At 69.1% G+C, this 111,384-nt stretch carries 110 protein-coding genes, 1 tRNA gene and 2 rRNA genes (2 of these 113 cut by a window edge); 54 read left to right on the top strand and 59 right to left on the bottom strand.

From position 1 onward, the window contains the following. Positions 1-434, top strand: partial view of a TerD family protein gene (locus OOK40_RS15750; RefSeq protein ID WP_215094963.1) — the 3' portion only. It extends 142 nt beyond the left edge of the window; only the last 434 of its 576 coding nucleotides appear in the window; its start codon lies beyond the left edge, outside the window; it ends in the stop codon at positions 432-434. A gap of 543 nt (positions 435-977) precedes the next feature. Continuing rightward, positions 978-3,299, top strand: coding sequence for a LuxR C-terminal-related transcriptional regulator (locus tag OOK40_RS15745; protein ID WP_266481184.1), 2,322 nt, complete (start codon positions 978-980; stop codon positions 3,297-3,299). A gap of 280 nt (positions 3,300-3,579) precedes the next feature. On the opposite strand, the gene OOK40_RS15740 is transcribed toward OOK40_RS15745, so the two are convergent. Beyond that, entirely contained in the window at positions 3,580-4,824 is a 1,245-nt protein-coding gene (locus OOK40_RS15740) for an RICIN domain-containing protein (RefSeq protein ID WP_266481182.1), read from the bottom strand. 515 nt (positions 4,825-5,339) lie between these two features. Here OOK40_RS15740 and OOK40_RS15735 point away from each other — a divergent pair. Next, positions 5,340-6,650, top strand: coding sequence for an RICIN domain-containing protein (locus OOK40_RS15735; protein ID WP_266481180.1), 1,311 nt, complete (start codon positions 5,340-5,342; stop codon positions 6,648-6,650). Between the two features lie 54 nt (positions 6,651-6,704). Here OOK40_RS15735 and OOK40_RS15730 read toward each other — a convergent pair whose 3' ends face one another. Both OOK40_RS15730 and OOK40_RS15725 read right to left on the bottom strand, forming a co-directional pair. Then, a complete protein-coding gene (locus OOK40_RS15730) occupies positions 6,705-8,090 on the bottom strand; it encodes a M1 family metallopeptidase (RefSeq protein ID WP_266481767.1) in 1,386 nt (461 codons plus the stop codon). Between the two features lie 59 nt (positions 8,091-8,149). Then, positions 8,150-8,707, bottom strand: a complete 558-nt coding sequence (locus tag OOK40_RS15725; RefSeq protein WP_266481177.1) for a heme-binding protein — start codon at positions 8,705-8,707, stop codon at positions 8,150-8,152. Between the two features lie 265 nt (positions 8,708-8,972). Here OOK40_RS15725 and OOK40_RS15720 point away from each other — a divergent pair, with 265 nt between their 5' ends. From OOK40_RS15720 to OOK40_RS15705, 4 genes are all read left to right on the top strand, one after another. Beyond that, positions 8,973-10,187: a sensor histidine kinase gene (locus OOK40_RS15720; protein WP_266481175.1), complete on the top strand. Its 1,215-nt coding sequence runs from the start codon at positions 8,973-8,975 to the stop codon at positions 10,185-10,187. After that, positions 10,184-10,807: a response regulator transcription factor gene (locus OOK40_RS15715; protein ID WP_266481173.1), complete on the top strand. Its 624-nt coding sequence runs from the start codon at positions 10,184-10,186 to the stop codon at positions 10,805-10,807. Before OOK40_RS15720 ends, OOK40_RS15715 begins: the two co-directional genes overlap by 4 nt. Before the next feature lie 355 nt (positions 10,808-11,162). After that, positions 11,163-12,704 carry a M4 family metallopeptidase gene (locus OOK40_RS15710; RefSeq protein WP_266481764.1) on the top strand — a complete coding sequence of 514 codons (1,542 nt, stop codon included), beginning with the start codon at positions 11,163-11,165 and terminating at the stop codon, positions 12,702-12,704. A 57-nt stretch (positions 12,705-12,761) separates the two neighbouring features. Next, on the top strand, positions 12,762-13,259 hold the full coding sequence (locus OOK40_RS15705) for a hypothetical protein (protein WP_266481171.1): 498 nt from the start codon (positions 12,762-12,764) through the stop codon (positions 13,257-13,259). Between the two features lie 44 nt (positions 13,260-13,303). Here the strand turns inward: OOK40_RS15705 and OOK40_RS15700 are convergent, their stop codons facing one another. Then, positions 13,304-13,774: a GNAT family N-acetyltransferase gene (locus OOK40_RS15700; RefSeq protein ID WP_266481169.1), complete on the bottom strand. Its 471-nt coding sequence runs from the start codon at positions 13,772-13,774 to the stop codon at positions 13,304-13,306. 154 nt (positions 13,775-13,928) lie between these two features. Here OOK40_RS15700 and OOK40_RS15695 point away from each other — a divergent pair, with 154 nt between their 5' ends. Further along, the gene (locus OOK40_RS15695; RefSeq protein ID WP_266481167.1) at positions 13,929-15,335 is read left to right on the top strand and encodes an FAD-binding oxidoreductase; all 1,407 of its coding nucleotides are present in this window, start codon (positions 13,929-13,931) and stop codon (positions 15,333-15,335) included. Here the strand turns inward: OOK40_RS15695 and OOK40_RS15690 are convergent. After that, positions 15,332-15,658, bottom strand: coding sequence for a hypothetical protein (locus OOK40_RS15690; protein WP_266481165.1), 327 nt, complete (start codon positions 15,656-15,658; stop codon positions 15,332-15,334). The two genes, OOK40_RS15695 and OOK40_RS15690, sit on opposite strands and share 4 nt — an antisense overlap. A 263-nt stretch (positions 15,659-15,921) precedes the next feature. After that, positions 15,922-15,995, bottom strand: a tRNA-Thr gene (locus OOK40_RS15685). A 179-nt stretch (positions 15,996-16,174) separates the two neighbouring features. On the opposite strand from OOK40_RS15685, the gene OOK40_RS15680 reads away from it, so the two are divergent. The 3 genes from OOK40_RS15680 to OOK40_RS15670 all read left to right on the top strand — a co-directional run bounded on the left by OOK40_RS15680 (position 16,175) and on the right by OOK40_RS15670 (position 18,756). Continuing rightward, positions 16,175-17,311: an ABC transporter ATP-binding protein gene (locus OOK40_RS15680; protein WP_266481761.1), complete on the top strand. Its 1,137-nt coding sequence runs from the start codon at positions 16,175-16,177 to the stop codon at positions 17,309-17,311. A 245-nt stretch (positions 17,312-17,556) separates the two neighbouring features. Then, positions 17,557-17,979, top strand: coding sequence for a hypothetical protein (locus OOK40_RS15675; RefSeq protein ID WP_266481162.1), 423 nt, complete (start codon positions 17,557-17,559; stop codon positions 17,977-17,979). Between the two features lie 54 nt (positions 17,980-18,033). After that, complete coding sequence (locus tag OOK40_RS15670) at positions 18,034-18,756, top strand: nucleotidyltransferase family protein (RefSeq protein ID WP_266481160.1); 723 nt, start codon at positions 18,034-18,036, stop codon at positions 18,754-18,756. 105 nt (positions 18,757-18,861) lie between these two features. On the opposite strand, the gene OOK40_RS15665 is transcribed toward OOK40_RS15670, so the two are convergent. Continuing rightward, positions 18,862-20,487 carry a DoxX family membrane protein gene (locus tag OOK40_RS15665; protein WP_266481158.1) on the bottom strand — a complete coding sequence of 542 codons (1,626 nt, stop codon included), beginning with the start codon at positions 20,485-20,487 and terminating at the stop codon, positions 18,862-18,864. 244 nt (positions 20,488-20,731) lie between these two features. Here OOK40_RS15665 and OOK40_RS15660 point away from each other — a divergent pair, with 244 nt between their 5' ends. Continuing rightward, positions 20,732-22,234, top strand: coding sequence for a hypothetical protein (locus OOK40_RS15660; RefSeq protein ID WP_266481155.1), 1,503 nt, complete (start codon positions 20,732-20,734; stop codon positions 22,232-22,234). A gap of 254 nt (positions 22,235-22,488) precedes the next feature. Beyond that, positions 22,489-23,106, top strand: coding sequence for an NUDIX hydrolase (locus tag OOK40_RS15655; protein ID WP_266481153.1), 618 nt, complete (start codon positions 22,489-22,491; stop codon positions 23,104-23,106). A gap of 43 nt (positions 23,107-23,149) precedes the next feature. On the opposite strand, the gene rlmB is transcribed toward OOK40_RS15655, so the two are convergent. From rlmB to OOK40_RS15630, 5 genes are all read right to left on the bottom strand, one after another. Continuing rightward, the gene (gene rlmB, locus OOK40_RS15650; RefSeq protein ID WP_266481151.1) at positions 23,150-24,103 is read right to left on the bottom strand and encodes a 23S rRNA (guanosine(2251)-2'-O)-methyltransferase RlmB; all 954 of its coding nucleotides are present in this window, start codon (positions 24,101-24,103) and stop codon (positions 23,150-23,152) included. Between the two features lie 85 nt (positions 24,104-24,188). Then, positions 24,189-25,589: a cysteine--tRNA ligase gene (gene cysS / locus OOK40_RS15645; protein ID WP_266481149.1), complete on the bottom strand. Its 1,401-nt coding sequence runs from the start codon at positions 25,587-25,589 to the stop codon at positions 24,189-24,191. A 148-nt stretch (positions 25,590-25,737) separates the two neighbouring features. Continuing rightward, the gene (ispF, locus tag OOK40_RS15640) at positions 25,738-26,226 is read right to left on the bottom strand and encodes a 2-C-methyl-D-erythritol 2,4-cyclodiphosphate synthase (protein ID WP_266481146.1); all 489 of its coding nucleotides are present in this window, start codon (positions 26,224-26,226) and stop codon (positions 25,738-25,740) included. Further along, positions 26,216-26,953, bottom strand: coding sequence for a 2-C-methyl-D-erythritol 4-phosphate cytidylyltransferase (ispD, locus tag OOK40_RS15635; protein ID WP_266481144.1), 738 nt, complete (start codon positions 26,951-26,953; stop codon positions 26,216-26,218). The genes ispF and ispD overlap by 11 nt, the downstream gene beginning before the upstream one ends. A gap of 318 nt (positions 26,954-27,271) precedes the next feature. Beyond that, complete coding sequence (locus tag OOK40_RS15630; RefSeq protein WP_003953493.1) at positions 27,272-27,754, bottom strand: CarD family transcriptional regulator; 483 nt, start codon at positions 27,752-27,754, stop codon at positions 27,272-27,274. A 613-nt stretch (positions 27,755-28,367) separates the two neighbouring features. On the opposite strand from OOK40_RS15630, the gene OOK40_RS15625 reads away from it, so the two are divergent. Then, positions 28,368-29,060: a DUF461 domain-containing protein gene (locus tag OOK40_RS15625; protein ID WP_266481142.1), complete on the top strand. Its 693-nt coding sequence runs from the start codon at positions 28,368-28,370 to the stop codon at positions 29,058-29,060. A gap of 124 nt (positions 29,061-29,184) precedes the next feature. Here the strand turns inward: OOK40_RS15625 and OOK40_RS15620 are convergent, their stop codons facing one another. Together OOK40_RS15620 and OOK40_RS15615 are read right to left on the bottom strand one after the other, a co-directional pair. Next, positions 29,185-29,865: a response regulator transcription factor gene (locus tag OOK40_RS15620; RefSeq protein ID WP_142217884.1), complete on the bottom strand. Its 681-nt coding sequence runs from the start codon at positions 29,863-29,865 to the stop codon at positions 29,185-29,187. Continuing rightward, the gene (locus OOK40_RS15615) at positions 29,862-31,148 is read right to left on the bottom strand and encodes a cell wall metabolism sensor histidine kinase WalK (protein WP_266481135.1); all 1,287 of its coding nucleotides are present in this window, start codon (positions 31,146-31,148) and stop codon (positions 29,862-29,864) included. The genes OOK40_RS15620 and OOK40_RS15615 overlap by 4 nt, the downstream gene beginning before the upstream one ends. A 211-nt stretch (positions 31,149-31,359) precedes the next feature. Between OOK40_RS15615 and phoU the strand changes: the two genes are divergently transcribed. After that, positions 31,360-32,037 (top strand): phosphate signaling complex protein PhoU, encoded by a 678-nt coding sequence (gene phoU, locus OOK40_RS15610; RefSeq protein WP_266481133.1) that lies wholly within the window; start codon positions 31,360-31,362, stop codon positions 32,035-32,037. An 881-nt stretch (positions 32,038-32,918) separates the two neighbouring features. Here the strand turns inward: phoU and OOK40_RS15605 are convergent. Next, a complete protein-coding gene (locus tag OOK40_RS15605) occupies positions 32,919-33,677 on the bottom strand; it encodes a phosphoglyceromutase (RefSeq protein WP_266481131.1) in 759 nt (252 codons plus the stop codon). 140 nt (positions 33,678-33,817) lie between these two features. Between OOK40_RS15605 and OOK40_RS15600 the strand changes: the two genes are divergently transcribed. Then, entirely contained in the window at positions 33,818-35,077 is a 1,260-nt protein-coding gene (locus OOK40_RS15600; RefSeq protein WP_266481129.1) for an MFS transporter, read from the top strand. A gap of 178 nt (positions 35,078-35,255) precedes the next feature. Further along, entirely contained in the window at positions 35,256-35,975 is a 720-nt protein-coding gene (locus OOK40_RS15595; RefSeq protein WP_266481127.1) for an aminoglycoside phosphotransferase, read from the top strand. 138 nt (positions 35,976-36,113) lie between these two features. Here the strand turns inward: OOK40_RS15595 and OOK40_RS15590 are convergent, their stop codons facing one another. After that, positions 36,114-36,539: a DUF2000 domain-containing protein gene (locus tag OOK40_RS15590; RefSeq protein WP_266481125.1), complete on the bottom strand. Its 426-nt coding sequence runs from the start codon at positions 36,537-36,539 to the stop codon at positions 36,114-36,116. A gap of 49 nt (positions 36,540-36,588) precedes the next feature. On the opposite strand from OOK40_RS15590, the gene OOK40_RS15585 reads away from it, so the two are divergent. Beyond that, the gene (locus OOK40_RS15585; protein ID WP_266481123.1) at positions 36,589-37,386 is read left to right on the top strand and encodes an AraC family transcriptional regulator; all 798 of its coding nucleotides are present in this window, start codon (positions 36,589-36,591) and stop codon (positions 37,384-37,386) included. Here the strand turns inward: OOK40_RS15585 and OOK40_RS15580 are convergent. The 3 genes from OOK40_RS15580 to mshA all read right to left on the bottom strand — a co-directional run bounded on the left by OOK40_RS15580 (position 37,365) and on the right by mshA (position 41,294). Next, positions 37,365-39,050 (bottom strand): glycosyl hydrolase family 28-related protein, encoded by a 1,686-nt coding sequence (locus tag OOK40_RS15580; RefSeq protein WP_266481120.1) that lies wholly within the window; start codon positions 39,048-39,050, stop codon positions 37,365-37,367. The genes OOK40_RS15585 and OOK40_RS15580 overlap by 22 nt on opposite strands. A gap of 419 nt (positions 39,051-39,469) precedes the next feature. Beyond that, positions 39,470-39,961 (bottom strand): YbjN domain-containing protein, encoded by a 492-nt coding sequence (locus OOK40_RS15575; RefSeq protein WP_266481118.1) that lies wholly within the window; start codon positions 39,959-39,961, stop codon positions 39,470-39,472. Next, the gene (mshA, locus tag OOK40_RS15570) at positions 39,954-41,294 is read right to left on the bottom strand and encodes a D-inositol-3-phosphate glycosyltransferase (protein ID WP_266481115.1); all 1,341 of its coding nucleotides are present in this window, start codon (positions 41,292-41,294) and stop codon (positions 39,954-39,956) included. The genes OOK40_RS15575 and mshA overlap by 8 nt, the downstream gene beginning before the upstream one ends. Before the next feature lie 161 nt (positions 41,295-41,455). Between mshA and OOK40_RS15565 the strand changes: the two genes are divergently transcribed. The 3 genes from OOK40_RS15565 to OOK40_RS15555 all read left to right on the top strand — a co-directional run bounded on the left by OOK40_RS15565 (position 41,456) and on the right by OOK40_RS15555 (position 45,000). After that, a complete protein-coding gene (locus OOK40_RS15565; RefSeq protein ID WP_266481112.1) occupies positions 41,456-42,238 on the top strand; it encodes a class I SAM-dependent methyltransferase in 783 nt (260 codons plus the stop codon). A 222-nt stretch (positions 42,239-42,460) separates the two neighbouring features. Continuing rightward, on the top strand, positions 42,461-43,522 hold the full coding sequence (locus OOK40_RS15560) for an NlpC/P60 family protein (RefSeq protein ID WP_266481110.1): 1,062 nt from the start codon (positions 42,461-42,463) through the stop codon (positions 43,520-43,522). A gap of 212 nt (positions 43,523-43,734) precedes the next feature. After that, the gene (locus OOK40_RS15555; protein ID WP_266481108.1) at positions 43,735-45,000 is read left to right on the top strand and encodes a PP2C family protein-serine/threonine phosphatase; all 1,266 of its coding nucleotides are present in this window, start codon (positions 43,735-43,737) and stop codon (positions 44,998-45,000) included. Positions 45,001-45,009: 9 nt separating this feature from the next. On the opposite strand, the gene OOK40_RS15550 is transcribed toward OOK40_RS15555, so the two are convergent. The 3 genes from OOK40_RS15550 to OOK40_RS15540 form a co-directional block, all read right to left on the bottom strand. Continuing rightward, a complete protein-coding gene (locus tag OOK40_RS15550; protein ID WP_266481106.1) occupies positions 45,010-45,351 on the bottom strand; it encodes a DUF2516 family protein in 342 nt (113 codons plus the stop codon). A 114-nt stretch (positions 45,352-45,465) separates the two neighbouring features. Continuing rightward, entirely contained in the window at positions 45,466-46,044 is a 579-nt protein-coding gene (locus OOK40_RS15545) for a hypothetical protein (RefSeq protein WP_266481104.1), read from the bottom strand. 32 nt (positions 46,045-46,076) lie between these two features. Further along, positions 46,077-46,484, bottom strand: coding sequence for a helix-turn-helix domain-containing protein (locus OOK40_RS15540; protein WP_266481102.1), 408 nt, complete (start codon positions 46,482-46,484; stop codon positions 46,077-46,079). 294 nt (positions 46,485-46,778) lie between these two features. Here OOK40_RS15540 and OOK40_RS15535 point away from each other — a divergent pair, with 294 nt between their 5' ends. Together OOK40_RS15535 and OOK40_RS15530 are read left to right on the top strand one after the other, a co-directional pair. Beyond that, the gene (locus OOK40_RS15535; protein WP_266481100.1) at positions 46,779-47,135 is read left to right on the top strand and encodes a VOC family protein; all 357 of its coding nucleotides are present in this window, start codon (positions 46,779-46,781) and stop codon (positions 47,133-47,135) included. A 149-nt stretch (positions 47,136-47,284) separates the two neighbouring features. Then, the gene (locus tag OOK40_RS15530) at positions 47,285-49,675 is read left to right on the top strand and encodes an excinuclease ABC subunit UvrA (RefSeq protein WP_266481098.1); all 2,391 of its coding nucleotides are present in this window, start codon (positions 47,285-47,287) and stop codon (positions 49,673-49,675) included. 41 nt (positions 49,676-49,716) lie between these two features. Here OOK40_RS15530 and OOK40_RS15525 read toward each other — a convergent pair whose 3' ends face one another. Continuing rightward, complete coding sequence (locus tag OOK40_RS15525) at positions 49,717-50,295, bottom strand: DinB family protein (RefSeq protein WP_266481757.1); 579 nt, start codon at positions 50,293-50,295, stop codon at positions 49,717-49,719. A 100-nt stretch (positions 50,296-50,395) separates the two neighbouring features. Here OOK40_RS15525 and OOK40_RS15520 point away from each other — a divergent pair, with 100 nt between their 5' ends. Further along, a complete protein-coding gene (locus OOK40_RS15520; protein ID WP_266481096.1) occupies positions 50,396-51,415 on the top strand; it encodes a YafY family protein in 1,020 nt (339 codons plus the stop codon). Between the two features lie 54 nt (positions 51,416-51,469). On the opposite strand, the gene OOK40_RS15515 is transcribed toward OOK40_RS15520, so the two are convergent. Then, on the bottom strand, positions 51,470-52,405 hold the full coding sequence (locus OOK40_RS15515) for an NAD(P)-dependent oxidoreductase (protein WP_266481093.1): 936 nt from the start codon (positions 52,403-52,405) through the stop codon (positions 51,470-51,472). 62 nt (positions 52,406-52,467) lie between these two features. On the opposite strand from OOK40_RS15515, the gene OOK40_RS15510 reads away from it, so the two are divergent. Both OOK40_RS15510 and OOK40_RS15505 read left to right on the top strand, forming a co-directional pair. Beyond that, entirely contained in the window at positions 52,468-53,019 is a 552-nt protein-coding gene (locus OOK40_RS15510; protein WP_266481091.1) for a DinB family protein, read from the top strand. Between the two features lie 158 nt (positions 53,020-53,177). Then, positions 53,178-54,149, top strand: coding sequence for a zinc-binding dehydrogenase (locus OOK40_RS15505; RefSeq protein WP_266481089.1), 972 nt, complete (start codon positions 53,178-53,180; stop codon positions 54,147-54,149). Positions 54,150-54,260: 111 nt separating this feature from the next. Here the strand turns inward: OOK40_RS15505 and OOK40_RS15500 are convergent, their stop codons facing one another. The 3 genes from OOK40_RS15500 to OOK40_RS15490 form a co-directional block, all read right to left on the bottom strand. Further along, entirely contained in the window at positions 54,261-55,379 is a 1,119-nt protein-coding gene (locus tag OOK40_RS15500) for a phosphotransferase (protein ID WP_266481086.1), read from the bottom strand. 268 nt (positions 55,380-55,647) lie between these two features. After that, entirely contained in the window at positions 55,648-56,409 is a 762-nt protein-coding gene (locus OOK40_RS15495; protein ID WP_266481083.1) for an HAD family hydrolase, read from the bottom strand. A gap of 126 nt (positions 56,410-56,535) precedes the next feature. After that, positions 56,536-57,426, bottom strand: coding sequence for a GntR family transcriptional regulator (locus OOK40_RS15490; protein ID WP_266481080.1), 891 nt, complete (start codon positions 57,424-57,426; stop codon positions 56,536-56,538). Positions 57,427-57,653: 227 nt separating this feature from the next. Here OOK40_RS15490 and OOK40_RS15485 point away from each other — a divergent pair, with 227 nt between their 5' ends. Then, positions 57,654-57,821: a hypothetical protein gene (locus OOK40_RS15485; protein ID WP_266481078.1), complete on the top strand. Its 168-nt coding sequence runs from the start codon at positions 57,654-57,656 to the stop codon at positions 57,819-57,821. A gap of 45 nt (positions 57,822-57,866) precedes the next feature. On the opposite strand, the gene OOK40_RS15480 is transcribed toward OOK40_RS15485, so the two are convergent. Continuing rightward, positions 57,867-59,111, bottom strand: a complete 1,245-nt coding sequence (locus tag OOK40_RS15480; RefSeq protein WP_266481076.1) for a GNAT family N-acetyltransferase — start codon at positions 59,109-59,111, stop codon at positions 57,867-57,869. A 171-nt stretch (positions 59,112-59,282) separates the two neighbouring features. Then, positions 59,283-59,903, bottom strand: coding sequence for an AmfC protein (locus OOK40_RS15475; protein WP_266481074.1), 621 nt, complete (start codon positions 59,901-59,903; stop codon positions 59,283-59,285). 148 nt (positions 59,904-60,051) lie between these two features. Between OOK40_RS15475 and dtd the strand changes: the two genes are divergently transcribed. After that, entirely contained in the window at positions 60,052-60,477 is a 426-nt protein-coding gene (gene dtd / locus OOK40_RS15470) for a D-aminoacyl-tRNA deacylase (protein ID WP_266481072.1), read from the top strand. Positions 60,478-60,531: 54 nt separating this feature from the next. Here dtd and OOK40_RS15465 read toward each other — a convergent pair whose 3' ends face one another. From OOK40_RS15465 to OOK40_RS15435, 7 genes are all read right to left on the bottom strand, one after another. Further along, on the bottom strand, positions 60,532-61,497 hold the full coding sequence (locus tag OOK40_RS15465) for a folate-binding protein YgfZ (protein ID WP_266481070.1): 966 nt from the start codon (positions 61,495-61,497) through the stop codon (positions 60,532-60,534). Between the two features lie 9 nt (positions 61,498-61,506). Further along, positions 61,507-61,944 (bottom strand): Fur family transcriptional regulator, encoded by a 438-nt coding sequence (locus OOK40_RS15460; RefSeq protein WP_266481069.1) that lies wholly within the window; start codon positions 61,942-61,944, stop codon positions 61,507-61,509. A 93-nt stretch (positions 61,945-62,037) separates the two neighbouring features. After that, a complete protein-coding gene (locus OOK40_RS15455; RefSeq protein ID WP_266481068.1) occupies positions 62,038-62,610 on the bottom strand; it encodes an FABP family protein in 573 nt (190 codons plus the stop codon). A 290-nt stretch (positions 62,611-62,900) separates the two neighbouring features. Beyond that, positions 62,901-63,827 carry a hypothetical protein gene (locus OOK40_RS15450; protein WP_266481066.1) on the bottom strand — a complete coding sequence of 309 codons (927 nt, stop codon included), beginning with the start codon at positions 63,825-63,827 and terminating at the stop codon, positions 62,901-62,903. Then, positions 63,824-64,627 carry a hypothetical protein gene (locus tag OOK40_RS15445; protein ID WP_266481064.1) on the bottom strand — a complete coding sequence of 268 codons (804 nt, stop codon included), beginning with the start codon at positions 64,625-64,627 and terminating at the stop codon, positions 63,824-63,826. Before OOK40_RS15445 ends, OOK40_RS15450 begins: the two co-directional genes overlap by 4 nt. Continuing rightward, a complete protein-coding gene (locus tag OOK40_RS15440) occupies positions 64,624-64,878 on the bottom strand; it encodes a hypothetical protein (RefSeq protein ID WP_266481062.1) in 255 nt (84 codons plus the stop codon). The genes OOK40_RS15445 and OOK40_RS15440 overlap by 4 nt, the downstream gene beginning before the upstream one ends. 28 nt (positions 64,879-64,906) lie before the next feature. Then, complete coding sequence (locus tag OOK40_RS15435) at positions 64,907-65,395, bottom strand: hypothetical protein (RefSeq protein WP_266481060.1); 489 nt, start codon at positions 65,393-65,395, stop codon at positions 64,907-64,909. A 103-nt stretch (positions 65,396-65,498) separates the two neighbouring features. On the opposite strand from OOK40_RS15435, the gene OOK40_RS15430 reads away from it, so the two are divergent. Next, positions 65,499-65,861 (top strand): DsrE family protein, encoded by a 363-nt coding sequence (locus OOK40_RS15430; protein WP_266481058.1) that lies wholly within the window; start codon positions 65,499-65,501, stop codon positions 65,859-65,861. Positions 65,862-65,899: 38 nt separating this feature from the next. Here the strand turns inward: OOK40_RS15430 and OOK40_RS15425 are convergent, their stop codons facing one another. The 8 genes from OOK40_RS15425 to OOK40_RS15395 all read right to left on the bottom strand — a co-directional run bounded on the left by OOK40_RS15425 (position 65,900) and on the right by OOK40_RS15395 (position 71,024). Beyond that, on the bottom strand, positions 65,900-66,157 hold the full coding sequence (locus tag OOK40_RS15425; RefSeq protein ID WP_266481055.1) for a DUF3099 domain-containing protein: 258 nt from the start codon (positions 66,155-66,157) through the stop codon (positions 65,900-65,902). Positions 66,158-66,261: 104 nt separating this feature from the next. Then, positions 66,262-66,549: a DUF1416 domain-containing protein gene (locus OOK40_RS15420; protein ID WP_142217934.1), complete on the bottom strand. Its 288-nt coding sequence runs from the start codon at positions 66,547-66,549 to the stop codon at positions 66,262-66,264. Positions 66,550-66,591: 42 nt separating this feature from the next. Continuing rightward, the gene (locus OOK40_RS15415; protein ID WP_266481050.1) at positions 66,592-67,437 is read right to left on the bottom strand and encodes a sulfurtransferase; all 846 of its coding nucleotides are present in this window, start codon (positions 67,435-67,437) and stop codon (positions 66,592-66,594) included. A gap of 141 nt (positions 67,438-67,578) precedes the next feature. Then, positions 67,579-67,659, bottom strand: a complete 81-nt coding sequence (locus tag OOK40_RS35440; protein WP_350310325.1) for a putative leader peptide — start codon at positions 67,657-67,659, stop codon at positions 67,579-67,581. Between the two features lie 243 nt (positions 67,660-67,902). Then, positions 67,903-68,652, bottom strand: a complete 750-nt coding sequence (locus OOK40_RS15410; protein ID WP_266481048.1) for a DUF2993 domain-containing protein — start codon at positions 68,650-68,652, stop codon at positions 67,903-67,905. A 151-nt stretch (positions 68,653-68,803) separates the two neighbouring features. Continuing rightward, positions 68,804-69,919 carry a hypothetical protein gene (locus OOK40_RS15405; protein ID WP_266481046.1) on the bottom strand — a complete coding sequence of 372 codons (1,116 nt, stop codon included), beginning with the start codon at positions 69,917-69,919 and terminating at the stop codon, positions 68,804-68,806. A gap of 10 nt (positions 69,920-69,929) precedes the next feature. Further along, positions 69,930-70,184 carry a MoaD/ThiS family protein gene (locus OOK40_RS15400; protein WP_266481044.1) on the bottom strand — a complete coding sequence of 85 codons (255 nt, stop codon included), beginning with the start codon at positions 70,182-70,184 and terminating at the stop codon, positions 69,930-69,932. 33 nt (positions 70,185-70,217) lie between these two features. Continuing rightward, positions 70,218-71,024: a S9 family peptidase gene (locus tag OOK40_RS15395; protein ID WP_266481042.1), complete on the bottom strand. Its 807-nt coding sequence runs from the start codon at positions 71,022-71,024 to the stop codon at positions 70,218-70,220. Between the two features lie 219 nt (positions 71,025-71,243). On the opposite strand from OOK40_RS15395, the gene OOK40_RS15390 reads away from it, so the two are divergent. The 5 genes from OOK40_RS15390 (at position 71,244) to OOK40_RS15370 (ending at position 76,443) form a co-directional block, all read left to right on the top strand. Continuing rightward, on the top strand, positions 71,244-72,047 hold the full coding sequence (locus OOK40_RS15390) for a response regulator transcription factor (RefSeq protein WP_266481039.1): 804 nt from the start codon (positions 71,244-71,246) through the stop codon (positions 72,045-72,047). Between the two features lie 24 nt (positions 72,048-72,071). After that, positions 72,072-73,094, top strand: coding sequence for a LacI family DNA-binding transcriptional regulator (locus OOK40_RS15385; RefSeq protein WP_266481037.1), 1,023 nt, complete (start codon positions 72,072-72,074; stop codon positions 73,092-73,094). A gap of 198 nt (positions 73,095-73,292) precedes the next feature. After that, positions 73,293-74,270, top strand: coding sequence for a S1C family serine protease (locus tag OOK40_RS15380; protein WP_266481035.1), 978 nt, complete (start codon positions 73,293-73,295; stop codon positions 74,268-74,270). A gap of 20 nt (positions 74,271-74,290) precedes the next feature. Continuing rightward, the gene (locus tag OOK40_RS15375; protein WP_266481033.1) at positions 74,291-75,013 is read left to right on the top strand and encodes a response regulator transcription factor; all 723 of its coding nucleotides are present in this window, start codon (positions 74,291-74,293) and stop codon (positions 75,011-75,013) included. Continuing rightward, positions 75,010-76,443, top strand: coding sequence for a cell wall metabolism sensor histidine kinase WalK (locus OOK40_RS15370; protein ID WP_266481030.1), 1,434 nt, complete (start codon positions 75,010-75,012; stop codon positions 76,441-76,443). Before OOK40_RS15375 ends, OOK40_RS15370 begins: the two co-directional genes overlap by 4 nt. A gap of 67 nt (positions 76,444-76,510) precedes the next feature. On the opposite strand, the gene OOK40_RS15365 is transcribed toward OOK40_RS15370, so the two are convergent. Beyond that, positions 76,511-77,380, bottom strand: a complete 870-nt coding sequence (locus OOK40_RS15365; RefSeq protein ID WP_266481028.1) for a phosphatidylinositol-specific phospholipase C — start codon at positions 77,378-77,380, stop codon at positions 76,511-76,513. A gap of 175 nt (positions 77,381-77,555) precedes the next feature. Then, entirely contained in the window at positions 77,556-79,361 is a 1,806-nt protein-coding gene (locus OOK40_RS15360; protein WP_266481027.1) for a bifunctional UDP-sugar hydrolase/5'-nucleotidase, read from the bottom strand. A 196-nt stretch (positions 79,362-79,557) separates the two neighbouring features. Between OOK40_RS15360 and mshD the strand changes: the two genes are divergently transcribed. The 8 genes from mshD (at position 79,558) to pstB (ending at position 89,211) form a co-directional block, all read left to right on the top strand. Beyond that, complete coding sequence (mshD, locus tag OOK40_RS15355) at positions 79,558-80,478, top strand: mycothiol synthase (protein WP_266481026.1); 921 nt, start codon at positions 79,558-79,560, stop codon at positions 80,476-80,478. A gap of 431 nt (positions 80,479-80,909) precedes the next feature. After that, a complete protein-coding gene (locus OOK40_RS15350; protein WP_323136064.1) occupies positions 80,910-83,138 on the top strand; it encodes an RNA degradosome polyphosphate kinase in 2,229 nt (742 codons plus the stop codon). Between the two features lie 16 nt (positions 83,139-83,154). Then, positions 83,155-84,222, top strand: coding sequence for a CHAD domain-containing protein (locus tag OOK40_RS15345; RefSeq protein ID WP_266481754.1), 1,068 nt, complete (start codon positions 83,155-83,157; stop codon positions 84,220-84,222). A gap of 64 nt (positions 84,223-84,286) precedes the next feature. Further along, on the top strand, positions 84,287-84,715 hold the full coding sequence (locus OOK40_RS15340; RefSeq protein ID WP_266481023.1) for an NUDIX hydrolase: 429 nt from the start codon (positions 84,287-84,289) through the stop codon (positions 84,713-84,715). Between the two features lie 388 nt (positions 84,716-85,103). Then, positions 85,104-86,237 carry a phosphate ABC transporter substrate-binding protein PstS gene (pstS, locus tag OOK40_RS15335; protein ID WP_266481022.1) on the top strand — a complete coding sequence of 378 codons (1,134 nt, stop codon included), beginning with the start codon at positions 85,104-85,106 and terminating at the stop codon, positions 86,235-86,237. Positions 86,238-86,338: 101 nt separating this feature from the next. Then, positions 86,339-87,331: a phosphate ABC transporter permease subunit PstC gene (gene pstC, locus OOK40_RS15330; protein ID WP_266481021.1), complete on the top strand. Its 993-nt coding sequence runs from the start codon at positions 86,339-86,341 to the stop codon at positions 87,329-87,331. Beyond that, positions 87,328-88,404 (top strand): phosphate ABC transporter permease PstA, encoded by a 1,077-nt coding sequence (pstA, locus tag OOK40_RS15325; RefSeq protein WP_266481020.1) that lies wholly within the window; start codon positions 87,328-87,330, stop codon positions 88,402-88,404. Before pstC ends, pstA begins: the two co-directional genes overlap by 4 nt. 30 nt (positions 88,405-88,434) lie before the next feature. After that, positions 88,435-89,211 (top strand): phosphate ABC transporter ATP-binding protein PstB, encoded by a 777-nt coding sequence (gene pstB, locus OOK40_RS15320; protein ID WP_266481019.1) that lies wholly within the window; start codon positions 88,435-88,437, stop codon positions 89,209-89,211. A gap of 280 nt (positions 89,212-89,491) precedes the next feature. Here pstB and OOK40_RS15315 read toward each other — a convergent pair whose 3' ends face one another. Together OOK40_RS15315 and OOK40_RS15310 are read right to left on the bottom strand one after the other, a co-directional pair. Further along, a complete protein-coding gene (locus OOK40_RS15315; RefSeq protein ID WP_266481018.1) occupies positions 89,492-90,490 on the bottom strand; it encodes an inorganic phosphate transporter in 999 nt (332 codons plus the stop codon). Positions 90,491-90,495: 5 nt separating this feature from the next. Then, the gene (locus OOK40_RS15310; RefSeq protein ID WP_266481017.1) at positions 90,496-91,116 is read right to left on the bottom strand and encodes a DUF47 domain-containing protein; all 621 of its coding nucleotides are present in this window, start codon (positions 91,114-91,116) and stop codon (positions 90,496-90,498) included. Between the two features lie 212 nt (positions 91,117-91,328). On the opposite strand from OOK40_RS15310, the gene OOK40_RS15305 reads away from it, so the two are divergent. Then, positions 91,329-91,661, top strand: coding sequence for a metal-sensitive transcriptional regulator (locus OOK40_RS15305; RefSeq protein WP_266481016.1), 333 nt, complete (start codon positions 91,329-91,331; stop codon positions 91,659-91,661). A 120-nt stretch (positions 91,662-91,781) separates the two neighbouring features. Here the strand turns inward: OOK40_RS15305 and OOK40_RS15300 are convergent, their stop codons facing one another. Beyond that, entirely contained in the window at positions 91,782-91,964 is a 183-nt protein-coding gene (locus OOK40_RS15300) for a hypothetical protein (RefSeq protein WP_266481015.1), read from the bottom strand. Positions 91,965-92,049: 85 nt separating this feature from the next. Beyond that, complete coding sequence (locus tag OOK40_RS15295; RefSeq protein WP_266481014.1) at positions 92,050-92,880, bottom strand: hypothetical protein; 831 nt, start codon at positions 92,878-92,880, stop codon at positions 92,050-92,052. A 121-nt stretch (positions 92,881-93,001) separates the two neighbouring features. Here OOK40_RS15295 and OOK40_RS15290 point away from each other — a divergent pair, with 121 nt between their 5' ends. Together OOK40_RS15290 and OOK40_RS15285 are read left to right on the top strand one after the other, a co-directional pair. After that, positions 93,002-93,193, top strand: coding sequence for a hypothetical protein (locus tag OOK40_RS15290; protein ID WP_266481013.1), 192 nt, complete (start codon positions 93,002-93,004; stop codon positions 93,191-93,193). 76 nt (positions 93,194-93,269) lie between these two features. Beyond that, a complete protein-coding gene (locus OOK40_RS15285; protein WP_266481012.1) occupies positions 93,270-94,847 on the top strand; it encodes an FAD-binding oxidoreductase in 1,578 nt (525 codons plus the stop codon). A gap of 53 nt (positions 94,848-94,900) precedes the next feature. Here OOK40_RS15285 and OOK40_RS15280 read toward each other — a convergent pair whose 3' ends face one another. The 6 genes from OOK40_RS15280 to OOK40_RS15255 all read right to left on the bottom strand — a co-directional run bounded on the left by OOK40_RS15280 (position 94,901) and on the right by OOK40_RS15255 (position 99,017). Beyond that, positions 94,901-95,647, bottom strand: a complete 747-nt coding sequence (locus OOK40_RS15280) for a phosphatase PAP2 family protein (protein WP_266481011.1) — start codon at positions 95,645-95,647, stop codon at positions 94,901-94,903. A 248-nt stretch (positions 95,648-95,895) separates the two neighbouring features. Beyond that, entirely contained in the window at positions 95,896-96,891 is a 996-nt protein-coding gene (locus OOK40_RS15275) for a bifunctional lytic transglycosylase/C40 family peptidase (protein ID WP_266481010.1), read from the bottom strand. Positions 96,892-96,960: 69 nt separating this feature from the next. Further along, positions 96,961-97,767 (bottom strand): SAM-dependent methyltransferase, encoded by an 807-nt coding sequence (locus OOK40_RS15270; RefSeq protein WP_266481009.1) that lies wholly within the window; start codon positions 97,765-97,767, stop codon positions 96,961-96,963. A 77-nt stretch (positions 97,768-97,844) separates the two neighbouring features. Then, entirely contained in the window at positions 97,845-98,294 is a 450-nt protein-coding gene (locus OOK40_RS15265) for a type II toxin-antitoxin system VapC family toxin (protein WP_266481008.1), read from the bottom strand. Next, positions 98,284-98,511, bottom strand: a complete 228-nt coding sequence (locus OOK40_RS15260) for an AbrB/MazE/SpoVT family DNA-binding domain-containing protein (RefSeq protein ID WP_266481007.1) — start codon at positions 98,509-98,511, stop codon at positions 98,284-98,286. Before OOK40_RS15260 ends, OOK40_RS15265 begins: the two co-directional genes overlap by 11 nt. Positions 98,512-98,588: 77 nt before the next feature. Further along, complete coding sequence (locus OOK40_RS15255) at positions 98,589-99,017, bottom strand: ATP-binding protein (protein WP_266481006.1); 429 nt, start codon at positions 99,015-99,017, stop codon at positions 98,589-98,591. Between the two features lie 201 nt (positions 99,018-99,218). On the opposite strand from OOK40_RS15255, the gene OOK40_RS15250 reads away from it, so the two are divergent. The 9 genes from OOK40_RS15250 to OOK40_RS15210 all read left to right on the top strand — a co-directional run bounded on the left by OOK40_RS15250 (position 99,219) and on the right by OOK40_RS15210 (position 108,241). Next, positions 99,219-100,070 (top strand): helix-turn-helix transcriptional regulator, encoded by an 852-nt coding sequence (locus OOK40_RS15250; RefSeq protein WP_266481005.1) that lies wholly within the window; start codon positions 99,219-99,221, stop codon positions 100,068-100,070. An 11-nt stretch (positions 100,071-100,081) separates the two neighbouring features. Further along, positions 100,082-100,267: a DUF397 domain-containing protein gene (locus OOK40_RS15245; RefSeq protein WP_266481004.1), complete on the top strand. Its 186-nt coding sequence runs from the start codon at positions 100,082-100,084 to the stop codon at positions 100,265-100,267. Further along, entirely contained in the window at positions 100,260-100,502 is a 243-nt protein-coding gene (locus OOK40_RS15240) for a DUF397 domain-containing protein (RefSeq protein ID WP_266481003.1), read from the top strand. Before OOK40_RS15245 ends, OOK40_RS15240 begins: the two co-directional genes overlap by 8 nt. 289 nt (positions 100,503-100,791) lie before the next feature. Then, the gene (locus tag OOK40_RS15235; protein ID WP_142217964.1) at positions 100,792-101,100 is read left to right on the top strand and encodes a hypothetical protein; all 309 of its coding nucleotides are present in this window, start codon (positions 100,792-100,794) and stop codon (positions 101,098-101,100) included. Between the two features lie 186 nt (positions 101,101-101,286). Next, positions 101,287-102,144 carry a hypothetical protein gene (locus OOK40_RS15230; RefSeq protein WP_266481002.1) on the top strand — a complete coding sequence of 286 codons (858 nt, stop codon included), beginning with the start codon at positions 101,287-101,289 and terminating at the stop codon, positions 102,142-102,144. A 31-nt stretch (positions 102,145-102,175) separates the two neighbouring features. Further along, positions 102,176-103,468: a hypothetical protein gene (locus OOK40_RS15225; RefSeq protein ID WP_266481001.1), complete on the top strand. Its 1,293-nt coding sequence runs from the start codon at positions 102,176-102,178 to the stop codon at positions 103,466-103,468. Continuing rightward, on the top strand, positions 103,465-105,024 hold the full coding sequence (locus tag OOK40_RS15220) for an SCO6880 family protein (protein WP_266481000.1): 1,560 nt from the start codon (positions 103,465-103,467) through the stop codon (positions 105,022-105,024). The genes OOK40_RS15225 and OOK40_RS15220 overlap by 4 nt, the downstream gene beginning before the upstream one ends. Positions 105,025-105,042: 18 nt before the next feature. Continuing rightward, positions 105,043-106,458, top strand: a complete 1,416-nt coding sequence (locus tag OOK40_RS15215) for an ATP-binding protein (protein ID WP_266480999.1) — start codon at positions 105,043-105,045, stop codon at positions 106,456-106,458. 1 nt (position 106,459) lies between these two features. Next, positions 106,460-108,241, top strand: a complete 1,782-nt coding sequence (locus OOK40_RS15210) for a type VI secretion protein (RefSeq protein WP_266480998.1) — start codon at positions 106,460-106,462, stop codon at positions 108,239-108,241. Positions 108,242-108,258: 17 nt separating this feature from the next. Here OOK40_RS15210 and OOK40_RS15205 read toward each other — a convergent pair whose 3' ends face one another. The 3 genes from OOK40_RS15205 to OOK40_RS15195 all read right to left on the bottom strand — a co-directional run. Beyond that, entirely contained in the window at positions 108,259-108,807 is a 549-nt protein-coding gene (locus OOK40_RS15205; protein ID WP_266480997.1) for a GNAT family N-acetyltransferase, read from the bottom strand. 129 nt (positions 108,808-108,936) lie between these two features. Then, positions 108,937-109,053 (bottom strand): 5S ribosomal RNA (gene rrf / locus OOK40_RS15200). A 92-nt stretch (positions 109,054-109,145) separates the two neighbouring features. After that, positions 109,146-111,384, bottom strand: a 23S ribosomal RNA gene (locus OOK40_RS15195) (it continues 885 nt past the right edge of the window).

Below are 111,384 nucleotides of genomic sequence, written 5' to 3'. Positions count from 1 at the left end.
TGAACCCCGGCGGCAAGGTCGCGTCCGACGCCCACTTCGTCTTCTTCAACAACAAGGCGACGCCCGACCAGACCATCGTCCACACCGGCGACAACCGCACCGGCGAGGGCGGCGGCGACGACGAGCAGATCAACGTCAACCTGGCGGGTCTGCCGGCCGACGTAGACAAGATCGTCTTCCCGGTCTCGATCTACGACGCAGTCAACCGCAGCCAGAACTTCGGCCAGGTGCGCAACGCCTACATCCGCATCGTCAACCAGGCCGGCGGCGCCGAGCTCGCGCGCTACGACCTGAGCGAGGACGCCGCCACCGAGACCGCGATGGTCTTCGGCGAGCTCTACCGCAATGGCGCGGAGTGGAAGTTCCGCGCCGTGGGCCAGGGGTACGCCTCGGGCCTGGAGGGCATCGCCCGCGACTTCGGCGTCAACCTCTGACGCAGGCACCGCGACGAAGGGCCCCGGCGCACAAGCCGGGGCCTTTCTGCTGGCCCCTCGTCCGCGCAGCCTTCGACCGCTGACGCCGGTCGGCGGCGCTGAGCATGCGCTCGCCGCCGACGTGAGAGGCCGGCTGCCTGACCGGACGAGAGGCGGCGGTCCATGGAACCAATGCCAACTCGCGATTACGGACTGGGAATCCGCCCTGGCAGATGGAGAACAAGCCGCGGAACGAAGGGAGTTCAGTGCTCTTGGGGTGCTAAAGGGTGGTTTACTGGCTTCGGTGATGCGGCGCGAGCCCGCCGTGCATCGCTCCGTTACCCCGGGGATGCTGAGGCTCTGAGCGTTGAGTGGCTGGGCCCACGAGGACCGCCGTTTGACTCGCGGCTGACACGAGACATCTGGATCTTCATCGGTCCGGCGGGCCGCATTCGGCCTGACCCCCTACGGCGACCGCCGGCCGGTCGCAACTCCAGCCTGGTCACCGTGACTGTCCAGCGGGTGACGGGTGCGCACGAGAGATGAGGCCCACGGGTGGCTGGGATGCGCAGAGAGTCCGGAAATCTCCCTGCGGACACGACGAGCTTCGTCGGTCGGCGCACCGAGATGTCGCGGGCGCGGCAACTGCTCGCGCGGACGAGGCTGTTGACTCTGACGGGTCCGGGCGGGATGGGCAAGAGCCGGCTCGCCCTGAGGCTGGCGGCGCAGGTGCGACGCTCCTTCCCCGACGGCGTCTGGCTTGCGGATCTTGCCGTGGTCGAGAAGGAAGAACTGATCGAGCATGCCGTGCTGGCGGCGTTCGAACCGAACCACGACATGGGTCGGCCGCCGATGGCCGCGCTGACAGATCACCTTCGTGACAAGCGGGTCCTGCTGGTGCTCGACAACTGCGAACACCTGCTGCACCCCTGTGCGGTCCTGGCCGACGCGCTGCTGGCAGCCGTCCCGGACCTGCATATCCTCGCCACCAGTCGGCAGGCCCTGGGCGTCACCGGAGAGTGCCTGCTGACGGTGCCCCCGCTGTCGGCGCCCGATCCGGACGATCCCGGGCCGGCGGGCCAGTCCGGGCAATCCGAGCGAGACAGGCAGGCCGGACGCAGCGATGCGCTGGACCTGTTCACCGACCGGGCGGCTGCCGCGCTGGGGGAGTGCGCACCCTCGCAGCACGGCAGGACGGCTGCCCTGATCTGCCGTCGCCTGGATGGCATTCCGTTGGCCATCGAACTGGCCGCGGCCCGGCTTCGGGTGCTGACCTGCGAGCAGATCCTGGAACGGCTGGGCGACCGGTTCGAGCTGCTGGCGGGGGGAAGCAGAGCCGCCCTGCCCCGCCAGCAGACTATGCGCGCAGCACTCGACTGGAGCTTCGATCTGTGCGCGCCCGGGGAGCAACTGCTCTGGGCCAGACTGTCCGTCTTCCCCGGCGCCTTCGACCTGGAGGCGATCGAGTCGGTCTGCACAGGTTCCGGCCTCACCGCCCAGGAGGTGTTCGGCGTCGTGGCGGGCCTGGTGGACAAGTCCGTGCTGGTCCGCGAGGAGCAGCACGCGCGATACCGCATGCTGGAAACCCTCCGCCAGTACGGCCACCTACGGCTGCGCGACGGGGAAGACCGGGCGCTGCGCCGCCGCCATCGCGACTACTACCGAGCGCTCGTACTGCATGCCGAGACCCAGTGGTTCACCGGCGAGCAGACGGCCTGGTTCGCCCGCCTGCACCAGGAACGACCCAATCTCCGCACCGCACTTGACTACTGCCTGACCGAACCGGGCGAGGCCCAAGTCGGTCTGGAGATAGCCGGATCTCTCTGGTGCCACCGTCTCGGCGCGGGCAGCCTGGAGGAAGAGCGCCACTGGCTGGGCAGGGCGCTGGCATCGGACGCCACGCCCAGCCCCGCAAGACTGAAGGCTCTGTGGGCCGACGGATGGCTGGCTCTCCTGCGCGGAGACACCCTCTCGGGACACGTCCGGATGGCGGACTGCCGCGCGTTGGCACAGTCTCTCGACGACCCGCTGGCACAGGCGTACGCCGAGCAGTTCGACGGGCTGACCGCCCTGTTCCAGGACGACTTCGCGCGCGCGATCCCTTTGTTCGACCGAGCTCTCGCCCTGTTCCGCACTCACGGAGAGATCGGCGACACATGGGCCACCCTCTACCTGCTCAGCTTGGCCTGCTGCCTTTCCGCCGACCCGCGCGCGGTCGCCCTCGGCAAGGAGTGCCTGGCACTGTGCGACGCCCACGGCGCTCAATGGTCCCGCTCGTTCACGCTGTGGCTTCTCGGGCTCCAGAACTGGCTGAATGGAGACATCCGGCAGACCGTCAGAATCCTCCAGGAGAGCCTGAGCACCGGTCGGCCCGCGCACAATGGGCTGGCCGTGGCCCAGTGCCTGGAAGTGCTGGCCTGGGCGCGAGCGAGCGACGGGGACGGCGCACAGGCTGCGGAACTCCTCGGCGCGGCACAGAGCGCCTGGGAGAAGGTCGGCACCATGCTGCCCGGTGTCGGGCGTCTGCTGCACCATCGCACCGAGTGCGAGGCCCTGCTCCGAGACGTCCTGAGCGAGGAGTGCTTCACTGCCCACATACAGTCGGGCGCCGCTTTGACCATGGAGCAGGCCATCGCCCGCGCACTGAACAAGCCCCCATCGCAACCCGGCCCACCGGAGCATGATCCAGTGACCATGCTCACTCCTCGGGAGCGTCAGGTCGCCCTCCTGGTGACTCAGGGACTGACCGACAGACAGATCGCAGCCCAGCTCGTCATCTCGCCGCGCACCGCGCAAGGGCACGTCCAGCGCATCCTCGCCAAGCTCGGGTTCACCACCCGCACCCAGATCGCCACCTGGGCGCAGGAGCGTACCCCTCGCCTCTGAGTTTCCGGAGGCACTCTGCTCTGTGGTCAGCGCAGTGGGGTGCCCCGGCCGGAGCCGCGGCACCCCCTGAGCGGTGTGTCGGGTGGACTGAACCCAGTGACCTCTAGGGCGTGTTTTAGAAGTCTCGCCTGCCCCGCGACGCCTGGCACGCGCACTCGCGGTGTTGTCGGAGTCGCCCAAGTACGTCCAGTACGAGGACGATCCTCCGCCTTGCGACTGCACGCACCAGACGCCGCGGGGCCCGCCCTGCGGGCGGACGGCACTACTTCCAAAACACGCCCTAGTTGATCATGGTCTCGGTCGGTCCGCCACTGACGCAGGCCGGCTGCCGCACCCATCGGCCATTGGCGTCGAGCTTGTCTTCAGCGACACCGGAGTCGTACATCATGGTGTTTCCCGACCCGGCGGGGTAGGTGACGGTGATCTTGGCTTCCGTGCTGTATGTCCACTCGTCCCAGCTGCCCTTGGCGAAGACGAACTTGCCGGTGTAGGTCTTGCTGACCGGGAAGGCCTTCACCCAGGTTGTGGAATGCGCGGGTGCTGCTGGGACCACGGCGCGGTAGGTCTTCTCCTCGGTCGAAGTAGTCCCCGTTTGAACCGAGTGGGTGATCAACTGGGACGCCTCGGCCGCGAAGTCGACGTGCCAGAAGTCGTTGGAGCTGCCGAGCTTGACGGTGACGGTCTCCTTCGTGCCGTTGGCGATGGAATCCGTTGTGATGGTCGACGTGCTGGTGGTCGACTTGTAGTCGACGGTTGTCGACGGGATCGCCACGTCAGTGTGCTGGGCCACCAGGCACTGAGCGACCCCTTCATCATTGCCGGTCACCGCGACCTGCGTCTGACTGTAGTTGCAGTACGGGTAGGCCGAATGCTCTGCAACGCTGGCATCGCACTTGGTCAGCGCGTACTTGGCCGCCCACTCCGTGGTGAAGTCGAGCCCGCTGTCGTCGAGGCGGGTGCCCCACAACTGGTTGTCATCGCCGTGGCAGGGCCACATGTTCAGGTAGTCCGAGTGGCCGACGAGCCAGCTCTTGGCCACGTCGATGCACTGGTCATCGGCTGCGTTGCGGATCATGAAGGATGTTCCGCTGTCCTTGACCGCACCCGGCTGGAAATACCAGTACTGCTCCTTCTCGGAGCCGCTGCAACGCTCCTGCTGTACGGGGCGAATCCGCCATGTGGAGTCCCATCCTCCCGGCTGCAGGCACAGCCCGGAACTGGACTTGATCTGGAAACTGCCATCGCCCTGCGGACGCAGTGAGAACACCTGGTTGGCAGCGTCATTGCGGGCGTATGCCAACAGCCACGACCCGGTACTGGACGTACCGTTGGGCACGTCGATCACCCGGGGAGACGAATCGTTGCGGTCTTTCGCCACCGTGAATACGCAGTCGACGGCTCCCTCATCGGTCGGACGACACTGGTGGGACGTTCCGTTGGCCCACCAGGCTCTCGCCTGTGCCGACTGGGCGCCCACACTGAGATCGACGGCTACCAACGCGAAGACCATCGACACCAGAGCCATGAGGTACACCGGTGCTCGGAAACGCCGTCTTCGGGACGTGTGTGCCTGAGCCGCGTCTGTATGGCGCATCTACTACTTCCTCCCCTGTCGTGGCACTCCTGCGGTGCCGCGCTCTTCAAGGCTGAAGAACTGCCTTGAGGCAGAACGATCTTGGGTTCCACGATGAGGCCTGAGGCCTCTGGACGGCAGCGCCGAATTACCTGGTTCATTACCTGCGTCGGGTTGCGACCGGAGACCAGCCGGGCTCGTAGCGCCAGGGGCGATTGCCGAGTTCGGTGTCGATGCCGACAGCAGCGTGATCAACTCGCTCGCCGCAGATCTTGACGCACGCGGGCCACGGCATCTATCCACTACCCAGGGGTCCAACGGCTGCACCCCTGCCACCAGCCGTCCAACCCGTTAGCGCATCGTCTCCAAAATCGCGAGGTCCTGATCAGCCCACTGCATCTCCAGCAGGCTGACTCCGCCTTCAGATCACCAAGACCACTACGCGACACACATGCACGAGGAGACCCGTGTCCGAGCCAGTGGCCGCTGAGGCCAACTCACTGATGCTGAAGGCCTTTCGCACCCTGCCCGAATCGTGGCAGACGGCGCTGTTGCAAAGCCTCGACGAACACGCCGGGCACACGACCCCCTTGGCGGGGCTGAGCCCTGACACGGCAGACTCCGAGGCCGCCCACGCCCTCAAGGGCCTGTACGAGGCCTACCTCCGCACCTACGCCGCGCAGACCCCCGGCCGAGCGTGCCGCCATTTCGCCGCCGTGCTGGACGACACCGTCCGCCACGGGGACTCCCCACGCTCCAAGGACTTCGACCAGCACGCGGCCACATGCGGGAGCTGCGCCCGGGCACGTACAGACATCGTCGCGATCCACACAGGCCAGCACACCACCCTGTCCAAGGCGTTGCTGCCGAGTACGGTGGAGCGGCCGGCCTCGTCACCGGGCGACGGGCGCTCTGCGGCTCTGGCGATCCCGGCTCTGGCGACGCCCGAGCCCACCGAAGTCCCCTCTCCACGCGGCATTTCGCGTGAGGCATCCTCCCGCCGCGTTGTCCCGGTCACCCCAGCCTTTGCCATCGCCGCGGTGGTGGCCACGGCCGCAGCGATTGCTGCATCTGTCACAGTCGTCGTCTCGAACGGTCCGGCCACCGCCACCCGACCGCCCCTGGCCGCCTCTGATTCCGCCACCAGCTCCGTCCCGGCGGCCGTTGCTGTGACCGCAACGGTGACCGTATCGGCCACCCCGACGCCGACTACCCACACCTCCGCCGGGGCGAGGTCTCGCGACGACCGCGCAACCGGTTCTGCTCCACCCGAAGTTGCCGCACGTCCGGCGCCGAGCGGAAAACCGCAGGGCTTCCAGCTGGTCAACCAAGCGACGGGCCTGTGTGTGGGGATCCAGGACGCCGCCGACACCGTGGGTGCCATGATGCAGCTCCAGGAGTGTGTCAGCAGCGAAGCGACCCAGCGCTGGGAACGCATCGCAGCCGGCCAGGACACCTACCAATTGAGGAACACGGGCACCGGGAAGTGCCTCGACGGCACTCACAATGGCGGAAACGTGGTCAGGGTCGTCCAATGGGACTGCCACGTCTCAGATGACCGTTCAGTACAGCTGTGGACCTTCACGTCGGACGGGACAGCACCCGGATATCGATTGTTCTTTGTCCCGCAGGTGGGCTCCAGCGACTATTCTTCGCACCTGCTCGGTCCGGAGGACTGGCCCGAGGCCGACCCGCCCAGGGCGGGATCCTACCTTGCACAACTGCCGAACTATTACAACTCCAGCAGCTTCATATTCGCTATGGACGACGGCATATGAAGCAACTTCACGTCATTGATACGCCGAGACTCACCGTCATCAGGAACCGGGACACTACGGGGTGTCGGGCTTGTCCTTTCCGTAAAGCCAGGTGTCCCAGAGCTCGGTGAGGTCCTTGCCGGACTTCTTCTCGACGTAGGCGGTGAAGTCGGCGGTGGAGGCGTTGGAGTGGCGGTACTCCGCCGCCCAGCCCTTCACGATCTCGAAGAACGGGTCCTCGCCGACCGCCTGACGGATCTTGTGCAGGACCATCGCGCCGCGGTAGTACACCGGCTCGTCGGAGACTTTCGCCGCGGACGGCGGATCGGCGGGCGGGAACGCCCAGTTGTCCTCCACGTCGAATTCCTCGTCGAAGCTCTCCTGGGCGGGCTTGTCCTGGGAGTCCGCTTTCCAGATCCACTCCGCGTAGACGGCAAAGCCTTCGTTGAGCCACATGTCCTTCCAGGACTTGGGCGTCACGGAATTGCCGAACCACTGGTGGGCGATCTCGTGCACGAGCGTCTCCGGGAGGTCATCCACCGGGATCACGGGCTTGGTCTGGGTCTCCAGGGCATAACCGATGTCATCGTCCGGCACGACGATCACGCCGGCGGACGAGAAGGGGTACCGCCCGAAGTACTCCTCGCCCCACTCCACGATCTCGGGGACCTGCGCGATCAGCTGTGCACGTTTCGTCCCCACGGCCGGGTCGACGACGGTAAGGACCGGCACGCCGCTGGAGGTGCGGGACGGCGTCGTCTTGTAGTCGCCGATGGCGAGCATGGCGAGGTAACTGGCCATCGGTTGCCTGGACTTCCAGGCGTAGGTGGTGCGCCCGCCCGTCGTGACCGTCTTCATCAACTCACCGTTGGAGATCGCCTGCAGCCCCTTGGGCACGGTGACCGTGATGTCGTACGTGGCCTTGTCGCTCGGGTGGTTGTTGCTCGGGAACCAGGCCATCGAGCCGCTGGGCTCGCCGACCGCGAGCGCGCCGCCCTCGGTCTCCAGCCACCCTTCCTTCGACTTCTCTTCGTCCTCGTCGATGATCGTCTGCGGTTCGCCGGAGTAGCTGACGACCGTACGGAAGGTCTTGCCCTTGTCGATGTCGCGGTGAGGGCGCAGCGTCAGCTCGTCGCCCGCCCGGTTGGCGGCCGCCTCCTTGCCGTCGACCGTGGCGCGGTCGACCTTCAGCCCGTGGAGGTCGAGGTTGAAGGCGCTCAGGTCCTGGGTGGCGCGGGCGGTGATCTCGGCGGTGCCCTTGAGGTGGTTCGTGTCCGGGTCGTAGGCGAGGGTCAGGGCGTAGTGCTGGACGTCGTACCCGCCGTTGCCGAGCCCGCGGAAGAGCGGATCGCGCACACCCGCGGAGCCCGGCTTGCCGTGCACACCCGCGCCGCCGTCGGTGCAGCCCGTGAGCAGGAGCAGCGCGACGGCGGGCGTCAGGGTGCGTACGAGAGTTCGCATATCCACGCAGTTGATCCTATGCGGGGTATGCGCTCGGGGAGCGAATCAGCAGGTACGGCTTACTTGTTGAGCGCCGCGACACCCGCCGCTGCGTACTGCTCGTCCAGGGCGCCACTGGGCGCGCCCGCCACGCCGATGCCCGCGATCGGGGCGCCCTGGGACCGCACCGGTGCGCCGCCCGCGAGGAAGAGCGTGCCGGGGATGTCCTTCAGGTTCGGGGCCTGCTCCAGGCGCTTGACGAGCTCGGAGGTGGGGGCGTTCCAGGAGACGGCGGTGAAGGCCTTGCGCTGTGCCGACTCGTACGACTGAGGGCCTGCGCCGTCGCCGCGCAGGGTGACGACGGTGGTGCCGTTGCGGTCGACGACGGCGACGGAGACGCGCTGGTTGTCCTTCTCGGCAGCCTCCAGCGCCGCCCGGGCGGCCTGGGTCGCCGCCGCGACCGTCAGGTGGGTGGACTGCTGGAGGTTGCGGTCGGCCGCATCGGCCCGGACGGCGGCGAGCGACTCGGCGGCGGGAGCGGACGCGTTCGCGGACACGGCGCCGAAGGTGCCCGCACCCAGGGCGGCCGCGGCGACGGCTCCGGTCAGGACACGGGCACGCAGGGACAGCTTCTTCATGGTCGTGGGGCTCCTCGGGCTCTGGGCCGGGTCTTACTCGGGGCTGGGTCTTACTCGGGGCTGGGTCTTACTCGGGGCTGGGTCTTACTCGATCCTCGGGTCCGGTCCGGGGCACCGCGGTCGGCGTACCGGCTGCTGAGCGCAGGCATGATGGACGACGGCCGGGTCAGCCGATCGGCTGATGCGGCGGTGGTCCCGCCGGGTCACGATGCAGAACAAGCCCCAGGTCACAGAGCACACGCAGCGCCGCCCGCAGGAGAGCCCGATGTCCCACGCACCGTCCGCCACCGGCGGTGATCGCGCGATCCTGGATCCGCAGACCCGGGATCCCGATGCCCGCCGGCTGGTGACGGTGATGAACACCGCCTTCCTCGCCCTGCTCGCCGGATCTCTGCTGCGCTATCTCTTCAAGCACCCGGAGAGTCCGCGGCTGCCGTGGGTCGTCGGCCTGAGCATCACCCTCGCCGCGCTCCAGCTCGCGGGCCACTGGCTCGGCGGGCGCCGGGCCGACCGGCTGCGGCTCGGCGGGCAGCGGCCAGGCCGCCTCCAGCTGGCGCTGCTCGGCTCCGTCGTGGCCTGCTGGGTCGTGATCGTGCTCCTCGCGCCGAGCTTCGCCTGGTGCGCCGTACCGCTCATCTACACCGGGCTGCGATCGCTGCCCATCCGCGCCGCCGTCGCGCTCGTCGCCGTGCTCTGCGCGCTGGTGATGATCGCCGAATGGCGCCTGGCGGACAGCGTGGACCCCAATCTCTTTCTGCTGCCGCCGACGGTCGCCGTCCTCGCCACCACCGTCTTCATCTACATGCGGCGCCAGGCCGACCGGCTGGCCGCCACCGAGCGGCGCGAGGGGACGCTCGCCGAACGCCAGCGGCTCTCCATGGAGATCCACGACACCCTCGCGCAGAGCCTGTCCAGCCAGCAGATGCTGCTCCAGGCCGCGGAACGCACCTGGGACAGTGACCCGGCGGCCGCCCGCGGCCATGTCCGTACGGCCGAGTCGATCGCCGAGCGCAGCCTCGCCGAGGCGCGCCGCTTCGTGCACGATCTGGCGCCCGCGGACCTGGCGGAGGGCGGCGGCCTGGACGAGGCCCTGCGTACGCTCGCCGAGCGCGAGTCCACCGGCTCCCTCCAGGTCCGCTTCCACCGGGACGGCACGCCTGTGCCACTGCCCGACCGGGTCCAGTCGGCGCTGCTGCGGATCGCGCAGGGCGCGCTGGCGAACGTACGGGAGCACGCGGCGGCCACCACCGCCGCGCTCACCCTCAGCCACCTGGACGACCAGGTGGTCCTGGACATCGCCGACGACGGCCGCGGCTTCGAGCCGTCCGGCGCCCGTACGGACGCCCCTGTCGGTGACCGGGGCCACGGGCTGCCCGCGATGCGCGCCCGCGTACGGCAGCTGGGCGGCACGCTGACCGTCGAGTCGACGCCGAGCGATGGCACGGTCCTGTCCGCCGCGATTCCCCTGGAGCGCGCATGACCGCGGTACGGATCCTGCTCTGCGACGACCACGCCGTCGTACGCGCCGGGCTCCTCGCCCTCCTCGGCAGCGAGCCGGACATCGAGGTCGTCGGCGAGGCGGGCAGCGGCGAGGAAGCGGTCGCGATGGCGGCGAAACTGACCCCTGATGTGGTGCTGATGGACCTCCAGCTGGGGCCCGGCATCGACGGAGTCGAGGCGACCCGGAGCATCGCGACGCCCCAGGTGCATGTGCTGGTGCTGACGACGTACGACACGGACGCGGACATCACGCGCGCGATCGAGGCGGGCGCGACCGGCTATCTGCTGAAGGCGGAACGCCCCGAGGAGCTGTTCGCGGCGATCCGCGCGGCGGCGCAGGGCCGCACCGCGCTCTCGGCCCCGGTCGCGAGCCGCGTACTGCACCACATGCGCGGCACGGGCCGCCCATCCCTGACGGAACGGGAACGGGACATCCTCGGCCAGCTGGCGCGGGGGCTCGGCAACCGGGAGATCGCGCGGGCGCTGTTCATCAGTGAGGCGACGGTGAAGACGCATCTGGGGCGGATCTACGCGAAGTTGGGCGTGGACACGAGGGCCGGCGCGGTCTCGGTGGCGAAGGAACAACGGCTGCTGCCGTAGCCGCGCCGGGCGCGAAGCGCGGCCGCTGCTGCCGTACGCGCGCCGTGCCCGAAGCGCCGCGAGGGCTCCTGTGGCGGCGACCCGCACACGGCCCGCCCCCCACGTCCACGTAAGCCACCCTCCGCATCAACACACCGCATAGCGGACACACTTGTACGCCTGACGAACAACTCACGGTCAAATTCGTGTTGCAGACCTGTCAACAACGGACTTTCGCTGGCACTCTCTCTGCCGCTGCCCCCCACCACCCGGCGAAGGAGCCCGCGTGACCCGCCTGCAGTCCTCGCACCACACCGCCCCCTCCCGCACGCGTGCGCGAACCGCACGTACCGCCGCGCTGATCGCCTCGGCCGCCATGGTCGCCGTCGCGCTCACCAGCGGCTCGGCCAGCGCCGAGGCCGACCGCGAAGAGGGCGCGACCGCTCTCGTACTGTCCGCCGCACAGCGCACCGCCACGCTCAAGGACGCCCAGGCCGAGGCGGCCACCACCGCCAGAGCCATCGGCCTCGGGGGCAAGGAGAAACTCGTCGTCCGCGACGTCGTCAAGGACACCGACGGCACCGTGCACACGCGCTACGAGCGCACCTACGACTCACTCCCCGTCGTCGGCGGCGACCTCGTCGTCCACGAGAAGAAGTCCGGCGCCCGCACCGCCACCAAGGCCACCAACGCCAAGATAGCCGTGGCCAGTACGGCCCCCGCCATATCCGTCGCGAGCGCCAAGAAGTCCGCCCTCGCCTCCTCCGACGCGAAGTCCGAGACCGCCTCGTCCGCCCGCAAGGTGATCTGGGCCGCCACCGGCAGGCCCGCCCTCGCCTGGGAGACCGTCGTCACCGGCGTCCAGCAGGACGGCACCCCGAGCGAGCGGCACGTCCTCACGGACGCTGCCACCGGCAAGGAGCTGTACGCGTACGAGGCCATCGAGACCGGCACCGGCCACAGCCAGTACAGCGGCACCGTCACCCTCGGCACCGCGCCCTCGTACACGCTGACCGACACCGGCCGCGGCGGCCACAAGACGTACGACCTGAACGGCGCCACCAACGGCACCGGCACCCTCTTCAGCGACCCCGACGACACCTGGGGCGACGGGGCCGCCACCAACCGCCAGACCGCGGCCGTCGACGCCCACTACGGCGCCGCGGTGACCTGGGACTTCTACAAGAACGAGCTGTCCCGCAACGGCATCAGGGGCGACGGCGTCGCCGCCTACTCCCGCGTCCACTACGGCAACGCCTACGTCAACGCCTTCTGGTCCGACCAGTGCTTCTGCATGACGTACGGGGACGGCGCCGCCAATCTCAAGCCGCTCACCTCGCTCGACGTGGCCGGCCACGAGATGAGCCACGGCCTGACCGCCTCCACCGCGGGCCTGCGCTACAGCAAGGAGTCCGGCGGCCTCAACGAGGCCACCTCCGACATCTTCGGCACCTCGGTCGAGTTCTACGCGGCCAACGCCACGGACGCCGGCGACTACCTCATCGGCGAGAAGATCGACATCCGCGGCAACGGCACCCCGCTGCGCTACATGGACAAGCCGAGCCGCGACGGCAACTCCGCCGACTACTGGTCACGGACCGTCGGCCGGCTCGACGTGCACTACTCCTCCGGCCCGGCGAACCACTTCTTCTACCTGCTCTCCGAGGGCAGCGGCGCCAAGACGATCAACGGCGTCAGCTACGACTCCCCGACCTACGACGGCTCCACCGTCACCGGGATCGGCCGGGTCAAGGCGTACAAGATCTGGTACAAGGCGCTCTCCACGTACATGACCTCCTCGACCAACTACGCGGGCGCGCGCACCGCGACCCTGCAGGCGACGAGCGACCTGTACGGCGCGGGCAGCGCGGAGTACACGGCGGTCGCGGCCGCCTGGACCGCGGTCAACGTGAAGTAGACACCGGTCACGGGCCGCGCGGCAGTGACCCCGCGCGGCCCGTGACACCATCGACCCGTGCTCGACATCGGCTACTCCCTCTCCCGCCGCTTCCCCGACCCCCCGCAGACGGACTACCGCCGCGCGGACGTCCAGGCCCTGCGGCACGACCTCTTCTGCGGCGACGTCTACCTCGCCGACACCAAAGAGGACCGCGAGGTCTCCACAGCCTGGGGATGGGTGCCGGTCCTCGACTTCGCCTGGGCCCTGTGCGACATCGTCGAGCAGCTCGACCGCGACCCCCTCGGCAACCGCGCCGCGAAACCGCAGCACGCCGAGCTCGACTTCACCGAGTCGGCCGACCGCATGCTCTTCGAGCGGCGCTTCGGCTGGGTGGACGTGGAGGCCGACTGGATGCCCGGCGACGAGCCGCCGCTCACCTTCAACCACGGCGAGCTGCGCCGCGAAGCCCGCGACTTTCTGCACGATCTGATCGCGGACCTGTCCGACATGCACGAGGGCCTCGCCGACAACCCCGTGGTGTGGGGCATCCAGGCCCGTTTCCCCCGCGTCTGACAAGCGCCGCCGGCCGTCGTCCTGGTCCCGAGCCTCGCGATCGCCTACGAGCCCAACGAGGCCAGCGCCTCGTCGGTCAGCCGGTACACCGTCCACTCGTCCTGCGGCTTCGCGCCCAGCGAGCGGTAGAAGTTGATCGACGGGGTGTTCCAGTTCAGTACGGCCCACTCCAGGCGCTGATACCCGCGCTCCACACAGATCCGCGCCAGCTCCGTCAGCAGCGCCTTGCCGTGGCCGGCGCCGCGCAGCGCCGGACGCACGTACAGATCCTCCAGATAGACACCGCTCACACCGGTCCACGTCGAGAAGTTGAGGAACCACAGCGCGAAGCCCGCCACCTCCCCGTCGTCCGTCTCGGCGATGTGCGCGAAAGCGGCGGGCCGCTCCCCGAACAGCGCCTCGGCCAGCTGCTCCTCGCTCGCACGGGCCTCGCCCAAGGCCTTCTCGTACTCGGCGAGTTCGCGGACCATACGGTGAATCTCAGGGACGTCGGCCGGTGTGGCGATACGAATCATGAAGCCAGCCTGCCCGCCCGCCCCTCTGCCGTGCCAGCAGTTCCGGGCAATGGGCACTTGCTGCCGAGTGCGGCGACCGGTCCCGCGTACGACGATGAAGTGGTGGGCGAGTACCCTCCCGCCACACGCACTCACGCTGAGCAGCAGGGGCATCATGAGCACGAGCAGTACGAGCACCGTCAACGGCGGCATATCGTTCTGGTACGCACAGGAAGGCACCCCCGTCCCCCGGGAACCCCTCCCCGGCGACGCCACAGCGGACGTCTGCATCGTCGGCGGCGGATACACCGGCCTGTGGACGGCCTACTACCTCAAGAAAGCCGTCCCCTTCCTGAACATCACTGTCCTCGAAGGCAAGTTCTGCGGCTACGGCGCCTCCGGCCGCAACGGCGGCTGGCTCTACAACGGCATCGCCGGCCGCGACCGGTACGCCAGACTCCACGGCCACGACGCCGCCGTCCGCCTCCAGCAGGCGATGAACGACACCGTCGACGAAGTCATCCGCGTCGCGGCCGAAGAGAACATCGACGCCGACATCCACAAGGGCGGGGTACTCGAAGTCGCCCACACCCCCGCCCAGTTGACCCGCCTGAAGAACTTCCACGCCGTCGAGATCGCCTTCGGCGAGAAGGACCGCGTCCTGCTCGGCGCCCGCGAAACAGCCGACCGCATCCGCGTCACCGGCGCCGTGGCCTCCACATGGACCCCGCACGGCGCCCGCCTGCACCCGGTCAAGCTGATCAAGGGCCTGGCGGCGGCCGTCGAAGCCCTGGGCGTCACGATCCACGAATCGACGCCCGTCACCGAAATCAGGCCCAAGCACGCGGTGACCCCCTACGGCACGGTCCGCGCCCCCTACATCCTGCGCTGCACCGAAGGCTTCACCGCGAACCTCAAGGGCCACAAGCGCTCCTGGCTCCCGATGAACTCCTCCATGATCGCCACCGAGCCCCTCCCCCAGTCCGTCTGGGACACCATCGGCTGGGACGGCCGCGAAACCCTCGGCGACATGGCCCACGCCTACATGTACGCCCAGCGCACCGCCGACAACCGGATCGCCCTCGGCGGCCGCGGCGTCCCCTACCGCTACGGCTCCCGCACCGACAACGACGGCCGCACCCAGCCCGCCACCGTCGAAGCCCTCCGCGACATCCTGGTCCGCTTCTTCCCCACCACCGCGGGCGTCCGCATCGACCACGCCTGGTCCGGCGTCCTCGGAGTCCCCCGCGACTGGTGCGCCACCGTCACCCTGGACCGCTCCACCGGCCTCGGCTGGGCAGGCGGCTACGTCGGCTCGGGCGTGGCCACCACCAACCTCGCGGCCCGCACCCTGCGCGACCTGATCCAACAGGACTCGGGCCAATCGGGCGGCACCGATCTCACCACGCTGCCCTGGGTCAACCACAAGGTCCGCAAATGGGAACCGGAACCCCTGCGCTGGCTGGGCGTCCGGACGATGTACGCGGCCTACCGCACCGCGGACCGCCGCGAATCAACGGCCCACTCGACCCAGACGAACCGCATCGCCCAGCTGGCGGACCGCATCGCGGGCCGCCACTAAGGCGTCCCCTGGGGCTTGCCCCTGCTTTCAGGGCCCCAGGCCGACCGTGCCGGGATCCAGCTGCTCCCGGAAGGCGCTCCGGGACAGCAGCTCACCGGAGCCGATGGCCTGGGGGCGATCGCCACAAACCCGGCCCGGAAGTGCATGCCGGGCTCGGCCGGTACGCCGGTCATCGACTCGCCGAGCGCGGCGGTGATGACCTCCCTGCCGTCCCTGGTGACGCGCAGCAGCACGGACTTGAGATCCAGCTCGCTCTTGACCTGCTCGGCGATCCGCAGCACTCGCGGGCCGGGCCGCCCCTGGGCGGCGGGGAGCTGACACACGGGCGGCTCTTCCCGTGCCCGTCCATGGCGGAGGCGGAGACCGTGAACTGGGTACTCGCGGCGATGAGCGTCGCGACGCAGAGCAGCGTCGTCATGCGTGTGCGTCTCATGCCCGCACGATGGGCGAGCGAGGCCAGCGAATCAGGACATAACACCCCGAACCGCACGGGGATCACTCTTCAGAGCCCTTGCCCCCGGCGCTGCTGGAACGGGCAGGGCGAGTGGCCCGGACCTGATGGGTCCGGGCCGGCGTGTCGCAGGAGAGCCCCCTGTCGGATTCGAACCGACGACCTACGCATTACAAGTGCGTTGCTCTGGCCAGCTGAGCTAAGGAGGCGCGTTCGAGCAGTCTAACCGGACCGGTCACCCGTCCCGGTCGAAAATTTCCTCACCGTCCCGCTACTGACAGATCGGACAACGCCAGGTAGCGTCACGGAAGGTTCACCACAGGTGGACTACACCACTCCCTTACTCGGATCGTCCGGCACGTTCCTGCCGGTGAAGGAGAACATCACCATGGCCACTGTCACGTTCGACAAGGCGACCCGGATCTATCCGGGCACCGACAAGCCCGCCGTCGATCAGCTCGAGATCGAGACGCAGGACGGCGAATTCCTCGTCCTCGTCGGTCCCTCCGGCTGCGGGAAGTCGACCTCCCTGCGCATGCTCGCCGGTCTCGAGGACGTCAACGCCGGATCCATCCGCATCGGTGACCGCGACGTCACGCACCTGCCGCCCAAGGACCGGGACATCGCCATGGTGTTCCAGAACTACGCGCTCTACCCGCACATGTCCGTCGCCGACAACATGGGCTTCGCCCTCAAGATCGCCGGCGTCAACAAGAGCGACATCCGCAAGAAGGTCGAAGAGGCCGCCAAGATCCTCGACCTCTCCGATTACCTCGACCGCAAGCCCAAGGCGCTCTCCGGTGGTCAGCGGCAGCGTGTCGCCATGGGGCGGGCCATCGTGCGGGAGCCGCAGGTCTTCCTCATGGACGAGCCGCTGTCGAACCTCGACGCCAAGCTGCGTGTCTCGACGCGTACACAGATCGCCAGCCTCCAGCGCCGTCTGGGCATCACCACGGTGTACGTCACGCACGACCAGGTCGAGGCCATGACCATGGGTGACCGTGTCGCTGTCCTCAAGGACGGTCTGCTGCAGCAGGTCGACTCGCCGCGCAGCATGTACGACCGCCCGGCCAATCTCTTCGTCGCCGGCTTCATCGGCTCCCCGGCCATGAACCTGGTCGAGGTCCCGATCACCGACGGCGGTGTGAAGTTCGGCAACAGCGTCGTCCCGATCTCGCGTGAGGCGCTGTCCGCCGCCGCGGACAAGGGCGACCGTACGGTCACGGTCGGCGTCCGTCCCGAGCACTTCGACGTGGTCGAGCTCAACGGCTCGGCGGCCAAGTCTCTTTCCAAGGACACCGAGGACGCCCCGGCCGGTCTCGCCGTGTCCGTGAACGTCGTCGAGGAGCTCGGCGCCGACGGCTACGTCTACGGCTCCGCCCAGGTCGGCGGCGAGCACAAGGACCTGGTCGTGCGGGTCGGCGGGCGTTCCGTGCCGGACAAGGGTGCCGAGCTGCATGTCGTGCCGCGTCCGGGTGAGATCCACGTGTTCTCGACCTCGACGGGTGAGCGTCTCAGCGACTGATCCCCTGCCGGCCCGGCAGAACCCAACTCGGCAGAACGGCCCCGCATTTCGGTGCGGGGCCGTTCTCGTATGTCGACAAATACCCCGGCACACCCCGGCACACCCCGCCACACCCTGACACTTCGGTGATTCCATGACCTTTCGAGCCCGTACGTCAACGCCGGATTCGAAAAGCAGCTTCGAACCATCCCCCGCCCGAGTGACTAAATGTCGCCAAATCATTACTGACCGCTACGCTCGCTCGCGTGACCCACACAGCCCGCCGAATCGGCCGCACTCTCGCTCTCGTTCTGCCCGTCGTCCTGGTGCTTTCCGGAACCCTCGCGGTCACCAGCGTCCCGTGGGCAGGGCACAACACCGAGTCGCAGATGCTCACCGCGTCCTCGGAGAACGTCTCCGTACGCGCCAAGTCGCGCGCTCCGCAGGACCTTCTGCGCGACCGCCTCCTCACCGAGCTTCAGGAGAAGGGCGCGAGCTCCGCCCTCACCCACCTGCAGCGCACGGTCGAGGAGCGCCCCTCGCTCGCCCGGCACTGCATGTCGCTCGCCCGCGCGCTCGGCCGCGCCGCCGTCGAGAAGTACGGCCCCACGCGCGCGCTGACCTTCTCCCGCCCCGTGTGCGACATCTCCTTCGCGAGCGGCGTCGCCCAGCAGACCCAGGGGAGGTGACCGCGGGGCGAGGGGTGTGACACCTCCTCCCCCTCGCCGCATATCGTTCACGGCATGCATACGCCTACGTATCCGACGCAGGCCGTGGTCCTGGCGGGCGGCCAGGGCTCGCGGCTGCGCCCGTACACCGATGACCGCCCCAAGCCGATGGTCGAGATCCCGGGGACCGGGACCCCGATCATCGGCCATCAGCTTGCCTGGCTCGCCGCCGAGGGCGTCACCGACGCCGTCGTCTCCTGCGGTCATCTCGCCGAGGTTCTCCAGCAGTGGCTGGAGAGCGCCGATCTGCCGCTGCGGGTGACCACGGTCGTCGAGACGGAGCCGCTGGGCCGGGGCGGCGGCCTCAAGTACGCCGCCGCCCATCTCCCGCATCCGGACCAGCCCTGGTACGCCACCAACGGCGACATCTGGACCCGCTTCTCGCTGCGCGAGATGGCCGCCTTCCACGGCGAGCGGGACGCGATCGCCACGCTCGCGCTCGCCCGCCCCCGGATCCCCTGGGGAGCGGTCGAGACGGACACCTTCGGGCACATCACGGACTTCGTCGAGTCCCCGCCGTCGCCGTATCTCATCAACGCGGGTGTGTACGTCTTCTCCGCGGCCTTCACAGCGCTGCTGCCCGACAAGGGCGACCATGAGCGCACTACCTTCCCCCGTCTCGCGCGTGATCGCCGTCTGGCCGGTTTCCCGCTGCCTCAGGGCGCGTACTGGCGGGCGATCGACACCGCCAAGGACCTGACTGAGGCAGCCAAGGAGCTTGCCGGGCAGGCGCGTTGAGGGATCACACCGAAGGGGCGGCCACCGTGGTCACGGTGGCCGCCCCTTTCGTCGTACGCGGACTCAGTTACGCGGACTCAGTTACGCAGACTCGGCTACGCGGACTCAGCCGAGCAGTCCGCCGATCACTCGGCCGCCGCCGGAGCCGCCCGAGGTGCCAGAACCGCCCGAGCCTCCGGAGCTGCCGCCGCTGACGCTGCCCCCACCGGAACCGTCCCCGCTGCCGGAGCCTCCGCCGCTGCCCGTGCCGGTGCCGCCGCTGGACGAGGGACCGGAGCTGCTGGACGGCGGCTCCACGGGCTCGGACTGTCCCGGCGGCTGCTGTCCCGTGCCCTGCGTCTGGCTCGGCTGATCGCCGATCGTGCCGGTCTCGCGGACGGCCTCCTTGGAGGGGGTCGCCTTCTCGGCCCTGGGGGTGCTGCTCTCGGACGGTGACGGCGTGCCGTCGCCGCCGCGGGTGCCGGAGGAGCTGCGCTCGCCGCTGGACTCCTGCGGCAGCGGGGATCCGGGAAGGTGGTTGGTCGGGTCCTGGTTGGGCCCCGGCACGGTCACCATGTCGGAGGAGCGCACCGCCCCGCCGAGCACGGAGCCGATCAGCAGGGTGAGGCCGACCACGACGGAGGCGACGACGGTGCCGCGCCGCAGTACGCGCCGGCGCAGTTCCCACAGTTCGGAGCGCGGCCCGAGCTTGCGCCAGGCCTCTCCGGCGAGCCGTCCGTCGACGGAGTAGACGGGGGCGCCCGCGATGATCAGCGGGGACCAGGCGGCGAGGTAGATGATGTCGGGCGCGTCGTACGCCGGAACGGTCTTCCAGCTCACGGTGAGGATCAGCGCCGCCGACAGCAGCGCGCCGATGACCGCCGCGACCCGCTGCCACAGTCCCAGCACGGTCAGGACGCCGACGACGACCTGGAGGAAGGCGACGGTGAGGCCCGCCCCGACGGGGTGGGACAGCGCGAAGTCGCGCAGCGGTTCGGCGAGGCCCCACGGGTTGAGGGAGTGGAGCCACTTCACCATCGAGCCGCGTTCGCCGCCGTCGAAGTAGACGGGGTCGCAGAGCTTGCCCATTCCGGCGTAGATGGAGATGAAGCCGAGGAACACCCGCATGGGCAGCAGCACCACGCCGAGGTTCATGCGCCGCCCGGGGTAGTAAGCGTGCCGCACGGCGTCTGCGCCGTGCCGTTGTACGGAGCTCTCGCCGCGCCTGCCGGCCTCGAACTCCTCGTCCTCGTACGGCTCCTGGCCGTAGGGCTGGTACGAGTCGTACGCGCCGACAGCCTTGCGCATGGGGGGCAGCAGCGGCCTGCCGGAGCCGCCGGACCCGGGTCCGCCCACGACGGGCGTGTGCGCGGTCTCGGTGGCACGGCCGGCGGCGAGGTCGATCCGTGGGATGACCTGCGTCGCGCCGGAGTCGTACGCTCCGCGGTCGAAGCCGCCGGAGTCGTAGCCACCGGAGTCGAGCGCGCCCGTGTCGAAGGCGTCGGTACCGAAGGCGTCGCGCTCCGCGGTGGAGTTGCGCACGGCCTGGAGCAGACCGGTCGCGCCGACGTCCCCCGGCGCCGACCTGCCGCTCCACACGACGGGCGCCCGTCGCCGCCCCGCCGCGCCGGCGACGGGGATCCGTGCGGTGTCCGCCAGGGCACGTGCGGGGCGCGGGCTCTGGGCGAGCCGCACCCGGAAGCTGGCGTGGTTCACGATGACCTGCGCGGGATCGCAGTCCACCTTGACCATGCTCAGCGCAGGCTGATCATCGAACCCGGGCCGGGGCGTTCTGGTGTCCACACTCATCTAACCGAGTGACCTGTCTTTAGGACACTGCCCCGAAGGCCCCTATCTGTCCGAGACCCGTCAAGGTCCTTTCCGTCAAGATCATTGCGGTCGGCGTGGCCCGTTCGTGGCCGATGCGCCAATTCGTATGACGATCACCGCAGTTGGCAGAAGAATGTGAATCCGTCGCCTCAGAGGGAGATCACCAGTGACCGACCGGGCCGAGTCCGCACGGGCAAGCAATCAACTGACCTTCGGGGACCTCACCGACTACCCCGTGATGGCGCAAGCCCTGGACAACCAGTGGCTGCCACCGGATCTCGCCGCCGCTCAGCAACGACCCCACGCCACAAAGGGCAGTACTTCCGAGGCCGTTGACGCCGCCTCCGCCGAGCTGCGCCGCTCGCTCGTCAACAGCGGGACGCTCGTGGTCAATCGCGCGTATTTCCTCAACAACGAAGCGCTCTACCGCAACTACCGCCCCGGCATCGAACCCGCCGAGCGCGAGGCCTTCGTCCGGCTGCTCAACGACCGTGCCCTGGTGCCCTACCTCTACCGGGAACGGGATCCGGGCGAGGAGGCCGCCTGGAGCAAGGACCGGCAGGTACAGCAGTCGTGGCGGCGGCTGCTCGCCGACGAGGCGGAGCCCGCCTGCGTCCGCTTCGACTGGGACGACGACACCAACAGGGAAGAGACCGAGAAGGTCAGCAACTACTTCTCGACGAGCCTGTCCACGCTGCGCCGCCTGAAGATCCCGCAGCTCGCCAAGGACTTAGGGATTTCGCAGGAGCGCGCCAGGGCGCTGCGGGAGGGAGTCCTCAAGGACATCTACGACTGGGCGGGCGAGCAGGACCCGGACAAGGACATCACCCGCAATGCCGTCTACCAGCAGTTCCTCTGCCGTCCGGGGTCCGAGCCGCACGAGCAGCTGCTCCGGGAGGGGGAGGACGTACTCCCCGCGAAGCAGCTGATCGACCTGCTGTACAGCGTGGGTGTTCCCAAGGCGAGCGGTCTGATCGCGCTGACCCCGCCCGATTCGCCGGCGCGCAGTGCCCTGCAGGAGCTCGGTGAGGCCGAGCGGTCGCCCGTGGCCGACCCGGAGGCGCTCGGCAGGCTGCTGCGCGACGTCTTCGCCGACTCCCTGCACCGGGCCGTGGACGGGCCCAACTCCTATGCGGCTCTCGGCCTTTCCGACATCACCGCGCTGCGCCGCGAAGAGGAGTGGCGCGCCTACATCGACGCGCTCAACGGTTTCGTGCGGGGCGGCTTCGCGCACGGACGTGTCCCCGATTCCGACGCGTTCACGGGCGCGACCACCGAAATCGCCGAGCTGCACGCGAAGATGCTGCGCAAGGCGCGGAAGCTCGGCCGCTCGGAGAAAGGTTTCCAGCGCGAGATCGGGATGGCCCTCGTACTCGAGTCGGCCGGCCTCTCGCTCCAGCTCGCGGGCGACGGAGTGTCGTTGCTGTCGGGCTCGGTCCAGCTGGCGAGCGCGGGCCTCGGCGCCCTGGTCGTCCGGCTGGTCTTCACGGACGGGGGCAGCGCTCTGCGCAGCGGGCTCGGACACAGCGTGACATTTCCCACGCTCAGGCTGGGCAGTGTGAAGCGGGACTGGGAAGCGCTGCTCGGCGCGTACGGCGAGCGGATCACGGAAATCGACGCCCTGCCGCGCAGGAACCAGGCCGACCAGCAGATCCCCGACGCCCCTTAGGTTCTGTCCGGCCGATCTTGCCGGGCTCGCGTGCCCTGGCACGCACTCCCCCGTAGCCCTTCGGGCACGGGAGGTGCCCCCATGCCGCGTTGCGTCAGTCGCCGACGCTCCGCGTCGGCTCTCCCCCTGCCTTCGGCGGGGGGACCCCCATCCTCCGGCCTGCGATCGCACGCACCACAGTGACATCAGCCGCTCCGCGGCGGGCCGCTCACTGATCCGGCCTGATCGACCGGACAGAACCAAGAAGGACCAGCATGAACACGTACGACCGGCTGCGCACCGAGCGCCCCGAGCTCTTCGTCAATCCGCCCGGCGGCATCGAGATCCTGAGCGATCCGGAGTCGGTCGCGGCGGCGGGAGGGGTGGTGTACGAGGACCCGTACGTGATGGTCCTCCGCGATCCGGTCAGGTTCCCGGACGGCAGGACCGGTACATACATCCGCTCGATCGGCACCACCGCGGAGCCGGGCTGTGTGGTGCTCCCGCTGCTCGACGGCGAGGTGGTGCTGGTCGAGCACTTCCGGCACGCAACACGCTCGTGGCTGTGGGAGGTGCCGCGCGGTTTCGGGACGCCGGGGCTGGCCGGTGAGCAGAACGCCGCGAAGGAGCTGCGGGAGGAGATCGGCGCGGATGTCCGTGAGCTGATCCCGCTGGGTGCGGTCCACCCGGACTCGGGGGCAGTGGGCGACCGTGTCCTGCTCTACGCGGCCCGGATCGACGCGATCGGCGCGCTTGCCCTGGGTGAGGGCATACGGCGGACGCTCACTGTGTCCTTCGCTCAGGCGGAGGAGATGGTGGGCGACGGCCGGATCACGGATGCGTTCACCATCGTGGCCCTCAGCCGCGCGAGGCTCGCGGGCGTGGCGGGCTGAAGGCTCCGCCCGGGGGCCTGCCGGGCCCCCGGGTCCGTCCGGATCAGACGCGGCGCTTGGACGCCTCGTACAGCACCACACCCGCCGCGACACCCGCGTTCAGCGACTCCGCGCCGCCCGGCATCGGGATGCGGACCAGGTAGTCGCAGGTCTCGCCGACCAGGCGGGACAGGCCCTTGCCCTCGCTGCCGACGACGATGACGAGCGGGCCGCCGAGCGCTTCGAGGTCGCCGACCTCGTGGTCGCCGTCCGCGGCCAGGCCGACGACGGTGAGGCCCGCCTTCTGGTACGACTCCAGGGCGCGGGTCAGGTTGGTCGCACGCGCGACCGGGGTGCGGGCCGCCGTGCCCGCGGAGGTCTTCCAGGCGCCGGCCGTCATGCCCGCGGCCCGGCGCTCGGGCACGACCACGCCGTGGCCGCCGAACGCGGAGACGGAGCGGACGACGGCACCCAGGTTGCGCGGGTCGGTCACGCCGTCGAGCGCGACGATCAGCGGGTCCTCGCCCTCGTCGAAGGCGGCTGCCGCGAGGTCCTCGGGGTGCGCGTACTCGTACGGCGGGACCTGGAGGACGAGGCCCTGGTGGTTGAGGCCGTTGGTCATCCGGTCGAGCTCCGGGCGCGGCGCCTCCATCAGGTGAATGTTGCCGCGCTGCCCGGCGAGCTGGAGCGCCTCGCGCACCCGCTCGTCGTTGTCGATGAACTGCTGGACGTACAGCGTCGTCGCGGGCACGCCGTCGCGCAGCGCCTCGAAGACCGGGTTACGGCCGACGACCATCTCGGAGGTGCCCTTGCCGCCGCGGCGGGCGACGGGGCGGCGGGCGGCGGTCTTCTTGGCCTGGGCGTTGGCGACGCGGTTCTTCTTGTGGCCCTTGCGGGCGGCCGCGGGCGGCGTCGGGCCCTTGCCCTCGAGTCCGCGGCGTCGCTGGCCACCGCTGCCGACCTGCGCGCCCTTCTTGTTGGACGTGCGGCGGTTCCTGCGCTGGCTGTTCCCGGCCATGACTACCTGTTTCCTGAAGCTTTCGAATGCGTACGTACGTAAGAAAGTGTGCCGCCCGGGAGCCCGGGCGGCACATTGTGGCCGGTCAGCGCGGTCCGAGCGTCCAGCGCGGCCCGTCCGGACCGTCCTCGACAACAAGCCCGGACTGCTGCAGCTGGTCGCGGATCGCGTCGGCTGTCGCCCAGTCCTTGCGGCCCCGGGCCGCCTCGCGCTGCTGGAGCACCAGCCTGACGAGGGTGTCGACGACGCCGTGGAGGTCTTCGCCGCGGTCGGCCTCGCCCGCCCAGTGCGGGTCGAGCGGGTCCAGGCCGAGGACGCCGAGCATGGCCCGCAGCTCGGCGAGGCGGGCGACCGCGGCTTCCTTGTCGTCGGCGGCCAGTGCGGAGTTGCCCTGGCGGACCGTGGTGTGGACGATGGCGAGCGCCTGCGGGACGCCCAGGTCGTCGTCCATCGCCTCGGCGAAGGCGAGCGGCACCTCGGGCGCGGGCTCGACGACTCCCCCCGCCTTCTCGACCACGCGCTGGATGAAGCCCTCGATACGCGCGAAGGCGGACTCGGCCTCGCGCAGGGCTTCCTCGCTGTACTCGATCATCGAGCGGTAGTGCGGCGTACCGAGGTAGTAGCGCAGCACGATGGGACGCCACTGCTTGACCATCTCGGAGACGAGCACCGAGTTGCCGAGCGACTTGGACATCTTCTCGCCGCTCAGGGTGACCCAGGCGTTGTGCACCCAGTACCTGGCGAATTCGTCGCCGAAGCCCTTGGCCTGGGCGATCTCGTTCTCGTGGTGCGGGAAGATCAGGTCGATCCCGCCGCCGTGGATGTCGAAGGCCTCGCCGAGGTACTTGTGGGCCATCGCCGAGCACTCCAGGTGCCAGCCGGGCCGGCCGCGGCCCCAGGGGGTCTCCCAGCTCGGCTCGCCGGGCTTGGCCGCCTTCCACATGGCGAAGTCGCGCTGGTCGCGCTTGCCGGTCTCGCCCTCGCCGGACGGCTGGCGCAGCTCGTCGAGGTTCTGGTTCGACAGCTCCAGGTAGCCGAGGAAGGAGCGCACGTCGAAGTAGACGTTGCCGTCGGCCTCGTAGGCGTGTCCGCGCTCGATGAGGCCGCGCATCATCTCGACCATCTCGGTGATGTGGCCGGTGGCGCGCGGTTCGTAGGTGGGCGGCAGGCAGCCGAGGGCGTCGTAGCCGTCGTTGAAGGCGCGCTCGTTCTCGTATCCGATCGACCACCAGGGGCGGTTCTGTTCCGCCGACTTCCAGATGATCTTGTCGTCGATGTCGGTCACGTTGCGCACGAAGGTGACCTCGTAGCCGCGGTACACGAACCAGCGGCGCATGATGTCGAAGTTGAGATACGACCGGACGTGCCCGATGTGCGGGGCGGCCTGCACGGTCGCGCCACACAGGTAGATCGAGACGCAGCCCGGCGTGAGCGGGATGAAGTCACGGATCTGCCGGGCGCTGGTGTCGTGCAGGCGAATAGTCACGTATCAAGGGTAGTGGCCCCGTACCAGTGCCCCGCGCCCCTTGTGGGACGCGGGAACAGGTTTGTGACTTTGTCCGAGCCCGATACGAGTCGGACACGGGCCGGAGGCGGGGATTCCTGGCGACAACTCGCCGTCCGTGCTGGGTATTTCACCCGTCCGCGCGGAACACCAGCGCCGTGGCGATAGCGGCAAGACCTTCTGCCCGTCCCGTCAGACCGAGCCCGTCCGTCGTGGTTCCCGATACCGAAACGGGCGCACCGACCGCCGCACCGAGCGTCTTCTGCGCTTCGTCGCGCCGCTTGCCGATCTTCGGGCGTACGCCGATGACCTGGATGGCGACATTGCCGATCTCGAAGCCTTCGGCCCGTACGATCCGGGCCGCCTCGGTGAGCAGCATGACGCCGGAGGCGCCGGACCACTCGGGCCGGGAGGTGCCGAAGTGGGCGCCGAGGTCGCCGACGCCGGCCGCCGAGAAGAGCGCGTCGCAGGCGGCATGGGCGGCGACGTCGCCGTCGGAGTGCCCGGCGAGGCCGTCCTCGCCCTCCCACAGCAGTCCGGCGCACCACAGCTCACGGCCCGCCTCGAAGGCGTGCACGTCCGTGCCGACGCCGATCCGGGGGACATGACTAGAAGCCATCGTTGGCCCTCCTGCGGGCGAGAACCGCCTCGGCGAGTACGAGATCGAGGGGACGGGTCACCTTGAACGCCTCCTCGTGGCCGGGTACGACCACGACGGGCTCGCCGAGCTGCTCGACCATGCTCGCGTCGTCGGTGACGTTGTCGGTCACGGTCTCGTGGGCGCGCACGAGGGTTTCCCGGTCGAAGCCCTGCGGGGTCTGTACGGCGCGCAGCCTGGCTCGCTCGGGCGTGGCGAGGACCGGCTCGGGCGAGCCGTCCGTGCGCGGCTCGACCTCCTTGACGGTGTCGGCGAGGGGCAGCGCGGGCACGACGGCCACCGCTCCGTCGCGTACGGCCTCGATCACCGCGTCGACCGTGTCGACGGGCACCAGCGGCCGGGCCGCGTCGTGGACCAGCACGGCGTCGATGCCGGGCGGCAGGGCGTCCAGGCCGAGCTTCACGGACTCCTGGCGGGTGTCACCGCCGGGGACGACCAGGAAGTCGGTCCTGTCCGGAAGTGCATGGTCGGCGAGGAGGGACTTCACTTCCGCGGCACCGTCGGGCGGGGCCACCACGATGACGAGCGAGACGGCGCGGGATGCGGCCATGGCTCGTACGGCGTGGACGAGCATGGGCGTGCCGTTCAGCGTACGGAGCGCTTTGGGGGCGCCCGGGCCGAGCCGTACGCCCCGGCCGGCCGCCGGGATCACCGCTGCGGTGCGGAACGGGGGCGATTGGTCAGACATCGGTTGCACTCCGGCAGGTTTGTTTCCTTGGCCGACATGGGTATGGCCACAGCGTGCCGGGCGCGACGCTTGACCGGACCCTTCCGTGACAACTGGTCTGCGCCAGCCGCCCGGGCCCGGCACACCAAGTGGGGCAGGGTGCCGCGCGTGCGGCAAGTGGGGATTCACGAGCGATACACGAAGCGATACCCAACACGAGCGATTCACGAGCGGCGATTCACCGGCGCAGACGAACATGCCGCAGCGCCCGGCGACAGGACTGTCATCACAGCATGTCAGCGGGCACCGCGGCACTTTATTGATTCCAACGCCGGTGCGTCAGGACGCGAGGACCTCGTCGAGCAGAGCCTCGGCCTTGTCTTCGTTGGTGTTCTCCGCGAGGGCGAGCTCGCTCACCAGGATCTGGCGCGCCTTGGCGAGCATGCGCTTCTCACCAGCGGAAAGCCCACGCTCCCGCTCGCGACGCCACAGGTCACGCACTACTTCGGCGACCTTGATGACATCGCCGGAGGCGAGCTTCTCGAGATTTGCCTTGTAGCGGCGGGACCAGTTCGTCGGCTCTTCTGCATACGGTGCGCGCAGCACCTCGAAGACCCGGTCGAGCCCGTCCTGACCGACTACATCGCGAACGCCCACGAACTCCGCATTGTCCGCCGGCACGCGAACCGTCAGGTCGCCCTGAGCGACCTTCAGCACCAAGTAGGTCTTGTCCACGCCTTTGATCTGGCGAGTTTCGATGGCCTCGATCAGCGCGGCCCCGTGATGGGGATAGACCACGGTGTCGCCAACCTTGAACGTCATGTGACAGGTACCCCTTCCGTGGCTATCCAGGGTAACACGGAAACGGCTTCTTCTGAATGGCGTTTTCGCAGGTCAGGGCATATCTCGGGGCTTGACAACAGCAACACGAACGTGCTGCGGGCGGCTTCCGGAAGGGGGTATTCGCAGGTCGGAGCGGCTGCGCGGGCGGACAGAAACGCGCACGTTACACCCGGCGCAAGCCCCTCCAAGGGGGCCGAACGTCCCGATTTGCCGGATTCCAAGCGGTGAACTTCCCGTACTCCGTTCGGCGGTCGGTCACCCGTACGGACGGATCCGCCGCCGAATCCGGAATTGATCACCGGAACGTATTCGGTAAGGAATGCGAGGCTGCCGTGAAATTGATCAACATGGTTATGTGAACGGCGCACGAAGGGCGGCGTACGAATCGGCAGGATCGCACTGCGGTGCTCGGCGAGTCCGGAGCGGCGGGAGGAGGCGGCCGGCGAAGGGGCGGGTCGGGTGCGGGGCGGGCGCGGGCGCTCGGTAACCTAAGCGCGAACTGACACGGGCTTAGCGATCTGCATGCCGGTTTCCACGCCAGTTCAACAGCCTGTCCGTAGCCAGTCCGTACGTCCAAGGAGATGCCGCCGCCGTGAGCCGCAGCCTTCGACGCGGCGCCCTCGCCGCTACCGCCATCGTGTTCTCGATCGCCGCGCTCTCCGCCTGCGGGGCGGGCATGGACGCGCAGACCCTTGAAGTCCGGCCGGACAACGCCGCGACGACGGTCGACACCATCAAGATCCAGAACGCGACGGTGCTCATTCAGCCGCAGGCGGAGGCGCAAGGTCCGGCGGTCGTCTCAGCGACGCTCTTCAACACCGGCTCCCAGCCGCAGACGCTCGAAGCGATCACGCTGCCGGGGCTGAGCGCCCCGGTGAAGCTGTCCGCCGCGAAGGGCTCGGGATCGATCACGATTCCGGCGCAGGGCTCGATCATCGTCGGCGGCGCGGGGAACGCGGCCGCGGTGATCGAGAAGGGCGAGGAGGCGTCGAAGAACGCAGGAGGCGTGCAGAACGTCGTCTTCCGCTTCAGCGAGACCGGCGACGTCAAGGTGCAGGCGATGGTCCTTCCGGCGAAGAGCTACTTCGAGGCGTACGGGCCGAGCTCGCTGCCGAAGCCGTCGGGGAAGCCGTCGACGGAGCCCACCGGCACACCCTCGGGCACGCCGTCCGGCAGCCCTTCGGGTTCGGCCACGGGCCAGGCGGGCGAACCGGGCAACGGCGAGTCCGGTGAGCCGGACACCGCGTCGGACTCCGCCTCGGCGTCCCAGAACGCCGGCCACTGACACACACGAGGGCGCCCCGCCAGAACTTCTCTGGCGGGGCGCCCTCGTGTTGTCACCGGAAGTCGCCGGTCCACAGCTCAAGCCATGCGCCCGACTCCGTCCGGCCTTCTGGCCGCGGGCCGGTTTACGGCTCGAACTTGTAGCCGAGGCCCCGCACCGTCACCAGGTACCGCGGCGCGCCCGGGTCAGGCTCGATCTTGGCGCGCAGACGCTTCACGTGGACGTCCAGCGTCTTCGTGTCGCCCACGTAGTCCGCGCCCCAGACCCGGTCGATCAGCTGCATACGGGTCAGCACCCGGCCCGCGTTGCGCAGCAGCATCTCCAGCAGGTCGAACTCCTTCAGCGGGAGGTCGACCTTTCCGCCCGAGACCGTGACGACGTGACGGTCCACGTCCATCCGGACCGGGCCCGCCTCCAGGGCGGCCGGGGTGACCTCCTCCGGCTCGCCGCGGCGGCGCAGGACCGCGCGGATGCGGGCGACCAGCTCCCGCGAGGAGAAGGGCTTGGTGACGTAGTCGTCGGCTCCTATTTCCAGCCCGACGACCTTGTCGATCTCACTGTCCTTGGCGGTCACCATGATCACCGGGACATTCGAGCGGCCGCGCAGCTGGCGGCACACCTCGGTGCCCGGCAGCCCGGGCAGCATCAGGTCGAGGAGGACGAGGTCGGCGCCATTGCGCTCGAACTCGTCGAGACCCTCGGGCCCCGTGGTCGCGATGGCGACCTCGAAGCCCTCCTTGCGGAGCATGTAGGACAGGGCGTCGCTGAATGATTCCTCATCCTCGACGACGAGCACTCGGGTCACGGAAGGACCTCCGGGGCAGGAATTTCGCTGTTCGGATCGGTGTCGTAAGGCCGGTCGTCGTCCTCGTCGACGCGATCCGGTCCGGTGGATGAACGGTCCCGCACGGCCCCCGCTTCGGGAAGCCGCAAGGTGAAAGTGGAGCCCTGTCCCTCGGAGCTCCACACCGTGACCTCCCCGCCGTGCGAGGCGGCCACGTGTTTGACGATAGCCAGTCCCAGGCCGGTGCCCCCGGTGGCCCGGGACCGGGCGGGGTCGACGCGGTAGAACCGCTCGAAGACCCGCTCACGGTCCTTCTCGGAGATGCCGATGCCCTGGTCGGTGACGGCGATCTCGATGAGATCGCCGCCGGGCGCGGACACGCGACGTGCGGAAATCCCGACCCGGGTGCGGGCCGGGGAGTAGTTGACGGCGTTCTCGACGAGGTTGCCGAGTGCCGCGGCGAGCTGGCCGCGATTGCCCCAGATGTGCAGGGCGGCGGTACCTCCCGCAGAGCCTTCGGCCTGGGAGGTACCCCCGACGGCCATGGTGATCTGTTTGGTGGACGCGGGATGCCGGGAGCGGTCGATGGCTTCGGCGATCAGTTCGTCCACGCGTACAGGTTCGGCGTCCTCCAGCGGGTCGTCGTTCTGCACCCGGGAGAGGTCGATGAGCTCCTGTACGAGATTGGTGAGCCGGGTCGCCTCTATCTGCATACGGCCGGCGAAGCGTTCCACCGCTTCGGGGTCGTCCGAGGCGCCCATGACCGCCTCGGAGAGCAGGGAGAGCGCGCCGACCGGGGTCTTGAGCTCATGGCTGACGTTGGCGACGAAGTCGCGCCGTACCGCTTCTATCCGGCGGGCCTCGGTGAGGTCCTCGACGAGCAGCAGGACGAGCCGGGAGCCGAGGGGGGCCACCCGGGCGGAGACGGCGAGGGCCTCGCCCCGGCCTGTGCCGCGCCGGGGCAGATCCAGTTCGACCTGCCGTATCTCGCCGTCTCGGCGGGTGTCGCGGGCCATGTGCAGCATCGGCTCGACGGCGAGTTTCCCGCCGCGCACCAGACCGAGGGCGTACGCCGCGGAGCTGGCCTTGACGACGGAGTCGCTCTCGTCGAGGACGACCGCGGAGGAGCGGAGTACGGACAGGACTGTGTCGACGCCGGGCGGCAGCACGGCGTCGGTGTGCAGGGAGGTGCGGGTGGGTCGCGCCTGGTCGCGTTCGCTCCAGCGGAACGCCAGCATGGCGATGACACCGGTGCACAACCCGGCGATCGCTGCCGCTGCGGCGACCGCCGCGTTCACGTCCATGCACCCAGGTTATGCGTGGCCGGGGAGATGCTCCCAGCCAAACGGGTGGCACCTCGAACAGTCGTCGCTCAGAGTTCACCAGGGGGATATGGCTGATTCACTTCCGGGGGAGGCTCCGGACGCGTAACGGACAGACCGTGGGAGCGTGGGGGTCCGAAAACACACCCCCTGGCCCATCCGGACCCCCGTCGCATCAAGAGAGGGACATCCCATGCGGGACGCGTACCACGAGGAACTGGACTCGATCGGCGAGGGTCTGGTCGAGATGGCCCGGCTGGTCGGGTCGGCGATCGGGCGCGCCACGACGTCCATGCTCGACGCCGATCTCAAGCTCGCCGAGAGCGTGATCGCCGCCGATCAGAAGGTCGACGATCTGCAGCACGACCTGGAGGCTCGGGCGATCGCCCTGCTGGCGCGGCAGCAGCCCGTCGCGACGGATCTGCGGATCGTGGTGACCTCGCTGCGGATGAGCGCGGACCTGGAGCGCTCGGGCGACCTGGCACAGCATGTGGCCAAGCTGGCCCGGCTGCGCTTCCCCGACTCCGCGGTGCCGCACGACCTGCACGCGACCATTCTGGAGATGGGGCAGCTGGCGCAGCGGCTGATGGCCAAGGCGGCGGAGGTCATCATCACCAAGGACGTCGACCTGGCGCTCCAGCTGGAGACGGACGACGACGAGATGGACCTGCTGCACCGCACGCTCTTCCAGCACCTGATGGACGACCGCTGGAAGCACGGCATCGAGACCGCCGTGGACGTGACGCTGCTCGGCCGCTACTACGAGCGCTTCGCGGACCACGCGGTGTCGGTCGCCAAGCGGGTCGTCTATCTGGTGACGGGCGAGCACGCGGACGAGCTCCAGCCGCCGACGCAGGTCGAGGGCGCGTAGTTCCCCGCGGGGTGCGATGTGCCTCCACGCGCTGTTGATGCGCCCGCGCGAGCGGGCATGCAATGGGCAGTGGCGGCACATCTCGTACGCCTATGAGGAGGGACCATGACCCAATCCCCCACGAGCGACCCTCAGCAGGAAACCCCTGTCGAGGTGGTGTTCCTGCCGGTACTCGGCGCCTGCGGCTGCGGCTCGGGGTGCGGTTGCGGCTGCCAGTCGGGCGGACCGTGCCAGTGCGGTGGCTGCTGCGGCTAGGCGATTTCTTACGTGCGCGTAAAGTTACTTATGTGCGCGTGTAGTTGAAAGGGCCCCGAATTCCCTTGCGGACGGGGCCCTTTCACCTGCGGCTCTACTGAGCGGTTCGCCAACTTTTGTCACAATTGCCCGAATTGCTTGACAATGCGTGACCACCCCGCGAAGGCTGGATCTTGATACATGCGGCAGTCCACAACGTACGCCTTGGTCGTGTCCTCGGCCTTCAAGGCCACCGCCGGGGCGCAGCGACTGCCCCTAGGACAACCATCCACCCTGTATCGGGAAGGCCCCCGCAAAGTCACAAGGATTACTCGGGAAAGGCGGTATAACGTCATGATGCAACGGATAGGACGGACCGTCGCGGCAGCGGCACTCGTCGCAGCCGGAATCTTCGGCGCATCGGCCCAGGCTTTCGCCACTCCGAGCGCTCCCACCAACGGCGGGAACGGCGCAGGACAGAGCGGGCAGTGCACCGGACCGGCCTCCGAACGCCCGCCCTCCTGCCAGAGCCCTGGTGGAGTGAACGCGAAGTAGCCCTTCGAGCACACTGACTGCCCACAGACGGCCAAATCGACGAGCCCTCTACCTACGGAGAACCCGCAGGTAGGGGGCTATGTCGCGATGAACTACTTCTTGCCCTGATTCTTGACCGCCTCGATCGCCGCCGCGGCCGCGTCCGGGTCCAGGTACTTTCCGCCCTTGGTGAGCGGCTGGAAGTCGGCGTCCAGCTCGTAGTAGAGCGGGATTCCGGTCGGGATGTTCAGGCCCGTGATGTCCGCGTCAGAGATGCCGTCGAGGTGCTTGACCAGGCCGCGCAGGGAGTTGCCGTGCGCGGCGACCAGGACGGTGCGGCCCGCCAGGAGGTCCGGGACGATGCCGTCGTACCAGTACGGCAGCATGCGCTCGACGACGTCCTTGAGGCACTCGGTGCGCGGACGCAGCTCGCTCGGGATCGACGCGTAGCGCGGGTCGTCGCTCTGCGAGAACTCCGTGCCGTCCTCGAGGACCGGCGGCGGGGTGTCGTACGAACGGCGCCAGAGCATGAACTGCTCCTCGCCGAACTCGGCCAGGGTCTGCGCCTTGTCCTTGCCCTGCAGCGCACCGTAGTGACGCTCGTTCAACCGCCAGGAGCGGTGGACCGGGATCCAGTGGCGGTCCGCGGACTCCAGCGCCAGCTGCGCCGTGCGGATGGCGCGCTTCTGGAGCGAGGTGTGCAGCACATCGGGGAGCAGGCCGGCGTCTTTGAGCAGCTCACCGCCGCGGACTGCCTCCTTCTCGCCCTTCTCCGTCAGGTTGACGTCCACCCAGCCGGTGAACAGGTTCTTCGCGTTCCAGTCGCTCTCGCCGTGGCGGAGGAGGATCAGCTTGTACGGTGCGTCGGCCATGCGTACGAGACTAATGGACGCCGATGTCGGCGTGTCGGTTGACGTCCCCCGTCAATTGACTGGCGGCCCGGACCCCGGCATATGTAATTTGCGGATGCCTGCCAAGCCACTTACAGCGTCTGCTCCCCGGGGGAATCCACATGTCCATAGCCGGTCTGCGGCGTGCCGCCAGAGAGAGCGTCTCGGGGCTGCCGCGTGAGTTCTGGTGGCTGTGGACGAGCACGCTCGTCAACCGGCTCGGAGCTTTTGTCGCGACGTTCATGGCGCTGTATCTGACCGTAGACCAGGGCTACTCGGCCTCGTACGCCGGACTCGTGGCCTCGCTGCACGGACTCGGCGGTGTCGTCTCCTCGCTCGGCGGCGGTGTGATGACCGACCGGCTCGGGCGGAGGCCCACGCTGCTGATCGCGGAGGCCTCCACGGCCGTCTCCGTCGCGGTGCTCGGCTTTGTCCAGCATCCGGTGGCGATCGCGGCGGTCGCCTTTGTCGTGGGCATGGCCTCCAACGCCTCCCGGCCCGCCGTGCAGGCGATGATGGCCGACATCGTCCGGCCCGAGGACCGGGTGCGGGCGTTCTCGCTCAACTACTGGGCGATCAACCTGGGCTTCGCCATCTCCGCGGTGGCCGCCGGATTCGTCGCCGAGCACAGCTATCTCGCCGGATTCCTGGGCGAGGCGGCCATGACGCTGATCTGCGCGATCCTCATCTTCTTCAAGCTGCCCGAGTCGCGGCCCGAGCATGTGGAGACGAAGGGCGCGCCGGTGGAGCCGCAGATCAGCATGCTGACCGTCCTGCGCGACGGGCGGTTCATGAGCGTCGTCGGACTGTCGTTCCTGATCGCACTGATCTTCATGCAGGGGCACGTCGGGCTGCCGCTGGCGATGGGGGCGGACGGTTTCGCCAGCTCGGACTTCGGTATGGCGATCGCGGTCAACGGTGTGCTGATCGTGGCCCTGCAGATCCCCGTCACCCGCTACATCGAGCACCGCGACCCGCGCCGGCTGCTGATCATCTCCTCGCTGCTCGCGGGGTACGGCTTCGGGCTCACCGTCTTCGCCGGATCGATCGCCGTCTACGCGCTGACCGTGTGCGTCTGGACACTGGCCGAGATCGTCAACGCGCCCACCCAGACAGGGCTCGTGGTGCGGCTCTCGCCCCTGCACGGCCGCGGCCGCTACCAGGGCATGTACACCCTGTCCTGGTCGGTGGCCGCGCTGGTCGCCCCACTGCTCGCCGGTTTCGTCATCGACCGGTTCGGCGCGGAGTGGCTGTGGGGCATGTGCGCGGTCCTCGGCACGGTGGCGGGGCTCGGGTACTGGCTGCTGATGCGCGCCCTGCCGGAGGAGGAGCCGGTCGCGGAGGTCCCGGTGGCCGCGAAGCCCGAGGTCAGCACGGCCTGAGGAGGAGGCGGCCCCGACGGGAAGGAGTCGTCCTGGGGGCCGCAGCCCCATCGCAGCCAGCGGCACCGCTCTGTGCACGATGGGTGGGGCGCCGTCCGCCTACCCCATCGCATCCAAGCGCTCAGCCAGACCGCGCAGCTCCGGTAAAGAGCGCCCGGCCATCAGCATCAGCTCCCGGATGGCGCCGCGAGCAGCGATGTGGCTGCGGACCAGGTCGGGCGCGATCGCTTCGGCCCGGAGCAAGTGGGCGAGTGCGTCTCCGATCAGTGGCGCCAAGTCTGTCAGTTACGCCGCGATCAACCCATATCTGCCGCCGTCGTGCCCCCGGCTGCTGTGGCACGTACAGGCTGCCGGATGGGACCTCATCGGATATGAGCACCTTGTCGGCCGTCACGCCGACTACGCACCCGGCTCCCCCGATCTGCCGCTCGTCGCCAGCGCCCTGGTCGAGCTCCAGAACACGCCTTGCCCCGACGTCGGGCTGAAGCGCGCCGAGGACCGATGGAGCTGGTACGCAGGCTCCACCGGCGTCGAGCAGCTCGTCGGCGACGCCCTGCTGCACACCGACCTCGCACCGCACAACATGCTCGTGACCAACCGCGCCCACCTGATCGACTGGGCATGGCCCACCCGCGGTGCGGCGTGGATCGACCCCGCCGTGCTCATCCTGCGGCTCATGGAAGGCGGCCACACCGCGCAGGCCGCGGACGCATGGGCACGCAAGCAGTTTCCGTCATGGGCAGCAGCCCCGCACGCTTCCGTCGCCGCGTTCTCGGAGGCGAACTCCCGAACCTGGGACGAGATCGCCCGCAACGATCCACAGGACTGGAAGAAACACATGGGGCGGCACGCCCATGACTGGGTGACCTACTGGCGCACGCTAACCGAGCAGGGATGACACGTTCCCCGCCGACCGATCGCAGCCTGCGGGGTTGAGATCCGCGGACCGAGTGGCGGCCCGTCGGCACAGCGGCGGGCCAGGTGGACGAATGCCGCCCGGGACGAGATCCCATCGACCCGCGACGTTCGTAGGCGATCACGGATGCATCTTCGCCCCCTTCAGTACTTTGTCCACCGCGTTCCTCGGCCCGTACACCGCCATCCCCACCAGGTCCAGCTCCCCCGTCGACACCGCCCTCACGGCCGCGCGGTTGTCGTGGTCATTGCCCGTGGTGAAGAGGTCGGAAGTGAAAACCGCGCGGGGCAGGGAGCGGGACAAGGCCCGTGTGTGGGCGGACGTCAGGGTCTCCTTCGTGCCCTCGAAGACGAGGACCGGCTGGCGGAACATCGGGAGGTACGGGACGCCGTCCGCGTCCTCGTAGGGCTCGCCGATCACCTCCGGGAGCTGTGAGCCCAGGCCGCTGACCAGGAAGGCGGTCACGTTCAGGCGTTGCCACGGCTCCAGGTCGTCCCGCAGCAGGACGGCGATCTTCGTGTCGAAGCGCATCGGTTCAGTGCTCATATGTCGAGACTGCCGACCGCCGCACGACGCCGTCTTGTACGTTCTTTGCATGGCTCCACAGCGGAACGTCTCCGCCTGGCGCCCGCGCATCCCGGGTGTCGTGGAGGTCTTCCACGCCCACTTCACGGAGTACGCGTACCCGATGCACGTCCACGAGGCGTGGACGCTGCTCATCGTCGACGACGGCGCCGTACGGTACGACCTCGACCGGCACGAGCACGGCACCCCGCACGACACGGTGTCCCTGCTGCCGCCGCACGTCCCGCACAACGGCTCCCCCGTCACCCCGTACGGCTTCCGCAAGCGCGTCCTCTATCTCGACAGCACCCGCCTCGGCGAGGACCTCATCGGGCCGGCCGTGGACGGGCCCGACCTGCGCGATCCCGTACTGCGGCTGCGTGTCGGCCGGCTGCACACCGCGCTCACCCACCCCGGCGACGAACTGGAGGCCGAGAGCCGGCTGACGCTCGTCGGTGAGCGGCTGCGCGAGCACCTGCGGCCGAGGCTCGTCGCCGAGGCCCCGCTCCGTGACCCCGCCCTTGCCCGCCGCCTGCGCGAACTCCTCGACGAACGGGTTACGCAGGGCATCGCCCTCGACGAGGCTGCACGGCTCGTGCATGCCCATCCCGCCCACCTGGTACGGGCTTTCAGCGGCGCGTACGGCATCGCCCCGCACCAGTACCTGATGTCCCGCCGCGTCGACCGCGCCCGCCGCCTCCTCCTGCGAGGCGAGACGCCGGCCGAGGTGGCCACCGCGACCGGCTTCTATGACCAGGCCCATCTCACGCGCCACTTCAAGAAGCTGGTGGGGGTGACGCCCGGGCGCTACCGGGTCAGCTCCCGCTGAGCCTCGTACAGGTTGCGCGGGTGTACGGCCCCGGGCATTCCGTAGGCTTCCAGGCGGGAGTTCAGCGCACCGCCGAAGTCCGGGACGTCGGTCTGGTCGAACTCGCGGACCGTACTGATGGCGACGGTCGCGCTGTACGGGGCGATCTCGTCGATCTTGACCAGGCCCGCACGTTCGTTGGTGACGGTGACGTTCCAGTGCGTGAACCGGGCGCCGTAGAGGGGTCCCGCGGATGCGTCGCCGCCGTGGCGGCCGTTGTTGTCGACCGTGATGTCGGTACGGACGTTCGCGAACGGCATGCCGCGGTGGGTGTCGAAGGTGCCCATCTCCATCCGCCCGCGCGACCAGACGTTGTGGCTGGACAGGCCCTCCACGTTGATGCCGTGGAGCTGGGTGCCCGCCGGAGCCGGGACGGTGCGCCGGGCGATGGTGAAGTCCTCGACGAGGTTGTCGTGCGAGCCCTCGCGGCAGAAGTACGGATGGTGGGAGCCGCGGCCCTCGACGCGGGTGCGGCGCAGGGTGCATGCGGAGGCTGCGACGAGGCCGAAGCCGTTGTCGACATGGCGGACGGTGATGTCGTCGGCCCAGCAGTCGTACGCGCACTGGAAGGTGACGCCGTTGTAGCCCTTGTCGAGGAGGTGCTGGGACTGCGGGGTCTCGGTCGCCTCCAGGGTCAGGCCCTCGACACCGGAGCCGGTGAGCGCAGTGACGAGGGTGACGATGCGGGGGTCCCATTCGGGGCGTACGTCGAGCGGCAGGGGGCGCTCAAAGGTGACCCTGTTCCGCTTGACCGCCGTGATGCGTACGGGCCATTCGCAGGGGACGTAACTGGTCAACTTGGTCTTGTCGTCCCAGACATACGCCTCGGGGCCCGGGCCGCCGCCCGCCATGTGCTCCAGCAGCGTGTGGCCCGGGTCGTCGGCGAGACGGAGCAGGACGAGCTGTCCGCGGCGCAGAGCCGTTGTGTCGTCCACGGTGACGGACCAGTCGCCGCGCCGGGCGGGCCGGACGGTGGCGAGAGTGCGCCACTCGTCGCGCCTGTTGCCGGTCCAGCCCTCGAAGGGCCAGGCCCTGGCCTTGATGGCGGTGGTGAGGCTGTTCCAACGGTCCTTCGGGCAGAGCCAGATGAGCCCGCCGGCCCAGGACCAGGAGGACTTGTCACCGCCGTAGCGGCTGCCGTAGGGGCCGACGAGCTCGGTGAGGTTCTTCGTCGCGAACAGCGTGGTGCGGCCGCTGCCGGCGCCGCGCAGGACGACATTGCTGTGCCCGATGCGGATGAGGTCGTCGATGCGGTAGGTGCCGGCGGGGAGGTGAACCGTGCCGCCGCCGCGTTCGCCCACAGCGACGAGGGCACGGTTGATGGCGGGAGCGGCGTCGGCGGAGCCGTCCCGCTCGGCCCCGTGGTCAAGGACGTTGGCCCGCACGGGGTACCGGGGGAAGTGTCCGGCACCGCGGCGGCTGCCCGCTCGTCCGACGTAGGGGATCTGGGGGTGGGTGTACGGGGTGCGGCGGAACTCGGCCCAGAGGGGGGACGTTTCGGCGGCGATGGCGGTGCCGGTGCCGGTGCCTATGCCGGTGCTTGGGCCGACGATGCCGGCTGCGGCGACGGCTGTGGCGCTGCCGAGCAGGGTGCGTCTGCTGATGGCATGTTGGCCGGTCTCCATGATCCCACCTTTCATGGATATGAACGATGTTCAGGTGTGCGTGTGCGTTGGCGGTGAGCATGCCATGGGTTGCGGGGCGCGGGAAGTGTTTGCGCGGGGGTTCGTGGCGGCGGGCGGTGCGCCTGCGGCGGGCTTGTCCCCCACCCCGCCCCTTCCCGTAACCGGGGCTCCGCCCCAGACCCCGTGCGGGGGCTCCGCCCCCGAACCCCGCGCTCCTCAAACGCCGGAGGGGCTGAATTTCGCGTCCGGGACCGCGCCTCAAACGCCGGCGGGGCTGAAATGTGCGGCAGGGCCGCACATTCAGCCCGTCCGGCGTTTGAGGACATGCGGCCGAAGGTCGCATACGGGGTCCGGGGCGAAGCCCCGTCGGGGGTCTGGGGACTTGCCCCCAGTTCGGGAAGGGGCGGGTAGGGGAACCCTCAGCCCTGAGTCAGATGCGTGAACGCATCCAGGTTCCGCGTCGACTCCCCCCGCGACACCCGCCACGCATACTCCTTGCGGATCGCGCTCGCGAAACCCATCTCCAGAAGCGTGTTGAACGCCCCGTCCGCCGCCTCCAGCACCGTGCCCAGGACGCGGTCCAGTTCCTCCGGGGTGATCACGGAGAGCGGGAGGCGGCCCGCCAGGTAGATGTCGCCGAGGCGGTCGATCGCGTAACTCACCCCGTACAGACGCAGATTGCGCTCCAGGAGCCAGCGGTGCACCGCCGCGTCGTTCTCGTCGGGGTGGCGGATGACGAAGGCGTTGACCGACAGGGAGTGCTTGCCGACGCGCAGGGAGCAGGTCGTCGACAGCTTGCGGGTGCCGGGGAGTTTGACCACGTACGAGCCGGGTTCCGGGCTCTCCCACTCGAGTTCGGCGTCCTTCAGCGTCTGCTCGATGACCTGTGCCGTCTGCTGTACGTCAGCCATGGTGCGAGCGTACCCGGCGGCGGTGTTCGTACATCGCCGCCGTGTAGACGTCCGCCGTCGCCGACGCCGCCGTGTCCCAGCCGAAGGACTCGGCGTGCCGGGCGGCCGCCGTGCCCATGCGGGTGATCAGGGACGGGTCGGCGATGAAGCGGTGCAGCGCGTCGGAGTAGTGGGCCGGGTTGTGGCCCTGGACGAGGAAGCCGGTCCGCTCGTCGCGTACCGCCACCGGCAGGCCTCCGACGGCCGCCGCCACCACCGGGGTGCCGGCCGCCTGGGCCTCGATCGCCACCAGGCCGAAGGATTCGCTGTACGAGGGCATGACGAGCGTGGAGGCGGCCCGGAACCAGTCCGCGAGCAGGTCCTGGCCGACCGGCGGCTGGAAGTGGACGAGGTCCGCGATGCCGAGGCGGGCGGCGAGTTTCTGCAGGCTCTCGGGCTTTGCCAGGCCGGTGCCGCTCGGGCCGCCGACGATCGGCACGAAGAGCCGGGAGCGCAGCGAGGGGTCACGTTCCAGGAGGAGCGCGACCGCGCGGAGCAGGATGTCGGGGGCCTTCAGGGGCTGGATACGGCCGGCGAAGAGCGGGACGAAGGCGTCCTGGGGCACCCCGAGGCGGGCCCTGGCGGCCGCGCGGCCGTCGGCGGGACGGAAACGGTCCAGGTTCACGCCGGGATGGACGACGGCCACCTTCGCGGGGTCGGCGTCGTAGAAGCGGACGAGTTCGTCGGCCTCCTCCGCGGTGTTGGCGATGAGCCGGTCCGCGGCGGCGACGACCTGGGTCTCGCCGATGACGCGGGAGGAGGGCTCAGGCGTGTCGGACTCGGCGAGCGCGGCGTTCTTGACCTTGGCCATGGTGTGCATGGCGTGGACGAGCGGGACGCCCCACCGTTCGGCGGCGAGCCAGCCGACATGGCCGGAGAGCCAGTAGTGGGAGTGGACCAGGTCGTAGTGGCCGGGGCGGTGTCCGGCCCAGGTCTGCATCACACCGTGCGTGAAGGCGCACAGCTGCGCCGGGAGGTCTTCCTTGGCCAGTCCCTCGTACGGTCCGGCGTCGACATGGCGTACGAGCACGCCGGGGGCGAGCTCGACGACCGGCGCCAGCTCGCCCGCGGTCGCCCGCGTGAAGATCTCGACCTCGATGTTGATCGCCGCGAGTCGCTTGGCGAGCTCGACGATGTAGACGTTCATGCCACCCGCGTCGCCGGTTCCCGGCTGGTGCAGCGGGGAGGTGTGGACGCTGAGCATGGCGATCCGGCGCGGCTTGCGATGGCCGCCGGGGAACCTGATGCGTGGAGCCACCAGACCACTGCCGAAGCGCGAGACGTACTGGCTCACGTCGAAGGTCCTCCTCGCTCCGGGCACGGCGAACTGCGGGCATCAGCAGCCCTTCGGAGCCTCTTCAACAGCGGAGGTCCGTCTTCCATTTCCATCACCGCCCTCTTTTGCCAAATCATTACCGTCCGGAGGCCGTGTCGCGAGCGCATACCCTCGCTCCTATGACCCGCCCCGTCGGAGCCGCGACCCGCGGGACGACCAACCCCAACCGGCTGCGCCGCATGGACCGCTGGATCGCGGCCACCCACGGCCCGGCACTGCGCCGCGGCGACGCGCCCGTGGCCGTCGACCTCGGTTACGGCGCCGCCCCCTGGACCGCCCTGGAACTGCTCCAGCGGCTGCGCACCGCCGACCCCCGCTGCGAGGTCGTCGGCATCGAGATCGACCCGGCGCGGGTCGCGGCGGCGAAGCCGTACGAGCGCGAGGGGCTCAGCTTTCTCCACGGCGGCTTCGAAGTACCCCTCACGACGCGGCCGACGCTGATCCGCGCGGCCAATGTGCTGCGCCAGTACGACGAGGGCGAGGTCGCCGCCGTATGGGCGCGGCTCTGCGCCCGCCTGGCCCCGGGCGGGCTGCTCGTCGAGGGGACCTGCGACGAGATCGGGCGGCGGCACGTGTGGGTGGCGCTGGGCCCGGAGGGGCCGCGCACGGTCACCTTCGCGACCCGCCTCGGCTCGCTGGAGCGCCCGTCCGACCTGGCCGAGCGCCTCCCCAAAGCGCTGATCCACCGCAATGTGCCGGGCGAGCCGGTGCACGCGTTCCTGCGGGACTTCGACCGGGCGTGGGCGGCGGCGGCTCCGTACGCCTCGCTGGGCGCCCGGCAGCGCTGGATCAGGGCCGTACGGGATCTGGCGGCCGACTGGCCGCTCGCGGACGCGCGGGGGCGCCGGCGGCAAGGTGAAGTCACGGTGAACTGGGCCGCCCTCGCACCCAATTCCAGATGACTCGTGGCCCTCACCGGATGAACATTCTCGAACACGGGAACGGCCAGGGCGCGTTGTTCGTCCCTGACGGGTGGGGTTGATCCACCAGTCGGCAGAACACGGCCGGTTGGCCCTGTCGGTTTCGTGGGTGTCGTGGCACCATCGCGACGTCACTCGTAAGTTACTGACGGTAAATCACATGTCAGGTGTTCCGGCGTCCACCCGGAGCCCGGAGGGGGAGTCGTGAACCGACGCCGCTGTGCCACTGCCGCGATCACTCTGGTCTGCGCTCTGACCGTGCTGGCGTCGCCGGGCCAGGCCTTCGCGGCCCCCGAGCCGCCGCCTGCCACGCCGGGCACGCGCGTGCACAAGAAGTCGCTGGAAGACGTGCGCCTGGAGCTCGACGCCCTTTACCGCAAGGCCGCGTCCGCGACCGATGCGTACAACCTCGCCGAGGAGCAGACCGAAAGGCAGTCTGCCGAGATCGTCAGGCTGGCCCAGGAGATCGTGAAGGGCCAGGCCCGGATCCAGGAGCTGAGGAACCGCGCGGGCGCCGCCGCCCGCGCCCAGTACCGCGGCGGCGGCCTGCCGACCGAGGCGCAGCTGATGCTCACCGACGACCCGCAGCTCTTCCTGGACAGCGCGGGCCGGATCGCGCAGGGCCAGAAGGCCACCAAGGACCTCATCGGCGAACTGACCAGGACACAGGCCGACTTGGCGTCCTACAGCAAGGACGCGAGCACCCAGTGGCAGAAGCTTGAGGCCAACCGCCTCAAGCAGGCCAGGGCGAAGAAGGAGATCAACACCCAGATCGCCGCGGCCAAGTCGATAGAGGACAAACTGGAGAAGGAGGAGCGGGCGCGGCTCCTCCAGCTGGAGCAGCAGGCGCAGTACAAGGCGCAGACGGCCTGGCTGAGTTCGGGCGTGCTCAAGGAGATCAACGGCAGGTCGAGCGAACAGGGCAAGAAGGCGGTCCAGTTCGCCACGGCCCAGATCGGCAAGCCGTACGTGTGGGGCGCCGAGGGCCCGGGTTCGTACGACTGCTCGGGGCTGACGTCCCAGGCGTGGGCGGCGGCCGGACGGGGCATCCCGCGCACCTCGCAGGAGCAGTGGCGGCTGCTGCCCAGGATCGACATCAGGGACATGCGGCCTGGCGACTTGATCATCTATCACGCGGACGCCAGCCATGTGGGCATGTACATCGGCGACGGTGCGATCGTGCACGCGCCGCGGCCCGGGCGGAATGTGACGATCGCGGGTGCGGGCTCGATGGCGATTCTCGGAGTCGTACGTCCCGACAAGTGACGCATCGGCGACACAGAGGTAGCGGGTACGTGACGTTCGTCATGGCTCGCTGAGCGCGTACTGAGCAAGTACCTCCCCATGCGCGGCATATGCCATCGGCGGTGTGCTCCAGAGCATTCCGCTCCGGCGCCAGGTACCGCTATGGTCCCGGTCTGGCGGGGCGTCGATCGTCGCCCTGCCGCCCTCGGGGGGAGGGAAGGAAACCGGAACCGATGCCCGTACCCGTACCGCGACAGAGAGGTGTCCCTGCCGCGGAAACCGCCCAGGGGAGCGCCGGCCCGAGCATGAGCTCAGGCGCGGGCTCCAGCGGCGACCTCACGCTACTGGTGATCGAGGACGACCCGGCGGGCACCCTCTCCGTCCCCGAGCTGCTCGACGCGGCCGGGACCCGGGTCCGTATCCGCAGCGCCCGCAATCTCACCGAGGCGGAGCGGCTGCTCACGGACGACGTCCACTGCATCCTCGTCGACCTCGCGCTGCCCGGCTCCGGCGACGACGAGCTCGGCCCGCTCAACCACGTACTGCGCCTCGCGCCGCGCCACGCGGTCCTCGCCCTGACGACATCGGGCGACGCCGAGCGCGCCGCCGAAGCGGTACGGGTGGGGGCACAGGACCATCTCTTCCGCGACGAGCTCGACGGGCGGCTGCTGAGCCGCGCCATCCGCTACGCGGTGGAGCGAAAACGCGCCGACACGGTCCAGGTGAAACTCGCCGAGTCGCGGCTGCGCGCCCAGGAGAACGCCCGTCTCGAGCGCGGCCTGCTGCCCACTCCCCTGCTCGAGGGCTCGGACCTGCGCTTCGCCGCGCGCTACCGGCCCGGCCGCTCGCGCGCGCTGCTCGGCGGCGACTTCTACGACACGGTCCGCACCCCGGACGGCACGGTCCACGCGATGATCGGCGACGTCTGCGGGCACGGCCCCGACGAGGCGGCGCTCGGCGTGGAGCTGCGCATCGCCTGGCGTGCCCTGACCTTCGCGGGCCTGTGCGGGGACGAGCTGCTCTCCACGCTCCAGCAGGTTCTGGAGCACGAGCGGGAGAGCGAGGAGATCTTCGCGACGCTCTGCACGGTCGACATCGCACCGGACGGCCGGCGGGCGGGACTGTGCCTGGCGGGCCACCCGACGCCGCTGGTCACCCGGAACGGCCGGGCGGCACAACTGCTCCCGTACGACGACGGCGGCCCGGCGCTGGGGCTGCTGCCGCGCGCACGCTGGCCGCGCCGCCAGGTGGAGCTGGGGGCCGCGTGGAGCCTGATGATGTACACCGACGGGCTGATCGAGGGACGCCAGGGACCGGGCGAGAAGCAGCGGCTGGGCCAGGACGGAATGCTGGAGATGATCAACCGGCAGCTGGCTGCGGGACTCGAGGGCGAGGCGCTGCTCGAATCGGCGGTCGCGGAGGTCCGCGCGCTGAACGGCGGGGAGCTGACGGACGATGTGGCCGTGCTGCTGCTCAGCAGAAACGGTTCCTGCCGCTAGATCTCTCGGCTACCGGCCGCCGTTGTACGGGCCGTAGGGACCGTCGCTGCTGGAGCCTTTGCCGCGGCGGCCGCCACCGCCCGAGACCTGCTTGAGGGCGGGCCGTACGTCCACGAAGAAGACGATGGTGGCGATCAGCCCGGCGATCGACAGGAACAGCACGGAGATGAACATGTTCACCGCGACCGTGATGCCCAGGATGATCAGCCAGAAGGACTTGGTCTGCTTTTCGGCCGCGCGGTAGGCGTCGTCGCGGGCGAACGCGGCCATGACCAGCGCAGTTACTGCGGTGACCAGGAAGACGAGGTCCAGCACCAGCCAGAGAGTGAAGTCGAATCCCGCGCGCAACATGCTGAGCACCGCCTAGTGAGTGGTTGGTAGCGCCTCCGCGGCCAAGGTACCGGGAGAACGCACCGGGCACCCCAAAGGTGCCCGGTGCGTTCTGCTCGTACCCCGACCCGGGCCTTACTTGGCCGACGGGGTGGTCTTCTTCGCCACGGGCTTGCGCGCCGTGGCCTTGCGGGCCGCCGGAGCGGGCTTCTTCGCCTCGGCCTTCGGCTCGCTCTCGGCCGCGGGCTGCGCCGTCTCCGGCTCGGGCTCGACGGCCACGGCGATCTCGGCGATCTCCTCGGCGGCCTCGCCGCGCCAGGCCTTCACGGTCTGCTCGCCGTGCTCGGCGACCTTCTCGTACGTCTCACGGGCCTTGACGGCGTACTCGGCGGCCACGCCGACACTGCGCAGCGCCAGGTCCTGAGCACTCTCGCCCAGCTTCTTCAGGTCGGTGTCGAGGTTCCCGATCACCTCGGTGACCTTGGCCTGGACGGTGGCCTGGGCCTCCTTGGCCTGGGTGGTCACCTTCTCCTGAACGGTCTTGGGGTCGGTGTTGCGCACGGCCTCGATACGGCTCGGGGCCTCGGCCTTGAGCTGCTCGATCAGCGCGGGAACCTTCTTCGCCTGCTGAACGGCGAGGTCGGCCGTGCCGGCCGCGAAGTAGAGGGGGGTTGGGTCGGTGAGGGTCTTACGCAGGTCATCGGTGATGGCCATGACTGTGGTCCTCCCGGAGCGCAGTTCGGTGTTCAGACTGAGGGTTTTCCGGCATCACTACCGTCGGCCGTGCGGGGGCCGTCAGCGGCGGTGTCCTCTCCGTTTTCCTTGCGGAAGGACTCGTAGATCTGCAGCAGCACTTGCTTCTGCCGCTCGTTTATCGAGGGGTCGGCAAGGATGACGGCACGCGTCTCCAGCTCGTCCCGCTCCCGCTCGTCGAGAATCCCGGCCCGGACGTAGAGCGTCTCCGCGGAGATCCGCAGGGCCTTGGCGACCTGCTGCAGGACTTCAGCGCTCGGCTTACGCAGACCGCGCTCGATCTGACTCAGATACGGATTGGACACCCCGGCGGCGTCGGCGAGCTGCCGCAGGGAGAGCTGCGCAGTGCGCCGCTGCTCGCGCAGATACTCGCCGAGATTGCCGACGTTGAGTGATGCCATACCTCGATGGTGCCCGTCATTGCTAACTATTGCAAGCACCTGCTTGCAAAAGTGTTCCAAGCAACACGTCTCCGCGCCTCACGGGCTGTCCGACAGGTGACCGGACAAGACTGATCAGGAATCGAGAAGCGCCGGCCCCGGGCCGCGGCTAGCGTGACCGCCAGGACGAACGGCGGGGCGGTGAACTCGCCGTCCGGGGCGATCGGCCACTCGATTGTCCGGACTTCCCCTTTGACTTCGTCTTCGTCTTCAAGCCAGACGATCCCGACCAGACCCACGACGTCAGGAGCGACCATGACCGGCTCTTCCACCCAGGGAATCAAGACCGTGCTGCATCCCGTGTCCGACCTGGCGACGGCCAAGGAGGTGTACGCCGCCCTGCTCGGCGTCCCGCCGAGCACCGACGAGTCCTACTACGTCGGCTTCGAGGCCGGGGGCCAGCACATCGGGCTGGTGCCGGGCGGTGGACAGCAGGGCAGGACGGCACCGGTGGCTTACTGGCACGTGCCGGACATCGAGGCGAAGCTGGCCGAGGTGACCGCCGCGGGTGCCGCCGTGAAGGAGCCCGCGCACGACGTAGGTGGCGGCCGCCTGGTGGCCACCGTCACCGACCCCGACGGCAACGTCCTCGGGCTGCTTCAGGACCGCTGAGTACCGCCCCCCGCTCCCGCGCTCAGCGTCCTCGCGACACCGAGCAGTTGGTCTGACGACCAGACGTACGCTCGAAGCCGGTCGGATCGAGACAGGCGACCCCGACGGAGACCGCGAACGCGGCTCCGCGCACCACAGATGGAGACACGATGAGCATGGCCACGAGGACGGACACGCGGTCGCCTGCACCGCACGCTGCAGACAGCCACGATCTGATCCGCGTGCACGGCGCGCGCGTGAACAACCTCAAGGACATCAGCATCGAGATCCCGAAGCGCCGGCTGACGGTGTGCACAGGCGTCTCCGGCTCGGGCAAAAGCTCGCTGGTGTTCGCCACGATAGCCGCGGAATCGCAGCGGATGATCAACGAGACGTACAGCACGTTCGTGCAGGGTTTCATGCCGACGCTGGCGCGGCCCGAGGTCGACGTGCTCGAAGGGCTGACGACCGCGATCATCGTCGACCAGCAGCGGATGGGTGCCGACGCCCGCTCCACGGTCGGCACCGCCACCGACGCCAACGCGATGCTGCGCATCCTCTTCAGCCGGCTCGGCAAGCCGCACATCGGCTCGCCCAAGGCCTTCTCGTTCAATGTCGCCTCGATCAGTGGAGCGGGTGCGGTCACCCTGGAGCGCGCCGGACGGACAGTGAAGGAGCGTCGCGCCTTCAGCATCACCGGCGGGATGTGCCCGCGCTGCGAGGGCCGGGGATCGGTCACCGACTTCGACCTGTCCCAGCTGTACGACGACAGCAAGTCGCTCAACGAGGGTGCGCTCACGATCCCCGGCTACAGCGTCGACGGCTGGTACGGCCGCATCTTCAGCGGCTGCGGTTTCTTCGACCCGGACAAGCCGATCCGTAAGTTCACCAAGAGGGAGCTGCACGACCTCCTCTACAAGGAGCCGACCAAGATCAAGGTCGACAACATCAACCTGACGTACGAGGGTCTGATCCCGAAGATCCAGAAGTCGATGCTGTCCAAGGACATCGACGCGCTGCAGCCGCACATCCGGGCGTTCGTGGAGCGGGCGATGACGTTCTCCGCCTGCCCCGAGTGCGGCGGCACCCGGCTCAGCGAGGGCGCTCGATCGTCGAAGATCGACGGGATCAGCATCGCCGACGCCTGCGCGATGCAGATCAACGACCTGGCCGAGTGGGTGCGAGGCCTGGACGAGCCGTCGGTGGCACCGCTGCTGGCTGCGCTGCAGCAGACGCTCGACTCGTTCGTGGAGATCGGTCTCGGCTACCTCTCGCTCGACCGGTCGTCGGGCACGCTGTCGGGCGGCGAGGCGCAGCGCGTCAAGATGATCCGTCACCTCGGCTCCTCGCTCACCGACGTCACCTACGTCTTCGACGAGCCGACCATCGGGCTGCACCCGCACGACATCCAGCGGATGAACGGCCTGCTGCTGCGGCTGCGGGACAAGGGCAACACGGTGCTGGTCGTCGAGCACAAGCCCGAGGCCATCGCGATCGCCGACCACATCGTCGACCTGGGCCCCGGCGCCGGTTCGGCGGGCGGCACCGTCTGCTTCGAGGGGACCGTTGAGGGACTGCGGGCCAGCGGCACCATCACCGGCCGCCACTTCGACGACCGGGCCGCCCTCAAGGAGGCGGTGCGAAAGCCCACCGGCACGCTGGAGATCCGCGGCGCGACCTCCCACAACCTGCAGGACGTGGACGTCGACGTCCCGCTCGGGGTGCTGTGCGTCGTCACCGGCGTCGCCGGCTCCGGCAAGAGCTCACTGATCCATGGCTCCGTCCCCGCCTCGGCGGGCGTGGTGTCGGTCGACCAGGTACCCATCCGAGGCTCGCGGCGGAGCAATCCGGCGACGTACACCGGACTGCTCGACCCGATCCGCAAGGCGTTCGCCAAGGCCAACGGCGTGAAGCCGGCGCTGTTCAGTGCCAACTCCGAGGGCGCCTGCCCCACCTGCAACGGCGCCGGCGTCATCTACACCGACCTGGCGATGATGGCCGGCGTCGCCACCACCTGCGAGGAGTGCGAGGGGAAGCGGTTCCAGGCAGCGGTGCTGGACTACCACCTGGGCGGCCGCGACATCAGCGAGGTGCTCGGGATGTCGGTGACCGAGGCCGAGGAGTTCTTCGGCACCGGCGAGGCGCGCACCCCGGCCGCGCACCGCATCCTCGGCCGGCTCGCCGACGTCGGGCTCGGTTACCTCAACATCGGCCAGCCGCTCACCACGCTGTCCGGCGGCGAGCGGCAGCGGCTCAAACTGGCCACCCACATGGCCGAGAAGGGCGGCGTCTACGTCCTCGACGAGCCGACCGCCGGCCTGCATCTCGCCGACGTCGAGCAGTTGCTCGGCCTGCTCGACCGGCTCGTCGAGTCCGGCAAGTCGGTCGTCGTCATCGAGCACCACCAGGCCGTCATGGCGCACGCCGACTGGATCATCGACCTCGGCCCCGGCGCGGGCCACGACGGCGGCCGGATCGTCTTCGAGGGCACACCCGCCGACCTCGTCGCCGCCCGCTCTACCCTCACCGGCACGCACCTGGCGGCCTACGTCGGCACCTGACCGAGACCCTCAGGGGCACCGTGAGACGGCCCCGGCACCGCTCAGGTCGACTTCTGGCCGTCGAGCGTCTCGCGCAGAATGTCCGCGTGCCCGGCGTGCTGGGCGGTCTCGGCGATGACGTGCATGAGCACCCGGCGCACGCTGCGCACCGCTCCCGGCTCGTTCCAGGGCGCCTCCGGCAGCGGATGCGTCGCCGACAGGTCGGGCACGGAGGCGATGATCTCCTCGGTCTGGGCGGCGACCTGCTCGTAGCGCGCGACGATCCCGGCCGGCGTCTCGCCGGGCAGGATCCGGAACTCGTTCTGGTGGTCGATCGCCCACTGCGGGAACTCGCGTGCGGTACCGGCCGTGAGATCGGCCCAGGTGACACCGTCGGGCAGGTCGTAACGCATGGCTGACGGGCCATCGACCACGAAGCGCATCCATCCCTCCTCCATGGACGCGACATGCTTGATCAGCCCGCCCAGGCACAGCGTGCTGACCGTCGGATGCTCGCCGGCCTGCTCGTCGCCGAGCCCGCGGATGGTGGTGGTCAGGGCGGTTCGAGCGGTCGCGAGCTGTGCGAGCAGGTCGGCCCGCTCGGCGTCGACGGTTGTGGGTGGCGTGGTCGTGGCGGTCATGGTGATCGGGCCCTTCCGGTCGTTCTCGTTGTCTGGCACGAAACGACAGTCGCAGGGGAAGCGGCCAGGTTGTGGCCGCTTCTCGAGGCACGATGGAGTCATGCCGAAGACCTCCGCGCGACTGCTCTCGATGCTCTCGCTGCTCCAGGCGCGCCGTGACTGGCCGGGGGCGCTACTGGCCGAGCGGCTGGACATCAGTCCGCGCACCGTGCGCCGCGATGTCGACCGCCTGCGCGAACTCGGCTATCCCATCGTGGCGTTCAAGGGCCCCGACGGCGGTTACCGGCTCGACGCCGGCACGGAACTGCCCCCGTTGCTGTTCGACGACGAGCAGGCCGTCGCCCTCGCCGTCGCACTCCAGATCGCCACCACCACCGGTGCCGGCATCGAGGAAGCCGCGGCACGCGCGCTGAACACCGTCCGGCAGGTCATGCCTGCCCGGCTGCGCCGCCGTATCGACACCCTCCAGGTCACCGCCGTCGAGCGGCCTGCGATCCGGCCGAACCCACAGGTCGACAGCAGCGTGCTCATGACGCTCAGCGCCGCCGTCCACGCCTGCGAGGTGCTGCGCTTCGACTACGCCCCCGCATCCCCGTCGGGAGCCGCCGACGACGACCGCGTCGGATCCCCTCCGCGCCGGGTCCAGCCCCACCACCTCGTCACCTGGGGCGGGCGCTGGTACCTCGTCGCCTGGGACCTCGACCGCGAGGACTGGCGCACCTTCCGCGCGGACCGGATCACCCCGCGTACGCCTACGGGCCCCCGCTTCACCCCGCGCGAGCTGCCCGGAGGTGAGGTGGCCGCCTTCGTCGCCGGCAGGTTCCAGGGCTCCGACCGCTCGGGCGAATGGCCCTGCCGCGGCGAGGTGATCCTCGACCTGCCCGCCGCAGTCGTGTCCCGCCACACCCAGGACGGAGTGGTCGAGGAACTCGGCCCGGACCGCTGCCGGCTCGTTCTGGGCTCGTGGTCATGGCCCGGCCTGGCCGCCACCATCGGCAGGTTCGACACCGCCATCGAGGTCGTCGGCCCGGCCGAACTCAAGGACGCCTTCGCGCACCTGGCCCGCCGCTACGCCGACGCGGCAAGGGACGCACCCGCCACGCCGCCACCGCCCCCATGAACCTGGCGGTCCGGAACAGCAGCGGCCGCGGCTCCTGGAACTCCTCGGGCCGGGTCACCCGAGGCTCTCCCGGAAACCCTGCCGCCACGACGGATAGCGCAGCTCCCAGCCGAGCTCCCGCTTGGCCTTGGCGTTGGAGAAGCCGCGCCCCTCGGTCATCATCGTCACCACCAATTCGCCGGCCAGCAGCCGGGCCAGCCACTTGGGGACCCGCATCGGCCGCTTCGCCCCCGCGCACTCGGCCAGATAAGGCAGCCACTCGCCGGCCGGGGCCGGTTCGTCGTCGACAATGCAGAACACACCCTTCGCCTTCTGCTCCACAGCCAGCACGGTGGCGCTCGCCGCGTCGTCGAGATGCACCCACGAGGTGTAGCCGGTGCCGCCCCCAACGAGCGGGAACTGCCGCTTGCGCACGAACGTGACCATGTCGTCGGTGGCGCCCGGCCCGTAGAACCCGCCGTAGCGCAGGACCGCGCCACCGGCCCTGACGACCGCGTCCTCGAGGTGCACGATCGCTTCCGCCGCCGTGCGGAACTTCCCCGTCTCCTGGGGCAGCGGGTCCTCCTCGGTCTTCACCCATCCACCCTCGCGGATGCCGTTCCAGATGCCGGCGCTCTGCGCGACGACATGGGGGACGCCGGTCGCCTCGGCCGCGGCCAGCAGGTGGTCCGTCCCCTCGGAGCGCAGCCGATTGGTGGTGGCGAAGAACCGGTCGAAGTGCCTCATATCGGGCTTGCCGGCGTGCTCCGCGGAAATTGCGGTCATCTGGTTCACGATCGTGTCCGGCCGGGCAGCCGCCACGGCTTCAGCGACCGACACCGCATCCAGCCCGTCCATCACGACGCCATCCGCGCCCATCTGCTCCAGCAAGCCCAGCTTGGCCGCGCTCGTCGTCGTAGCCGTCACCTGGTAGCCCCGGGCCACGAGTTGCGGCACCAGCCGCCGCCCCATGACCCCGGTTCCGCCTGCCACGAACACCCGCATGACCATCACCTTCCTGATTCCGGAGAATGTCTCTGAGACTGGGACGAGACAGCCCCGCCGTCTGTGACATGCGAGGCAACGAAGCACCCCCGCGCCGTCGAAGGGAATCCGCAGTGACCGTCGAACGAATCGGCCCGCCCCTCACGGGAGGCGAGCGCGAGACGCTCCGGGCCTTTCTGGACTTCCACCGCGCGACACTCGCCATGAAGTGCGAGGGCCTCACCGACGAGGAGCTGCGCAAGCAGTCGATGCCGCCGTCGACGCTCTCGCTGCTCGGGCTGGTGCGGCACATGGCCGAGGTGGAGCGCGCCTGGTTCCGCCGGGTGATCAACGGTGAGGACATACCGCTCGTCTGGTCGGACGAGGACGACTACCAGGCGGCGTACGACGCGAGCGCGTCCACCCGCTCGGAGGCGTTCGACGCCTGGCAGTCGGAGGTCGAGCACGCACGCCGGATCGAGGCGCGGGCTGATTCGCTGGAGGTGACCGGCTACCAGGCCAGATGGGGCGAGAACGTGTCGCTGCGGCTGGTGATGCTGCATCTGATCCACGAATACGCCCGCCACAACGGCCACGCCGACTTCCTGCGCGAAGGCATCGACGGGACCGTCGGGGCCTGATCGCCGCCAGTTGCCCAGTTGCCCAGTTGCGTCGGTGCAGGACATCGAGCCGCGACACCGCCCGAGCGTACGCAGCCGGCCACCGGACTCGGGGTTGACCTCAACCGCGCATGAGGTTTCAGACTTCCAGACAGTTGTCGACTTGGGGAGCAAACATCATGCGCGTGGCACTGGTGAAGGAATTCGGCGGCCCGGAGGTACTGGCCACCACAGAGGTACCCGATCCGGTGGCGGGCCCGGGCGAGGTGGTCGTGGCGGTTTCCGCCGTGGACACGATCTTCGTGGAGACACAGGTCCGGTCCGGCAGCTTCGGCGAGCACTTCCCGGTCCGGCCGCCGTACGTGCCCGGCGGCGGCATCGCCGGTACGGTGCGCGCGGTCGGCGAGGGGGTGGACAGTGGGTGGCTCGGCCGCCGGGTGATCACGTCGCTCGGCTTCAGCGGCGGTTACGCCGAGCAGGCGGCGGCCTCCGCGGCCAAGCTCGTCGCCGTACCCGACGGCCTTGGTCTGCAGGAGGCGGCCGCCCTGGTTCATGACGGCGTCACCGCGGCCGCACTCATGGAGTCGACCGGCCTCGGCGCGGGCGAACGGGTGCTGATCCTGGGAGCGTCGGGCGGCATGGGCACGCTGCTGGTCCAGTTGGCGAAGACCGCCGGGGCGATGGTCGTCGGCGTGGCCCGGGGAGAGCGGAAGACGTCCCTGGTACGGGAGTTGGGCGCGGACGCGGTCGTCGACGCGACGGACCCCGAGTGGCTCGCACAGGCCCGCACGGCGCTGGGTCCGGCCGGCGCGCACGTAGTCCTCGACGGCGTCGGCGGCGCCCTCGGCCTGGCGGCCTTCCCGCTGACGGCGGACGGCGGCCGCTTCTCGGCGCACGGGGCGCCGACAGGCAGCTTCGCCCCCGTGGACGCGGCGGAGGCGGAACGCCGGGGAATCAAACTGCTCGGCATCGCCGACGTACAGCTGACGGACGAGGCGTACGTACGGCTGGCGGCGAAGGCGCTCGGGGAGGCGGCATCGGGCCGCCTGCGACCGGTGATCGGCGGCACGTTCCCGCTGACGCGGGCAGCTCAGGCGCATGAGGCGATCGAGGGGCGGGGGCTGCGGGGGAAGGTGCTGCTGACGACGTGAGGGGCCGTGCCGGCGGCGCTCACGCGATCGCTGGTGACCTTCGGAGTCCGTACGGCGTGAGCGCGTTGCGGCCAACTTGCCTGCCCCGCAGCCGTTCGCGCCAGCAGGTTTCTAAGCTCGTGGAGGCGCGAACCGATCCGCGGGCAACCGGAACCAGCTCGTATACGCGGACACCACCTGGCGGAGCGTCGGCACGCTCTTCAGCTCCAGCGGGTCCCTCGCCACCGCCAGAGCCCGGCGGATCTTCCACGCCGCGCGCGGCAGGGCCCGCCAGTTCGGATCCCTGCGCGGACCCAAGGCCTCGGCCGTGCGGATGACATCGGTGAAGACGGACTGGGTCCGCTTGTAGGCGAGCAGGCGTGGCAGGTCCCGCTGCCACGCTGCCGAGCTCCCCGGGCGCGCGGCCTCCACCTCCTGCGCCCACAGCTCGGCGATACGAGCCTCCTCGCGCGGCGAGTAGCGCATGAGATGGAGATGAGTGGCCAGCTCGTAGAGCGGGTCGCCGATCATGGCGAGCTCCCAGTCGATGGTCCACAGGTCGCCGATCGTGTCGACAATGAAGTTGTGGCGGTGGAGATCTCCGTGAATCAGGGTGAAGGGGCGGCTCGTGAGCAGCGTGGCCGAATCTCCGAGGCCCGCCAGCGCCTCTCTGTGTACGCCGAGTTCCTCGAAGAGCGTGCCGTACTGCTCGGCGTTGTCGTCGTAGACCCGTTGCCCGGTGAAGTCGATCAGCCGGCTCAGGAACGCGGTCGAGTCGTCGTCGCACGCCGGCCGCTGCCCGTGGGTCTCGCAGGTACGCGGCACGTCCTTGAGCTCGTCGACCTTGATGGTGACCAGTTCCCGGAAGAGCCGGCGCAGTTGAAGGACGTGGCCGGCGGAGAGAGAGCGGCCCGGCAGCTGCCAGCGGCCGAGGGTCCTGCCCTCGATGAAACCCTGCAGAAAGACGTTCTCCGCGACCTCCACGATCTCCGGAATCCGGTCGATCCGGCCCTGGAGCGCCATCAGCAGACGGTCCTCGGAGGTGAAACACCGCCGGTCGAACCAGAGCACCCCGGGACGCGGCGCGCGGAACTTGCCGCGTGCGTAGCGGGCACTCAGGAGGTTCTCCTCGGGCAGCGGCAAGGCATACGTCTCGTGGTGATAGCCCTTGAGCGGCCCCACGATTCCCCGGGCGCCACCGCTCAGCTCGGCGGCTTGCCGGTGAACCTCTGACGCCGTACGGCCTGCCATGGCTGATGCCCTTGGTGTTCCGGATCAGGAAGTGATTCGAGGAAGGTACCCTTCCTGCCGGTGTTTCTGGGGGAGGTTTACGGCGTTGTCACTCGCCCACAACCAACTGATCCGCCCTGGGTGACCGGCACGTTTCGAAAAGTAGCCAGGACTGCTCGAAGGCGCCTTGAACGGGCCGCCCTCACGCGAACCTACTGCAGCCGTCCAACTCTCGTCAGTTGGTCGGCAGCATTGGCCAACTTTCGATGGGACCCTAGGCACTTGGCAGTCAGTCCCTACGGTGGGCCGACTCCAGGGCGTCGAGAACCGGCAGCAGCTCCGACATGGTGGCCACGATCGCCTTGTCCTGTGCCCCCGCTCTGCGAAGCGGCCCACGCTTCGACTCGTCGCGCGCGTATCCGAGGAAGGGGACGCCGAGTGTGGAGGCGGCCCGACAGTCCGCTGCCGAATCCCCGATCATCAGGGACTCGGCAGCGGTCGAACCGGTCGTGTCCAGCGCCCTCCTGAGGCAGTCCGGGTCCGGTTTCATGAGTTTCGGATCCGGCTTGCGGCCGTGGATGTGCTCCCCGAAGAGGTCCGAAAGGCCGGTGCGCTCGAGATAGCTCCGCACCGCGTGCTCGGAGTTGTTCGTCGTGACAGCGAGCCGGAATCCGGCCGCGCCGAGCCGGCGTATCAGCAGGTCGGCGTCCTCCGTCGGCTCCGCTGTCAGGGTCGCCCGCAACTCCTGCGAGGTCAGCTGCTGCTCCATTTCCTTCACCAGGTCGCTGTCCGGGTACATGAGCGCGGCGGCTCTCAGCAGGGCGAGGGGATCATCGACGGAGCCCGCTTCCACCACCACGTCACCCGGGACGTTCTGCGCCGCCCAGCCCCGGAGCTCGGCAGCGATTCCGGAGGCCGGATGCCCGTCGAAGAGATGACAGACCGGCCCGTCGAAGTCGAAGAGAACGCACTTGGCGGCGCCGAAGAGGCCGACCAGGTCCCCGGTCAGGTCGGGCACGTCGGTCAGGTCGGTCACTTCCGATTCAGTCACGTCGCTCCGTCCGTCGCGGCAGAGGGCGGCGTGCCGGTGCCACCACTCCCCATACTGCCCGCAACCACCCTCGGCGGTCGGGCAGTTGGCGGTGAGCGAGCGGAAGGCCCACCGGAGTGGCGCCGATCAGCTGCCCAGGGTGATTCCCTTGGCGAGCGTGCCCCACAGCCCGTCGAACCACTCCTGCGCCTGCGTCACGAAGGCCTCGTCCCGTGCCCCTCCGCCCAGCCCGAACGGGAAGAGCATCGAGTTGCTGCCGAGCACGTCGAAGATCTCCAGGGGTGTGTCGTCGATCTGCTCCTCCCGCTTTGTGACGGTGTAGAACGCGAACAACGCCTCGGAGCCGTTCAGCAGATACAGCTTCACGGGCGGGGTGAACGGCAGCGCCCTGAGCGTCACCTCGACGTCGATGCCGCGGGTGCTGCGCAGGGCGCGCAGGCTGTGGCGCAGGACGGCGCCGTGGTTGTTGCGCAGCGACAGCCAGTGATCGTGGACCAGTTGGCCGTCACCGGACTCCTCCTCCGCCGGGCGGGGAAAGGCGAGGTCCAGGTCGCGCGAGGGCACCATCACCCGGACCTTCACGGTCTCGGGCGTGATCCGGCCCGAGCGGATGAGCCGGAGCGGCTCGGCGAGTGCCATGTTGAGGGACTCCGCGGTCAGCGAGACCGCGTCGATACGGACATGGGGTTTCTCGAACGCCTCGATGAGGCGGGGCCCGAGCCCGGCGGCCGTCTGCTGGGGCTCCTCCACCGCGGGGTCCGCCTCGGCCGGGAGTGCGATCCGGGCGGGAGCGCCCTTGACGGCAGCGGTGAGCAGGCCCGCCTCGCGCAGCAGATCAAGCGCCTGGCGCACAGCGCGTCGCTCCACGCCGAACTCTTCGGCCAGGCTCTCCTGGGTCGGCATCCGCTCACCGCTCTTCAGCCGGCCGGAGCGGATGCGTTCGGTCAGGATCTCTGCCACGTCGGCGGGCGAGGGGCGGTTCCTGACGCCGTTCACTGCAGCGTGCTCATGGGTCACAACAAAACGCTACAACTTCTGGCTAACTAGCGGGAGTTCCCCGGAAGTTGTTTATGAACTGCAACCAAGAGGGGACAACTTCATTGAAGTTGGTCGCCAACTTGTCCAACCTGGCGAAGCGCCACCGCACTTCCCTGCTCACCCGTCCACCGTCGTACGGGTGTCGCGCGCGGATCCGTCCGCATCCCCTTGTGCCGCTCCACTCCCCACCTTGAGGAGGGATCGCCGTGCCCTTGATCACTCTTGTCATCGAGCAGTACGTGCAGTGGCGCTTCGGCGCCATGGCTGCGCTGGGACTCGCCCTGCTGGCCGCCGGACTGAAGACAGAGAACGCCACCTGCGCAGGAATCGGCGGCCTCCTGCTGGTGGCGCCCGCCGTGAGCGCCGGACCCTGACCCTGCCCCTGACCCTGACCGCGCCTTTGACCACCCGCCCGGACGTCAGAACACGTCCGGGCACCAGGGCCGCCGCGACGTACGGAACAACCCGTCCGTGACGGCCGCCGCCCCCGGCGTCCCCTCGGCCACCAGACCCAGTGCCGACAGCCTGACCGCCGACTCGTCACCCAGGTACAGCGCACCCAACTCCCGTACATCCAGCGTCAGATCGGGCGACTCGACCGACGGGGCGCACACCGCCCCCTCCGGTGAGGCGTCCAGCCGGAAGGTGCCGCCCGCGAGGCCCGCGGAGTCCTGGACGTCCAGGACCAGGGTCGCGGCGGCCGCGTACGTGCGCGCCTCCAGGGCTCGTACGACATCCAGGATCCGCACCCACAGGAAGTCCGCGTGCGTCAGGATCCGCGCCGCGCGCGGGTCCGGGAGCAGCAGCGGGAGCAGGTCGTCCGGAGCGCGAAAGCCCGACTTGACCGTGGCTATCCAGTCGACCGAGCAGACGTAGTGCCACAGCGCGCGCTCCGCCGCAGGCGTCAGCGCCAGCAGCTCGCGCACCGTCGCGGTGTTCAGCGGCTGCTTGGCGTCGCCCCACTTGTCGTCCGCCTCGTAGGCCAGCAGGCCCTCGATCTCCCCGGACGCGGAGCGGTGGACCGCGTAGTACGGCTCCGTCCAGGGCTGGCCGGGCAGCTGCACCTGGCCCGTGTTCAGCTGCCACCAGCGCTCGTTGCGGCTCACCACGCCCGGCTGCACGGCCGCCAGCCGCGCATGCAGTTCCGGGCCGAGTTTGCGTACGTCAGCCGCGTCCACCAGGTCGATACGGCCGCCGTCGGACGGGCCCGACCAGCGGGGGTCGAGGCCCGTGCGCGGTACGTCGACCGCCCATTCGGTCATCCAGGCGGCGGGGCCGAAGCCGTAGCGCCCGTATATCGGGTACTCCGCGGCGATCAGCGTGGACACGACGTCGCCGCGTTCCTTCGCCTCGGCAAGGTCCGCGGCCATCATGCGGCTGAGCAGGCCACGGCGGCGGTGGGTGGGCGAGACCGTGACATTCGAGACGGCACTCGCGGGGAGCGCGGCGCCGCCCACGGTCGTGAGCTGCTGGTCGAAAGAGCGGAACGTCGCCACACAACGGCCTTCGTCGAACGCGCCGCGCACCCGCGCGAGGTCGGTGTGCGGCCGGCGCGACGCGACCTCCTCGTCCGAGATCACCGGCGGCCGCAGAAAGCCGGTGTTCAGTGCCCGCAGCCAGTCGGGGTACTCGGACTCGGTGATGACGCGGGTTTCGACGCTCATGCGAACCACGCTAGGCCGAACGCCGACCGGCCCGCATCCGAGTTTCCACAGCCCCGGTATGACAAGAAGACCGCGCTGATGGCGCCGACCGCCACGTGCTCGGAGTTGAGCTCATCGCGGGCCTTCCGGGGCGTGAGCCCGCTCCCGGAAGACTCGGTGCGATCAATCGCTTCAGGTGAGCAGGTCGTCCACTTGCGCTTCGCCGTCACGGTACCTGCGGGCGATCTCCGCGCTGCAGTCGTCCGCGGTCCGCTGCAGCAGCTGACGGCGGCGGGAGACCTGCTGCTCGTAGCGGATCAGCCGTCCCATCGCCGCGTGCAGCTCCTCGTCCGTGCGGGCGTCGAGGTCCGAGAGCTCGACATCGGCGAGCATGTCGGCGGCCAGCCGCCGGTACTCCTCGTTGTGCGGCGTCGAGAGCGTGACATGGCGCGCGGAGGAGCGGTGCCGCGACGGCGCGTCGGCCAGGATCTCCGACAGCCGGTCGACGACCGGGGACTCCGGGACGACCGGGGTCACCGGGTCTCTGCGCCGGGCCAGCTCGGCACGCAGGATGTCGATCCGTCCCTGCAACAGCCGTCGTACGTAGCTGAGATCCGCCTCGTCGCGATGCGAGTCACGGCGCAGGGTGCGCAGCTCGGGCAGCCGAAGGGCGGGGAGGTCGTACTCCGGGGGCTCCGGCAGGGCGCCGGAGATGCGCTGCATGGGCGGCCGTACCGCACACGTCGTTCCGACGGGAGATGCAGGTGTGGATACGGGACCGGGCAGCGGCTGCCCGGCGCCAGATGTGCTCATATGCGTGTGTCCGTCCCCTCGACCGGTGCATGTGGTCTCCCCGGGCCCGGAGGGCCTGGGGGAAGCACCGCCTTGATGCATCGTGCCACTCCCTGCGCATCTGACGCAGGTGCTCTGCACCCGTTCAGCCCCAGATAGGTTGGTCTGTATGCGTGCGGTGGTGCAGAGGGTGGACGGCGCGAGCGTCGTCGTGGCGGGCGAGACTGTCGGCGAGATCGTCGGCGAAGGACTGTGTGTGCTGGTGGGAGTCACCCACGAGGACACCGGGGAGAAGGCGGCGCAGCTGGCCCGCAAGCTCTGGTCGGTGCGGATCCTGGAGGGCGAGAAGTCCTGCTCGGACGTGAACGCGCCCTTGCTGGTGATTTCGCAGTTCACTCTCTACGGGGACGCCCGGAAGGGCCGACGCCCCACCTGGAACGCGGCCGCGCCCGGCGAGGTGGCCGAGCCGCTGGTCGACGAGGTGGTGGTGCAGCTGCGGGCGCTGGGCGCGACCGTGCGGACGGGCAGGTTCGGGGCGGACATGCGCGTCTCGCTCACGAACCACGGCCCGTTCACGGTGATCATCGAGGTCTAGGGAGCGTCTTCCGGTGTCCTCGTGCCTGCCAGGCCTGCCGGTCGGCGGCCGGGGCTACGGCTCGACGACGGGTTCCTGCGCCGCCGCCGTGTCTCCGGCCAGCAGCTCCGCGTCCATCGGCACATTGCGCTTGACCAGCGCCAGCGCGATCGGGCCGAGCTCGTGGTGGCGGGCGGACGTGGTCACAAAGCCCAGCTGGCGGCCCTCCGCGCCCTCCGACGCGAGCCGGAGCGGGGTGCCGTGGGGCGGCAGGTGCACCTCGCTGCCGTCCAGGTGGAGAAAGACCAGGCGACGCGGCGGCTTCCCCAGGTTGTGGACACGCGCGACGGTCTCCTGGCCGCGGTAGCAGCCCTTCTGGAGGTGGACGGCGCTGCCGATCCAGCCCAGCTCGTGCGGGATGGTGCGGTGGTCGGTCTCGAAGCCGAGGCGGGGGCGGTGGGTCTCGATGCGCAGTGCCTCGTACGCCAGGATCCCGGCGGCCGGGCCGTTCTCCGCCGCGTACGCCTCCAGGCCGGCGCGCGGCAGAAACAGATCGCGTCCGTGCGCGGTCTCCCGTACGACCACACCCTCGGGCGCCTTGGCGATGGAGCCGGCGGGCAGATGCACCACGGCGAACTCCTCGGTGCGGTCGGCCACTTCGACCCGGTAGAAGAACTTCATCGACTCCAGATAGCCGATCAGCGCCTCCTGCGTGCCGGGCTCCACGTGTGCCCAGACCGTCTCGCCGTCGTCGACGAGATACAGCGCGTGCTCGATGTGGCCGTGCGCGGAGAGGATCAGCGCCTCGGTGGCCTGCCCCGGCGGGAGCTCGCTCACATGCTGGGTGAGCAGCAGATGCAGCCAGCTCAGGCGGTCGTCGCCGGTGACGGTGACGACACCGCGGTGCGAGAGATCGACGAGGCCGGTGCCGTCCGCGAGGGCACGCTGTTCGCGGAACAGATCGCCGTAGTGCGCGGCGACCCCTTCGTCATGTCCTTCGGCGGCGACGGCACCCGGCAGGGACAGCAGAGGGCTTTTCATGCGGTAAGCCTACGACTCGGTAGTCGGCGCCTCGGCGGTGCACGTCTCACAGCGGCCGAAGATCGCGAAGTGCTTCATGTCCGTCTCGAAGCCGAAGGTGTCGCGCAGCTTCGCGGTGAAGTCCGCCGCGACCTCGACATCCGCCTCGATCACATTCGTACAGTCCCGGCAGACCAGGTGGATGTGGTGGTGGCGGTCGGCGAGGTGGTAGGTGGGGGCGCCGTGGCCGAGGTGGGCGTGGGAGACCAGGTCGAGCTCTTCGAGGAGCTCCAGGGTGCGGTAGACGGTGGAGATGTTCACGCCGGACGCGGTCCTGCGCACCTCGGAGAGGATGTCGTCGGGCGTCGCGTGCTCAAGCTTGTCGACGGCTTCGAGGACAAGCTGGCGCTGAGGGGTCAGCCGGTAGCCGCGCTGCCGCAGGTCGCTCTTCCAGTCGGTGCTCACCACGGGTCCAGTGTAGGCGGGGCACCACCGCGGACGGGCTGCGTCCACAGAGGCAGCCCTGGCCGCGGGCCAGGGCCACCGGGAAGACCCTTCGGGTTACTTGAAGAAGGCGATGCCGTCGTCGGGGAGGTCACCGAGGTCCTTGGCCCACGCCGCGACCTGCTCCGGGGAGACGACCTTCTTCAGATGCGCCGACATGTACGGCCGCAGCGGGACCTCCGGCGTGGACTTCTCGCCCACCCACATCAGGTCGCCCTTCACATAACCGTAGAGCCGCTTGCCACCGCTGTACGGGCCGGACGCCCTGGTGCGAGCCACCGCGTCCGTCACCAGGTCGATCTGCGGCTTCTGGTCGGCGAGCTCGCCGTACCAGACCTCGACGACGCCCTGGTCACGGACCATGACGATCTCGACCTTGCGGTCGGAGTCGATACGCCAGAAGCCGGACTCGGACTCCAGGGGCCTGACCTTGTTGCCCTCGGCGTCGAGGACCCAGGAGTGGGAGACGTACTCGACGAAGTCCCGGCCGTCGTGGCTGAAGGTGACGGACTGGCCGAAGTTGCACTTCTCGGCCCCCGGGAAATCGGAAACGCCCACACCCTCCCAGGCACCGAGGAGGAAGGCGAGGGGGACGAGGTCCGGGTTCAGGTCGGACGGAATCTCGATCATGAGCAGCTCTGGCGATCTGTAGAGATACGGGTGTGACTAGCGCTGACCCTGGTAAAGCTTCTTCACGGCCAGACCGGTGAAGGCGAGGACGCCGACGCAGACCAGGACCAGCAGGGCTTCGAAGAATGCCTCAAGCACGGGGTGCTCCTCGGATGAGCGGGTGGGCAGTAAAGGGCCGGGGCCCAGCCTAATGGGTGGGCGCCCGGCCCTCTGCCTGAGGTGCGGGCAAGCGGTCCGGCGGTCCAGCACTCCGGTGCGCCGGTGCGGCGGCGCGCCGCCGCACCGGCGTTCTAGCCGAGGAGCTGGTTCTGCAGGACGACTGTCTGGTGGAAGGGGACGGCGGACGCCGTGCCCTTCTTCGACTGGACGATCAGCGCGACCGTGTCGCCCGCCGTGATGTACGCGTGCCGGACGTGAAGGGGGCCACGGGGTGCCGCCTCGTCGTACACGTTGCGTTCCGTCGAGGGGACGAGCGCGCCGGAGGGGTACGACTCGTCCAGTGGCGCGGTGTCCTCGACACCGTTGACCAGAAGGTTGGCGTTGAGATCCCCTCCGAGGTGATTGACATTGAACGCGCGGGCGAAGGCGCCCGACCGGAAGCGGACCAGGTAGATCCGAGTCGACGTGGCGTCCGGCATGGTCCAGCTACGGGCCGCGATGTCCAGCAGACCACCGTCGGTGAGGTCCTCCTTCATGCCGGCCCGTTCGTCCTCGGGGTACTCCGCGAGGAAACGGTCCGCCGACACCAGGTTCGTGCCGCCGCCGGTCGCCGGGGCGACCTTCGCGCCCTCGGGCGCCGGAAGCAGCAGCGCGCTCAGGCTCGCGTAGTGGATCTGGCCGGGGTTGCCCTTGTCGAACGGCAGCTCGGCACCCGCCGGAAGCACCGGCATCGTCAGCTTCGGATAGACCCAGCGGCCGTCGCCCTTGGTGCTGAGGCCGGGGACGTCGGTACGGGTCTGCTCGGTGATGCCGTACGCGACACCGGCACCGAGGGAGCCGAAGACGAGCACGGCGGCGGTCCAGCGGAGCGCTGCGCGCAGCTTCCGGCGCTCGGGCTTGGGCGCGGGCTCCGGCGCGGCTGCGGCCGCCGCGGGCACCTCGTCGAGCGCGGGCTCCGGCGCGTGTGCCGCCTCGGGCGCGGGCGCGGGCTCGGGCTCGGGCGCCGGTGCCTCCGGCAGCGGGGGCATCGGCGGCGTCTGGGGCATCTGGCCGGTCACACGTACTCCCCGGGAGACTTCAGAAGGTCGAGCTGCTTGGAGAGCATCGTCGCTGCCTCTTTGGTGTCGAACGGCTTGACGCCGTACGCTTTCGCGCTCACCAGCACATCGCCCTGGTAGGCGCTGCAGAACATGGCGTCGAGCTTTGCCTCGGACTCCTTGGGCATCAGGAAGCACCGGGCGTTCTTGTAGCCCTTGATCGCAGGCCCCTTACGGAAGATGCCGAGTACGTCCGCGAACTCGCTCTGGAAGTTGGCCAGTTCGCGGCCCTTCCCGGCGTTCTGGATCTGCGCGAGCCGGGTCTCGATGACGAGCCCGCCCTTGCTGATCCGGTAGCTGCGCATCGCGACACCCTGCAGCTTCAGCTTGTCGACCGCCTTGTTGCTCTGATTGCGCTGAGCGGAAGGCAGGTCCCGCCCGCCCTCCTTGAACACGGCGATGGCCTGCCTCTTGTTGAGGACGGTGTCATTCCCGTACTCGCCGATGTCCGGGCCCAGTTCGTAGCCGTGCGGCACCGGCAGCAACCTGGCGGCGAGTCCCTTGGGCGGCGTGGCCTTGTCGTCACCCGCGGACCCACCCTTCGGTTCCGCCCAGACAACGGTGGGCGCGGTGCGGTCGGCTTCGCCGAGCCTGTCCAGTGCCCAGACGCTGCCGCCGGCGACGACCGCGAGGGCGAGCACGGCACAACCGCCCACGACCAGCCTGCGGTTGACGCGGCGGGGCTCCTTGGGGGTGGCGAGTATTTCCGGGGCGGATTCCTCGGACTCCGGAGTCCCAGGGGTGGCCGGCTGCTCGGTCACAGACGCTCCAGCTGCTGCTTGGCGAGGGACATCACGGCCTTCGCGGAGACCTTGCGGGTGTTGTTCACGTACCAGATCTCCATGACGACATCACCGCGCTGGGCGATGACCCTGGCCTGGTAGAGCGGCTCGTAACCGGCGTGGCGGATCGGCTTGTCGTAGACGTAGACCCGCCCGTTGCCGCTGCCGGGGATCGGCTCGCCGCTGTTGCCGGCGTGCTCCTCCATCCCCATGTAGCCCTGCTGATCCATGCCCCACTCGCGGGCGGCGAGGACGTCGTCATCGCGGAACTGGATCAGGTTGACGGTGACGAAGACCTCGCCACGCTCCTCCCAGGAGGTCGTGTGCGATCCGGCGGGAATCGTCGTTCACCATCTCCTTGAACATGCGGTCGGGCTTGTCGTAGGCGTCCGCGTACTGGACGAGGCTCGTCCAGCCCTCGGACAGCGACTTGCCGGCCTTGGCGCCCTTCGGCTTCTTCAGCAGCAGCCTGCGCAGATCACCGTCGGTCTTGACCCGGCGGTTCACATTGACCGACTGCGCGGTGGTGCCCGGGCCCGCCGGCACGGTCTTCGCGTCACGCAGGTCCGGCTGCGACAGCGGCGGCAGCGGAGTCGGTTCACGGTCGAACTGGACGGCGTAACCGGTGACCACACCTGTGACCACACCGAGCACCGCCGCGCCCGCGATCAGCAGGGTCGTACGGCCCCGCCTGCGCGGCGGGCGCGGCGGTTTCTGCCGCTCAGGACGAATTTCTGGCGTTTCCAAAAGGTCCCCCCACGGGACATGAGGCACAGATTCCGTTACCTGTGCACAGCACAGACAACCGAGGTACGGACGGGGTTGTGCGGCCCGGGATTACAGTTCGGGCATGTCGAAAAAGCTCGTGATCAAGGTGACCGCCGGCGCCGACGCGCCCGAACGCTGCTCGCAGGCCTTCACGGTGGCGGCCGTCGCCGTCGCCAGCGGCGTGGAGGTGTCGCTCTGGCTGACCGGCGAGTCCTCGTGGTTCGCGCTGCCGGGCAGGGCGGCGGAGTTCGAGCTGCCGCATGCGGCGCCGCTTCCCGATCTGATCAAGTCGATCCTGGCGGCGGGACAGATCACGCTCTGCACCCAGTGCGCGGCACGGCGGGACATCACGGAGAAGGATGTGCTCGACGGCGTACGGATCGCGGGCGCGCAGGTCTTCGTCAGCGAGATCATGCCGGACGGCGTCCAGGCGCTCGTCTACTGAGGGCTGCTGACGGCTGCTGAAAGGGCGCCGGAGAGCTTCTACTGGCGCTTCTTGCCGTCGAGCTCGTCCCACCACTCGTCGGACTTCGGATCCCCGGACGGATCGTCCCACCAGCGGTCCTCGGGCCCGCGCGCATTGGCGACCATCGCGGCGACCGGCGGGATGACCATGGCGACGACGCACATGCCGACGGCGGCGGGGATCGACCACAGCCGCACGAAGGCCCAGGCGGACACGAACAGGACCAGGCATCCGCCCATCAGCAGGAAGTAGGCGTGACGGCGCCGCGCGTACATACCTTCAGCGTACGGCCGAATACCGGACGACCGAAGGGCCGCACCCGGTTCCAGGTAAGCGTCCAACCCCCTGGGGTGCGGCCCTTCGGCCAGTACGAGATGACTCAGACGGCGATGGCCACCTCAGCCAGGCCACCGGTCTGCGCGACGACCGTACGGTCCGCCGTGGCGCCCGGGACGAGCGCGCGCACGGTCCACGTGCCCTCGGCCGCGTAGAAGCGGAACTGTCCGGTCGCCGAGGTCGGGACCTCGGCGGTGAACTCACCGGTCGAGTCCAGCAGGCGCACGTAGCCGGTGACGGGCTCGCCGTCACGGGTCACACTGCCCTGGATGGTCGTCTCGCCGGGCTTGATCGTCGAAGCGTCGGGGCCGCCGGCCTTTGCTCCACACATAGAGGCTGTCCTTCGTGAGCGGGGAGGGAGGGGAGAGGGGGATTACTTGTTGGCGCCGAGCTCGATCGGCACGCCGACGAGGGAGCCGTACTCGGTCCAGGAGCCGTCGTAGTTCTTGACGTTCTGGACGCCGAGCAGCTCGTGCAGGACGAACCAGGTCAGCGCGGAGCGCTCACCGATGCGGCAGTACGCAATGGTGTCCTTCGCCAGGTCGACCTGCTCCTCGGCGTAGAGCGCCTTGAGCTCGTCGTCCGACTTGAAGGTGCCGTCGTCGTTGGCGTTCTTGGACCACGGGATGTTGCGCGCGGACGGGATGTGGCCCGGACGCTGCGACTGCTCCTGCGGGAGGTGCGCCGGGGCGAGCAGCTTGCCGCTGAACTCGTCGGGCGAGCGCACGTCGACCAGGTTCAGATTGCCGATCGCGGCGACGGCGTCGTCGCGGAAGGCGCGGATGGAGGTGTCCTGGGCCTTGGCCTTGTACTCGGTGGCCGGGCGGCCGGGGACCTCGGAGCCGTCGACCAGGTCGCGGGAGTCGAGCTCCCACTTCTTGCGGCCACCGTCGAGGAGCTTGACGCTGTCGTGGCCGTAGAGCTTGAAGTACCAGTAGGCGTACGAGGCGAACCAGTTGTTGTTGCCGCCGTAGAGGACGACGGTGTCGTCGTTGGCGATGCCCTTCGCCGAGAGGAGCTTCTCGAAGCCCTCCTGGTCGATAAAGTCACGGCGGACCGGGTCCTGGAGGTCGCTCTTCCAGTCGATCCGGACGGCGTTCTTGATGTGGTTCTTGTCGTACGCGGCGGTGTCTTCGTCGACCTCGACGATGACGACCTTCGGGTCTTCGATGTGGGCCTCGACCCAGTCGGCGTCTACCAGGACGTCGCTGCGGCTCATGCTCTATCTCCTCCGGGGCAGTGTGCGGCGGGTGGTGCGAGAGAGGGTGTGCAGGTAGGCGCAGCGCGCGGCTTACCGGCACGAGGGGTGGCCCTGACAACAGATCGAAGGGCTCGGGGGATACGGGAGTCCCGCTCCCGCTCAGAAGGTGCGACAGAGCATGGCGGCGACGCGGCACAGGTCTACTGCCCGCCGCTTCGTGAGATCCGCCTGTCGCTTCATGCGTCCGATCGTAGGGACGGTTCGGCCGCTATGTCACCGGCGTGTCGGATACTGAGACGCGATCGTCCACTATGCGGAACGAGACCGTGCCCCGGACGGCTCCGGCCCACCCCGGCCGGGGAATCCGCCCGCGTTCTTTCTATCCAGCGGACGGGGGCGTCTCACCATGCGGCCGGGGTGCAGGCGGTCCGCCGGTTTTCCCGGCCTCCGCCCATGTCCTCACAACGCCGGACGGGCTGGAATTCAGCCCGCCAGTGAGACGTTGGTGCCCCTGCCCGAGAAGCGCAGGCCCGCGTCCGTCGCCTCGACCTTGTCCAGCTTGATGCTGGACGGCATCCCGGCGATCTTCAGGTCGTAGTCGATGACCTGCCGCAGCTTCTCGTCGAAGCCCGGCAGCGGCAGCCTCGGCAGCGACTCGGCCTTCAGCTGGACCGTACTGCCGCCCGTGAGCCCGACGGTGCTGTAAGCGGTGACCGTGCGGCCCTTGAGCAGGCCCTTGAACGCGCCGGGCACCTTGATGCCCGCGCCCTCCAGCAGGTCGGTGAGCGGCCCGGTGACCTTGACCTGGCCCTTCGCCGCCCGCTCGGGTCCCGCGTAGCCGACGGTGGCGCCCTGGGGCGCGGCCTTCGTCAGATCGGCGTAGGAGATCCGGGCGGAACCGTCGGCCCGGTCCGCGACGGCGGAGGAGAAGCTGCTGTCGATCTTCACGCTGCGCAGCTCGGCCGTGACCTCGGTGACGTTGACCGAGCGGCCGCCCGCGCTGGCGGTGATGCCGGCAAGGCTGACGTCGACCTCGTCGAGTTCCTTGCCCACGACCTGGGTGAGGAAGGGGAAACCCTTGATCGAGATCTCGGGAGTCGAGCTCAGCCCCTGACTGCTCTTGATCTTGTCGGCCGCCTCGGACTCGGCCATGTTCACCGCGATCCGGTCCGCGGCGACGAAGATGCCGCCGAGGATCACGACGACGATCAGCAGTATTCGCAGTGCGCGCATTGCTCGGTGTCCCCCACCCTGTCCGTCCGGCCCCCGTGACGCCGCGAGCCTAAACCAGTGCGGACGACGCCTTCTGTCGAATGATCGACGTTTGGCGCAGGGGCATTGGTTCCTGGCCGGGAGCACCGCACAGGTCACACCCGGGCGCGGCTCATACCAGCGCGCGGCCGATCAGGTACACGGCGGGGGCCGCGGCGGTCAGGGGCAGGGCCACACCCGCCGTCAGGTGGACGAAGCGGGAGGGGTAGTCGTAGCTCGCGACCCGCAGTCCGACCAGCGCGCAGACACCAGCGACCATGCCGAGCAGCGCGCCCTCGGCGCCGATGCCGGTCAGACCGCCGCCCGCGATTCCGGCGCCCGCCGAGGCCAGCAGCGTGAGCACGACGGATGCGACACCCGGCAGGGGCAGCGCACGAGCCAGTACGGTCACGGCGACCGCGATCCCGCCGATGACCACGGCGTCCTCCGCGGCAGCGAGATGCCCGGTGGCGAGGATGGCGAGCGCGGCCGATGCGACGGTCGCCATCAGGCCGTACATCCGCTCGTCGGCGCCCGCGTGGCTGCGCAGCTGCAGTACGAGCGTGAGCAGCACCCAGACGCCGAGCGTGCCGATGATCGCGGCGGGCGCATGCTCGCGGCCGACGGACAGCAGTACGGCGTCGGCGGCGAGGCCGCCCGCGAAGGCGAGCGCGATGCCCTGCCGGGCGGGCCACATGCCGTTCAGCCGGAACCAGCCGGCGGCGGTGAGTGCCTGGAGCAGGACGAGCGGTACGAGCAGGGCGTACGGGCCGATGGCCGCGCACACCGCGAACAGCATTCCCAGGGCGGCGGTCAGCCCTGCCGGCTGCATACCCGGCGGGATGATCGGCGAGCGTCCCTCGGCGCGGGCGCGCTGGGCGTCGGTGATCCGCGCGTTGCCGAGGGTGGTGGGGGCGCTGTATCCCTCGGCGGCGGGCGGCGCGTACGCAGCCGCGGGTTCGGGCGACGGAGCCGGGGCCTCCGGCGGCAGCGGGTAGGCGGCCCGCGGCGGCAGATACGCGGCATCCGGGGCGGCGGGCTGCACGGGGTGCACGGGCTGCGCGGGGTGCATGACCGGCTGGTACTGCGTGTCCCAGGTCTCGGCCTCCCAGGTCTGAGTGGCGCCCGAGTCGTAGACCGGCTGCTGGTACGGGTCCTGGTACTGCTGATATTGCTGCTGTTCCGGGTACGGCTGCTGTTCCGGGTAGGGCTTTTGCTGCCCGTAGGGATACTGCTGATCGCTGCTCATGTTGCGCGCTTCACCCTCCTGCGAACGGCGGGAGCACCTCGACCGTGCCGCCCTCGGCAAGCCGTACGGTCTCATGGCCGCGGGTTCCGACGGGGTCACCGTCGATGAGGAAGGAACACCGCTGCAGTACGCGCGTCAGTTCTCCGGGGTGTCGTTCGCGCACGGCATCGAGCGCCTCGGCGAGCGTTCGGGCCGCGTACGGCTCCTCCGCGACTCCGGCCGCTGACTTGGCCGCGGCCCAGTAGCGGATCGTTCCCGCTGCCATGACGGCACTCCTTTCGTCGGCTTCCATGATGGGCTACGCGCGGATCAGCCAGTCGGCGAGGCGGGCCAGCAGCTCCTCGCCGGCCGCGTTCTCGGCATGTCCCATGCCCGGCTCCAGCCACAGTTCGGCGTCACCCGCCGCGGCCAGCATCCGGGGGTGATCGACCGGGAAGTACGGGTCGCGGTCACCGTGGACGATCAGCAGCGGCGTGGGCGCGATGAGCGGCACGGACTCCACCGGGGAGAGCGGGACCGGGTCCCAGACCTCGGGATGGATACGGGTGGCCAGGCCGTAGCGGCCGACGAGCCGGCCGAGCGGACGCGTAACCACCCAGTGCAGCCGCCGCATAGGGGCCGTACCGCGGTAATACCAACGAGCGGGAGCACTGACGGCGGCGACCGCGTCCGTGCGCGCCTCTTTGCGCCCCTCGTGCATCGCCGCGTGCCGCAGCACTACGGAGCCGCCCATCGAGAAACCGGCCGTCACCACCCGGGTGTGACCGAGTCCACGCGCCCACTCGACCGCGGCCGCGAGATCGAGCACCTCGCGGTCGCCGACCGTGGAGCGCCCGCCGGAGCCTCCGTGGCCCCGGAAGGAGAAGGTGACCACGGCGGCACGCTGGGCGAACACGCGCGCGGCACGGCGTACGGACGGCCGACCCACGGACCCCGTGAAACCGTGTGCGATGACGATCGCGGTCGCGCCGACACCCGCGCTGCACGGCTCGTAAACAGCCTCGATACGGACGCCGTCAGCGGTCCGCAGAATTGCGCGCCGAGGACCGTCAGTGGTCGAGGAAGCGTCCGAAGTGTGAAATGGACCCTCTGACAGGGAACTCATGTGGGTTATTCTGCTGGGCAGAGGATCCGGGCAACGAAGCCCCCGGGTCCTTTTGTGTTTCCCGGCCGTTGTTACAGGCAGGTGAACAAAGGCTCTCGGGGCGCGGGAGCCACCGTACGAAGCAGTGCCGCAACGTCCTCGCAGGGACCGAGGAGGAACCGACGTTATGGGCGAGCGAACCGTGCACAACCGCAGGACGACCCGGGCAGGTGGGGCGCGATGAGCTCTCTGCTGCTCCTGACCAATGCCCTCCAGCCGTCGACGGAGGTGCTTCCCGCCCTCGGACTGCTCTTGCACAACGTCCGGGTGGCCCCGGCCGAGGGACCGGCTCTCGTCGACACCCCCGGTGCCGATGTGATCCTGGTCGACGGACGCCGCGATCTGCCGCAGGTGCGGTCGCTGTGCCAGCTGCTGCGGTCCACCGGACCGGGCTGTCCGCTGATCCTCGTCGTGACCGAGGGCGGTCTCGCGGCCGTCACCGCCGACTGGGGCATCGACGATGTGCTTCTCGACACAGCGGGCCCCGCCGAGGTCGAGGCGCGGCTGCGGCTGGCGATGGGCCGCCAGCAGATCACCTCGGACGACTCCCCCATGGAGATCCGCAACGGCGATCTGTCGGTGGACGAGGCGACCTACAGCGCGAAGCTGAAGGGCCGGGTCCTGGATCTGACCTTCAAGGAGTTCGAGCTCCTGAAGTACCTCGCGCAGCACCCGGGGCGCGTCTTCACCCGCGCGCAGCTCCTCCAGGAGGTCTGGGGCTACGACTACTTCGGCGGTACGCGCACGGTGGACGTGCATGTACGTCGGCTGCGCGCGAAGCTCGGCCCGGAGCACGAGTCGCTGATCGGGACCGTCCGGAACGTGGGCTATCGCTTCGTCACGCCGGAGAAGGTCGAGCGCGCGTCGGAGGAGGCCAAGGCGAAGGCCGCGGCCGCGCTCGCCCGTACGGCGGCGGAACCCGTAGTCCGTACGGAGGAACCGGCAGAGGAGCATGAAGCAGCCGTACGCCCTGCCCAGAGGTAGGTCACCCCGCGTAGACTGCCGCGCGTGGCCAAGGTGACGCGGGACGATGTGGCGCGACTGGCGGGGACTTCGACCGCGGTCGTCAGCTATGTCATCAACAACGGACCCCGGCCGGTCGCCCCGGCCACGCGCGAGCGGGTACTCGCCGCGATCAAAGAGCTGGGCTACCGGCCCGACCGGGTCGCCCAGGCGATGGCATCGCGGCGGACCGACCTCATAGGCATGATCGTTCCGGACGCGCGGCAGCCGTTCTTCGCCGAGATGGCGCATGCGGTGGAACAGGCCGCGGCCGAGCGCGGAAAAATGGTCCTCGTCGGGAACTCCGACTACCGCGACGAGCGCGAGGTCCACTATCTGCGGGCCTTCCTCGGGATGCGGGTCTCCGGGCTGATCCTGGTCAGCCAGGGCCCCAGCGAGCGGGCAGCGGCCGAGATCGAGGCGTGGGACGCGCGGGTCGTGCTTCTGCACGAGCGGCCCGAGGCCATCGACGACGTCGCCGTCGTGACGGACGACATCGGCGGCGCGCAGCTCGCGACCCGGCATCTGCTGGAGCACGGGCACGAGTACGTCGCCTGCCTCGGCGGCATCGAGAACACCCCGGCGGTCGGCGACCCGGTCGCGGACCACGTCGAGGGCTGGCGACGGGCGATGCTGGAGTCCGGCCGGCCTGTCGAGGGCCGGTTGTTTCAGGCCCCCTACAACCGCTACGACGCGTATCTCGTCGCCCTCAAGCTGCTCGCCGGGCCCGACAGGCCGCCGGCGATCTTCTGCTCGACGGACGACCAGGCGATCGGTGTACTGCGGGCGGCGCGGGAACTGCGGATAGACGTCCCGGGCGAGCTCGCCGTTGCGGGCTTCGACGACGTCAAGGAGGCGGCGCTCACGGACCCGCCGCTGACGACGGTCTCCTCGGACCGCCCGGCGATGGCGCGGGCGGCGGTGGACCTGGTGCTGGACGACGGCCTTCGGGTGGTGGGGTCGCGCCGGGAGAGGGTGAAGCAGTTCCCGTCGGGATTGGTGATCCGGCGGTCGTGCGGGTGCGTGTAGGGCTCACGCGGGGGTTCGGGGTGCGGGCGGTTTTGTCCCCCACCCCGCCCCTTCCCTGAACTGGGGCAGGGGCGGGGTGGGGGACAAACCCCGGCGCACCCACGACCCCGGAACCTTTGCGTCGGGCATACACAGATCTGTCGGGCTTCTCAGCGCACCCTCAGGTCGCTCTCATCTACAGGCCCGACAGTAAGCGCCATGACGGACAACTACAGCTACCCGCAGCAGCCCCAGCCGCCGCACCACCAGCCGTACGACGCGGGCGTCTACCCCCCGCCCCCGTCCCAGCAGCCCGCGCCCCCGCGGGCCAAGGCCAAGCGGCCCGTCGCGCTCATCGCCGCCGTCGCCATCGCCGCCGCGGTCGTCGGCGGCGGCGCCTCCGTGCTCGTGCAGCAGCTCACCGACAGCAACACCGGCAGCAGCGGCTCCGCCGTCCCCGGCACCACCGTCGCCCAGAGCAGCAAGGGCACCGTCGCCGGAGTCGCCCAGGCCGTCTCCCCGAGCATCGTGGAGATCAACGCGACCTCCAGCGCCGGGCAGTCCACCGGATCCGGCGTGATCATCACCGCCGACGGCGAGATCATCACCAACAACCACGTCATCGCCGGGGCCGACTCCGTGAAGGTCCGGCTCAGCAACGGCAAGACGTACACCGCCAAGGTCGTCGGCACCGACCCCGGCAAGGATCTCGCCCTGATCAAGCTGGAGGGCGCGAGTGGCCTCAAGGCCGCCGCACTCGGCGACTCCAGCAAGATCGCGGTCGGCGACGAGGTCGTGGCAATCGGTTCGCCCGAGGGCCTGACCGGCACCGTCACCAGCGGAATCGTCTCCGCCCTGAACCGCGACGTGACCGTCGCGAAGGAGCAGGACCCGGGTCAGCAGCAGGACCCCCGCCAGGGCTGGCCCTTCGAGTTCGGCGGGCAGCAGTTCAACGGCGACACGGGCTCGTCGAAGACGACGTACAAGGCGATCCAGACCGACGCCTCCCTCAACCCCGGCAATTCCGGCGGCGCCCTGATCAACATGAACGGCGAGATCATCGGCATCAACTCCGCGATGTACTCGCCCAGTTCGGCCACCGGATCCACCGCGGGCAGCGTCGGGCTCGGCTTCGCCATCCCCGTCAACACCGTCAAGGCCGACCTGGACGACCTGCGCTCCGGCGGCAACAGCTGACCGCGTGCGAGGCTGAAGCCATGACGACCCCCCGCGAAGGCGAACGCATCCTCATCGTCGACGACGAGCCCGCCGTCCGTGAGGCGCTCCAGCGCTCGCTCGCCTTCGAGGGGTACGGGACCGAGGTCGCCGTCGACGGCGTCGACGCCCTCACGCGGGCGGAGGCGTACGCCCCCGACCTGATCGTCCTCGACATCCAGATGCCCCGGATGGACGGCCTGACCGCGGCCCGTCGGCTGCGCGCCGCCGGGTCGAAGACGCCGATCCTGATGCTGACCGCGCGGGACACCGTGGGCGACCGGGTGACGGGACTCGACGCGGGCGCCGACGACTACCTGGTCAAGCCGTTCGAGCTGGACGAGCTGTTCGCCCGGATCCGCGCGCTGCTGCGGCGCAGCTCGTACGCGACGACGGCGGGCGCGGCGACCGACGACGACGTGCTGGCCTTCGCCGATCTGCGGATGGACCTGGCGACCCGCGAGGTCCACCGCGGCACACGCCGGGTGGAGCTGACCCGTACCGAATTCACGCTGCTCGAGATGTTCCTGGCGCATCCGCGTCAGGTGCTGACCCGTGAGCAGATTCTCAAGGCTGTATGGGGCTTCGACTTCGAGCCCAGTTCGAATTCGCTGGATGTGTATGTGATGTATCTGCGGCGCAAGACGGAGGCGGCCGGGGAGCCGCGCCTGGTCCACACGGTGCGCGGCGTGGGGTACGCGTTGCGGTCGGGCGGCCCGGAGTGATCAGAAGGTTCCGCGCGCTGCCGCTCCGGTCGCGGCTGGCGCTGCTGGTGGCGGTCGCCGTTGCGGTGGCGGTCGCGGCCGTCTCCACCGCGTGCTGGTTCGTCGTACGCGGCAAGCTGTACGACGAGATCGACTCCAAGCTGAAGGCCGAGATCTCAGGCATCCAGTTGGGGACCGCCGAGATTGCCGCCGGACTGCGCAGCTGCCCCCATGGCCCGGCCCCCCGCACCGACATGGGGAAGCCCGTCTACTACTACGAGCTCGTCCGCACCTCCGACGACAAACCGTGCGTCTTCGGCATCTCCGCGGGCACAGTCAAGGTCGACAGCAGCGACCAGGACGTGGCGCGCAGAGCGGACCCGACCGTCTGGACCTTCCGCAACGGCGCGGACACCGAGGGCAATGATGTGCGCGTGCTCACCGTCGCGGTCATCGCCACGGGCCCTGGCGGCGGCGTCGTCTCGGACACCGCGCTGCTGATCGGACACCCGCTCAAGCCGACCGAAGGCACCCTCAACGACCTCGCCCTCCTGCTCCTCATCGCCTCCGGCATCGGCGTCGTCGGCGCGGGCCTCGCCGGTCTCTGGGTCGCCCGCACCGGGCTCAAGCCCGTCGACCGGCTCACCGGGGCCGTCGAGCATGTCGCCCGTACCGAGGATCTGACCGTGCGCATCCCGGTCGAGGGCGAGGACGAGATCGCCCGGCTGTCCCGTTCCTTCAACTCGATGACCGCCGCGCTCGCCAGTTCCCGCGACCGGCAGGCACAGCTGATCGCGGACGCCGGGCACGAGTTGCGGACGCCGCTGACCTCGCTGCGTACGAATATCGAGCTTCTGGCGCGCAGCGACGCGACGGGCCGGGCGATCCCGCCCGCCGACCGGGCCGCGCTGATGGCCTCGGTCAAGGCGCAGATGACGGAACTGGCCGCGCTCATCGGCGACTTGCAGGAGCTGTCTCGCCCCGATGCCGTGGACCGGGGGCCGCTGAAGGTGGTCGCCCTGCACGAGATCGCTCAGGCCGCGCTGGAGCGGGCGCGGCTGCGCGGTCCGGAGCTGAGTTTCGAGGCGGAGCTGGAGCCCTGGTACGTACGGGCGGAGCCGGCCGCGCTGGAGCGGGCGCTGGTCAATGTGCTGGACAACGCGGTGAAGTTCTCGCCGCCGGGCGGGACGGTCGAGGTGGGCCTGCGCCAGGGCGAGCTGACCGTGCGGGATCACGGTCCGGGCATCGGGCCCGATGAACTCCCGCATGTCTTCGAGCGGTTCTGGCGCTCGCCGTCGGCCCGCGCGCTGCCCGGCTCGGGGCTCGGGCTCTCGATCGTGGCCCGCACGGTGCAGCAGTCGGGCGGTGAGATCTCGCTGGGCCCGGCGGCGGGCGGCGGTACACGCGCGGTGATCCGGCTGCCGGGGGCGGCGACGCCACCCCCGGCCTAGGGACTAGGCCCTGTCCGGTCGATCTTGCCGGGCTCGCGGGCCCTGGCACGGATCGACCGGACAGGACCTAGTTGTGCCGGATGAGTGAATCGACCAGGCCCGAACGGGTGTTGGGGAAGTCCATGGGCACGATGCCGAGCCCCTTCCAGCCGCCGGCCTCCGAGCCGTTGATGAAGGTATGGACCCTGGGGTTGAGGTTGTCGGAGTTCCAGCGCGGCGGCAGATACGCGGAGGTGCTGACGAAGTTGATGAACAGCTTCCCGGGCTGCTGGGCCGCATTGCGGAAGTGCGCCTCGATCTTGGGGTACTTGGCGTTCGGCGCGGCGTTCCAGTCGTCCTGGATGTCGAAGACCGCGCTGTCCCACCATTTGACGCCGGGCAGTCCGCCGTTGTCGGCGATGAGGACGACCTTGCCGCGTGCCTCGCCCAGCGACGGCAGTCCGTCGCCGATGCGGAACAGCGGGCGCCAGCCCTTGGTGTCGAGGTAGGTGTCGAAGACGCGGCGGAAGGTCGCGTCGCTCTCCTGCGAGTACTCCTGCTTGACGCGCATGAGGACCGTCTCGGAGGGGTGGGCGCCCAGGAAGTCCCGGCAGGCGATGAGCACATCGCCGAACATCAGGTTCTGGTAGGCCGCGCCGTGGTGGATGGCGAACGAGTCACCGGTGACCCGGCACCGTACGTCCAGAAAGCGGATGCCGCTGTTCAACTGGTCGGCGATGGTGGTGTTCTGGCACTCGGCCCAGAGCCCGCCGAAGCGCGCGCCCGAGTCGTGGGTGCCGGGGATCGTCAGCCGCGCGAGGGCGGTGCTGTCCGCGCTGCCCGACATCCAGTCCTGCGCGGACAGGGTGCGGCGGGGTGCGGCGAAGGCGGGGGGTGCGCCGATGAGTGCGGTGGCGGAGACAGCTGCCGCGCCCGCGAGAAAGCTCCGTCGGTCCATGGTCCGGGATTATGGCGGGGTCACGTCAAGAAGCACAGGCTCAGGACTGGCCAGTAACCAACGGCTGAATCCGGCCTCGTCATCCGTAATCCGGCCTCGTCATCAGGCCGTGTCCCCGCATGCCGGTGGGGCGGCAGCCCCGTGGCCCGCCGCCCCACCGTCCTGCCGGGAACCGCTACTTCACCACGGTGATCCGGCCCGTCGCCGGCGGCGCCAGCGGCGCGCTCGCGCTGGAGTGCGCGGCCAGGTAGGCGTTGAGGATCTCCAGGTCGGAGGCGCCGACGAGCTTGTTCTTGTGCTCCTTGAACACCGGGAAGCCGTCACCGCCGCCCGCCAGGAACTCGTTCATCGCGACCCGGTAGGTCTTCGCCGGGTCGATCGCCTCACCGTTCAGCTTGACCGAGGAGTCGACGATCCGGTCGGCGCCGGTCTTCGTCAGATCCAGGGTGTAGGTGAAGCCCTTCGACACCTGGAGGATCTTCGGGGCCGCCTGATTCGCGCCACTCACCTGCTGCTTGAGCGCGGTGATCAGCTGCGCGCCGGTCAGGTCGACGACATTCATCATGTTGGTGAACGGCTGCACGGTGAATGCCTCGCCGTACGTCACCACGCCGTCGCCCTCACTGCCGGACGCCTTGTGGACCAGGCCCGCCCGGATGCCGCCCGGGTTCATGAAGGCGATCTGCGCGCCGCCCTTGTCCGCCGGGGCGAGACCCTCCTGCTGCGCGTCCGTGATCAGGTTGCCCAGCGGCTTCTCGACCGCCTCGAAGGGGTTCTCGATGTCGGCGGAGATGTAGCCGACGGGGCGGCTCGCAATCGGCGCGGCCAGCTTGTTCCACCGCTGGATCAGCGCCGTCATGTCCTCGGCCTTGGCCACGTCACGGGTGACGACATGGTTCGCGGAGGCCACGGCCGTACGGACGATGTCGTTGGTACGACGGTCGTAGGTGAGCGTCGTGTCGGTGTAGAGCTTGCCGAACGAGGCGGCCGAGGTGACCGTGCGCGGCTTGCCGGACGGGTCCGGGATGGTGCACGCGTACGCCTGGTGGGTGTGGCCCGTCACCAGGGCGTCGACCTGCGGGCTGATCTTCTTGGCGATGTCGACGATCGGGCCCGAGACGCCGTCGCCGGGGCCGGGGCTGTCACAGTTGTAGTTGTACGAGGTGGAGGCGGGCAGGCCGCCCTCGTGGATCAGGGCGACGATCGACTTGACGCCCTTGCGCTCAAGCACCTTGGTGTACTTGTTGATCGTCTCGACCTCGTCGCCGAACTTCAGGCCCTTGACGCCCTCGGCGCTGACGATGTTCGGCGTGCCCTCCAGGGTCACCCCGATGAAGCCGATCTTGACCCCGTTCTTCTTCCAGATGAAGTAGGGGTCGAGCAGCGGCTTGCCGGTCTTCTCCTTCGTCACGTTGGCGGCGAGATACGGGAAGTCCGCGCCCTCGAACGTCGTGCCCGACTCGTAGCAGCCGTCGGTCTTGTGACAGCCGCCGTTCTGCATCCGGGCGAGCTCGCGGGCGCCCTCGTCGAACTCGTGGTTGCCGACGGAGGTGACGTCGAGGTTCAGCTTGTTCAGCGCCTCGATGGTCGGCTCGTCGTGGAAGAGCCCGGAGAGCAGCGGCGAGGCGCCGATCATGTCGCCGGCGGCGGCGGTGATCGAGTACCTGTTGTCCTTGCGGGCCTCGCGCAGATGCGTGGCGAGGTACTCGACACCGCCCGCGTCGATGGTCTTGGTCGTGCCGTCCGGGTTGGTGTGGGTGACCCGCCCGGCCGAGCCGGCAGGCGGCTCCAGGTTTCCGTGCAAGTCGTTGAAGGACAGCAGCTGTACGTCCACGGTGCGGCCGTATCCATGGCCGTGTCCGTGTCCGTGGCCGCTCTCCTGGGCGCCTGCGGGCATCGCGGCGACCAGCGCGCCGACGGTGGTCAGCCCGGCGAGTGCGGCGAGTATGCGGCGGCGGGTCTTGTGCGGTGTCGCTGACATCTGTCCCCTTGTCAGTTTCAGCGTGGCGTAAGGGAATGCGAGCGGAAGCCTAGAGTCAACGCGCGTAGCGCGACAGGGGTATCCGGGTTACGACCAGATTGCTTTCGCGCCAGATTGGGCGGATCTTCGCACCACGGGTCAAAATGCCGAACCTCGCAGATCCCGCGCCCGCCACCTCCCGCCGTACGCTCGACACATGACCACTGACGCAGTGTTTCCGGAGCCCGGTCGGCAGATCCAGACCGTGGACGAGCTCAGCCCCGAGCAGGCCGAAGCCGTGCTCGGCATGCTCGCCGAAGCCGCCCGCGCCGATGGGATGCAGGCCGTCTCCGAGCAGGGCCGGCTGCAGCTGCGCGGCGGCAGGCGGGAGGGCGTGCGGCATCTGCTGCTCACCGTCGGGGGCGAGCTGGTCGGATACGCGCAGCTGGAGGACACCGACCCCGTCGAGGCCCCGGCAGCCGAACTGGTCGTGCACCCCGGGCACCGGGGCGGCCACGGGCGGGCGCTGGGCAGCGCGTTGCTGGGCGCCTCCGGCAAGCGGCTGCGGGTGTGGGCGCACGGCGGGAAGTCCGCCGCGCGGCATCTCGCGCAGGTGCTCGGGCTGACCCTCTTCCGCGAACTGCGCCAGCTGCGGCGGCCGTTGAACCTGCTGGACATTCCCGAGCCGGTGTTCCCGGCCGGCGTGACCGTACGCACCTTCGTGCCCGGACAGGACGACGCCGCCTGGCTCGCCCTCAACGCCGCGGCCTTCGCCCACCACCCCGAGCAGGGCTCGCTCACCCAGCGGGACCTCGACGACCGCAAGGCCGAGCCCTGGTTCGACCCGAAGGGCTTTTTCCTGGCCGAGCGCGACGGGGAGCTCATCGGCTTCCACTGGACGAAGGTGCACGCCGAGGAGCAGCTCGGCGAGGTGTACGTCGTCGGCATCCGGCCCGACGCCCAGGGCGGCGGCCTCGGCAAGGCCCTCACCGCGATCGGGCTGCGGCATCTCGCCGCGCAGGGGCTGCCGACCGCGATGCTCTACGTCGACGCGGACAACGCGGCGGCGCTGAGCGTGTACGAGCGCCTCGGCTTCACGACGCACGAAGTGGATCTCATGTACCGCACGGAGTCCTGAGGACGGGCACCGCACAGCGGCGCGGCCGGGCTGCGGTCGCCGGACGGGCTTCGGTCGTGCCCGGGCCCGGTCGCCGGACGGGCTGGACGCGGCACGCTGTGCCGTGTCCCCGGTCGCATGACGGCCCGTTGTGCCTCGTCCTCGATCGCCGGGAGGGCTTGCCACGGCCGCCCGGCGCCAGCATCCTGGCTGCTGCGCAGGCGTCACGGCCGCCACACCCCGTAACGGGGGTCCGCCGGACACGGGGAATCGCCCCCGCGAGACCCGCCACGCTTCCCCTCACGTCATGTCGTCGTTACCGGCCATTCAGACGACCTTGCGACCCTCACTCAATGCAGCCCGCTGTGCCCGCATCCCCAAATGGGAAAATTCCCCCCACTCCGGCCCTCTCCGACGCGCCCTTCCTGTCATCCACGCGGAAGAATGGGTCCATGAGTCAGCAGCCCGCCGAGGTACCGGCCCAGCACCCCCAGCCGTCCGTCGGTTCCATAGCCGCACACCGCCCGCACACCGTCGCGGCCACGGTGTCCGAGCTCGAACCCGATATCGACGCCGACCTCGATGCGTACGAGGAAGATCACGACGGCGAGGGCGCCGAACTGCCCCAGGGGCGGTTCCTCGACCGCGAGCGCAGCTGGCTCGCCTTCAACGAGCGCGTCCTCGAACTCGCCGAGGACCCCGCGACACCCCTGCTGGAGCGGGCCAACTTCCTCGCGATCTTCGCCTCCAACCTGGACGAGTTCTTCATGGTCCGGGTGGCGGGCCTGAAGCGCCGCATCGCGACGGGTGTCGCCACCCGCTCCGCGTCCGGCCTGCAGCCCCGCGAGGTCCTCGACCTGATCTGGACCCGCTCCCGCGAGCTCATGGCCCGGCACGCCGCCTGCTACCAGCAGGACATAGCCCCGGCGCTCGCCGACGAGTCGATCCACCTCATCCGCTGGCCAGATCTCACCGAGAAGGAGCAGGCGCGCCTGTTCACGCTGTTCCGGCAGCAGATCTTCCCGGTGCTCACCCCACTGGCCGTCGACCCCGCGCACCCCTTCCCGTACATCTCGGGTCTCTCGCTGAACCTCGCGGTCGTCGTACGCAACCCCGTGAGCGGCCACCGCCACTTCGCCCGGGTCAAGGTCCCGCCCCTGCTGTCGCGCTTCCTGGAGGCCTCCCCGCAGCGGTACGTCCCCCTGGAGGACGTCATCGCCGCGCACTTGGAGGAGCTGTTCCCCGGCATGGAGGTGCTCGACCACCACATGTTCCGGGTGACCAGGAACGAGGACCTGGAGGTCGAGGAGGACGACGCCGAGAATCTGCTCCAGGCCCTGGAGAAGGAGCTCATGCGGCGCCGGTTCGGCCCGCCGGTGCGGCTCGAGGTCGAGGAGTCCATCGACCCGTACGTCCTGGACCTGCTGGTCCGTGAGCTGAAGATCTCCGACTCCGAGGTCTACCCGCTGCCTGGACCGCTCGATCTGACCAGCCTCTTCGGTATCGCCTCCCTCGACCGGCCCGAGCTGAAGTACCAGAAGTTCATCGCGGGCACCCACCGGGACCTCGCCGAGGTCGAGTCCGCGTCCGCGCCCGACATCTTCATGGCGCTGCGAGAGCGCGACGTACTGCTGCACCACCCGTACGACTCGTTCTCGACCTCCGTCCAGGCCTTCCTGGAGCAGGCCGCGGCGGACCCCGACGTGCTGACCATCAAGCAGACGCTGTACCGCACCTCCGGCGAGTCCCCGATCGTCGACGCCCTCATCGACGCCGCCGACTCCGGCAAGCAGGTCCTGGTGCTCGTCGAGATCAAGGCCCGCTTCGACGAGCAGGCCAACATCAAGTGGGCACGCAAGCTGGAGGAGGCCGGCTGCCACGTCGTCTACGGGCTCGTCGGGCTGAAGACCCACTGCAAGCTCTCGCTCGTGGTCCGCCAGGAGGGCGAGACGCTGCGCCGCTACTCCCACGTCGGCACCGGCAACTACCACCCCAAGACCGCGAGGCTGTACGAGGACCTGGGGCTGCTGACCGCGGACCCGCAGGTCGGCGCGGACCTCTCCGACCTGTTCAACCGGCTGTCGGGCTACTCCCGCCGCGAGACCTACCGCCGGCTGCTCGTCGCCCCCAAGTCCCTGCGCGACGGCCTCATCGCCCGGATCAACAAGGAAGTGGCGCACCACCGCGCCGGGCGCCCCGCCTACGTACGCTTCAAGGTCAACTCGATGGTGGACGAGGCGATCATCGACGCCTGCTACCGGGCATCCATGGCGGGTGTGCCGGTGGACATCTGGGTCCGCGGCATCTGCGCGATACGCCCCGGAGTCGCGGGCCTCTCGGAGAACATCCGGGTGCGCTCGATCCTCGGGCGCTTCCTCGAGCACTCCCGGATCTTCGCCTTCGGCAACGGCGGCGAGCCCGAAGTGTGGTTCGGCAGCGCCGACATGATGCACCGCAACCTCGACCGCCGCATCGAGGCACTGGTCCGGGTCACCGACCCGGCCCACCGCGCGGCCCTCACCCGTCTCCTCGAGACCGGCATGTCCGACACCACGTCCTCCTGGCACCTCGGCCCGGACGGCACCTGGACCCGGCATGCGACGGACGGGGAAGGCCAGCCGCTGCGGAACGTACAGGAGATGCTCATAGACGCCCGGAGGCGCCGGCGTGCACAGCCCTGATATCTCCCGGCACGACGTGGAGGTCGTCCCGGCCGCCGCCCCCGCCCCCGTCACGGCGGGCGACGCGCTGGCCGGGTACCTCCATACGCAGGCGGGCGACTTCCTGCGCAGTCTGCGGATGCACACCGAGAGCGGCGCGGACACCGCGGGCGTGGCACAGGCCGCGGCAGCGCTCCGCCAGGCGTCCCGCCGGATCAGCGGGACGCTGCACACCTTCCGTCCGCTGCTCGACCCCTCCTGGGCGGACGATCTGCGCACCGAACTGGCCTGGCTGTCGGCGACGTTGGCCCAGGAGCACGCCTGCACCTCCAGGCTCGCGCGGCTGCTGGAGGCGCTGTCGCGGCTGTCGGGGGCGAGCCCGCTGCCACCGGCCAGGGGGGAACTGCGGCCGCCCGGCGCCGATGCCGCCACCGCCGCCCCGGAAACCGCGGCCGCCGGCCGCCCCACGGGCAGCCTGACCGTGGGCGCCGCCCGGGCGGGCGCCCTGCTGGAGCGGCAGCTGACACTGGCCCGCACCCGCGCCCACTCCGCCGCGCTCCAGGCGCTCGGCTCCTCCCGCTTCCACGCGGTCGCCGACTCCGTCGCCGTGCTCGCCTCCGAGCTGCCGCTCGGCCCGATGGCCGCCGCCCCGGCCGCCGAGGCCCTTGCGCTGCCCGCAGAGAACGCCGAGCGGCGGCTGCTCGAAGCCGTGGCCGCCCTGCCGCTGGGCCGGGCCTCGCACCCGTACAACGCCGAGGCCCTGGTCCACGGCCTGGCCACCGCATCGGCCGAAGAGGCCCAGGACTCCCCCTGGCACCAGGTGCGGCTGCTGCTGCGACTGCACCGCTACGCCCAGGAGGTGCTCCACCCGCAGGCGGACCCGGTGCTCTGCCACGCGGGCCTGGTCCTGGACCGCCACCGGGACGCCGCCGCGGCCGCCGCGGCCGCCGCGGCCGCGGCCCGCACACCTCGCATCGCCCCGGCCACCGCGTACGCCCTGGGTGTGCTGCACGCCGACCAGCGGCACGAGGTGGAGGCTGCCCGGTTCGCCTTCCAGCAGGTGTGGCAGCGGGCGACGGAGCCGACGCCCGTGACGGCCCCGTGAGAGACACACGGCAACCGATCAGTAAAGCCGCCCGTCACGGACGGCTTCTACGAGGAGCAGCCGTATGAACAACGACTCGGTGATTCTTGCGGCGGGCTGCGTCCTGTGGCGTCGCTCGTCCTTTGGCAACGGGATCGAGATCGCCCTGGTCCATCGACCGAAATGGGATGACTGGTCCCACCCGAAAGGCAAGCTGAAGCGCGGCGAGGACGCCCGTGGGGGAGCAGTGCGCGAAGTGCTGGAGGAAACCGGCATGACGTGCGACCTGGGCCCCGAGCTGCCCACCGTCTGGTACCAGGTCGAGGGCCGCCCCAAGGAGGTCCGCTACTGGGCGGCCGAGGCGACCGGCGGATCGTTCGTGCCGAACCGGGAAGTGGATCGCATGGTGTGGCTGCCGCCCGCCGAGGCACGCGGCCGCCTGACGCAGCACCGGGACAGGCAGCTCGTCTCCGCGCTCCTCGACACCCTTCATGTGACCAAGGACGGGATCTGACGACCAGTACGCCGGGCGCACCGTGTCCGGGCATGTCACGATATTCGTCATATCCCAAAGGCAGGTTCCAGCGCAGGCAGGCACCGCGCTTCCCGTTGCCCGGCCGCCTCCGCGCGTCACATTGCGAAAGATCGCCCAGACATGGACGCTCCCCTTGACGCTCTTCACTCGGCGGAAGCTTGCCGGCCCCCTTTGACTCCCGGCACTCAGCTGCCCGACACGGTTCACCTTCCGTTCACCCTCTCCCGTCGGCGGCTTCACCTCTTCTGCCTAATTTCGGCCCTACGCGGTGACCGGCGCAGTGCCGGTCCCCCCACCCCGACACACGCCGCCATATACGTGTCAGACAACAGTCAGCGTCCGGCGGCCCTTGGAAGGAACACCCGAAGTGAAGCTTCAGCGCAAGAACGGCCTTCGCGCCACCGCGCTCGGTGCCCTCGCCGTGACCGGCGCCCTGGTCCTCACGGCGTGTGGTTCGGACGACAACGCCGGCACCACCGGCGGCAGTGGCGAGAAGACCAGCGCCGCATCGAACATCAAGTGTGACGGCGCGAAGGGCAAGCTCCTTGCCTCCGGCTCCAGCGCGCAGAAGAACGCCATGGACGTGTGGGTCAAGAACTACATGGCCGCGTGCACGGGCGTCGAGGTCAACTACAAGTCCTCCTCCTCCGGTGAGGGCATCGTCGCCTTCAACCAGGGCACCGTCGGCTTCGCCGGTTCCGACTCGGCGCTCAAGCCCGAAGAGGTCACCGACTCGAAGAAGATCTGCAAGGGCGGCCAGGGCATCAACCTGCCCATGGTCGGCGGCCCGATCGCCATCGGCTACAACGTGCCGGGCGTGGAGAAGCTGAACCTGGACGCCGCGACGGTGGCCAAGATCTTCAACAACAAGATCAAGAACTGGAACGACCCGGCGATCGCCAAGCTGAACCCGGGCGCCAAGCTCCCGGCCACGTCGATCCAGGCCTTCCACCGCTCCGAGGACTCCGGCACCACGCAGAACCTCGGCAAGTACCTGTCCGCCACGGCGAAGGCCGACTGGCCCTACGAGCCCGAGAAGAAGTGGCCGGCCCCGGGTGGCCAGGCCGCGTCCGGCTCCGCCGGTGTCGCCGCGCAGGTCAAGCAGGCCGAAGGCGCGATCGGCTACTTCGAGCTCTCCTACGCGACCTCGCAGCAGATCCCGACCGTGAACATCGCCACCGGTGCTGCCGCCCCGGTCGAGGCCACCTCCGAGAACGCCTCCAAGGCCATCGCCGCCGCCAAGATCAAGGGCACCGGCAAGGACTTGGCCCTCGGTCTCGACTACACCACCAAGGCCGACGGCGCCTACCCGATCGTCCTGGTGACCTACGAGATCGCCTGCGACACCGGCAACAAGGCCGAGACCCTGGGCACGGTCAAGTCCTTCCTGACCTACGCCGCCAGCGAAGAGGGCCAGAAGGTTCTCTCCGCCGCCGGTTACGCCCCGATCCCGGCCGAGATCAACGCCAAGGTCCGCGAGACCGTTGCGGGTCTGAACTAGCGAAAAAGGCCGGCGGGGGCAATCTGCCCCCGCCGGCCACCTTCATCCGGTGCACCGCCGCCAGGGGAGTCTGCCGCTCCCCACCACAGACCGGAAAGATCATGGCTTCCACCACACCCATAGACTCCCCTCCCCCGGCTCCGCCGGTCACCAGGAAGAGCACGTCCACCGGCCGCGCAGGCGACAAGGTCTTCCTGGGCCTGTCCCGCGGGTCGGGCATCCTGCTTCTGGTGATCATGGCGTCGATCGCCGTGTTCCTGACCTACCGCGCCGCGCTTGCCATTTCGAAGGACGAGGCCAACTTCCTCACCTACTTCGACTGGAACCCGGCAGGCGACCCGCCGATGTTCGGCATCGCGGTCCTCCTCTTCGGCACCGTGATCAGCTCGATCATCGCGATGGTGATCGCCGTCCCGATCGCCGTCGGCATCGCGCTGTTCATCTCGCACTACGCGCCGCGCAGGCTTGCCGCCCCCATCGCCTACGTCGTCGATCTGCTGGCCGCCGTGCCGTCGATCATCTACGGCATCTGGGGCGCGCTCTTCCTTGTCCCGTACATGGAAGGCCTCAACCTCTGGCTGGACGAGTTCTTCGGCTGGACGTACATCTTCGAGAAGACCGAGGTCGGCGTCGCCCGCTCGCTGTTCACCGTGGGCGTGCTGCTGGCGATCATGATCCTTCCGATCGTGACCAGCGTCAGCCGCGAAGTCTTCCTCCAGGTCCCGAAGATGAACGAAGAAGCCGCGCTCGCCCTGGGCGCCACCCGCTGGGAGGTCATCCGCATGTCGGTCCTGCCCTTCGGCCGCTCCGGCGTGATCTCCGCCTCGATGCTGGGCCTCGGCCGCGCGCTCGGCGAGACGATGGCCGTCGCCACGGTCCTCTCCCCGAACTTCCTGATCTCCTGGCATCTGCTCAACCCGGGCGGCGGAACGTTTGCCCAGAACATCGCCGCCAAGTTCGACGAGGCCAATGAGCTCGGGCGCGACGCCCTGATCGCCTCCGGTCTCGTCCTCTTCATCCTCACCCTGCTGGTCAACGGCGCGGCCCGTCTGATCATTGCTCGCCGCAAGGAGTACTCGGGGGCCAACGCATGAGCCAGACAGCCATACAGGACAGGCCGACCCCGTCGCCCGCCCCCCGCAAGGGCAGCCTCAGCGGCCGCTCCCTCCCCCGCTGGGCCCCGATCGGATTCGCGATCGTCTCCATCGGCCTCGGCGTCGGCCTCTGCCTCGCGGCCAACTGGGAGAGCCGGGTTCAGTGGGGCCTCATCTCGGCCCTCTTCTTCCTGGTCATCTCGTACATCACGACCACGATCGTCGAGAACAAGCGCCAGGCCAAGGACCGCCTGGCCACCAGCATCGTCTGGGTGTGCTTCATCCTCGCCGTGATCCCGCTGTTCTCGCTGATCTGGGTGACCGTCAGCCGCGGTGCGAAGGCGCTCAACGGGTACTTCCTCAGCCACTCGATGGCCGGTGTCCCCGGCTTCGAAGAGGGCGGCGGCGTCTACCACGCCATCATCGGCACCCTGGAGCAGGTCGGCCTCGCCACCATCATGTCCGTACCGATCGGCCTGCTGACGGCGATCTACCTGGTGGAGTACGGCAAGGGGGCGCTCGCCAAGGCCGTCACCTTCTTCGTCGACGTCATGACGGGCATCCCGTCGATCGTCGCGGGTCTGTTCATCCTGTCGATCATGCTGATTCTCGAGCTCCAGCCGTCCGGCTTCATGGGCGCTCTCGCGCTGTCGATTCTGATGATCCCGGTCGTGGTCCGCTCCACCGAGGAGATGCTCAAGCTCGTCCCGAACGAGCTGCGCGAGGCTTCGCTCGCCCTGGGCGTGCCGAAGTACCGCACGATCCTGAAGGTGGTTGTCCCGACCGCGCTCGGCGGTATCACCACCGGTGTGATGCTCGCGATCGCACGTATCGCCGGTGAGACCGCGCCGATCATGCTGCTTGTCTTCGGCAGCCAGCTGATCAACAGCAACCCGTTCGAAGGCGCCCAGTCCTCGCTCCCCTTCTACATCTGGGAGCAGTACCGGGTCGGCAGCGCGGCGTCCTACGACCGCGCATGGGCCGGAGCCCTGGTCCTGATCGCCTTCGTCATGATCCTCAACCTGGTGGCCCGCGGCATCGCCCGCTGGAAGGCCCCGAAGACCGGCCGCTGACCGCGGCTTACGAAAGAAGCAGTGATTCAGATGGCCAAGCGAATCGACGTCAGCGGCCTCAGCGCCTTCTACGGCTCCCACAAGGCGATCGAGGACATCTCGATGACCGTGGAGCCCCGCTCCGTGACGGCCTTCATCGGCCCGTCCGGCTGTGGCAAGTCAACCTTCCTGCGCACCCTGAACCGGATGCACGAGGTCACCCCCGGTGGCCGCGTCGAGGGCAAGGTGCTGCTGGACGACGAGAACCTCTACGCCTCGAACGTCGACCCGGTCGCCGTGCGCCGCACGGTCGGCATGGTCTTCCAGCGCCCGAACCCCTTCCCGACGATGTCGATCTTCGACAATGTCGCGGCGGGGCTGAGGCTGAACCGCTCGTACAAGAAGAGCCGGCTGGCGGACGTCGTCGAGAAGTCCCTCAAGGGCGCGAACCTCTGGAACGAGGTCAAGGACCGGCTGAACAAGCCCGGTTCCGGCCTCTCCGGCGGTCAGCAGCAGCGCCTGTGCATCGCCCGCGCGATCGCGGTCGAGCCGGACGTGCTGCTGATGGACGAGCCGTGCTCGGCGCTGGACCCGATCTCGACGCTCGCGATCGAGGACCTGATCGGTGAGCTGAAGGAGCGCTTCACGATCGTCATCGTGACGCACAACATGCAGCAGGCGGCGCGTGTCTCGGACCGTACGGCGTTCTTCAACCTGTCGGCGGTCGGGCAGCCCGGAAAGCTGATCGAGATAGACGAGACGGAGCGGATCTTCGCCAACCCGTCGGTCCAGGCCACCGAGGACTACATCTCGGGCCGCTTCGGATAGTCACCCCGGTCCGTGGTGGCCGTGGGCGGGCGTTGACGGAAGTCACCCGGTTCGTGGATGCCGTGGGCCAGGGGGCGTTGGCGGTTGCTCCGGGTGGTGGGTTTCGCGGGCGATAGCCAGGCGCCGGTGGGTTTCACGGGCGAAGCGCCGCCCCACACCCCACGGCCCCCTAGACCGTCTCGCGGTGCTGCATGGCGGTGCCACCGCAAGGCGAAGGGCCCGCCCCTCTCTCCCAGAGGGGCGGGCCCACTTATATGTCCGCTTATATGTCCGCCCGGGTCTAGCCGAAGACCAGGTAGACCAAGCCATAGCTCAGCGCAGCGACACACGCCGCAGCCGGCATCGTGATGAACCACCCCATGACGATGTTCTTCGCGACGCCCCACCGCACCGCGTTCACCCGCTTCGTCGCCCCGGCACCCATGATCGCCGAGGTGATCACATGAGTCGTCGAGATCGGCGCCTGAAACAGAAACGCCGAGCCGAACATGATCGACGCCCCCGTCGTCTCCGCCGCGAACCCCTGCGGCGGGTCCAGCTCGATGATCTTGCGGCCGAGCGTCCGCATGATGCGCCAGCCGCCCGCGTACGTACCGAGCGAGAGCATCATCGCGCAGGCGATCTTGACCCAGAGAGGAATCGAGTCGCCCTGGTCCTCCACATCGGCGATGACCAGCGCCATCACCACGATGCCCATCGTCTTCTGCGCGTCCTGGAGACCGTGACCGAGCGCCATGCCCGCCGCCGAGACGGTCTGGGCTATCCGGAAACCGCGCTTGGCCTTGGAAGGGTTGGACTTACGGAACATCCACATGATCGCGACCATCACCAGATAGCCGACGAGCAGACCGACGACCGGCGAGACGAACATCGGGATGACGATCTTGTCGAGCACACCCGACCAGATCACCCCGGTCCCGCCCGCGAGCGCCGCGCCCACCATGCCGCCGAACAGCGCGTGGGAGGAGGACGACGGCAGACCGAAGTACCAGGTGACCAGGTTCCATACGATCGCGCCGACCAGCGCCGCGAAGAGGATGCCCATCCCCTGCGAGCCCGTCGGCGTCTCGATGATCCCTTCGCTGACGGTGTTGGCGACGCCCTGACCGAGGAAGGCACCGGCGAGATTCATGACCGCGGCCATCACCAGGGCAGCGCGCGGTGTCAGCGCGCGCGTGGAGACCGAGGTCGCGATCGCGTTCGCCGAGTCGTGGAAGCCGTTGGTGTAGGTGAATCCGAGCGCGACACCAATGGTCACGATCAGCGCAAAGGTGTCCACGTGGTTCAGGACTCCTTGACCGCGATGGTCTCCACGGTGTTCGCGACATGCTCGAAGGCGTCGGCTGCTTCTTCGAGCACATCGACGATCTGCTTGAGCTTGAGCACCTCGATGGCGTCGTACTTACCGTTGAAGAGCGTCGCAAGGAGCTTGCGGTGGATCTGGTCGGCCTGGTTCTCGAGGCGGTTGACCTCGATCCAGTACTCGGTGAGGTTGTCCATGGTCCGCAGGTGCGGCATGGCCTCCGCGGTCAGGTCGGCCGCCCGTGCCAGCACCTCGATCTGCTGCTCGACACCCTTGGGGAGCTCCTCGACCTGGTAGAGCACGACCAGGTCGACGGCTTCCTCCATGAAGTCCATGATGTCGTCGAGCGACGAAGCGAGTTTGTAGATGTCCTCGCGGTCGAACGGCGTGATGAACGAGGAGTTCAGCTGGTGGAAGATGGCGTGGGTGGCGTCGTCACCAGCATGCTCCGCCGCCCGCATCCGTTCCGCGATCTCGGCCCGGGCGGAAGCATCCGCTCCGAGCAGTTCCATCAGGAGCTTGGAGCCCGTGACGATGTTGTCCGCGGATGCGGCAAACATGTCATAGAAGCTCGTCTCCCTGGGGGTCAGACGAAATCGCACGTGGGGTCCTCGGGATGCTCTGGATTCGGTCAGGCTGATGCTAGGCGCATCATCCGGCCACGGCTAACCGGCGTTCCTCAGTGTCGCCCATCGACCAGCGGGATCAGCACGGGCCCCCGCCCCCCATCCGGCATGATTCGTTACGATATACCCACGAGGGGTATGCAGCCCATGTTTTTCGGACAGGTACAACGGGACAACGGGAGGACGCGATGACGACCACCGAGGCGGACGGCCCCCCGGTCACGGACCACGACCACGGAGTGCACGGCTACCACAAGCAGAAGGACGAACACCTCAAGCGCCTGCGCCGCATCGAGGGCCAGATCCGGGGACTGCAGCGCATGGTCGACGAGGACGTCTACTGCATCGACATACTCACCCAGGTCTCGGCGTCCACCAAGGCCTTGCAGTCCTTCGCGCTCCAACTGCTCGAGGAGCATCTGCGGCACTGCGTCGCGGACGCCGCGGTGAGGGGCGGCGACGAGATCGACGCGAAGGTCGAGGAGGCGACGAAGGCCATCGCCCGCCTGCTCCGTACCTGACCGGCCACCACCCGCGCTCCGTACCTGACCGGCCGGCGATCGGCCGACACGCATCGTGGCCGATAAGCACCGGAGGCAGGGCGCGGCGACGGCGTCCCGGCCGCACCCCTGGTCAATGCCTCATTGCTGCCCGGTCGGAGCGGATCGCTCGGCCGCCACCTTCAGCACCTCGTCGATACGGTCCGGGCTGAGCCTCTCCTCGTCCGCGGCGGACGCCGCGATGATCAACTCGCCACACAGCTCGATCTCGGCAAGGGCCACGTGGTCCTGGACGGTCGCAGTACTGGGCGGAGCCACGCGCATTCACCTCTTCCTGCCGGTGTCGACTTCCTAGCGTAGGGAGTGATGCACGGACCGCGCATGGCACGTCCGGACCATTTAGAGGGGCCTAAGCCCTGATCCTCCCGGCGTAAATGTCCCGTTCGTCCGGCAGACGCACGGACACCGGCGTCCCGAAGTCGTACAGCAGCGTCGTCGAGGTGACGGCAACCGTGCCGCCCCCGTTGGTGAAGGTGAAGCGGTGGCGCACCTTGCGCAGCCGACCCTCGTCGTCGAGATACGCGTCGAAGGGCACCGTGTCCGTGGCGAACCCTTTCGCCGCCGCGGCCAGCGAGGCCCGCGCATGCGGTTCGGCGACCTGCGCGGCCCGGGCGATGTCGGTGATCCCGCGGTAGTGGCGGACCGTCCGGCCCGCGAGCTTCTCCTCGCCGACGTACCTCACGCCCCGCGCGCTGCGCAGCAGTTCGGCGGCGGCGAGCGGATCGGTGGCCCCGCCCGTGACCAGGTTCCCGTCCTCCAGGGTGGTCGTGTCGACCCGTACCCACTTGTCGGCGGGCACGCCCGCACCCCGGTTCTTCATATACAGAGCGCCCGGCGTCAGCAGTTCGGTGATCGGACGGTGCTGCTCCGCGCCCGCGGGGTCCTTGGGCAGGACGACCGTGAGCTGCCCCATCCGCCGCTGGAAGTCATAGCTCCCTTCGCCGCGGATGGTCACCCGGGTCCCGCCGGTGGCCATCTCCATGGACGTACGGGCCTTGGAGCTGCCGGCACCGGTGAGCACATCCGCGGCGCTGAGCACCTCGTCGGTGTGCCCGCCGCCGCGCCCGTCGTCGGCGACGGCGCCCCCGCCGCCGGAGCAGCCGCTGGTCGCCACGACCCCCAGTACGGCGGCCAGGGCAGCGAAAGTCCCGCCCCTGCGCCTGTGCTGCTGCACCACCATCGCCTGCCAACCCCCAATACCGGACCGCCGCTACGAGACCCCGCCCGCCCCGCATAACGACGGCCTGGGCCCCTCGTCACGCGGGCGCCCGCGGCGGGCGCCAACCACGTACCGTGGAGAGGTGCACCAGCAGGACGCCATCGAAGACCCCTCGGCCCACCACCACATCAGCACCGGTGAACGCGGCTCCTTCGCACTCGCCCGCTGCACCTGCGGCTGGACCGGCCCCGCCCGTCGTTCGAGAGAACGGGCGCGCACGGATGCCTCACTGCATGCCGAGTTCCAAACCTCGCCGGCCGGGACCGAGCAGTAGCGCCTGTCGGGGCAGGAAAATCACCCGCCCCGGAACCCCTCACACCGCACAGCCGTCTGGTCCTCCAGGAGGTTCCATGGACCGGCGCGCGCTGCTCACCACCGCTGTAGTTCTCACCGCTGCCGCCTGCACAGGCAAGGACGGCAACGGAGCGAACGCGGCAACCACCACCACATCGACCAAAAGCCCCAAAAGCCCCTCGCGGAGCGGATCGGCGACGACCACGTCGGCTGCCGCCGCACCCGACTGGAACGCGCTCGCGCGCGGGCTCGACGGGAAGCTCATACGCCCCGGGGACGCCGCGTACGCGAGCGCGCGGCAGCTCTACAACACCCGCTTCGACTCGCTGAAGCCCGCGGCCGTCGCGTATGTCGCGGGCGAGGACGATGTCAAGGAGTGCCTCGCCTACGCCAAGGCGCACCGCACGCCCGTCTCCATACGCAACGGCGGCCATTCCTACGCCGGTTGGTCCTCGGGAAACGGCCGGCTCGTCATCGACGTGTCCTCGCTGAACCGGGTCGGATCGGACGGCACCATAGGCGCCGGCGCCAAGCTGATCGACGTGTACAGCGCCCTCGGCAAGAGCGGCCGCACGATCCCCGCGGGCTCCTGCCCCTCCGTCGGAGTTTCCGGGCTCACCCTCGGCGGCGGGCACGGCGTCACCTCGCGTGCGTATGGTCTGACCTGCGACAGCCTCACCTCCGCCACCATCGTCACGGCCGACGGCAAGGTGCTGACCGCGAGCGCCACCCAGAACAAGGACCTGTTCTGGGCGCTGCGGGGGGCGGGCAACGGCAACTTCGGGGTCGTCACCCGGCTCCGTTTCCGTACGCATCCCACGCCCCCGACCGTCACCGCCTATCTGACCTGGCCCTGGTCCAAGGCCGCGGCGGTGCTGGCCGCCTGGCAGAAGTGGGGTCCGGCGCAGCCCGACGAGATCTGGTCGTCCGCGCATCTGGCCGCCGGGCCCGGCGGCACGCCCACGCTCTCGGTCGCCGCCTTCTCCCTCGGCAGCGAGAGCGATCTGCGCAACGCGCTCGACCGCCTCGCCGACCGGGCGGGCTCGCCCGCGCGCCATGTCTCGGTGCGCCGCCGCGGTTATCTCGACGCGATGCTCGGCTATGCGAACTGCTCGACGCTGAGCCGGGAGCAGTGCCATCTGCCCGGCACCACTCCGGGCCGCAGCAAGCAGGGGGCGCTGCAGCGCGAGACGTACGCCGCGGCCTCCGACTTCTTCGACCGCGAACTCTCCCCGGCCGGGCTGCGCGCGCTGATCTCGGCGACCGAGGCGTTCACCCGGATCTCGCCCTCCCAGGGCGGGGGCGGCGGCTCGATCGCGCTGACGGCGCTCGGCGGAGCGGTCAACCGGGTGGACCCGCTCGCGACGTCGTTCGTGCACCGGCGCTCCCGGGTGCTGGCCCAGTACATCGGCGCCTGGCGTGCCGGCACGGCGGGCTCCGCCCAGCAGGCCTGGCTGAAAAGCGCTCATGCCTCGATGCGCCGTTACGCGTCGGGGGCCGCCTACCAGAACTACATCGACCCGACGCTGACCGACTGGCGCCGGGCCTATTACGGACCCGCGGCCGACCGGCTCACCCGGCTGAAGAAGCAGTACGACCCGGACCGGGTCTTCACCTTCCCGCAGGCCCTGTAGTTCAGGCGGCGCCGCAGGCGAGGCAGTCAGCCAGGCCAGGCAGGTCAGGCGGCTCAGGCCGCAAGGCCGTTCTCGCCGACGTCCGGACCCCCGGTCCTGGGCTCCGGGATGCCGAGCGTCTCGGGCCGCCCGGCCCGGGAGGCCATCACGCGCTTCGACCGTACGAGTCGGCCGATCCGCTCCGAGGTCGCGACCGCCGACACCACCGGTGTCAGAAGCGCGAGCGCGAGCGGCGCGAGCAGCAGCGCCACCGCCGTGCCGAGCGCGAATCCGCCGACGACGTCGGTCGGATAGTGCACGCCCAGGTAGACCCGGCAGAAGCCCTCGGCGAGCGCGAGACCGATCGCGGCAAGACCGAACCTGCGGTGCGCGACGAAGAGCCCGGCCGCGATCGCCATCGCCAACGTGGCGTGGTCGCTGACGAAGGAGTAGTCGCTCTTCCCGGACACCAGGACCTCGATGCCCTGGTGGTCGCGGAAGGGCCGCGGTCTCTCGACGAACCCGCGGATGGGGATGTTGATCAGCAGCGCGATACCGGCGGCGAGCGGCGCCCAGATCAGCGCGGCGACCCCGCCGACCGAGTCCTCCGTGGTGCCGCGCCAGCGCACGCTCCACCAGCACCACAGGACGAGAAGGACCATCGCGAGCATGATTCCGTACTCGCCGACGAACACCATGGTGCGGTCGAGCCACGACGGGGCGTCCTTGGCCAGGCCGTTGATGTCGTAGAGCAGGCTGAGGTCGGGGTCAGACCCGCCCCTTGACTGCGTCAGGGGGAACCCCAATGCGAGTCCAGCCATCTGCTGCGGCCCCTTGCCTTGTGCCTGGTGTGACGCACCTTCCGGGTGCGCCCGCTCTACCAACCCCCGTGATCAGTGCGGTGTCTGCTGCATGGTCAGTGCGGCTGTCTCCGTCCAGGGAACGGCCCGCTCCTCATGTACGTTCCACTCTCCACCGAACGATCACCATGACGTTATCGAAGAGTGACACGTCGTCGCAGTTCAGGGCTTTGGCGTAGCAGAGAGTTCCGGCCACGTCCGATGCCACGTCAGCCTTCCGGGAGGGCCGTCGGCAACGCTTTCGCGCCATCCTTGGTGACCCTCGTCGCACCGAAGTAGTCCGGGGTGTCGATCTTGTCGAAGCGGATCACGGCTCCGGTGTACGGAGCGTTGATCATGTACCCGCCACCCACATAGAGCCCGACGTGCCGGATCGCCCGTGAGTTGGTGAGGTCGTCGGAGAAGAAGACGAGATCGCCGGGGAGCAGCTCGTCGCGCGACGGATGCGGTCCCGCGTTGTACTGGTCGTTCGCGACGCGCGGCAGCTCGATGTCCACGGTCCGGTACGCGGCCTGCGTCAGCCCGGAGCAGTCGAAACGTCCGCCCTGCTCAGGCGTGCCGTTGCCGCCCCACAGATACTTCGTGCCGAGCCTCTGCTGAGCGAAGTAGATCGCCCCGGCGGCCTGCCGCGACGGTTCGACACGTCCGACGGGCCGGGCGAAGCTCTTCTCCAGGGTGCGGATGACCTTCACATAGTTCTGCGTCTCGCGGTAGGGCGGGACACCGCCGTACTTGATGACGGCGTACGCGCCCGCGTTGTACGCGGCGAGCATGTTGTCGGTCTGGTCACCGGGCGCCTTTTTGACATATCCGGCCAGTTCGCAGTCGTACGAGGCAGCAGACGGAATTGCGTCGGCCGGATCCCATACGTCGCGGTCCCCGTCCTTGTCCCCGTCGACACCGTGCGCCGCCCAGGTGCCGGGGATGAACTGCGCGATGCCCTGGGCCGCGGCCGGGCTCTGCGCCTTCGGGTTCCAGCCGCTCTCCTGGTAGAGCTGGGCGGCGAGCAGAGCGGGGTTGATGGCGGGGCAGAGGTTGCCCCACTTCTGCACGAGCGGCTGATAGAGCGCAGGCACGGCACCCTTGGCCAGCCCCACCGCCCGCCCGCCGACGCCGCCCATGAGCCCGGCGGCGGCGGAATAGGTCCCGACGACGAGCAGCGCGACAAAGCTCAGGCACAGCCCGATCCCGATCCCACTGGCCATCCAGACTTTCCGCACGCCCTCAACCCTCCCCCATCCGCACCGTGTTACTGCCCTATTCCGCCCGCGCGCCTACGGTTTGCGCCCCACGCCGCCGAACATGGCCACCTCGCCGGGCTCTTCGCCACCGGCGGTCTCCGGCCGCCAGCGCGAACACGACACCAGACCGGGCTCCAGCATGTCGAGCCCGTCGAAGTACCGGACGAGCTGACGCGGGGTGCGCTGGGTGAGCCTGGGCGTACCGTGCTCGTTCCAGAACGCGACGGCGGCGTCCACATCGGGCATCGCCGGGCTGGTGATGGTGTGTGAGAGGACGAGATGACTGCCGGCGGGCAGCGCGTCCATGAGACGGCGGACGATGCCGTACGACTCCTCGTCGTCCTCGATGAAGATCACCACGCCGAGGAGCAGCAGCGCGACGGGCTGCGAGAGGTCGAGTGTCCCTGCGGCGCGCTCGATGATCGTGCCGACGTCGCGCAGATCGGCGTCGAGATAGTCGGTGCGGCCCTCGGGCGTGCTGGTGAGCAGGGCGCGGGCGTGCGCGAGGACGAGCGGGTCGTTGTCCACGTACACGATCCGCGCCGCCGGATCGACGCGCTGGGCCACCTCGTGGGTGTTGTCGGCGCTGGGCAGCCCGGTCCCGATGTCGAGAAACTGCCGGATCCCCACCTCCGCGGCCAGATGACGCACGGCCCGCCCGAGAAACAGCCGGTCCGCGAGGGCGTAGTCACCGATGCCGGGATGAAGCCTGCGGATCTGGTCACCGGCCTCGCGGTCGACCTCGTAGTGGTCCTTGCCGCCGGTCCAGTAGTTCCAGATGCGGGCGGTGTGCGGGCGGGTGGTGTCGATCCCGGCGAGTAAGTGCGCGTTGTCGGTCACAGGGTCCAAGATATCCAACTTGCCGTAGAGCGGCTTGTGTTGGGGCCGCCGGTTTTGACGGCACCCGGTAGGCCCACTCATCCCGGATGGATCAGCTCGACCGTCGGAAAGTAGGTGCGGTAACGGGCCACGTCCCGCGTGAGCAAGCGATACGAGCGGACTGCCGCGTGCGCGCCAAGGTAGAAGTCGGGCAGCGGCGAGGCCTTCGCGCCTCCTCGTTGACGGTAGGCCATGAACGCCTTGCCCGCGAGGAAGCCCGCCTCGTACGGAAGTTCCTCCCTGCGGTAGTCCTCGGGCGACAGCACTTCGTCCAATGCCTCGATGGAGGCGAACCCGACGGACACCTCCGCGTAAATGAGCGGATTGATGACTACGCCCCCCTCGTCGCAAGCCCGGGCGAGGGCCTCGTCCGACCAGTCGGCCCACTTGGGGTCGTCGGTTGCGATGTCGAGCAGCACGCAGGAGTCGACGAGCGTTACCGGGGCCGCCCGCACCTCCCCGACCGCGCGCAGATGCCTACTCGCCACGCAACAGCTCCATGAGTTGGTCCGTACTCAGCGCCGTGGTGGCAGTGCCGCGCAACCGATGGGTGGCGCGCTGCCCACGTGTGGCGCTGCCTTCCCGGCGCACTATGCGCAGCGTGCCGCGGTCCGCCACGACGTCGACCTCATCACCGGGCCTGAGCCCGATCTGCTCCCGGAGCTCCGCGGGGATCGTCACCTGCCCTTTGCTGTTGACCCTCATTGAGCACCTCCTGCTGGCGAGCCTGCCCTGTATGCCGTAATACGCGTACCACGTAATACTACTCCGGATCGAGCCCGTCACCTGGTCCGGCCACTCTCCTCGCCTCGGCACTCGACCCAGAGCAGTTTCCCGCCGAACTTGAGCGGGTGCGCGCCCCAGGTGTCGGCGCAAAGCTGAACGAGGTGCAGCCCCCGCCCGCGCTCGGCTTCCGCGCCGGGCGGGCTGAGCGCGCCTTTGAAGGGCGGCGGAATCTCCGGATTGGCATCCCAGACACCGAGCCGGAGCCGGTGCGGCTCGGGGGCGCGGAGGCGGAGGCCGCAGGGCTCCCGGGAGTACTGGTGGGCGTTGGTGACGAGCTCGCTTGCCAACAGCTCGGCGGTCTCGGTGAGTTCGGTCATGCGGTGGGCGCGAAGGACGGCCCGGAGGGTGGAGCGGGCGATACCGGGGGCGCGGGGATCGTGGGGGAGTTGGAGGGTGTAGGCCCAGGGCGGGGATACGGTGGCCATGGAAGTCTCCTTCGCGGAGCGGACGTTGGGGTGCTTGCCCGGTGGCCCTGCCGCTCCGTCGAGCGGTGCACTTCCAGGCGATTGGCGTGGGGCTCAGACTAGGCTGTGCGCAAGTTACATTTGCACTCCACTCGCGAAATTCCATGCATAATCGCCCGTGTGAGTGATGGTCCGAACTGAGCTCCATCAAGGAGGAGTTGCATGGCGGGCAGGTCCGCCCCCACAGCTCGGCGCATGCGTATCGCCGCTGAGCTGCGCAAACTGCGCGAGCGCGCCGGGCTTACGGCCACAGAAGCCGCTCGTCTGCTGGGAACCAGCCAGGGGCAGCTGAGCAACGTTGAAACCGCGAGGTTCGGCGTGAGCGGCGACCGGATCCGCGCCATGGCACAGAACTACTCCTGCTCGGACCACGCCTTCATCGAAGCCCTGGTGCGTATGTCCGAGGACCGGAAGCGCGGCTGGTGGGAGGAGTACCGGGAGATCCTGCCCGCAGGGCTCATCGACCTCGCCGAACTGGAGCACCACGCAAGGGCCTTGCGCGGGGCGATCACCGCGCACATCCCGGGACTGCTCCAGACCGGCGACCACGCGCGCGAGATCTTCCGCCAGGACGTGCCCGCGATGCCCCCGCCGGAGATCGAACACCGCGTCTCGTTCCGGATCAAGCGCCAGGCAGTCCTGTACGGAGATACTCCGCGTCGGTACCAGGCACTGGTCCACGAGGCCGCGCTACGCATCGAGGTCGGCGGAGCAGCCGTCGCCCGCCAACAGTTGCGCCACCTCCTCGACATGAGCGAGCACGATCACGTCACCTTCCAGGTGATCCCGTTCAAGGCGGGCGCCATTCCGGGCTCGGGCCAGTCCGTCTACTACGCCTACGGCCCAGTGCCGCCACTGGACACGGTCCACCTCGACCAGTCACACGGCTTGGCCTTCCTCGATACCGAGGCCCAGCTCGACAAGTACCGGGTTCTCTTCGACAAGATCGAGGCCGTTGCGCTTTCGCCGATGGACAGCCGGGACCTCGTCCACAGCATCAGCCGGAACCTGTGAAGGGAACAGCCATGACTGCCTACGACTGGCAGAAGTCCTCGTACTGCGCCCAGGGCGACTCGTGCCTGCACGTCGCCGCAGGTGGCGACCGTACGGTCAAACTCACCGAGAGCAGCGATCCTGGCGAGGCGATACTCAGCACCACCCCCGCCGCCTTCGCGGCCCTGACCCGCGCCCTTAAGGCGAACCGTGGCTGACGTCCCCACCGACCTCCACTGGGCCCGCGCCGCCCCCGAGGGCGCCGAGGGCCCCGGCCCCTGGATCGAAGTCGCCTTCGGGCCCGACGACCTTGTCCACCTCCGCGAGACCAGCGATCCCGGGAACGTCGTCACAACGACGAGGAAGAAGTGGGACGCCTTCGTACTCGGCGTCCGAGCGGGCGAGTTCGACCATTTCGCGGAGCTGGACGGGCAAGGCCCCGCAACCCCCTGAGTGCGCCCCCTTGTGCTCGGCCACGACCCACCGCCCCAAAGGTGCAACAACGACAGTCATTGCCTGGAGTCACCCCCTGTGATACACAGAGTGACCATACGCACTCCCTCGCTTCGAACCGGTCCGTCCCCGTCACAGGTCAAGGCGGCAGGATCGGTCATCCGTTCGGAGATCGGGTAAAGAGACCGGCCAAGTCGGCTTACGCGGGCGATTTCATCAGCGAAGATAGAACGACGGCCCGTGCCGAGGGGCAAGGGCAATGAACAACCCAACAGGGGCGGTGAGTTACATGATCCTGGCAGCCGAAAAGGGCGACATCACCACCATCATCGGCGGAATCGCCCCGAACTGGGGGCCTTTCGGGAGCCTGGGGAACGAAGCTCGAGTGATGATCGAGGTCGTGATGGCCGTTGCCATCCTCCTCTGCCTCGGCATCGCGATCTGGGGCGCGGCCAAGCAGCGCATCGGAGCGACGGCGCTGCGCGACACTTTCAGCGCGGAGCAGGGCAAGGGGCTGATCGTCGCCGGACTGACCGGCGTCTTCATCATCGGGTCACTGGGGACCTTGTTCACCATCGTGTACGGGATGGCTGTCTAGCCGCCCGCCGTACTCTCCGGGCGTGCCCGGGCCCACCCTTTGAGGTTGCGTCTCCCTGATGTCGAGTCACCACACCACGCCCACGCGGGAAGCAGCACGACTACCGTCGTACTACGTGTCGGACCGCGCGTCGTACCGCCCGTCGTACTTCGCGGAACTGCAAACGGTTGAGGGGGCGTACGCCAGATGAGCCTCGGCGACGAGCACGGCCACGGCGGCGAGCCGGGAGGCCGCCCGGACGAGAGCTTCGGCGGATCGGGCCAGACCCGCACCAGACTCCCCGGCGGCGGCGACGCGGACGTGTACGGCGGCGCGCGCAGGCCCGTGCGGAACTCACGCTCCCTGATCACGGTCGTGGGTGTGGTGGTGCTTCTGATCGCTGCGATCGCGTTCGCCAACCAGGGCGGAGGCGACGACACCACGTCGGGCGGCGGCACGGAGGCGGCGACGGGGGCGGAGCCGACGGCGGCGACGGGGGTGAAGCCGGTTAAGGGGAAGGCCGGGGGGATTCCGTCGGGGTACGCGAGGGATGAGCAGGGGGCGCAGAGCGCGGCGGCGAATTACGCGGCTGCCCTCGGTTCTGACGGCATGTTCAACCAGGCTCGTCGCCACGACATCGTGGCTGCTGTCGCCGACGCCAGCACGCTGGACAAACTCCAGTCGGGATTCGACGCCGACTACTCCCCGGCGTTCCTCGCGCAGATCGGCTTGACCGCCGACGGCGGTGCCCCTGCAGGGTCGACCTTCGTCAATCGCACCCTGCCGGCGGGCACCAAGGTCCAGAAGTTCCAGGGTGAGACCGCAGACGTCGACGTCTGGTGCGTGGGCATGTTCGGGTTGACCGGGGAGAAGTCGACCAAGCCGGTGACGAGCGGCTGGTTCACGGTGAGCGTGAAGCTGAAGTGGAACGGGTCCGACTGGAAGGTCCTGGAGACCAGCCAGAAGACGGGTCCGACACCGGTCACCGGAGACAACCCGGTGTCGGGGTCCGATGAAATCGCTGACGCGGTCAAAGAATTCGGAGGGTTCACGTATGCCCGTTAACCCTCGCCCCCGTGCGCGCTCAGTCCTGACGATGGTGGCGGCCGTCCACACGACGGCCTTCCTTTTCGCAGCCCGCGCGGCCGCGGCGCCCACACCGCCTCCCACGCCCAAGCCGAGCAGGAGCGACAACCCGTGCGGGCTGATCGCCGGCCCCGCGCGGGACTACTGCGACAACGGCGAACCCGGCGGAGCCCGACGCTCCGGCCCCGCCGACCCCGCCGACGCCCTCGACCCCCTCGCGTCCCTCGCCCGCGGCTGCGCCGACGCCGCCGTATGGACCGTCGACACCCTCTCCAAGGCCGTGAAGTCCACCGCCAGCGTCGACTTCACCAACACCGCCTTCCTCTCCCAGTACGCCATCGTCTTCGCCGCGGCCACGATCCTCACCCTCGTCCTGTGGCTCCTCGCCGTAGCCAAGCGCGCCATCCGCGGTGTCCCCCTCACCACCGCCATCTCCGAAGCCATCGGCTTCCTCTGGCTCACCGTCCTCGCCTCCGCCTTCACCCCGCTGATCCTCTACACCCTCGTCTCCGCCACCGACGGCGTCACCGAGGTCATCGCCGGCGGTACCAGCGGTCAGACGGACATGTTCTTCGGGAACTTCTCCGCCGCCCTGAAGAAGGGCACCGACATCGGCGGCGGGCCGATCATGCTGATCGTCGTCTCGCTCGTCACGATCCTCGCCGCGGGTGTTCTCTACCTCGAGCTGTTCATCCGCGCCGTCCTGCTCTACATCGGCGCGCTCCTCGGAGTCGTCGTCTACGCGGGGCTCGTCGACAAGAACATGTGGGGCCACGTCCGCCGCTGGGCCGGGATCATGATCGCGATCATTCTGGTCAAGCCCGTCATCGCGATCGTCCTCGGTCTCGCGGGCGCGCTCTCCGCCGACAAGGGCCCCGATTCCTTCTCGGCCGTGGTCTCCGGGCTGGCGATCATCCTGCTCGCGATCTTCGCCTCGGCGATGATCTACCGGTTCGTGCCCGGCTTCGGCGACGAGATCGTCGCCTCCCGCAACAACCGCTTCCAGAGCGGCGCCGAGAACGCCGCGGCCGCCGTGATCAGTTCCCCCGCAGCCCTTGTCTCCCAGGGCATCAAGACCCACAGCAGCCGCGGCAACCAGGGCGGCGGCGACGGAGGCGGCAACAGCGCCCCGCGCCCAGCCAACCCCATCAGCGGCGGCGTGGCCGCCCACAGCAGCCGGCCCTCCTCAGGGGGAGGCGGCGGCGGATCTGTCCCCTCCGCCGCGCCCCCGCCCCGTAGCAGCAGTCCCAGCACCAGCACCCCGCACAGCAACCGCAAGAGCACAGGAGGTGGAGGGCGTTGACGACCCAGTCCCAACCGATCACGCCCCGCCGTACGTATCTGATCGGCCGCGCCCGGCCGAACGCGATCGTCGGCAAGAACCGCGAGACCGGCGAGATCGCCCTGATCATCGCCGGCGCGTTCCTCGGCATGATGAGCGGGCTGCTTGTCCCCGTCCTGTCCCTGCGGATCGTGCTCTTGATGGGCTTCCCGCTCCTCGCTCTCGCCGCCGTGTACGTGCCGTACAAGCACCGCACCTTCTACAAGTGGTACGAGATCAACCGCAGCTACAAGCGCACCCTGCGCCGGGGCACCCTCTACCGTTCCTCCGCCGCAGAGGCGGGCATCCGCCTCGACGGCCGTGAGATCGAGATCGGCCCGCCCCCCGGCATCGGCCGCATCAACTGGCTCGCCGCTCCCTTCGGCCCCGACGAGATCGCCGTGCTGCTGCACGCCGACCGCCGTACCGTCACCGCCGCCATCGAGATCGAGGGCCCGGGCGTCGGACTGCGCGACAGCGAGGACCAGGAGGCCCTGGTCGACCGTTTCGGCACGCTGCTCAAGCATGTGGCCAACGGCGACGGCTTCGTGACCCGCCTTCAGATGCTCGCCCGCACCCTGCCCGCCGACCCCGACGCGCATGCCAAGGACGTCGCCCAGCGCGGCGACCAGCAGTCGCCCGGCTGGCTGCGTGATTCGTACGAACAGCTCCAGTCCATGGTGTCGACGTCGAGCGAGCAGCACCGCGCGTATCTCGTCGCCTGCATGCACTACTCCCGCGAACTGGCCGCCGAGGCCCATGCCATGGCCCGTGCCGCCCGGCACTCCACCGGTTCGGGGGCGCGCAAGCTGGACAAGGACGCCGGTCTCGCCGTCGTCATGGCCCGCGAGCTCACCGACATCTGCGCCCGCCTCGCGGAGGCCGACATCCGGGTCCGCCAGCCGCTCGGCCAGGGCCGGCTCGCCTCGCTGGTCCACTCGATGTACGACCCGGACCACCCCATCGACCACATCCAGGCGATGACGAAGCGGAACGCCTGGCCCGCCGAGCTCGACGCCATGCAGCCCACCTATCTCCAGGCGAAGACCCGCGAGTCCTCCACCCGCGCGCCCTGGTGCCACTCCACCGCCTGGGTGAAGGAGTGGCCGATGACTCCGGTCGGCGTGAACTTCCTGGCACCGCTGCTCGTTCACACCCCCGACGTGATCCGTACGGTCGCGGTCTGCATGGACCTGGAGCCCACCGAGGTCGCCATCGAGCGGATGCTCACCGAGAAGACGAACGACGAGGCGGACGCGAGCCGCGCCGCCAAGATGAACCGGACCGTCGACCCGCGCGACATCGCCGCGCACGGTCGGCTCGACCAGAGGGGTGAAGATCTCGCCAGCGGTGCGGCAGGTGTCAATCTTGTCGGGTACATCACAGTGTCTTCGCGGTCGCCGGAGGCGCTGGCACGCGACAAGCGGACGATCAGGGCATCGGCCGGCAAGTCGTATCTCAAGCTGGAGTGGTGCGACCGCGAGCACCACCGTGCCTTTGTGAACACCTTGCCGTTCGCGACCGGCATCCGACGCTGAACGAGAGGGCAGTCCGCCATGCGAGATCCGCTGTCCGTCTTCACGGATGCCTTCACCTCCTTCCTCTTCGGGAAGGTGGAGTCGACCCGACTGCCGGTACGTACGTCGACGGGCCAGGCACAGGCCGTGTACCTGCCCACCGCGGCTCCGGGCCTCGGCGACTCGGGCGTGATCATCGGCCGTGAGGTGTACAGCGGAAAGGGCTACATCTACGACCCCTTCCAGCTGTACGGCCAGCAGCTGCCGGCCCCTCACTGGCTGGTCCTCGGCGAGTCCGGAAACGGCAAGTCGGCGCTCGAGAAGACGTACGTCCTGCGGCAGTTGCGCTTCCGCGACCGTCAGGTGGTCGTGCTGGACGCGCAGGGCGAGGACGGAGTGGGCGAGTGGAATCTCATCGCCCAGGAGCTGGGGATAACTCCCATCCGGCTCGACCCGATGACGGCGCTGGACGGCGGCATCCGCCTCAACCCGCTGGACCCGGCGATCACGACGACCGGCCAGCTGGCGCTCCTGAGGACGATCATCGAGGTCGCGATGGGGCACGGCCTGGACGAGCGCTCCGGCTTCGCGCTGAAGGTGGCGCACGCGTACGTCAACGAGACGATCGTCGAACGTCAGCCGGTGCTGACCGACATCGTGGATCAGCTGCGCCACCCGGAGCCGGAGTCGGCGGAGGCGATGAACGTCGACATAGACGACGTACGGGCCTGGGGCCTGGATGTCGCACTCGTACTGGACCGGCTGGTCGACGGTGACCTGCGGGGCATGTTCGACGGCCCGACGACGGTCGGCATCGACCTGGACGCGCCACTGATCGTCTTCGACCTCTCCCACATCGACCGGAACTCCATCGCGATGCCGATCCTGATGGCGATCGTGGGGGTGTGGCTCGAACACACCTGGATCCGTCCGGACCGGAAGAAGCGGATCTTCCTGGTCGAGGAGGCCTGGCACATCATCAACTCGCCGTTCGTGGCCCAGCTCTTCCAGCGGCTGCTGAAGTTCGGCCGCCGCCTGGGTCTCTCGTTCGTGGCGGTCGTCCACCACCTCTCGGACGTGGTGGACGGCGCGGCCGCGAGAGAAGCGGCGGCCATCCTCAAGATGGCGTCCACAAGGACGATCTACGCCCAGAAGGCGGACGAGGCGAGAGCGACGGGCCGCGTCCTGGGGCTTCCGCGCTGGGCCGTGGAAATCATCCCGACCCTGACCCCGGGTATCGCGGTCTGGGACGTCAACGGCAATGTCCAGGTGGTCAAACACCTGGTGACGGAGGCGGAGCGACCACTCGTCTTCACCGACCGGGCGATGACGGAGTCGTCGGGGCCTGCGTTGCCCGAGGACGTGGCGGCCGCGGAATGGGAGGCGGAGCAGCGCGCGGCCCTGATCGAGCGGCAGCAGCAGCTGGACGAGTCCTCCGAGTCGACGGTGGCATGACATGCGCGACCGTCGGTACCGGCACGAAGAGGAACGAGGCATCCCGGACGGCCTGTTGGTCGGCCTGCTCGCCTTCCTGCTCGGCCTGACACTGCTGGTCTGGACGGCCACGGGCCTGGCGGGCGTCCTGTCCCACGGCGCGTGGCCGACGGGCGTCACCTTCGCCAACACGCCACTCGCGATGCGCGCGCTGGCGTCCAAACCGCACGACCTCGCTGCGGCGTGGCCGGAGACCCCGTCGGCGGAGCTCTCGGGCTACGGGCTGTTCTGGGGCCTGGCGATCGGCGAGCTGATGATCCTGGTGGTCCTCACGATCTTCGCCCTGGGCACGCTGGCACGCTGGCGCGCGGTCCGCCGGTCGAGGGCGGCGGGCAGCGACCGCGCGAGAGGCGCGTACGGGGGCCACGCCCAACAGCCCGACCCCCGGGCGGAGTCGAGACACGGCGAGCGCGGTCGCGGCGGGACGGGGTGGGAACAGGACACGGGCAGCAGCGGCGCGTACGCGACCCCGGCCCCCGGCCGGCACGCGGCGAGGGACGCGTATGCGGGGAAGACCCAGGAGCCCGGCGCCCCCACCGCAGTCGGCGGCGCAGCCGCGAGTCCGTACCCAGGCAACACCCAACAGCTGGGCGGGCACGTCCCGTCGAGCGTCCGCGGAGCAGGCGCGGAGGCGTACGCGGGCAACGCCCAGGAGCCCGACTCAGGGGCACCCGGCGACACCGGGCGGCCCGCCGGTCAGGGCGGCGGCGCAGCCGCGACCCCGCCCCACGGGACCGCGGGTCCCGACCGGGCGGGCGGGCAGGACCCCACCGGCACCGGGGCGGCCACAGGAACCAACGTCCCCGCCCCCCGCACCACCCGCCCCGCCCGGCTCCTCTACGGCGACCCCGCGACCCGCCGCCCCTCAACCGTCCAGGCCGTCTTCGACGCCCAAGGCCCCGCCCTCGTCGTCACCTCCGACCCCACTGTCTGGGCCGAGACGAAGGACGCCCGGGCCAAGCTCGGCCCCGTCCTCGTCTACGACCCCGGGCACCTGTGCGACACCCCGGCCCGCCTCCACTGGTCCCCCACCGCGCACTGCGAGGACCCCGCCACGGCGCAGGAACGCGCGACCGCCCTCCTCGCCCCCGTCCGTCCCCGCGCCCTCCTCGACGCCACCATGGCCGACACTGCCGAAACGCTCCTGCGCTGCTGGCTCCACGCGGCGGCCGTGGACGGACGCCCGTTCAAGCAGCTCCACCGCTGGGCCCAGGGCGGCAGCGCCCATGACGCCGTACGCATCCTCCGTACGCACCCCAAGGCCACCTCCGGTCTCGCAGGCCTCCTGGAGTCCGCGCTCACCGCCCACCCCGAACGCCGGGAGATCGCCCAGCAGTTGGTCGTACGCGCCCTCTCGTCCCTGTCCTCGATCCACATCCGCGAGGCGTGCACCCCGAATCGAACGGATTCGCTCACCTTGGAATCATTCGTAAACGAAGGGGGCACCCTTTATCTGGTGGGTGAGTCCATCGAGGACCCCAGAACCCACCCAGGCGCGATGCCACTGCTCACCGCACTGGCTTCAGACGTGGTCGAGCACGGCCGCCGCATGGCCGCACGGTCATCCGACGGTCGGCTCGACCCACCAATGACGCTCGTCCTCGACGACGTCGCAGCGGTGGCTCCGCTTCCCCGGCTGCCGGAGCTGCTGGCAACCGGTCAGGACCAGGGACTTCCGACCCTGGTCCTGCTCCGCTCCGCCGAACAGGCCCGCGCCCGCTGGCCGGAGCCGCTCCCGCAGTAGCCGCCGTCCGCGGCCTCCTACCGCAGGATCTCCAGCTCCAGCTCTCGTGCCGTGTCATCGCCCGGCACGGGCACGGAGTCCCCGCTCGCCACGAACCCGAACCGCCGGTAGAACGCCGCGGCCCGCTCATTGCGCTCGTGCACGTACAGCCGGACGCGCTTTACCGGCGGCCCGGCAAGTTCCCATGACCAGTCCAGAGCCGCCCGGAACAGCGCATCGGCCACCCCCGCCCCCCGCGCCTCGGGTCGTACGAACACACCGACCAGATGCGTCTGGTCGGTCTTCGCGGCCTCCCCGAACCGCACCTCGCCGGCGGGCCGTTCGACGAGCGCGGTGAGCGTCCCGTCCCACCGCCCGTCCGGCGCCTCGGCGATGAACTGCTGCGCCGCGACCCCTTCCGCAGCGGTCGCCGTTCGGTCCTGCCAGAACCCGTCGGGCCGCTCGACGGCGTGCTCGTACGTCTCCAGAAAGGCGATGGGCGCGGCGGGGTCCTGCAGGGCGGAGAGCCGCAGCCCCCGGGCCTTGGCCCACTCCTCGGCGCGTACGGGTCGAATCACATAGTCCATCCCCCGATACTGACGGCGCCGCCCGCCACTGAGCAACGCGGTATCGCCGCGAGAGACAGTCGAGTGACATCAGGCCCTGAACGCAGAAAAGCCCCGCACCAGAAGGTGCGGGGCTCTCCCACAATAATTGTTCGGCGGCGTCCTACTCTCCCACAGGGTCCCCCCTGCAGTACCATCGGCGCTGAAAGGCTTAGCTTCCGGGTTCGGAATGTAACCGGGCGTTTCCCTGACGCAATGACCACCGAAACACTGTGAAGTTATCGATTCCGGAATCCCCCGGCCAATGGGGGACTCGACAGTTCGTTACTTCAGAACTGACACAGTGGACGCGAGCAACTGAGGACAAGCCCTCGGCCTATTAGTACCAGTCAGCTCCACCCCTTGCGGGGCTTCCACATCTGGCCTATCAACCCAGTCGTCTACTGGGAGCCTTAACCCCTCGAAGGGGGTGGGAGTCCTCATCTCGAAGCAGGCTTCCCGCTTAGATGCTTTCAGCGGTTATCCTTTCCGAACGTAGCCAACCAGCCATGCCCTTGGCAGGACAACTGGCACACCAGAGGTTCGTCCGTCCCGGTCCTCTCGTACTAGGGACAGCCCTTCTCAAGACTCCTACGCGCACAGCGGATAGGGACCGAACTGTCTCACGACGTTCTAAACCCAGCTCGCGTACCGCTTTAATGGGCGAACAGCCCAACCCTTGGGACCGACTCCAGCCCCAGGATGCGACGAGCCGACATCGAGGTGCCAAACCATCCCGTCGATATGGACTCTTGGGGAAGATCAGCCTGTTATCCCCGGGGTACCTTTTATCCGTTGAGCGACGGCGCTTCCACAAGCCACCGCCGGATCACTAGTCCCGACTTTCGTCCCTGCTCGACCCGTCGGTCTCACAGTCAAGCTCCCTTGTGCACTTACACTCAACACCTGATTGCCAACCAGGCTGAGGGAACCTTTGGGCGCCTCCGTTACTCTTTGGGAGGCAACCGCCCCAGTTAAACTACCCATCAGACACTGTCCCTGATCCGGATCACGGACCCAGGTTAGACATCCAGCACGACCAGAGTGGTATTTCAACGACGACTCCACCTGAACTGGCGTCCAAGCTTCACAGTCTCCCACCTATCCTACACAAGCCGAACCGAACACCAATATCAAACTGTAGTAAAGGTCCCGGGGTCTTTCCGTCCTGCTGCGCGAAACGAGCATCTTTACTCGTAGTGCAATTTCACCGGGCCTATGGTTGAGACAGTCGAGAAGTCGTTACGCCATTCGTGCAGGTCGGAACTTACCCGACAAGGAATTTCGCTACCTTAGGATGGTTATAGTTACCACCGCCGTTTACTGGCGCTTAAGTTCTCAGCTTCGCCACACCGAAATGTGACTAACCGGTCCCCTTAACGTTCCAGCACCGGGCAGGCGTCAGTCCGTATACATCGCCTTACGGCTTCGCACGGACCTGTGTTTTTAGTAAACAGTCGCTTCTCGCTGGTCTCTGCGGCCACCCCCAGCTCAAGGAGCAAGTCCTCTCACCAGTGATGGCCCCCCTTCTCCCGAAGTTACGGGGGCATTTTGCCGAGTTCCTTAACCATAGTTCACCCGAACGCCTCGGTATTCTCTACCTGACCACCTGAGTCGGTTTAGGGTACGGGCCGCCATGAAACTCGCTAGAGGCTTTTCTCGACAGCATAGGATCATCCACTTCACCACAATCGGCTCGGCATCAGGTCTCAGCCTCAATGTGTGACGGATTTGCCTGCCACACGGCCTACACCCTTACCCCGGGACAACCACCGCCCGGGCTGGACTACCTTCCTGCGTCACCCCATCGCTTACCTACTACCACCTTGGGCCGGCGGCTCCACCACTCCCCTTTGCCCGAAGGCTCCAGGACGGCTTCACGGCCTTAGCATTAATGGGTTCAGTACTGGGCGTTTCAAAGCGGGTACCGGAATATCAACCGGTTGTCCATCGACTACGCCTGTCGGCCTCGCCTTAGGTCCCGACTTACCCTGGGCAGATCAGCTTGACCCAGGAACCCTTAGTCAATCGGCGCACACGTTTCTCACGTGTGTATCGCTACTCATGCCTGCATTCTCACTCGTGTACCGTCCACCACTCGCTTACGCGGCGGCTTCACCCGGCACACGACGCTCCCCTACCCATCCCAGCGGGCGTTGGCCCTCATGCTGGAATGACACGACTTCGGCGGTACGCTTGAGCCCCGCTACATTGTCGGCGCGGAATCACTTGACCAGTGAGCTATTACGCACTCTTTCAAGGGTGGCTGCTTCTAAGCCAACCTCCTGGTTGTCTCTGCGACTCCACATCCTTTCCCACTTAGCGTACGCTTAGGGGCCTTAGTCGATGCTCTGGGCTGTTTCCCTCTCGACCATGGAGCTTATCCCCCACAGTCTCACTGCCGCGCTCTCACTTACCGGCATTCGGAGTTTGGCTAAGGTCAGTAACCCGGTAGGGCCCATCGCCTATCCAGTGCTCTACCTCCGGCAAGAAACACACGACGCTGCACCTAAATGCATTTCGGGGAGAACCAGCTATCACGGAGTTTGATTGGCCTTT

The organism is Streptomyces sp. NBC_01481, assembly GCF_026339995.1.
Taxonomy (GTDB): domain Bacteria; phylum Actinomycetota; class Actinomycetes; order Streptomycetales; family Streptomycetaceae; genus Streptomyces.
The sequence above is the reverse complement of the archived record's forward strand: the minus strand, read 5'-3'. Positions and strand labels throughout refer to the sequence as shown.

Excerpts from the sequence above, each read along its gene's own strand:
- OOK40_RS15500 (WP_266481086.1), bottom strand. The coding sequence starts at position 55,379 with ATGGCAGGCCGTACGGCGTCAGAGGTTCACCGGCAAGCCGCCGAGCTG.
- rlmB (WP_266481151.1), bottom strand. The coding sequence starts at position 24,103 with ATGGCCGGGAACAGCCAGCGCAGGAACCGCCGCACGTCCAACAAGAAG.
- OOK40_RS15715 (WP_266481173.1), top strand. The coding sequence starts at position 10,184 with ATGACCGCGGTACGGATCCTGCTCTGCGACGACCACGCCGTCGTACGC.
- OOK40_RS15340 (WP_266481023.1), top strand. The coding sequence starts at position 84,287 with ATGAACAACGACTCGGTGATTCTTGCGGCGGGCTGCGTCCTGTGGCGT.
- OOK40_RS15255 (WP_266481006.1), bottom strand. The coding sequence starts at position 99,017 with ATGGCCACCGTATCCCCGCCCTGGGCCTACACCCTCCAACTCCCCCAC.
- OOK40_RS15615 (WP_266481135.1), bottom strand. The coding sequence starts at position 31,148 with ATGGACGTGAACGCGGCGGTCGCCGCAGCGGCAGCGATCGCCGGGTTG.
- OOK40_RS15555 (WP_266481108.1), top strand. The coding sequence starts at position 43,735 with ATGCCCGTACCCGTACCGCGACAGAGAGGTGTCCCTGCCGCGGAAACC.
- OOK40_RS15410 (WP_266481048.1), bottom strand. The coding sequence starts at position 68,652 with ATGCGCGCACTGCGAATACTGCTGATCGTCGTCGTGATCCTCGGCGGC.
- OOK40_RS15670 (WP_266481160.1), top strand. The coding sequence starts at position 18,034 with ATGCATACGCCTACGTATCCGACGCAGGCCGTGGTCCTGGCGGGCGGC.
- OOK40_RS15665 (WP_266481158.1), bottom strand. The coding sequence starts at position 20,487 with ATGGTCAAGGTGGACTGCGATCCCGCGCAGGTCATCGTGAACCACGCC.
- OOK40_RS15575 (WP_266481118.1), bottom strand. The coding sequence starts at position 39,961 with ATGGCTGACGTACAGCAGACGGCACAGGTCATCGAGCAGACGCTGAAG.
- dtd (WP_266481072.1), top strand. The coding sequence starts at position 60,052 with ATGCGTGCGGTGGTGCAGAGGGTGGACGGCGCGAGCGTCGTCGTGGCG.
- OOK40_RS15505 (WP_266481089.1), top strand. The coding sequence starts at position 53,178 with ATGCGCGTGGCACTGGTGAAGGAATTCGGCGGCCCGGAGGTACTGGCC.
- OOK40_RS15455 (WP_266481068.1), bottom strand. The coding sequence starts at position 62,610 with ATGATCGAGATTCCGTCCGACCTGAACCCGGACCTCGTCCCCCTCGCC.
- OOK40_RS15230 (WP_266481002.1), top strand. The coding sequence starts at position 101,287 with ATGAGCCTCGGCGACGAGCACGGCCACGGCGGCGAGCCGGGAGGCCGC.
- OOK40_RS15510 (WP_266481091.1), top strand. The coding sequence starts at position 52,468 with ATGCGAGGCAACGAAGCACCCCCGCGCCGTCGAAGGGAATCCGCAGTG.
- pstC (WP_266481021.1), top strand. The coding sequence starts at position 86,339 with ATGGCTTCCACCACACCCATAGACTCCCCTCCCCCGGCTCCGCCGGTC.
- OOK40_RS15405 (WP_266481046.1), bottom strand. The coding sequence starts at position 69,919 with ATGAGCAGCGATCAGCAGTATCCCTACGGGCAGCAAAAGCCCTACCCG.
- OOK40_RS15730 (WP_266481767.1), bottom strand. The coding sequence starts at position 8,090 with ATGCGAACTCTCGTACGCACCCTGACGCCCGCCGTCGCGCTGCTCCTG.
- OOK40_RS15535 (WP_266481100.1), top strand. The coding sequence starts at position 46,779 with ATGACCGGCTCTTCCACCCAGGGAATCAAGACCGTGCTGCATCCCGTG.
- OOK40_RS15215 (WP_266480999.1), top strand. The coding sequence starts at position 105,043 with ATGCGAGATCCGCTGTCCGTCTTCACGGATGCCTTCACCTCCTTCCTC.
- OOK40_RS15440 (WP_266481062.1), bottom strand. The coding sequence starts at position 64,878 with ATGGATCAGCAGGGCTACATGGGGATGGAGGAGCACGCCGGCAACAGC.
- OOK40_RS15305 (WP_266481016.1), top strand. The coding sequence starts at position 91,329 with ATGACGACCACCGAGGCGGACGGCCCCCCGGTCACGGACCACGACCAC.
- OOK40_RS15720 (WP_266481175.1), top strand. The coding sequence starts at position 8,973 with ATGTCCCACGCACCGTCCGCCACCGGCGGTGATCGCGCGATCCTGGAT.
- OOK40_RS15580 (WP_266481120.1), bottom strand. The coding sequence starts at position 39,050 with ATGGAGACCGGCCAACATGCCATCAGCAGACGCACCCTGCTCGGCAGC.
- OOK40_RS15295 (WP_266481014.1), bottom strand. The coding sequence starts at position 92,880 with ATGGTGGTGCAGCAGCACAGGCGCAGGGGCGGGACTTTCGCTGCCCTG.
- OOK40_RS15260 (WP_266481007.1), bottom strand. The coding sequence starts at position 98,511 with ATGAGGGTCAACAGCAAAGGGCAGGTGACGATCCCCGCGGAGCTCCGG.
- OOK40_RS15210 (WP_266480998.1), top strand. The coding sequence starts at position 106,460 with ATGCGCGACCGTCGGTACCGGCACGAAGAGGAACGAGGCATCCCGGAC.
- OOK40_RS15250 (WP_266481005.1), top strand. The coding sequence starts at position 99,219 with ATGGCGGGCAGGTCCGCCCCCACAGCTCGGCGCATGCGTATCGCCGCT.
- OOK40_RS15710 (WP_266481764.1), top strand. The coding sequence starts at position 11,163 with ATGGTCGCCGTCGCGCTCACCAGCGGCTCGGCCAGCGCCGAGGCCGAC.
- OOK40_RS15695 (WP_266481167.1), top strand. The coding sequence starts at position 13,929 with ATGAGCACGAGCAGTACGAGCACCGTCAACGGCGGCATATCGTTCTGG.
- OOK40_RS15700 (WP_266481169.1), bottom strand. The coding sequence starts at position 13,774 with ATGATTCGTATCGCCACACCGGCCGACGTCCCTGAGATTCACCGTATG.
- OOK40_RS15350 (WP_323136064.1), top strand. The coding sequence starts at position 80,910 with ATGAGTCAGCAGCCCGCCGAGGTACCGGCCCAGCACCCCCAGCCGTCC.
- OOK40_RS15590 (WP_266481125.1), bottom strand. The coding sequence starts at position 36,539 with ATGAGCACTGAACCGATGCGCTTCGACACGAAGATCGCCGTCCTGCTG.
- OOK40_RS15480 (WP_266481076.1), bottom strand. The coding sequence starts at position 59,111 with ATGAGCGTCGAAACCCGCGTCATCACCGAGTCCGAGTACCCCGACTGG.
- OOK40_RS15545 (WP_266481104.1), bottom strand. The coding sequence starts at position 46,044 with ATGGCCATCACCGATGACCTGCGTAAGACCCTCACCGACCCAACCCCC.
- OOK40_RS15465 (WP_266481070.1), bottom strand. The coding sequence starts at position 61,497 with ATGAAAAGCCCTCTGCTGTCCCTGCCGGGTGCCGTCGCCGCCGAAGGA.
- OOK40_RS15300 (WP_266481015.1), bottom strand. The coding sequence starts at position 91,964 with ATGCGCGTGGCTCCGCCCAGTACTGCGACCGTCCAGGACCACGTGGCC.
- OOK40_RS15280 (WP_266481011.1), bottom strand. The coding sequence starts at position 95,647 with ATGGCTGGACTCGCATTGGGGTTCCCCCTGACGCAGTCAAGGGGCGGG.
- OOK40_RS15725 (WP_266481177.1), bottom strand. The coding sequence starts at position 8,707 with ATGAAGAAGCTGTCCCTGCGTGCCCGTGTCCTGACCGGAGCCGTCGCC.
- OOK40_RS15630 (WP_003953493.1), bottom strand. The coding sequence starts at position 27,754 with ATGACGTTCAAGGTTGGCGACACCGTGGTCTATCCCCATCACGGGGCC.
- OOK40_RS15225 (WP_266481001.1), top strand. The coding sequence starts at position 102,176 with ATGGTGGCGGCCGTCCACACGACGGCCTTCCTTTTCGCAGCCCGCGCG.
- OOK40_RS15420 (WP_142217934.1), bottom strand. The coding sequence starts at position 66,549 with ATGTGTGGAGCAAAGGCCGGCGGCCCCGACGCTTCGACGATCAAGCCC.
- pstB (WP_266481019.1), top strand. The coding sequence starts at position 88,435 with ATGGCCAAGCGAATCGACGTCAGCGGCCTCAGCGCCTTCTACGGCTCC.
- OOK40_RS15205 (WP_266480997.1), bottom strand. The coding sequence starts at position 108,807 with ATGGACTATGTGATTCGACCCGTACGCGCCGAGGAGTGGGCCAAGGCC.
- OOK40_RS15530 (WP_266481098.1), top strand. The coding sequence starts at position 47,285 with ATGAGCATGGCCACGAGGACGGACACGCGGTCGCCTGCACCGCACGCT.
- OOK40_RS15360 (WP_266481027.1), bottom strand. The coding sequence starts at position 79,361 with ATGTCAGCGACACCGCACAAGACCCGCCGCCGCATACTCGCCGCACTC.
- OOK40_RS15375 (WP_266481033.1), top strand. The coding sequence starts at position 74,291 with ATGACGACCCCCCGCGAAGGCGAACGCATCCTCATCGTCGACGACGAG.
- OOK40_RS15520 (WP_266481096.1), top strand. The coding sequence starts at position 50,396 with ATGCCGAAGACCTCCGCGCGACTGCTCTCGATGCTCTCGCTGCTCCAG.
- ispF (WP_266481146.1), bottom strand. The coding sequence starts at position 26,226 with ATGGCTTCTAGTCATGTCCCCCGGATCGGCGTCGGCACGGACGTGCAC.
- OOK40_RS15600 (WP_266481129.1), top strand. The coding sequence starts at position 33,818 with ATGTCCATAGCCGGTCTGCGGCGTGCCGCCAGAGAGAGCGTCTCGGGG.
- OOK40_RS15285 (WP_266481012.1), top strand. The coding sequence starts at position 93,270 with ATGGACCGGCGCGCGCTGCTCACCACCGCTGTAGTTCTCACCGCTGCC.
- OOK40_RS15365 (WP_266481028.1), bottom strand. The coding sequence starts at position 77,380 with ATGGACCGACGGAGCTTTCTCGCGGGCGCGGCAGCTGTCTCCGCCACC.
- OOK40_RS15400 (WP_266481044.1), bottom strand. The coding sequence starts at position 70,184 with ATGGCAGCGGGAACGATCCGCTACTGGGCCGCGGCCAAGTCAGCGGCC.
- mshD (WP_266481026.1), top strand. The coding sequence starts at position 79,558 with ATGACCACTGACGCAGTGTTTCCGGAGCCCGGTCGGCAGATCCAGACC.
- OOK40_RS15680 (WP_266481761.1), top strand. The coding sequence starts at position 16,175 with ATGGCCACTGTCACGTTCGACAAGGCGACCCGGATCTATCCGGGCACC.
- OOK40_RS15475 (WP_266481074.1), bottom strand. The coding sequence starts at position 59,903 with ATGAGCACATCTGGCGCCGGGCAGCCGCTGCCCGGTCCCGTATCCACA.
- OOK40_RS15425 (WP_266481055.1), bottom strand. The coding sequence starts at position 66,157 with ATGTACGCGCGGCGCCGTCACGCCTACTTCCTGCTGATGGGCGGATGC.
- OOK40_RS15525 (WP_266481757.1), bottom strand. The coding sequence starts at position 50,295 with ATGACCGCCACGACCACGCCACCCACAACCGTCGACGCCGAGCGGGCC.
- OOK40_RS15540 (WP_266481102.1), bottom strand. The coding sequence starts at position 46,484 with ATGGCATCACTCAACGTCGGCAATCTCGGCGAGTATCTGCGCGAGCAG.
- OOK40_RS15235 (WP_142217964.1), top strand. The coding sequence starts at position 100,792 with ATGATCCTGGCAGCCGAAAAGGGCGACATCACCACCATCATCGGCGGA.
- OOK40_RS15745 (WP_266481184.1), top strand. The coding sequence starts at position 978 with ATGCGCAGAGAGTCCGGAAATCTCCCTGCGGACACGACGAGCTTCGTC.
- OOK40_RS15655 (WP_266481153.1), top strand. The coding sequence starts at position 22,489 with ATGAACACGTACGACCGGCTGCGCACCGAGCGCCCCGAGCTCTTCGTC.
- ispD (WP_266481144.1), bottom strand. The coding sequence starts at position 26,953 with ATGTCTGACCAATCGCCCCCGTTCCGCACCGCAGCGGTGATCCCGGCG.
- phoU (WP_266481133.1), top strand. The coding sequence starts at position 31,360 with ATGCGGGACGCGTACCACGAGGAACTGGACTCGATCGGCGAGGGTCTG.
- OOK40_RS15565 (WP_266481112.1), top strand. The coding sequence starts at position 41,456 with ATGACCCGCCCCGTCGGAGCCGCGACCCGCGGGACGACCAACCCCAAC.
- OOK40_RS15740 (WP_266481182.1), bottom strand. The coding sequence starts at position 4,824 with ATGGCTCTGGTGTCGATGGTCTTCGCGTTGGTAGCCGTCGATCTCAGT.
- OOK40_RS15275 (WP_266481010.1), bottom strand. The coding sequence starts at position 96,891 with ATGGCCAGTGGGATCGGGATCGGGCTGTGCCTGAGCTTTGTCGCGCTG.
- OOK40_RS15550 (WP_266481106.1), bottom strand. The coding sequence starts at position 45,351 with ATGTTGCGCGCGGGATTCGACTTCACTCTCTGGCTGGTGCTGGACCTC.
- OOK40_RS15595 (WP_266481127.1), top strand. The coding sequence starts at position 35,256 with ATGGCGCCGCGAGCAGCGATGTGGCTGCGGACCAGGTCGGGCGCGATC.
- OOK40_RS15585 (WP_266481123.1), top strand. The coding sequence starts at position 36,589 with ATGGCTCCACAGCGGAACGTCTCCGCCTGGCGCCCGCGCATCCCGGGT.
- OOK40_RS15380 (WP_266481035.1), top strand. The coding sequence starts at position 73,293 with ATGACGGACAACTACAGCTACCCGCAGCAGCCCCAGCCGCCGCACCAC.
- OOK40_RS15245 (WP_266481004.1), top strand. The coding sequence starts at position 100,082 with ATGACTGCCTACGACTGGCAGAAGTCCTCGTACTGCGCCCAGGGCGAC.
- OOK40_RS15430 (WP_266481058.1), top strand. The coding sequence starts at position 65,499 with ATGTCGAAAAAGCTCGTGATCAAGGTGACCGCCGGCGCCGACGCGCCC.
- OOK40_RS15415 (WP_266481050.1), bottom strand. The coding sequence starts at position 67,437 with ATGAGCCGCAGCGACGTCCTGGTAGACGCCGACTGGGTCGAGGCCCAC.
- OOK40_RS15390 (WP_266481039.1), top strand. The coding sequence starts at position 71,244 with ATGAGCTCTCTGCTGCTCCTGACCAATGCCCTCCAGCCGTCGACGGAG.
- OOK40_RS15605 (WP_266481131.1), bottom strand. The coding sequence starts at position 33,677 with ATGGCCGACGCACCGTACAAGCTGATCCTCCTCCGCCACGGCGAGAGC.
- OOK40_RS35440 (WP_350310325.1), bottom strand. The coding sequence starts at position 67,659 with ATGAAGCGACAGGCGGATCTCACGAAGCGGCGGGCAGTAGACCTGTGC.
- OOK40_RS15395 (WP_266481042.1), bottom strand. The coding sequence starts at position 71,024 with ATGAGTTCCCTGTCAGAGGGTCCATTTCACACTTCGGACGCTTCCTCG.
- pstA (WP_266481020.1), top strand. The coding sequence starts at position 87,328 with ATGAGCCAGACAGCCATACAGGACAGGCCGACCCCGTCGCCCGCCCCC.
- OOK40_RS15515 (WP_266481093.1), bottom strand. The coding sequence starts at position 52,405 with ATGGTCATGCGGGTGTTCGTGGCAGGCGGAACCGGGGTCATGGGGCGG.